The 112,296-nt window shown below is 65.6% G+C and carries 106 protein-coding genes and 1 tRNA gene (2 of these 107 running past the window's edge); 27 read left to right on the top strand and 80 right to left on the bottom strand.

What is annotated here, in order from left to right:
* From B5X78_RS16680 to B5X78_RS16705, 6 genes are all read right to left on the bottom strand, one after another.
* A protein-coding gene (locus B5X78_RS16680; protein WP_079725870.1) for a methyl-accepting chemotaxis protein crosses the window boundary here: on the bottom strand, positions 1-356 show its 5' end (the start). The gene continues 2,314 nt to the left of window position 1, outside the view; the window shows 356 of its 2,670 coding nt (coding positions 1-356); its start codon is at positions 354-356; its stop codon lies beyond the left edge, outside the window.
* A gap of 303 nt (positions 357-659) precedes the next feature.
* Positions 660-2,906 carry a methyl-accepting chemotaxis protein gene (locus B5X78_RS16685; RefSeq protein WP_079725872.1) on the bottom strand — a complete coding sequence of 749 codons (2,247 nt, stop codon included), beginning with the start codon at positions 2,904-2,906 and terminating at the stop codon, positions 660-662.
* Positions 2,907-3,143: 237 nt separating this feature from the next.
* Complete coding sequence (locus B5X78_RS16690) at positions 3,144-4,349, bottom strand: OprO/OprP family phosphate-selective porin (RefSeq protein WP_079725874.1); 1,206 nt, start codon at positions 4,347-4,349, stop codon at positions 3,144-3,146.
* Between the two features lie 84 nt (positions 4,350-4,433).
* Entirely contained in the window at positions 4,434-6,395 is a 1,962-nt protein-coding gene (locus B5X78_RS16695; protein WP_079725876.1) for a chemotaxis protein CheA, read from the bottom strand.
* A 65-nt stretch (positions 6,396-6,460) separates the two neighbouring features.
* Complete coding sequence (locus B5X78_RS16700) at positions 6,461-6,826, bottom strand: response regulator (protein ID WP_079725878.1); 366 nt, start codon at positions 6,824-6,826, stop codon at positions 6,461-6,463.
* Positions 6,823-7,137, bottom strand: a complete 315-nt coding sequence (locus tag B5X78_RS16705; RefSeq protein WP_079725880.1) for an STAS domain-containing protein — start codon at positions 7,135-7,137, stop codon at positions 6,823-6,825. The genes B5X78_RS16700 and B5X78_RS16705 overlap by 4 nt, the downstream gene beginning before the upstream one ends.
* Before the next feature lie 342 nt (positions 7,138-7,479).
* On the opposite strand from B5X78_RS16705, the gene B5X78_RS16710 reads away from it, so the two are divergent.
* Positions 7,480-8,523, top strand: a complete 1,044-nt coding sequence (locus B5X78_RS16710) for a fimbrial protein (protein WP_176140893.1) — start codon at positions 7,480-7,482, stop codon at positions 8,521-8,523.
* A gap of 74 nt (positions 8,524-8,597) precedes the next feature.
* Here B5X78_RS16710 and B5X78_RS16715 read toward each other — a convergent pair whose 3' ends face one another.
* From B5X78_RS16715 to B5X78_RS16780, 14 genes are all read right to left on the bottom strand, one after another.
* On the bottom strand, positions 8,598-9,884 hold the full coding sequence (locus B5X78_RS16715) for a chemotaxis protein CheW (RefSeq protein ID WP_079725884.1): 1,287 nt from the start codon (positions 9,882-9,884) through the stop codon (positions 8,598-8,600).
* A complete protein-coding gene (locus B5X78_RS16720) occupies positions 9,881-10,663 on the bottom strand; it encodes a ParA family protein (protein WP_079725886.1) in 783 nt (260 codons plus the stop codon). The genes B5X78_RS16715 and B5X78_RS16720 overlap by 4 nt, the downstream gene beginning before the upstream one ends.
* A complete protein-coding gene (motD, locus tag B5X78_RS16725; RefSeq protein ID WP_079725887.1) occupies positions 10,663-11,631 on the bottom strand; it encodes a flagellar motor protein MotD in 969 nt (322 codons plus the stop codon). The genes B5X78_RS16720 and motD overlap by 1 nt, the downstream gene beginning before the upstream one ends.
* Positions 11,632-11,643: 12 nt before the next feature.
* A complete protein-coding gene (locus B5X78_RS16730; protein ID WP_079725888.1) occupies positions 11,644-12,384 on the bottom strand; it encodes a flagellar motor protein in 741 nt (246 codons plus the stop codon).
* A gap of 78 nt (positions 12,385-12,462) precedes the next feature.
* Entirely contained in the window at positions 12,463-14,202 is a 1,740-nt protein-coding gene (locus B5X78_RS16735; RefSeq protein ID WP_079725890.1) for a chemotaxis protein CheA, read from the bottom strand.
* An 11-nt stretch (positions 14,203-14,213) separates the two neighbouring features.
* The gene (locus tag B5X78_RS16740) at positions 14,214-14,825 is read right to left on the bottom strand and encodes a protein phosphatase CheZ (protein WP_079725892.1); all 612 of its coding nucleotides are present in this window, start codon (positions 14,823-14,825) and stop codon (positions 14,214-14,216) included.
* Positions 14,825-15,205 (bottom strand): chemotaxis response regulator CheY, encoded by a 381-nt coding sequence (locus B5X78_RS16745; protein ID WP_079726246.1) that lies wholly within the window; start codon positions 15,203-15,205, stop codon positions 14,825-14,827. The genes B5X78_RS16740 and B5X78_RS16745 overlap by 1 nt, the downstream gene beginning before the upstream one ends.
* A gap of 111 nt (positions 15,206-15,316) precedes the next feature.
* Positions 15,317-16,069 (bottom strand): RNA polymerase sigma factor FliA, encoded by a 753-nt coding sequence (locus B5X78_RS16750; RefSeq protein WP_079725894.1) that lies wholly within the window; start codon positions 16,067-16,069, stop codon positions 15,317-15,319.
* Entirely contained in the window at positions 16,066-16,896 is an 831-nt protein-coding gene (locus B5X78_RS16755) for a MinD/ParA family protein (RefSeq protein WP_229730787.1), read from the bottom strand. Before B5X78_RS16755 ends, B5X78_RS16750 begins: the two co-directional genes overlap by 4 nt.
* Positions 16,897-16,936: 40 nt before the next feature.
* Positions 16,937-18,847 carry a flagellar biosynthesis GTPase FlhF gene (flhF, locus tag B5X78_RS16760; RefSeq protein WP_229730761.1) on the bottom strand — a complete coding sequence of 637 codons (1,911 nt, stop codon included), beginning with the start codon at positions 18,845-18,847 and terminating at the stop codon, positions 16,937-16,939.
* A 40-nt stretch (positions 18,848-18,887) separates the two neighbouring features.
* Positions 18,888-20,978, bottom strand: a complete 2,091-nt coding sequence (gene flhA, locus B5X78_RS16765) for a flagellar biosynthesis protein FlhA (protein ID WP_079725898.1) — start codon at positions 20,976-20,978, stop codon at positions 18,888-18,890.
* Positions 20,975-22,105: a flagellar biosynthesis protein FlhB gene (gene flhB / locus B5X78_RS16770; RefSeq protein ID WP_079725900.1), complete on the bottom strand. Its 1,131-nt coding sequence runs from the start codon at positions 22,103-22,105 to the stop codon at positions 20,975-20,977. Before flhB ends, flhA begins: the two co-directional genes overlap by 4 nt.
* Before the next feature lie 119 nt (positions 22,106-22,224).
* Positions 22,225-23,205, bottom strand: a complete 981-nt coding sequence (locus tag B5X78_RS16775; RefSeq protein WP_079725901.1) for a GGDEF domain-containing protein — start codon at positions 23,203-23,205, stop codon at positions 22,225-22,227.
* Between the two features lie 300 nt (positions 23,206-23,505).
* Entirely contained in the window at positions 23,506-24,249 is a 744-nt protein-coding gene (locus B5X78_RS16780) for a hypothetical protein (RefSeq protein ID WP_079725902.1), read from the bottom strand.
* Between the two features lie 145 nt (positions 24,250-24,394).
* On the opposite strand from B5X78_RS16780, the gene B5X78_RS16785 reads away from it, so the two are divergent.
* The 3 genes from B5X78_RS16785 to B5X78_RS16800 all read left to right on the top strand — a co-directional run bounded on the left by B5X78_RS16785 (position 24,395) and on the right by B5X78_RS16800 (position 27,163).
* A complete protein-coding gene (locus tag B5X78_RS16785; protein WP_176140894.1) occupies positions 24,395-25,249 on the top strand; it encodes a LysR family transcriptional regulator in 855 nt (284 codons plus the stop codon).
* Positions 25,250-26,163: 914 nt separating this feature from the next.
* Positions 26,164-26,517: a hypothetical protein gene (locus tag B5X78_RS16795; RefSeq protein WP_079725905.1), complete on the top strand. Its 354-nt coding sequence runs from the start codon at positions 26,164-26,166 to the stop codon at positions 26,515-26,517.
* 190 nt (positions 26,518-26,707) lie between these two features.
* Positions 26,708-27,163 carry a DUF4262 domain-containing protein gene (locus B5X78_RS16800; protein WP_079725906.1) on the top strand — a complete coding sequence of 152 codons (456 nt, stop codon included), beginning with the start codon at positions 26,708-26,710 and terminating at the stop codon, positions 27,161-27,163.
* 103 nt (positions 27,164-27,266) lie between these two features.
* Here B5X78_RS16800 and fliR read toward each other — a convergent pair whose 3' ends face one another.
* From fliR to B5X78_RS16955, 31 genes are all read right to left on the bottom strand, one after another.
* Positions 27,267-28,058: a flagellar biosynthetic protein FliR gene (gene fliR / locus B5X78_RS16805; RefSeq protein ID WP_079725907.1), complete on the bottom strand. Its 792-nt coding sequence runs from the start codon at positions 28,056-28,058 to the stop codon at positions 27,267-27,269.
* An 18-nt stretch (positions 28,059-28,076) separates the two neighbouring features.
* The gene (locus B5X78_RS16810) at positions 28,077-28,346 is read right to left on the bottom strand and encodes a flagellar biosynthetic protein FliQ (protein ID WP_079725908.1); all 270 of its coding nucleotides are present in this window, start codon (positions 28,344-28,346) and stop codon (positions 28,077-28,079) included.
* Between the two features lie 10 nt (positions 28,347-28,356).
* Entirely contained in the window at positions 28,357-29,196 is an 840-nt protein-coding gene (fliP, locus tag B5X78_RS16815) for a flagellar type III secretion system pore protein FliP (RefSeq protein WP_079725909.1), read from the bottom strand.
* Positions 29,193-29,633 (bottom strand): flagellar biosynthetic protein FliO, encoded by a 441-nt coding sequence (gene fliO / locus B5X78_RS16820; RefSeq protein WP_079726248.1) that lies wholly within the window; start codon positions 29,631-29,633, stop codon positions 29,193-29,195. The genes fliP and fliO overlap by 4 nt, the downstream gene beginning before the upstream one ends.
* Positions 29,634-29,640: 7 nt before the next feature.
* Positions 29,641-29,982, bottom strand: coding sequence for a flagellar motor switch protein FliN (fliN, locus tag B5X78_RS16825; protein ID WP_079725910.1), 342 nt, complete (start codon positions 29,980-29,982; stop codon positions 29,641-29,643).
* Entirely contained in the window at positions 29,979-31,016 is a 1,038-nt protein-coding gene (fliM, locus tag B5X78_RS16830) for a flagellar motor switch protein FliM (RefSeq protein ID WP_079726249.1), read from the bottom strand. Before fliM ends, fliN begins: the two co-directional genes overlap by 4 nt.
* A 15-nt stretch (positions 31,017-31,031) precedes the next feature.
* Entirely contained in the window at positions 31,032-31,565 is a 534-nt protein-coding gene (locus B5X78_RS16835; protein WP_229730763.1) for a flagellar basal body-associated FliL family protein, read from the bottom strand.
* 119 nt (positions 31,566-31,684) lie between these two features.
* Positions 31,685-33,136: a flagellar hook-length control protein FliK gene (locus B5X78_RS16840; RefSeq protein ID WP_079725912.1), complete on the bottom strand. Its 1,452-nt coding sequence runs from the start codon at positions 33,134-33,136 to the stop codon at positions 31,685-31,687.
* On the bottom strand, positions 33,133-33,597 hold the full coding sequence (gene fliJ / locus B5X78_RS16845) for a flagellar export protein FliJ (protein WP_079725913.1): 465 nt from the start codon (positions 33,595-33,597) through the stop codon (positions 33,133-33,135). Before fliJ ends, B5X78_RS16840 begins: the two co-directional genes overlap by 4 nt.
* A 3-nt stretch (positions 33,598-33,600) precedes the next feature.
* Positions 33,601-34,983: a flagellar protein export ATPase FliI gene (fliI, locus tag B5X78_RS16850; protein ID WP_079725914.1), complete on the bottom strand. Its 1,383-nt coding sequence runs from the start codon at positions 34,981-34,983 to the stop codon at positions 33,601-33,603.
* Positions 34,980-35,591, bottom strand: coding sequence for a FliH/SctL family protein (locus B5X78_RS16855; protein ID WP_079725915.1), 612 nt, complete (start codon positions 35,589-35,591; stop codon positions 34,980-34,982). The genes fliI and B5X78_RS16855 overlap by 4 nt, the downstream gene beginning before the upstream one ends.
* Positions 35,588-36,574 carry a flagellar motor switch protein FliG gene (gene fliG, locus B5X78_RS16860; protein WP_229730788.1) on the bottom strand — a complete coding sequence of 329 codons (987 nt, stop codon included), beginning with the start codon at positions 36,572-36,574 and terminating at the stop codon, positions 35,588-35,590. The genes B5X78_RS16855 and fliG overlap by 4 nt, the downstream gene beginning before the upstream one ends.
* A gap of 22 nt (positions 36,575-36,596) precedes the next feature.
* The gene (gene fliF, locus B5X78_RS16865; protein WP_079725917.1) at positions 36,597-38,270 is read right to left on the bottom strand and encodes a flagellar basal-body MS-ring/collar protein FliF; all 1,674 of its coding nucleotides are present in this window, start codon (positions 38,268-38,270) and stop codon (positions 36,597-36,599) included.
* Positions 38,271-38,301: 31 nt separating this feature from the next.
* On the bottom strand, positions 38,302-38,670 hold the full coding sequence (gene fliE, locus B5X78_RS16870; RefSeq protein ID WP_079725918.1) for a flagellar hook-basal body complex protein FliE: 369 nt from the start codon (positions 38,668-38,670) through the stop codon (positions 38,302-38,304).
* Positions 38,671-38,743: 73 nt separating this feature from the next.
* Positions 38,744-40,210, bottom strand: a complete 1,467-nt coding sequence (locus tag B5X78_RS16875; protein WP_079725919.1) for a sigma-54 dependent transcriptional regulator — start codon at positions 40,208-40,210, stop codon at positions 38,744-38,746.
* Complete coding sequence (locus B5X78_RS16880) at positions 40,203-40,583, bottom strand: response regulator (protein ID WP_079725920.1); 381 nt, start codon at positions 40,581-40,583, stop codon at positions 40,203-40,205. Before B5X78_RS16880 ends, B5X78_RS16875 begins: the two co-directional genes overlap by 8 nt.
* A 10-nt stretch (positions 40,584-40,593) precedes the next feature.
* Complete coding sequence (gene rpoN / locus B5X78_RS16885) at positions 40,594-42,003, bottom strand: RNA polymerase factor sigma-54 (protein WP_079725921.1); 1,410 nt, start codon at positions 42,001-42,003, stop codon at positions 40,594-40,596.
* A gap of 262 nt (positions 42,004-42,265) precedes the next feature.
* Positions 42,266-42,898 (bottom strand): response regulator, encoded by a 633-nt coding sequence (locus B5X78_RS16890; protein ID WP_079725922.1) that lies wholly within the window; start codon positions 42,896-42,898, stop codon positions 42,266-42,268.
* Between the two features lie 218 nt (positions 42,899-43,116).
* Entirely contained in the window at positions 43,117-43,701 is a 585-nt protein-coding gene (locus B5X78_RS16895; protein ID WP_079725923.1) for a PilZ domain-containing protein, read from the bottom strand.
* A gap of 3 nt (positions 43,702-43,704) precedes the next feature.
* On the bottom strand, positions 43,705-44,007 hold the full coding sequence (locus B5X78_RS16900; protein ID WP_079725924.1) for a hypothetical protein: 303 nt from the start codon (positions 44,005-44,007) through the stop codon (positions 43,705-43,707).
* A 3-nt stretch (positions 44,008-44,010) separates the two neighbouring features.
* Positions 44,011-44,427 (bottom strand): flagellar export chaperone FliS, encoded by a 417-nt coding sequence (gene fliS, locus B5X78_RS16905; RefSeq protein WP_079725925.1) that lies wholly within the window; start codon positions 44,425-44,427, stop codon positions 44,011-44,013.
* A 49-nt stretch (positions 44,428-44,476) separates the two neighbouring features.
* Complete coding sequence (fliD, locus tag B5X78_RS16910; protein WP_079725926.1) at positions 44,477-45,838, bottom strand: flagellar filament capping protein FliD; 1,362 nt, start codon at positions 45,836-45,838, stop codon at positions 44,477-44,479.
* A gap of 1,252 nt (positions 45,839-47,090) precedes the next feature.
* Positions 47,091-47,348 (bottom strand): SymE family type I addiction module toxin, encoded by a 258-nt coding sequence (locus B5X78_RS16915; protein ID WP_079725927.1) that lies wholly within the window; start codon positions 47,346-47,348, stop codon positions 47,091-47,093.
* Between the two features lie 222 nt (positions 47,349-47,570).
* Positions 47,571-47,981 carry a YidH family protein gene (locus B5X78_RS16920; RefSeq protein WP_176140895.1) on the bottom strand — a complete coding sequence of 137 codons (411 nt, stop codon included), beginning with the start codon at positions 47,979-47,981 and terminating at the stop codon, positions 47,571-47,573.
* Positions 47,982-48,212: 231 nt separating this feature from the next.
* Positions 48,213-49,418, bottom strand: coding sequence for a flagellin (locus B5X78_RS16925; RefSeq protein ID WP_079725929.1), 1,206 nt, complete (start codon positions 49,416-49,418; stop codon positions 48,213-48,215).
* Between the two features lie 86 nt (positions 49,419-49,504).
* Positions 49,505-50,653, bottom strand: coding sequence for a flagellin (locus B5X78_RS16930; RefSeq protein ID WP_079725930.1), 1,149 nt, complete (start codon positions 50,651-50,653; stop codon positions 49,505-49,507).
* Between the two features lie 81 nt (positions 50,654-50,734).
* The gene (locus tag B5X78_RS16935; protein WP_079725931.1) at positions 50,735-51,931 is read right to left on the bottom strand and encodes a flagellin; all 1,197 of its coding nucleotides are present in this window, start codon (positions 51,929-51,931) and stop codon (positions 50,735-50,737) included.
* 668 nt (positions 51,932-52,599) lie between these two features.
* Positions 52,600-53,259, bottom strand: coding sequence for a hypothetical protein (locus B5X78_RS16940; RefSeq protein ID WP_139381609.1), 660 nt, complete (start codon positions 53,257-53,259; stop codon positions 52,600-52,602).
* Positions 53,243-54,097: a tetratricopeptide repeat protein gene (locus B5X78_RS16945; RefSeq protein ID WP_079725933.1), complete on the bottom strand. Its 855-nt coding sequence runs from the start codon at positions 54,095-54,097 to the stop codon at positions 53,243-53,245. Before B5X78_RS16945 ends, B5X78_RS16940 begins: the two co-directional genes overlap by 17 nt.
* A 171-nt stretch (positions 54,098-54,268) precedes the next feature.
* The gene (locus tag B5X78_RS16950) at positions 54,269-54,895 is read right to left on the bottom strand and encodes a TetR/AcrR family transcriptional regulator (RefSeq protein ID WP_079725934.1); all 627 of its coding nucleotides are present in this window, start codon (positions 54,893-54,895) and stop codon (positions 54,269-54,271) included.
* Positions 54,896-54,898: 3 nt separating this feature from the next.
* Positions 54,899-55,156, bottom strand: coding sequence for an acyl-CoA-binding protein (locus B5X78_RS16955; RefSeq protein ID WP_079725935.1), 258 nt, complete (start codon positions 55,154-55,156; stop codon positions 54,899-54,901).
* A 142-nt stretch (positions 55,157-55,298) separates the two neighbouring features.
* Here B5X78_RS16955 and B5X78_RS16960 point away from each other — a divergent pair, with 142 nt between their 5' ends.
* A complete protein-coding gene (locus B5X78_RS16960) occupies positions 55,299-57,287 on the top strand; it encodes an SDR family oxidoreductase (RefSeq protein WP_079725936.1) in 1,989 nt (662 codons plus the stop codon).
* A 51-nt stretch (positions 57,288-57,338) separates the two neighbouring features.
* Here B5X78_RS16960 and B5X78_RS16965 read toward each other — a convergent pair whose 3' ends face one another.
* The 4 genes from B5X78_RS16965 to B5X78_RS16980 form a co-directional block, all read right to left on the bottom strand.
* Positions 57,339-57,815 (bottom strand): group II truncated hemoglobin, encoded by a 477-nt coding sequence (locus B5X78_RS16965; RefSeq protein ID WP_079725937.1) that lies wholly within the window; start codon positions 57,813-57,815, stop codon positions 57,339-57,341.
* Positions 57,800-58,735, bottom strand: coding sequence for a restriction endonuclease (locus B5X78_RS16970; RefSeq protein ID WP_079725938.1), 936 nt, complete (start codon positions 58,733-58,735; stop codon positions 57,800-57,802). The genes B5X78_RS16965 and B5X78_RS16970 overlap by 16 nt, the downstream gene beginning before the upstream one ends.
* A 258-nt stretch (positions 58,736-58,993) precedes the next feature.
* Positions 58,994-59,599, bottom strand: a complete 606-nt coding sequence (locus tag B5X78_RS16975) for a phasin family protein (RefSeq protein WP_079725939.1) — start codon at positions 59,597-59,599, stop codon at positions 58,994-58,996.
* 197 nt (positions 59,600-59,796) lie between these two features.
* Complete coding sequence (locus B5X78_RS16980) at positions 59,797-61,038, bottom strand: patatin-like phospholipase family protein (RefSeq protein WP_079725940.1); 1,242 nt, start codon at positions 61,036-61,038, stop codon at positions 59,797-59,799.
* A 129-nt stretch (positions 61,039-61,167) separates the two neighbouring features.
* Between B5X78_RS16980 and B5X78_RS16985 the strand changes: the two genes are divergently transcribed.
* Positions 61,168-61,887, top strand: coding sequence for a DUF8198 family protein (locus tag B5X78_RS16985; RefSeq protein ID WP_079725941.1), 720 nt, complete (start codon positions 61,168-61,170; stop codon positions 61,885-61,887).
* On the opposite strand, the gene B5X78_RS16990 is transcribed toward B5X78_RS16985, so the two are convergent.
* Complete coding sequence (locus B5X78_RS16990) at positions 61,880-62,155, bottom strand: polyhydroxyalkanoic acid system family protein (RefSeq protein ID WP_079725942.1); 276 nt, start codon at positions 62,153-62,155, stop codon at positions 61,880-61,882. The genes B5X78_RS16985 and B5X78_RS16990 overlap by 8 nt on opposite strands.
* Before the next feature lie 108 nt (positions 62,156-62,263).
* Here B5X78_RS16990 and B5X78_RS16995 point away from each other — a divergent pair, with 108 nt between their 5' ends.
* Positions 62,264-63,058, top strand: coding sequence for an FHA domain-containing protein (locus B5X78_RS16995; protein ID WP_079725943.1), 795 nt, complete (start codon positions 62,264-62,266; stop codon positions 63,056-63,058).
* On the opposite strand, the gene msrQ is transcribed toward B5X78_RS16995, so the two are convergent.
* On the bottom strand, positions 63,027-63,704 hold the full coding sequence (gene msrQ / locus B5X78_RS17000; RefSeq protein WP_079725944.1) for a protein-methionine-sulfoxide reductase heme-binding subunit MsrQ: 678 nt from the start codon (positions 63,702-63,704) through the stop codon (positions 63,027-63,029). The two genes, B5X78_RS16995 and msrQ, sit on opposite strands and share 32 nt — an antisense overlap.
* Positions 63,695-64,666, bottom strand: coding sequence for a protein-methionine-sulfoxide reductase catalytic subunit MsrP (msrP, locus tag B5X78_RS17005; protein ID WP_079725945.1), 972 nt, complete (start codon positions 64,664-64,666; stop codon positions 63,695-63,697). Before msrP ends, msrQ begins: the two co-directional genes overlap by 10 nt.
* A gap of 241 nt (positions 64,667-64,907) precedes the next feature.
* Between msrP and serC the strand changes: the two genes are divergently transcribed.
* The 3 genes from serC (at position 64,908) to aroA (ending at position 68,649) form a co-directional block, all read left to right on the top strand.
* Positions 64,908-65,993, top strand: a complete 1,086-nt coding sequence (gene serC / locus B5X78_RS17010; RefSeq protein ID WP_079725946.1) for a 3-phosphoserine/phosphohydroxythreonine transaminase — start codon at positions 64,908-64,910, stop codon at positions 65,991-65,993.
* A 16-nt stretch (positions 65,994-66,009) separates the two neighbouring features.
* Entirely contained in the window at positions 66,010-67,197 is a 1,188-nt protein-coding gene (gene pheA, locus B5X78_RS17015) for a prephenate dehydratase (protein WP_079725947.1), read from the top strand.
* A gap of 141 nt (positions 67,198-67,338) precedes the next feature.
* Entirely contained in the window at positions 67,339-68,649 is a 1,311-nt protein-coding gene (aroA, locus tag B5X78_RS17020) for a 3-phosphoshikimate 1-carboxyvinyltransferase (RefSeq protein ID WP_079725948.1), read from the top strand.
* A 61-nt stretch (positions 68,650-68,710) separates the two neighbouring features.
* Here aroA and B5X78_RS17025 read toward each other — a convergent pair whose 3' ends face one another.
* A complete protein-coding gene (locus B5X78_RS17025; protein WP_079725949.1) occupies positions 68,711-69,307 on the bottom strand; it encodes an energy transducer TonB in 597 nt (198 codons plus the stop codon).
* A 150-nt stretch (positions 69,308-69,457) separates the two neighbouring features.
* Positions 69,458-70,093, bottom strand: coding sequence for a TonB family protein (locus B5X78_RS17030; protein WP_079725950.1), 636 nt, complete (start codon positions 70,091-70,093; stop codon positions 69,458-69,460).
* A gap of 124 nt (positions 70,094-70,217) precedes the next feature.
* On the opposite strand from B5X78_RS17030, the gene serS reads away from it, so the two are divergent.
* The gene (gene serS / locus B5X78_RS17035; protein ID WP_079726251.1) at positions 70,218-71,498 is read left to right on the top strand and encodes a serine--tRNA ligase; all 1,281 of its coding nucleotides are present in this window, start codon (positions 70,218-70,220) and stop codon (positions 71,496-71,498) included.
* Between the two features lie 53 nt (positions 71,499-71,551).
* Here the strand turns inward: serS and B5X78_RS17040 are convergent, their stop codons facing one another.
* Together B5X78_RS17040 and B5X78_RS17045 are read right to left on the bottom strand one after the other, a co-directional pair.
* Positions 71,552-72,283: a DNA alkylation repair protein gene (locus B5X78_RS17040; RefSeq protein WP_139381610.1), complete on the bottom strand. Its 732-nt coding sequence runs from the start codon at positions 72,281-72,283 to the stop codon at positions 71,552-71,554.
* 83 nt (positions 72,284-72,366) lie between these two features.
* A complete protein-coding gene (locus tag B5X78_RS17045) occupies positions 72,367-72,948 on the bottom strand; it encodes an FMN-dependent NADH-azoreductase (protein ID WP_079725951.1) in 582 nt (193 codons plus the stop codon).
* A 118-nt stretch (positions 72,949-73,066) separates the two neighbouring features.
* Between B5X78_RS17045 and B5X78_RS17050 the strand changes: the two genes are divergently transcribed.
* The 4 genes from B5X78_RS17050 (at position 73,067) to B5X78_RS17065 (ending at position 75,596) form a co-directional block, all read left to right on the top strand.
* Positions 73,067-74,074 carry a LysR family transcriptional regulator gene (locus B5X78_RS17050; RefSeq protein WP_079725952.1) on the top strand — a complete coding sequence of 336 codons (1,008 nt, stop codon included), beginning with the start codon at positions 73,067-73,069 and terminating at the stop codon, positions 74,072-74,074.
* 66 nt (positions 74,075-74,140) lie between these two features.
* Positions 74,141-74,230 (top strand) — tRNA-Ser (locus tag B5X78_RS17055).
* Positions 74,231-74,426: 196 nt separating this feature from the next.
* On the top strand, positions 74,427-74,753 hold the full coding sequence (locus B5X78_RS17060; protein ID WP_079725953.1) for a DUF1508 domain-containing protein: 327 nt from the start codon (positions 74,427-74,429) through the stop codon (positions 74,751-74,753).
* A 147-nt stretch (positions 74,754-74,900) separates the two neighbouring features.
* Positions 74,901-75,596 carry a glutathione S-transferase family protein gene (locus tag B5X78_RS17065; RefSeq protein ID WP_079725954.1) on the top strand — a complete coding sequence of 232 codons (696 nt, stop codon included), beginning with the start codon at positions 74,901-74,903 and terminating at the stop codon, positions 75,594-75,596.
* Positions 75,597-75,621: 25 nt separating this feature from the next.
* Here the strand turns inward: B5X78_RS17065 and B5X78_RS17070 are convergent, their stop codons facing one another.
* The 3 genes from B5X78_RS17070 to B5X78_RS17080 form a co-directional block, all read right to left on the bottom strand.
* Positions 75,622-76,131, bottom strand: coding sequence for a hypothetical protein (locus B5X78_RS17070; RefSeq protein ID WP_139381611.1), 510 nt, complete (start codon positions 76,129-76,131; stop codon positions 75,622-75,624).
* An 81-nt stretch (positions 76,132-76,212) separates the two neighbouring features.
* Positions 76,213-77,025 (bottom strand): isocitrate lyase/PEP mutase family protein, encoded by an 813-nt coding sequence (locus B5X78_RS17075; protein ID WP_079725956.1) that lies wholly within the window; start codon positions 77,023-77,025, stop codon positions 76,213-76,215.
* Between the two features lie 101 nt (positions 77,026-77,126).
* On the bottom strand, positions 77,127-77,351 hold the full coding sequence (locus B5X78_RS17080; protein ID WP_079725957.1) for a hypothetical protein: 225 nt from the start codon (positions 77,349-77,351) through the stop codon (positions 77,127-77,129).
* A 480-nt stretch (positions 77,352-77,831) separates the two neighbouring features.
* On the opposite strand from B5X78_RS17080, the gene B5X78_RS17085 reads away from it, so the two are divergent.
* Positions 77,832-78,479 (top strand): response regulator, encoded by a 648-nt coding sequence (locus tag B5X78_RS17085; protein ID WP_079725958.1) that lies wholly within the window; start codon positions 77,832-77,834, stop codon positions 78,477-78,479.
* Between the two features lie 58 nt (positions 78,480-78,537).
* On the opposite strand, the gene B5X78_RS17090 is transcribed toward B5X78_RS17085, so the two are convergent.
* Positions 78,538-79,233: an outer membrane protein gene (locus B5X78_RS17090; protein WP_079725959.1), complete on the bottom strand. Its 696-nt coding sequence runs from the start codon at positions 79,231-79,233 to the stop codon at positions 78,538-78,540.
* A gap of 234 nt (positions 79,234-79,467) precedes the next feature.
* A complete protein-coding gene (gene rne, locus B5X78_RS17095) occupies positions 79,468-82,650 on the bottom strand; it encodes a ribonuclease E (RefSeq protein ID WP_079725960.1) in 3,183 nt (1,060 codons plus the stop codon).
* A 417-nt stretch (positions 82,651-83,067) separates the two neighbouring features.
* On the opposite strand from rne, the gene B5X78_RS17100 reads away from it, so the two are divergent.
* Positions 83,068-84,042, top strand: a complete 975-nt coding sequence (locus B5X78_RS17100) for an RluA family pseudouridine synthase (RefSeq protein ID WP_079725961.1) — start codon at positions 83,068-83,070, stop codon at positions 84,040-84,042.
* A 5-nt stretch (positions 84,043-84,047) separates the two neighbouring features.
* Here B5X78_RS17100 and B5X78_RS17105 read toward each other — a convergent pair whose 3' ends face one another.
* Entirely contained in the window at positions 84,048-84,467 is a 420-nt protein-coding gene (locus B5X78_RS17105; RefSeq protein ID WP_176140896.1) for an energy transducer TonB, read from the bottom strand.
* 2 nt (positions 84,468-84,469) lie between these two features.
* Positions 84,470-84,817, bottom strand: coding sequence for a 4a-hydroxytetrahydrobiopterin dehydratase (locus B5X78_RS17110; protein ID WP_079725962.1), 348 nt, complete (start codon positions 84,815-84,817; stop codon positions 84,470-84,472).
* A gap of 87 nt (positions 84,818-84,904) precedes the next feature.
* On the opposite strand from B5X78_RS17110, the gene B5X78_RS17115 reads away from it, so the two are divergent.
* Entirely contained in the window at positions 84,905-85,501 is a 597-nt protein-coding gene (locus B5X78_RS17115) for an NfuA family Fe-S biogenesis protein (protein WP_079725963.1), read from the top strand.
* Between the two features lie 14 nt (positions 85,502-85,515).
* On the top strand, positions 85,516-87,267 hold the full coding sequence (locus tag B5X78_RS17120; protein ID WP_079725964.1) for a hypothetical protein: 1,752 nt from the start codon (positions 85,516-85,518) through the stop codon (positions 87,265-87,267).
* A gap of 113 nt (positions 87,268-87,380) precedes the next feature.
* On the opposite strand, the gene B5X78_RS17125 is transcribed toward B5X78_RS17120, so the two are convergent.
* Positions 87,381-87,848: a c-type cytochrome gene (locus B5X78_RS17125; protein WP_079725965.1), complete on the bottom strand. Its 468-nt coding sequence runs from the start codon at positions 87,846-87,848 to the stop codon at positions 87,381-87,383.
* A gap of 7 nt (positions 87,849-87,855) precedes the next feature.
* Positions 87,856-88,260: a c-type cytochrome gene (locus tag B5X78_RS17130; RefSeq protein WP_079726254.1), complete on the bottom strand. Its 405-nt coding sequence runs from the start codon at positions 88,258-88,260 to the stop codon at positions 87,856-87,858.
* Between the two features lie 380 nt (positions 88,261-88,640).
* Here B5X78_RS17130 and B5X78_RS17135 point away from each other — a divergent pair, with 380 nt between their 5' ends.
* Genes B5X78_RS17135 through B5X78_RS17145 form a run of 3 tightly spaced genes read left to right on the top strand, consistent with a single transcriptional unit; the run spans position 88,641 to position 96,363 of the window.
* Entirely contained in the window at positions 88,641-89,714 is a 1,074-nt protein-coding gene (locus B5X78_RS17135) for an efflux RND transporter periplasmic adaptor subunit (protein ID WP_079725966.1), read from the top strand.
* Complete coding sequence (locus B5X78_RS17140) at positions 89,714-93,241, top strand: efflux RND transporter permease subunit (protein ID WP_079725967.1); 3,528 nt, start codon at positions 89,714-89,716, stop codon at positions 93,239-93,241. Before B5X78_RS17135 ends, B5X78_RS17140 begins: the two co-directional genes overlap by 1 nt.
* Positions 93,238-96,363 carry an efflux RND transporter permease subunit gene (locus B5X78_RS17145; protein WP_079725968.1) on the top strand — a complete coding sequence of 1,042 codons (3,126 nt, stop codon included), beginning with the start codon at positions 93,238-93,240 and terminating at the stop codon, positions 96,361-96,363. The genes B5X78_RS17140 and B5X78_RS17145 overlap by 4 nt, the downstream gene beginning before the upstream one ends.
* 65 nt (positions 96,364-96,428) lie before the next feature.
* On the opposite strand, the gene B5X78_RS18530 is transcribed toward B5X78_RS17145, so the two are convergent.
* The gene (locus tag B5X78_RS18530) at positions 96,429-96,731 is read right to left on the bottom strand and encodes a hypothetical protein (protein ID WP_139381613.1); all 303 of its coding nucleotides are present in this window, start codon (positions 96,729-96,731) and stop codon (positions 96,429-96,431) included.
* 392 nt (positions 96,732-97,123) lie between these two features.
* On the opposite strand from B5X78_RS18530, the gene B5X78_RS18680 reads away from it, so the two are divergent.
* Both B5X78_RS18680 and B5X78_RS17150 read left to right on the top strand, forming a co-directional pair.
* Positions 97,124-101,059, top strand: a complete 3,936-nt coding sequence (locus B5X78_RS18680) for an RHS repeat domain-containing protein (RefSeq protein WP_176140897.1) — start codon at positions 97,124-97,126, stop codon at positions 101,057-101,059.
* The gene (locus B5X78_RS17150) at positions 100,941-101,984 is read left to right on the top strand and encodes an RHS repeat-associated core domain-containing protein (RefSeq protein ID WP_176140898.1); all 1,044 of its coding nucleotides are present in this window, start codon (positions 100,941-100,943) and stop codon (positions 101,982-101,984) included. The genes B5X78_RS18680 and B5X78_RS17150 overlap by 119 nt, the downstream gene beginning before the upstream one ends.
* Before the next feature lie 545 nt (positions 101,985-102,529).
* On the opposite strand, the gene B5X78_RS17155 is transcribed toward B5X78_RS17150, so the two are convergent.
* The 8 genes from B5X78_RS17155 to ykgO form a co-directional block, all read right to left on the bottom strand.
* On the bottom strand, positions 102,530-103,783 hold the full coding sequence (locus B5X78_RS17155; RefSeq protein ID WP_079725970.1) for a TraB/GumN family protein: 1,254 nt from the start codon (positions 103,781-103,783) through the stop codon (positions 102,530-102,532).
* A complete protein-coding gene (locus B5X78_RS17160) occupies positions 103,776-104,348 on the bottom strand; it encodes a GNAT family N-acetyltransferase (RefSeq protein ID WP_425478740.1) in 573 nt (190 codons plus the stop codon). The genes B5X78_RS17155 and B5X78_RS17160 overlap by 8 nt, the downstream gene beginning before the upstream one ends.
* The gene (locus B5X78_RS17165) at positions 104,317-105,204 is read right to left on the bottom strand and encodes a carbon-nitrogen hydrolase (protein ID WP_079725972.1); all 888 of its coding nucleotides are present in this window, start codon (positions 105,202-105,204) and stop codon (positions 104,317-104,319) included. The genes B5X78_RS17160 and B5X78_RS17165 overlap by 32 nt, the downstream gene beginning before the upstream one ends.
* A 75-nt stretch (positions 105,205-105,279) precedes the next feature.
* Positions 105,280-106,608: an NTP/NDP exchange transporter gene (locus B5X78_RS17170; protein WP_079725973.1), complete on the bottom strand. Its 1,329-nt coding sequence runs from the start codon at positions 106,606-106,608 to the stop codon at positions 105,280-105,282.
* Positions 106,609-106,620: 12 nt separating this feature from the next.
* On the bottom strand, positions 106,621-107,595 hold the full coding sequence (locus B5X78_RS17175) for an aldo/keto reductase (RefSeq protein ID WP_176140899.1): 975 nt from the start codon (positions 107,593-107,595) through the stop codon (positions 106,621-106,623).
* 134 nt (positions 107,596-107,729) lie between these two features.
* Positions 107,730-108,764: an agmatine deiminase family protein gene (locus tag B5X78_RS17180; protein ID WP_079725974.1), complete on the bottom strand. Its 1,035-nt coding sequence runs from the start codon at positions 108,762-108,764 to the stop codon at positions 107,730-107,732.
* A gap of 12 nt (positions 108,765-108,776) precedes the next feature.
* Positions 108,777-109,106 (bottom strand): hypothetical protein, encoded by a 330-nt coding sequence (locus tag B5X78_RS17185; RefSeq protein WP_079725975.1) that lies wholly within the window; start codon positions 109,104-109,106, stop codon positions 108,777-108,779.
* A gap of 133 nt (positions 109,107-109,239) precedes the next feature.
* Complete coding sequence (gene ykgO / locus B5X78_RS17190; RefSeq protein WP_010342887.1) at positions 109,240-109,365, bottom strand: type B 50S ribosomal protein L36; 126 nt, start codon at positions 109,363-109,365, stop codon at positions 109,240-109,242.
* A 185-nt stretch (positions 109,366-109,550) separates the two neighbouring features.
* Here ykgO and cmk point away from each other — a divergent pair, with 185 nt between their 5' ends.
* From cmk to B5X78_RS17205, 3 genes are all read left to right on the top strand, one after another.
* A complete protein-coding gene (gene cmk, locus B5X78_RS17195) occupies positions 109,551-110,219 on the top strand; it encodes a (d)CMP kinase (protein ID WP_079725976.1) in 669 nt (222 codons plus the stop codon).
* 191 nt (positions 110,220-110,410) lie between these two features.
* Complete coding sequence (gene rpsA, locus B5X78_RS17200; protein WP_079725977.1) at positions 110,411-112,090, top strand: 30S ribosomal protein S1; 1,680 nt, start codon at positions 110,411-110,413, stop codon at positions 112,088-112,090.
* Positions 112,091-112,191: 101 nt separating this feature from the next.
* Positions 112,192-112,296, top strand: the start of a protein-coding gene (locus B5X78_RS17205; protein WP_079725978.1) for an integration host factor subunit beta. Its footprint extends 201 nt past the window's final position; only the first 105 of its 306 coding nucleotides appear in the window; the start codon lies at positions 112,192-112,194; its stop codon lies beyond the right edge, outside the window.

A 112,296-nucleotide genomic window follows, 5' to 3' on the forward strand; every position in this document is an offset into this window, starting at 1 on the left:
TGGGTTTCCCAGATGGTGCCTACGCCGGTCCACTCGGGATGGGCGACGAGTTGGTTGTGCATCAGCATGCTGGCGCGCTTACGTTCCAGGCCGCCATCGGCGCGCTGGGTCAGCAGGGCGTTCGCCAGTGCGTCGTTGGTATCGAAGGCGCGGGTGAGGTCGCTCGAGATGCGTGCGGCTTCCAGCTGGGCCAGGTTTTCCAGGCTGCCGTGGGCGCTTTCCATTAGCGCGTTGCTGCTCCTTATGTAGGTAATCCCTGCGGTGGCGCCGAACGCCAGGACCGCGATGACGGCGGTGCCTGCCATCAGGCGGGTGGCGATGCTTCTGGAGAACAGGTGGCTGAAAGAACGAATCATGTTGGCTGCCTGATTGGGAGTGACGTGGCCAGGCCGGTGAGGCGGTCTGCCCAATCGTCATCGGCAGTTGCGGAGCAGAAGTGAGGGGGTGTGAGCGGCCAGATGCTCTTTGCGTGACGTTGCGCACGTTGTGGGGTGGGGGAGGCCTTTTGCTCGTTCGTACAACCGGGGTCAGAGTACGTTTTCTCAGTCAAGCGCTTGCGCATGGTCGCAATGGTGCTCTGACCCCGGTTTTCAGACTTCCCAAAAGAAGAAGCCGGCCCCAGGGAGACCGGCTTCTTCAAGCAGCAGGAGAGAAAGGGCTTAAAACTCGGCCCACTCTCCCTCGGCCATGGCCGGTTCCGGCTTGGCAGCCTTGCGGGCCACCGGACGTGCGGCGGCGGGCTTGGCCGGCGACTTGGCGGAAGCAAAGCTGGTCGGTGCCGATACCGCCACCGACGCCGCCTTGCTGCGGCCGTCGATGACGAACACATCGACGGCTTCGGTCAGCGAGCGCGCCTGATCTTCCATCGAGCGGGCAGCGGCGGAGGCTTCTTCCACCAGGGCCGCGTTCTGCTGGGTGGTCTCGTCCATCTGGGTGATGGTCTGATTGACCTGTTCGATGCCGGCCGACTGTTCCTGCGAGGCCGCGGAAATCTCGGCCATGATGTCGGTCACGCGCTGCACCGACGAGACGATCTCGCCCATCGTGTTGCCGGCCTGGTTGACCAGGTTGGAGCCTTCGCTGACCTTGTCCACCGACTCTTCGATCAATCCCTTGATTTCCTTGGCGGCAGTGGCCGAACGCTGCGCCAGCGTGCGCACTTCCGAGGCCACCACGGCAAAGCCACGGCCCTGTTCGCCGGCACGGGCGGCTTCCACCGCGGCGTTCAAGGCCAGGATGTTGGTCTGGAACGAGATGCCGTCGATGACCGAGATGATCTCGGCAATCTTGCGCGAGGACGCTTCAATCGCGCGCATGGTGTTGACCACCTGGCCGACGACTTCGCCGCCGGTGGAGGCCACGCCGGCCGCACCGATGGCCAGTTGGTTGGCCTGGCGGGCGGAGTCGGCGTTCTGGCGCACGGTGGAGGTCAGCTCTTCCATCGAGGCGGCGGTTTCTTCCAGGTTGGCGGCCTGCTGTTCGGTGCGGCGGGCCAGGTCCGAATTGCCCGAGGCAATTTCGCCGGCAGCGGTGTTGATGGCCGCGGACGAATCCTGGATACGCGAAACGATGTCGGTCAGCTGCGCCACGGTGGCGTTGGCATCGTCACGCATGCGCGCGAACACGCCGTGGAATTCGCCATCCATGCGCACGGTCAGGTCGCCGCGGGCAATGGCCTGCAGCAACTCGGACAGGCGACCCAGGTTGGTGTCGCTGACGGCCATCATCGCGTTCAGGCCTTCGATCATCACGCGGAAGTCGTACTGGAAGCGCTCGGCATCGCCGCGTGCGGTGAAGTCGCCGGCGGCGGCGGCGCCGGACAGGCGCTTGATTTCGTTGTTGATCGCCGAGAGGCTGGCCTTGGCCTGATCCATCGACTCGTGCAGCTTGGCGCGCTGGCCGGGCAGGCGACGAGCGTCCTGCGACAGGTCGCCGATGGCGTAGCGGTTGAGCACGGCGGTGGCGTCGTTGATGGCGTCCAGGTGCTCGAACATCATGGTGTTGATGCCCTTGGCCAGTTCGCCGTACACGCCCGGGAAATCTTCCGGCACGCGCTGGGAAATGTTCTCGCCGGCGTGCATGCGCGCCATGTGCTGGGTTTCGTCGGAGAAGCGGCGCAGCAGCTTCATCATTTCGTCGGTGGAGGCCAGCATCTGGCCCAGTTCGTCACGGCTGCCACGCTCGACCTTGGTCGACAGGTCGCCGCGCGAGACGGCATTGACCGCACGCAGGGCCTGAGCCAGCGGGCCGGTGATGGAGCGGGTGATCGCCACGGCCAGGAACACTCCCAGCAACACGGCCACGCCCAAGCCCACGCCCATCGCCAGCACGGTGCGCGAGTGCGCCTGCTGCGAGGCCTTCACCTGCAGGGCGAGGTTCTCGACGTTGTACTGCGACAGGTCTTTCAGGTGGTTGAACAGTTCGCGACGGAGCTTGCGCGATTCATCGCTGGAAATAGCCTGAGCGGTGGCGAAATCATCGGCGGCCACGGCGGCGGCAATGCGATCGTGCGCCTCGAAATAGGCCTTGCGAGCGGCAACGACCTTGTCGTAGATGGCCTTTTCCTCGGCCGATGATTCGATCGGAATGTCGTTGTAGCCGGCTTCCTCGGCGTCGATCAGCTTGCGCGTTTCGGTCAGTTTCTTGTCGTAGTCGGCCAGTTCTTCCGGCTGGCCCTGCTTGGTCAGCTGCGACTGCTCGTAGGTGCGGTACTCACCCAGTTGCGCGCGCATCTCGCCCAGGTGCTGCACTGCGGGCATCCAGTTGGTGTTGACGTCGACCATCTGCGTGTTGGCCACCGACAGACGCCACAGCGACAGTGCGCCCAGGGCCAGAGTCAGTACAACGATGGTGCTGAAGGCCAACGCCAGCTTGCGTGCGATGGGGAGGTTGCGGAACCAGTTCATTACGACTTCTCCTGAGGGGTGAAGCGCGCTGGATCCCCCCAGGACGGCGCGCAGACGACGGTGTTGTCACTCAGGAATAACGGCGGCAATGGCGCTGGCTTTATGCCTTTTTCGTGAAACTATTTAGTCGTAAGTCATTGCCTGACATGGACGACGGCAGCGTCCGCCAGAAAGACGAAAACCCCGCCGAACCTGCACGATTCGACGGGGCTTGCCGGATGAAGTGAAGCGGCGGCGTCAGAACGAGAACTGCGCGCGCAACTCCAGCACCTTGGGATCCGCACTGAGGCCGGCGCGCTTGGCGTCGACCATCACGTAGTTGGCCTGCACCTTGAAGTACTTGCCGAAGTAGCCGTTCACGCCCAGCGTCCAGTTGTTTTCGCGGCCGCCGGCAATGCCGTCGTTGTTGAGGTCGATCGAACTGTAGCGGGCCAGCACTTCCCAGGCGCCGTACTTGTTGGCGGGCACCGGGTTGGAGACGTTGCCGGCGCTGTACCCGCGCGATTCGCCGGTGACCACCCAGCTGCCGAACACGTAGAAGCCATCCGACGAGTACGAAGGCAGGCCGGCGTCGCGGCGGGTCTGCTGCATCAGGTATTCACCCTGCAGCGACCACGCGCCCTTGATCCACAGCGCTTCCAGGCCTTCGCGGCGGATGCGGTCAACCCGCGTCAGGTTGCCCGAATCCACCAGCCGCACCGTGGTCAGCGAGCCTTCCGGCTTGGCGCGCCAGCGCACGCTCGGCAGGATGGTCTGGCCCAGGCCATTGACCTCGCTGTCGGGGTTTTCCTGCGAGGCCGACACACCGAAGTGCAGCACATCGCCGGCCGACTTGTGCGGCGTCCACGCCGCACGCATGGCCACGGTGGTGCCCGGGTTGTTGCCCTGCAGATCGTTGCCCCAGAAATAGCCGAGGTTCCAGAGGTATTGCGGACGTTCGAACGCCCATTCGACACCGACGCGGCGGCTTTCATAGAACGCCTGCGTGGGCAGCGAGTTTTCCATGAAGCTGGTGGCGCGGGTCGAGGTGTAGCCTTCGAAACCCACCGGCAACTTGAACTGGCCGATGCGCACCTTGCCCATGTCCTTGCCGAACAGGCCCTTGGTGTCCAGGCGCAGGGCCACGTCCATCCAGGTCTCGGCTTCGAAATCGTAGGCCGCGACGAAGTCGTAGTAACCCTTGCGCTTGAGGGTCATGCCGAATTCGCGGCGACGGAAATCATCGTCGTCGACGAAGGTGGTGGCGGGCGTGCCGTAGCCATCACCGGAATAGTTGTTGTAGTCGTAATGGAAGTTGCCGGTGGCGGCCAGTTCGGTGCCGTCGGAGAACACGATGCGCGGTGGCCAGGCCTTGGCCTGGGTGGAACTGGCCGCTTCTTCGGCAGCAGCGGGCATGGCCAGCGCGCCGAGGACGGCGAGGGCCAGGATCGAATGTTTCTTCATGGAGTCCTACTTGGAATACGGAGCCGGCGGCCCGCGAGTCGGGCGCATCTTAAAAGATGTGCAGGCTTGAACGGGTGATCGAAATCAAGCGGCCTGAGGAAGGCGCAGCGAGCGAACCAGGCCACCAATATCGACAATCAGCGCAACCCGGCCGTCGCCCAGGATGGTAGCGCCGGAGATGCCGTGGATGCGGCGGTAATTGTTTTCCAGGTTCTTGACCACCACCTGCTGCTGGCCGATCAGTTCGTCCACTTCCAGCGCCAGTTTCTGGCCATCGCCTTCCACCACCACCACCAACGGATCCGGGTTGCGCTGGCCACCGTAGTTGTAGTGTTCGTTGAGCGACAGCAGCGGCAGGTATTCGCCGCGCACGCGCAGCACCTTGCCTTCGCCGGCCAGGGTGCGCACGTCGTCGGGCTGCGGCTGCAACGCTTCCAGCACGTAGTTCAGCGGCAGGATCAGGGTTTCCTCGCCGACCGACACGGCCATGCCGTCGAGGATGGCCAGGGTCAGCGGCAGGCGGATGACCACGCGCGTGCCCTTGCCGGCAGTGCTTTCCAGCTGCACTTCGCCGCCCAGGGCCTGGATGTTCTTGCGCACCACATCCATGCCGACGCCGCGACCGGACAGATCCGTCACCGCCTCGGCGGTGGAGAAGCCGGCCTGGAAAATCAAATCCCAGACCTGCGTGTCGGTGGGATTTTCCGGCACGCTCAAGCCGCGTTCGGCGGCCTTGGCCAGGATGCGTTCGCGATTCAGGCCGCGGCCGTCGTCGCTGACTTCGATGACGATATGACCACCCTGATGCGAGGCGGCCAGGGTGATGGTGCCGGTTTCTTCCTTGCCCGCTTCGCGACGCACGTCCGGCATTTCCAGGCCGTGATCGATCGAGTTGCGGACCAGATGCACCAGCGGATCGGCGATGCGTTCAATCAGGCCCTTGTCCAGTTCCGTGCCTTCGCCAATCGTGCGCAGGCGGACCTGCTTGCCCAGGCGCGAGGACAGATCGCGGACCAGGCGCGGGAAGCGGCGGAACACCGCATCGACCGGCAGCATGCGCACGCCGATCACGGCTTCCTGCAGATCGCGGGTGTTGCGCTCCAGCAGATCCAGGCCGGCGAACAGGCGTTCGCACTGGGCCGGATCGAGCACGCCAGAGACCTGCTTGAGCATGGCCTGGGTGATGACCAGTTCGCCGACCAGGTTGATCAGGCCGTCGATCTTGTCGACGCTGACGCGGATGGAGGTTTCGGCGGCTTCGCCATTGGCCGCAGGCGCGCCGGTGGCGGCAGCGGGTGTGTCGACGGCGGGCACGCCGGCAGCCGGGGTGGCGGCCACGGCAGCGGCGATGGGCTGGATGTCCAGCTCGCAATCGTCGACCACCCAGGCGAAGGCTTCTTCCACCTGCGATCGCGGAACCTTGCCGATCAGGCCCAGATCCCAGGCCAGATAGGCTTCCAGCGGATCCATCTGCTCGAAGCCGGGCAGGCGATCCACCCGCGTGGCGACTTTCAGTTGGCCCAGGTGTTCGAGCTCGCGCAGGATGCGCAGCGGATCGTTGCCGCTCATGAACAAGCCGGGCGCAGGCGCAAAGCCAATTTGCCAGCCTTCCGGCGCTGCTTCGGCCTGGGCGACCGGCACAGGTGCGGCAGCGGCGTCGCCGGAGAGCACGGCGGTCAGGCGCGCATGCACGGCCTTGACAGCCACCGGATCGGCGACGTGACCGTGTTCGGCTTCGGCCAGCAGGCTGCGCAGCACATCGACCGAAGCCAGCATCGCATCAATCGCATCACCGCTGACGTCGCGCTTGCCGGCGCGCAGTTCGTCCAGCAGCGTTTCCAGCACATGGGTCAGGCTGGCGACGGCGTCAAAGCCGAAGGTCGCCGAACCGCCCTTGATCGAATGCGCGGCGCGGAAGATCGAATTGATCAGTTCCGCATCGCGGTTGCCATTCTCCAGCGACAGCAGACCGGACTCCATCGCTTCCAGCCCTTCGCGGCTTTCCTCGAAGAAGGTGGCGTGGAAACGTTGCATGTCCATGTTCATGGGCGCGGAGCTCGTACGGTCGGAAGGCGGGGTGGGGCGGTGGACAGCGGATGCCGGTGTGGCGATCAGCCCAGGACTTTCTGGATGGTGGCGACCAGCTGTTCCGGATTGAACGGCTTGACCAGCCAGCCGGTGGCGCCGGCGGCCTTGCCTTCGGCCTTCTTGTCGGCGGCCGATTCCGTGGTGAGCATCAGCATGGGGGTGAACTTGTAGTCCGGCAGGCCACGCAGGGCGCGGATCAGCGAGATGCCGTCCATGTTGGGCATGTTGACGTCGGTGACCACCGCGTTGAAGCGCGAACCCTGCGCACGGCCCAAGGCGACCTGGCCGTCTTCGGCTTCATCGACCGCGTATCCGGCGGAGGTCAGGGCGAAGGCGACCATCTGGCGCATCGAGGCCGAATCGTCCACCACCAAAATACGTGCGCTCATGCGGCGTTCTCCACAAAGTTCGAGTTGTTGTTGTTGTCGGAAGGCACCAGACCCAGTTCGGCCTCCAGGCCCAGCAGGCGCGCAGCGTCACGGAAGGAGGCGCTGCTGTCGGCAAAGGCGGTGCGATGACCGGCCTTGGCGCGCTCCAGGAAAAACGAAAACAGCACCTGCAAGCTGGCGGTGTGCACGCGTTGCACGGCGGTCGCATCGAGCACCAGCTCGTCGCTCTGGGCCAGATGCGGGGCCAGCTGCTGTTTGAGGTCGCTGGCGGCCTCGATGCCGAGGTCGGCGGCCAGGGGTACTGCGCTCATTGCTGCTCCGAAGGGTCGGTTCCCGTGTGGTATCGGCCGATGGCGGGAGCACTTGAGCGGGTGGGTGGGCACGGGTGAAAAAGTGAGATGCACATCAAGTTTCGACTTCTGTCGTTTCAGTTTGCAATTTCAGTGCCTCCGTAGCATTCAAGGGCTGTGCCAGGCGAGTGCGATTCTTCGTTTTTGCCTGTTTTTACGCATACATGAAGAGATGGATGGAGGAGGCCAGGCTGTGTTTCACTGCGCCCCTGCCGTCCTTGATCCAACTATTAGAATCGCCAGCCAATGGTCTGAGTAGGCGTGATGGCTATGCAAGTTCGCACAGGATCAGAGGTGCACGAAATGAACGCCAATGGCATGTTCCGGGCAGCCGCTTGGGTGGCTACAAAGGCGGCGCTGCTCCGGCGCGCCATGCAGGTGCTGATTGTCCTGGCAAGCGTATCCGGCGTGGCGAAAGCGCAGACGGTGCCGGAGGGCGCCTGCATGTCCAGCTACCTGCCGCTGACGGCCGTGATTCCGGAAGTCAGCGTACCCAGGAACCTTGCGCTGGGCAGCCCCATCCCCGGCGCGATGGTCACGGTTTCCCTGGCGGTCACCTGCAACAAAGGCCCTGCGGCGGCGTCGGGGCCAGCGCAATGGCGATGGAGTAGTCGCAATGGAACTCCGATCTTTAGCGAGGTACCGGGGTTTACGGAGGTCTATCGCACTTCCAGCATGTCTGAAGGGGTGGGCTTACGGGTGGAAACCTTCGGCGGGTTGGCAACGCACTATCTGGTGAACGGCCAGATTGCCTTTGGCCTGGGCGATTACAACTTGAACGGCACCAGCAACATCGAAGCGCGCTTTGTCTTGATCAAGGTGGCAGAGAGTCCTCAGACAGGAACGTACACACAACCGGGTGGAACCGGCATCCATGGTGTGGCCTGGATCAACAATTCGACCGAAGCCAATTCGGCGCTCGACGTCAAATACACCATCAAATCAGCACAGTCGTCTTCCTGCACCCTGAGCCAGAAAGACATCGAGGTGGCGCTTCCGAAAGTTCTGGTGAATGACTTCACCGGCGTGGGGTCATTTGTGGGCCCGACAACTTTTCCGATAGGCGTGAATTGCGAGGACAAGGTGGCGCTCAGATTCGAGATGAAAGACGCTACCAAGCCTGGGAACGTCAGCAACATCTTGTCGCTGGGCGCCGGATCGACGGCTGAGGGCGTTGGCATCCAGATTCTGGACGGCCAGGGCAAGCTGATTTCCTACACGCCCGGCGGGCAGACCTACAATCAGAGCACAACGCCGATCTTCAATCCGACTCTGCTGGGCGAGGTTCCCGCAGGTACTTCCAGCACCACGTTTACAGCGCGTTACGTCCAGACCGAAGCCGTGTGAAACCCGGCCTGGTCAAAGGTCTGGTGGAAGTGACGCTCTCCTACTACTAGCGAGGCTGGCCCAGCTGCCACGCCTCAGCGTAGCAGTTCGGAAGCATCCAGCAGGATCACCGTCTGCTGGCCCGCCAGGCGGGCCACGCCGCGGAACAGCGGATGGGTGATGCGGCACATGCGGGTGTTGTCGGGCGGCTCGATCTGGCCATCGGTCAAGGTGGTGACGTCTTCCACCGCGCTGACGCGCAGGCCGAGGATTTCGCCCTGTTCTTCCAGCACCACGATGCGGGTGAGGGGGTCATCGATGATGGCGGCGCGATCCAGGTACAGCCCCAGATCGATCACCGGCACCACCTGTCCGCGCAAGTTCATCACCCCCAGCATGTGGCGGGCGGCGCCGCGCAGCGGCAGCAGGGTGGCCGGCAGCACGACTTCCTGAACCTTGAGCAGTTCCAGTGCGTAGTGCTGATCGTCGCAGCGCATGCGCAGCCAGCGGCTGGCGCGATCGCTGGCGCGGCGGCGGTCGTTGCCATGTGGTGATTGTGCGGCTTGATCCTGGGTCTGCCTTTGCAGCAGGTCGAACACCGGCTTGGCGTAGGCGGGCAGGTCGGCCGGGGGCGGCACCAGGTTGCGCGGCACGCGCGGCGCCGGCGGTGCATCGACGCGGATCGGCGCGGACGGCATGCGCGACTGGATTTGGTCGGCTTCGGTTTCTTCGGCGACCGCGGCGGCAAAGTCGCCGGGGGCGGCGGCGTTCGCAGCAACCTCCGCGCCCGCCGGGAATTCGGCGTCGAACTCGGCCAGCAGGGCGGCGGTGGTGTCGGTGGTGTCGACGGTGGCCACGGCTTGATCGGGGAATTCGGAATCGAATTCGGCCAGCAGATCGGCGCTCACGTCGAAGGTCGGTACGGCTGCGGTGGCGTCGACGGCTTGATCGGGGAACTCGGAATCGAATTCGGCCAGCAGATCGGCGCTCACGTCGAAGGTCGGTACGGCTGCGGTGGCTTCGACGGCTTGATCGGGGAATTCGGAATCGAATTCGGCTAGGAGATCGGCGCTGGTGTCGAGGATCGGCGTGACGGGCTCAATGGCTTCGGCGGTCGGGGCTGGCTCCCAACAGACTGATGTCTGGTCAACCCCTCCTACGGATGCAGCTTCTGCTTCTGCGGCCAGCAGGGCGATGTTGTCGACGTCACTGCCGTAGGGCTTGGGCACGTCGGCGACGGCGGGCACCTGGTCCACGTAGACGAAGGGCGGATCGCTGGCAGCGGACTGCGCTTCATCGCGCGGCGGGGTCGGGGGCGTGGATGCGCCATCGCCGGACAACAGGTCCAGCAGGTACGAATCCAGCGCGGGTACGGCATTCATGCAGCTTGCTCCAGCTCCCCGCGTTCGCTGGCCAGCAACCAGTCGAGGGCACGCCGATAGGCCGACAGGCCACGGCCGGGATACTGCGCCGGCGGCATGGACTGGGTCAGCACATCGACATTGCAGATGCGGGTGTCATTGGGGATGGCGTCTTCCCACACGCGTGCACCGTGCTGCTCCTGCATCTGCCGGAGCGTTTCGTTGCCGGTGCGGGTGCGCTTGTCGTGCAGGGTGGGCAGGATCGAGACCGGCAGCGGGCGCTGGCGCGAGCGTTCGATCATGTCGGTGGTGCGGCACATGCCGGTCAGGCCGTGCATGGCCAGCGGTTCGGTCTGGGTGGGGATGATCACGCGGTCGGCGGCGGCCAACGCATTGACCATCAGCAGGCCCAACGTGGGCGGGCAGTCGAACAACACGTAGTCATAAGCCTGCCCCCCCCGCGCCAGCGCGCTGGACAGGGCCAGGCCCAGGCCGGGCTGGGTGGCGCTGCGCCGTTCCAGCGTGGCCAGCGAGGTCTGCGCGGCGACGAAGGACAGGTTTTCGATTTCGGTGGCCCGTACCAGTGGCGCCAGCTCGGCGCCTTCGGGATTGAACAGTTCCATCACTCCGCTGGGCGGCGGATCGGCGGGCACGCCAAAGGCCCGGCTCAACGACGAATGCGGGTCCAGATCGATCAGCAGCACGCGGAAGCCGCGCATTGCCAGGCCACGGCCCAGGGCCAAAGTGGTGGTGGTCTTGCCCACGCCGCCTTTCTGGTTGGCGATTGCCCACACGCGCATCAGTTGGATCCTCCGGTTACGGTCGGCGCCAACGCTGCAGCGTCAGCGGCCGTGGCCGGCGTCAGGGGACCGGCCTCATCGAGGGTGCCTTGCAAGTTCGGTGCCGCGGCGATCGCCGGCAGTCCGCCGCCACCGCCCTCGGCCTTGCCTTCCCCGGCCAGGATCACCAGCAGCACGCGACGGTTGCTGTTGCGGCCCTCCAGGGTGGCGTTGTCGCCGATCGGGCGGAATTCGCCGTAGCCGATCATCGCCAGCCGCTCCGGCGGAATGCCGTCGCGCACGAACAGGTGCACCACGCTGGCCGCACGCGCGGCCGACAGCTCCCAGTTGGAGGGGAACTGATAGGTGCGGATCGGACGATCGTCGGTATAGCCTTCCACCCGTACGCCGTTGGGAACATTGATCAGCACATCGGCCAGCTTGGACACGGTGTCCTGCGCGGCCGGTTCCAGCGCCGCGGAACCGGTGGGAAACAGGATGTCGCTGTTGATCTGCACTTCCAGCCACAGCTGGGCGCGGCGGATGACCACCATTTTCTGGTCCACCAGCGGCTTCATCGCCTTTTCGATGTCCGAGGCGATGCGATCCAGCTCGCGCTCGGCGTTCTGCATGCCCTGCGCACTGACGCTCATGTTCATCTGCGAGGCCATCGCCGCCAGCAGGGTGACGTTGGGGGCAGGCGAGGGCGCCGACGGGCCCTGCTTGGCGCCGGACTTGATCGGCGAGGGGCGATCGAAATCCGCACCCTGCAGCTGGTGATTGCCCACCTGCACCGGATTGATGGTGCGCGGCGCGCCGCCGAAAGCGGCGGTCAGGGCATCGGCCATCACCCGGTACTTGCCTTCGTTGACCGTGGAGATCGCGTACATGACCACGAAGAACGCCAGCAGCAGGGTCATCAGATCCGCGTAGGGGATCGCCCAGGCTTCGTGGTTGGTGTGTTCTTCGTGTTTCTTGCGGCGCGCCATGATCCCGGCCCCTTAGTGCAGGAAGCCGGCCAGCTTGGATTCGATGTTGCGCGGATTCTCGCCCTGGGCGATCGCGATCAACCCCTCGATGATCATCTCGCGCTCACGGGTGCGGCCACCGATGACGCTCTTGAGCTTGTTGGCCATCGGCAGGAAGAACAGGTTGGCCGAGGCGATGCCGTAGATGGTGGCGGTGAACGCCGCGGCGATGCCGTGGCCCAGCTTGGACGGATCGGCCAGGTTCTTCATCACCGCGATCAGGCCGAATACCGCACCGATGATGCCCAGCGTGGGCGCGTACACGCCCATGGCTTCGAACACCTTGGCGGCGGCCAGATCCTGGTGTTCCTGGCTGTCCAGATCGATTTCCAGCATGTGCCGGATGGCTTCCGGCTCCAGGCCGTCGACCAGCATCTGCAGGCCCTTCTTGAGGAACGGATCTTCCTGCTCGGCGACCAGCGGCTCCAGCCCGAGCAGACCCTGCTTGCGGGCCACATTGCTCCACTCGACGATCTGCTGGATCAGTCCTTCGCGCTCATTGGTGGGCGGGCGGATCACCCACTTGGCGATGGCCACCGCATGCTTGAACACCTTCGGCGGCGTATGCACCAGGATGGCTGCGACGGTGCCGAGGATGACGATGACGAAGGCGGCCGACGACCACAGCGAGGCCACGCCCGCACCCTTGAGGATGCTGCCACCGACCAGGGCGACCAGCGCCAGCAGTAGTCCGACGAGACTGAAGATATCCATGTGAAGGAATATCGGCGGGTGTAATGGGAACTTGAGCTGGCGACCCTCTCCCGGAGGGAGAGGAAGAGGGGGAAGGGCTTACGCCACCTGGCGCAGGCCGTCCACGTCCAGGATCAGGGCCATGCGGCCGTCGCCAATCAGGGTGGCGCCGGCATAGCCGGGCAGGCCGCGCACGGCGCGCGGTAGCGGCTTGATTACCACCTCCTCGCGGCCGCGCACCTGATCCACGACCAGGCCGAAGCGCTGGTCGCCCATCTGCAACACCACGATGGTGAGCAGCGGGGTCTTGGTCACCTGCACGCCCAGCCAGCGGCGCAGATCCACCAGCGGCAAGGTGGTGGCGCCGCGATCCAGCACCGCCTGGCCATCGAAATAGCGCAGGCTGGCATCCGGCGCATGCAGCACTTCCAGCACGCGCGCCAGCGGCAACGCATAGACCGGGTCGCCGGCCTGCACCAGCAGGGTCGGCAGGATCGCCAGCGTCAGCGGCACGCGGATCAGGAAGCGGCTGCCGCGTCCGAGCTGGGAATAGATCTGGATCTGCCCGCTCAGTTCGCGGATGCGTGACTGCACCACGTCCATGCCGACGCCACGGCCGGAGATGTCGGTGATCTCGGTCTTGGTGGAAAAGCCCGGCAGGAAGATCAGCTGCAGGCATTCGTCATGCGACAGGCGCGCGGCGGACTCGGGATCAATCAGGCCCTTTTCCAGCGCCTTGTCGCGCAGGCGTTCGGGATCTATGCCGGCGCCGTCGTCGCGGATTTCAATGGTGACGTAGTCGCCTTCCTGCTGCGCGGCCAGGCGGACTTGGCCACAGCGCGGCTTGCCCGCAGCTTCGCGCAGGGCCGGCACTTCCACGCCGTGATCGATGGCGTTGCGGACCAGATGCACCAGCGGATCGGCCAGCGCTTCGACCAGGTTGCGATCCAGCTCGGTCTCGGCACCGATCAATTCCAGATCCACTTCCTTCTGCAAGGAGCGGGCGACATCGCGCGCCACCTTGGGGAAGCGCGAGAACACCTTGCCGACCGGCTGCATGCGCGTGCGCATGACCGCGTTCTGCAGGCGTGCGGTGGCGATATCCAGGCTGCTGACCGCGCGGTCCAGTTCCTCGTCGCGCAGGCGCGCGCGCAGGGTCTTGAGGCGGTTGCGCGAGAGCACCAGTTCGCCGACCAGGTTGACGATCGCATCCAGCCGCTTGGTGTCCACGCGGATGGTCTGCTCGGCTTCGCTGGCGCGCGCGGCCGGCTTGCCCGCTGCGCTGGCCGGGGTGGCGCGCGGCTTCGGCGCAGCGGCAGGCGCCGTGGCGGCAGGCGCGGCGATCGCGCCCTGCAGCTGATCGAGCAGGGCGTCGAATTCTTCTTCGTTGATGTCCTCGCCCGCCTGCGCAGGCGCTGCTGTGGCCGGTTTGGCCGCCACCGGCGCCGGCTTGGGTGCGGCGCCAGTCACGTCGAACTGCGCGATCAGCGTGGCCGGTGCATGCGGCGGATCTTCGTTGGCGCCCACTGCATCGAGCATCTGCTGCAGCCAGTCGAGCGACTGCTGCGCGGCGTCGAAATGATCCGCTTCCAGCGAGGCCTTGCCCGAGCGCACCAGGCCGAGCGCTTCTTCAGCCGCGTGGCACAGGTTGACCATCGGGGTGATCGCCAGGAAGCCGGCGCCGCCCTTGAGCGTGTGGAAGCCGCGGAACACCGCGTTGAGCTGCTGCTTGTCGGCGGGATCCTGTTCCAGCGTCACCAGCTGCTCGCCCAGGCGATCCAGGATCTCCTGCGCTTCAATCAGGAAGTCGGCGGCGATTTCGGGGGTGACGGCGGACATGCGTGCTTCTCTTACAGGCCAAGACCCGACAACAGATCATCCGCGTCATCCTGCGAGTACGCGTTCTTGTCCAGTCCGTTGACGGCCGGGCCGGACAGGGCGTTGTCCTTCTTTTCCGGCGGCGGCAGGCCGAGTGCGCCAAAACCTTCGTGCACGCGGCGGACGATGCCGGCGACGCGACGGATGATCTGCCCGGTGAGGTCCTGGTAGCTCTGCGCCAGCGCCATTTCCGACAGGCCGCTGCGGATGCCATCCACCAGCTGCGTCTGTTCGGCGCTGAGCGGGCTGGCCTTGAGCTGATCGGCCAGGCCGCGGCATTGCTCGGCCAGGTCGAGGGTCTTGTGGCTGGCCTGTTCGGTCATTTCGACCACGTGATCCAGGCGCGCGCAGGCGTCGTCCAGACCATGGCTGTCATGGGTGGGCGGCAGTTCGCCCAGCGTCTGCGCCAGTTCGCGGGCCAGCCGGCCCAGGCCCTGCATCATCGGCTGCGTGCGCCAGGCGGCAATCGCATCCAGTTCGCGGCGCCAGCCGGCTTCATCGCCTTCCTGCAGGGCATCCAGCGCGTGCTGGAGTTTTTCCACCAGCGCCGCGCGGGCGCTGGAAGCATCAATGACTGCGGCCATCAGGCAGCCGCTCCCAGGCGCTCGAAGATCTTGCCCAGCTTCTCTTCCAGGGTCTGCGCGGTGAACGGTTTGATGATGTAGCCGTTCACGCCGTTCTGCGCGGCCTCGATGATCTGTTCGCGCTTGGCCTCGGCGGTGACCATCAGCACCGGCAGGTGCTTGAAGCGGTCATCGGCGCGGATCGCCTTGAGCAGGTCGATGCCGGTCATGCCGGGCATGTTCCAGTCGGTGACCACGAATTCGAAGTTGCCCTGCGCCAGCGCCTGGATGGCGGTCGAACCGTCGTCGGCCTCGGCGGTGTTGGTGTAACCCAGATCGTTGAGCAGGTTCTTGATGATGCGGCGCATCGTCGAGAAGTCGTCCACGATCAGGATTCGCATGTTCTTGTTGGCGGTCACTCGGTACTCCGGGGCAATGCTATTGGGCAGGGTGGTTCGGAACGGATATCGGCGGGGATCCGGAGAAGTTTAGTGAGGGGGTGAAAGCGGCCCTCAATCGTCCTCGATGCCGGCGTCGACCTTTTCGTACACGTCCAGCCGGCCGCGCAGGCGCAGCATGGCCTGGCCGTGGATCTGGCAGACCCGCGACTCGCTGACCCCCAGCACGGCGCCGATTTCCTTCAGGTTCAATTCCTGCTCGTAGTACATGGACAGCACCAGCTGCTCGCGCTCGGGCAGTTGGCCGATGGCCTTGACCAGCTGGGTGCGGAACTCGCCGCGCTCCAGGTTCTGCTGCGGGCTGGGGCCACCGGTGACATGGGTCTGCGGTTCGCCATGGTCTTCGACGTGCGATTCCAGGCTCAACACCTGGCCACGCGCGGCGTCTTCCAGCAGGCGCAGGTATTCCGGCAACGGCATCTCCATCGCCGAGGCGACTTCGGTGGCGATGGCGGCGCGGCCGGTGCGCTGTTCGATTTCGCGCACGGTGGAGGCGGCCTGGCGGGCGCGCCGGTGCACCGAACGCGGCACCCAGTCGCCGCGGCGGATTTCATCGATCATCGAGCCGCGGATGCGGATCGAGGCGAAGGTCTCGAACGAGGCGCCCTGTTCGGCGTCGTAGCTGCGCGAGGCTTCAATCAGACCGATCATGCCGGCCTGGATCAGATCATCGACCTCCACGCTGGCCGGCAGGCGTGCGGCCAGGTGATGGGCGATGCGCCGTACCAGGTCCGCATGCACGGTGACGGCATCGGTGGCCGCGCTTTTCTGCACGGCACGGTATTGGGCGGCAGCACCGGTATTCATGCAGGCACGCTCCGGTTGATCATGCGTTCGACGAAGAATTCGACATTGCCGCGCGCGGCGGTCGGCGGCTGCCAACGGGCGGCCAGGCGCGCGATTTCGTTGATGGCGCGGGCCGACGGGCTGCCCGGATAGGCCTTCACCACCGCCTGCTGGCGCTGCACGGCGCGGCGCAGCCAGTCGTCCTGCGGCACCGCGCCCATGTAGTGCAGGGCCACGTCGCCGAGGAAGCGTTCGCACACCCGCGCCAGTTTTTCGTACAACTTGCGGCCCTCGTTGGGGTCGCGGACCATATTGGCGATCACGTGCACGCGATCGACGCCGCGTTCGCGCGAGAGCACCTTGATCAAGGCGTAGGCATCGGTGATCGAGGCCGGCTCATCGCAGACCACCACCACGGTGTCCTGCGCGGCCTGGCAGAAGGTCAGCACGCTGTCGGTGATGCCGGCGGCGGTATCCACCACCATCACGTCCAGCTGGCGCTGCAGTTCCGAGAACACATTGACCAGGCCGACGTGCTCGGCCGAGGACAGCTCGGCCATGTGCCGGAAACCCGACGAGGCCGGGACGATCAGCAGGCCATCCGGGCCTCCCAGCAGCACGTCCTCCAACTGGCAGCGATGCGCGACCAGATCGGCCAGGGTGAACTTGGGGGTCAGGCCCAGCAGCACGTCGACATTGGCCAGGCCCAGGTCGGCGTCCATCAGCAGGGTGCGCTTGCCCATCTCGGCCAGCGAAGCGGCCAGGTTGACCGACACGTTGGTCTTGCCCACACCACCCTTGCCACCGGTGATCGCAATGACCCGCACCGGATGGAACGCGCCGGCCATCGGCGGCGTGTTGCGCGGATTGGTCTGCAACAGGTGGGACTCATGCGACATGGATGTTCTCCGCGGGGATGGCTTCGTCGGCTTCGCGACGCAATTGGTCAAGACGCAGTACAAGGTTGGCGGCGTTGGCGCGGTGCAGGTCTTCCGGCACGCGCTGACCGTCGGTGATCCAGGCCATCGGCAACTGGTGGTCGACGATCACCGACAGCGGGCTGCCCAGGCGACCGGTTTCATCGACCTTGGTCAGCACCACGCCCTTGGGGCGCACGGCGCTGAAGCGGCGCACCACTTCATCCAGATCGGCGTAGTGGGAGTTGGCCGGCAGCACCAGCAGGGTGTGGATCTGTCCGGCCGCGCGCAGCCAGTTGAGCTGGCCGACCAGGTTGCGGTCGCGCTGGCCCAGGCCGGCGGTGTCGATCAGCACCAGCTTGTAGTCGGCCAGGCGCTCCAGCACCTGCGCCAGCTTGATGTCGCTGTCGGCTTCGTATACGGCGATGCCGAGCTGGCGACCGTAGCTGTGCAACTGTTCGCGGCCACCCACGCGCACGGTGTCGGTGGTGACCAGCGCCACGTCGCGCGGGCTGTTGGCTTCGGCGAACGCCGCGGCCAGCTTGGCGATGGTGGTGGTCTTGCCGGCGCCGGTCGGGCCGACCAGGGCGATCACGCCGCCAGTGAGCAGCGGATCCTGCGCCATGACGGGCAGCTTCTTCGACAGCAGGCCCAGCATCAGGCCACGGCCGCGATGCAGTTCGGTGTCGGCGGGAATCTGCAGCGCCACGTCGCGGGTGATGCCGGCATCGAAACCGTAGTCTTCCAGCAGTTCCATCGCCTGCGAACGCACCGGAGAACCCTTCAGGCGCTCGTCGGTCAGGCGGTGCATCTCGTCTTCGATCATGCCGCGCATCGCGGCCAGCTCGGCGCGCATGGCGGCCAGCTGCTCATCGTTCTCGCGGGCGCGGATCGGATCGTTGTCGGTAACCAGTGCAACCGCCGGGGCAGTAGCCGTTGCAACCGTCGCAGCCGCAACCGTCGTCGTTGCCTGGGAAACATCCGCAGCCGATGCTGCGGCTCCTTCTCCCGCTTGCGGGAGAAGGTTGGGATGAGGGGAAGACGAAGCCAGAATCGCCTCAGCCTTCGCCACATCATCCGCAGTCACCGCGGCAACCGCACGCGCCGTGCCATTCACGCCCGGCACCGCCGGCAAACTCGCCGCCAACCGCGCAGCAAACGAGTCCGGCTTGATCTCGAACTTCGCCGGCTCGCTGGCAGGCAACACAAAATCGTCTTCCTGCTCGTATCCACCCAACGGCTCCGGCGACGGAATACCGGCGTACAGCGATTCGCCATCACGCGCATCGGCGCCCTTGCGGTCACCGCGCAGGCTTTCACGCAGGAAGGCGGGCAGGGCGTCCAGGTCTTCGGCCGGCGCGGCCGGCTTCTTCGGCGCTTGCGGCTTCAGCTGGGCCAGCAGTTCAAACGCGGTCGGAATTTCGTTGGCAGCCTGCTCGGCCGCGATGTCCTGCGCCGGCTTGCCAAGAGGCTTGCGGCTGAAAGGACTGCTGACCGGTGCATCGTCCATCGCCGGCTTGTTGTTCGGCGTGTTGCGCTGGAAGTAAGCGGCCGCGGCCTGCGCGGGCGACAGCGGCGCGTCCTGGCGATTCGATTCGGCGCGCGGCGCGGCACGGTGCAGGTCGTCGGTGCGGGTCTGCGCATCACGCTGCGTGGCCGCCGGGCGTGCGAAAGAAGGAGCGGGCGGAGCAGCCGGTTCGGCCGGGCGCATCGCGTCCAGCGTGCGCTGCACCAGTGCTTCGTCGTAATTGGATGCGGCGACGATTTCCACGCCGTCATCAGTCATGCGGTTGGACAGGATGACCGCATCCGGGCCGTGTTCCTGGCGGACCAGGGCGAAGGCGGTGCGCATGTCCGGGGCGACGAAGCGTTTGATTTTCATGGTTTGGCGCTCTGGTAAACCGCTGGGTTCTGCTGATGAATCAACTGATGGTGCCCACCAACTTCAGTCGCTTGTCCTCCGGCACTTCGCTGTAGGACAGGACCGACAACGTGGGGACGCTGTGGCGGACCAGCCGCGCCAACGCAGCGCGTACTGTTCCTGGCACCAACACCACCGCCGGTTCACTCTTGGCGTCCTGTTGGGTCACGCAGTCCGCAAGGGATTGGTGCAGCCTTTCGGCCAGACCAGGTTCCAGCGCGGCGCCGGTGCCTTGCACGCTGTCTTGCAAGACGCGTTCCAGTTGCGGCGCCAAGGTATAGACGGGCAGTTCGGGCGACATGCCGGAGATTTCCTGCACGATGAAGCGGCCCAGGCCATTGCGTACCGCCGCGGTGAGCGCGGCCGGGTCGGCGTTCTGCGGGGCGAACTCCACCAGCTGCTCGACGATGCGACGCAGTTGGCGAATCGGCACGCGCTCGATGAGCAGGTTCTGCAGCACGCGCACCACGGTGGCCAGTGGCAGCGACTTGGGCGTCAGATCTTCGACGAGCTTGGGCGCGCTCTTGCCCAGCGTGGCCAGCAGCTGCTGCACTTCCTCATGGCCCAGCAGTTCCGGCGCGTGTTCGCGCACCAGATGCGAGAGGTGGGTGGCCACCACGGTGGCGGCGTCGACCACGGTGTAGCCCAGCGATTCGGCCAGCGCGTGCTGGTGCGGCTGGATCCAGGTGGCGTCCAGGCCGAAGGCCGGATCGCGGCCGGGGATGCCCTCCAGCGTGCCGAAGGCGCCGCCCGGGTCCAATGCCAGTTCGCGGTCCGGATGGATTTCCGCCGTGGCCACTGGCACGCCGTGCACCAGCAGGCGGTAGCCGTTGGAGGGCAGCTCCAGGTTGTCGCGGATATGCACGGGCGGAATCAGGAAGCCCAGATCCTGGGTGAGCTTGCGGCGCACCGCCTTGATGCGCGACATCAGCTCGCCGCCCTGGTTCTTGTCGACCAGGGGAATCAAGCGGTAGCCCACTTCCAGGCCCAGCGGATCGACCGGACGTACTTCGTCCCAGGTCAGCTCGGCGTTGGGATTGCTGGCGCTGGCGCCGCCCGGCGCGGGCAGGGCGGGGTTGTCACCGTCGGCTTCGCTGCCGCCGGCCTGCTGTTTCTTGTAGAGCTTCCACGCGATGTAGCCCAGCACCGCGGCCAGCGTCAAAAACACGACATTGGGCATGCCCGGCACGATGCCGACCAGGCCCATGATGGTCGCGGCCACGGCCAGCGCCTTGTGCTGGCCGAACACCTGGCCCACCATCGCCCCGCCCATGTCCTGGGCGCGCGAGGCGCGGGTGACCAGCATGGCCACCGAGGAGGACACCAGCAGCGCCGGCAACTGCGCGACCAGGCCGTCACCGATGGACAGCAGGGTGTAGATCTTGGCCGCTTCGCCCACCGGCAGTCCGTGCTGCAGCACGCCGATGGCCAGGCCGCCAATCAGGTTGATGAAGAGAATCAGGATGCCGGCGATGGCGTCGCCACGGATGAACTTGCTGGCGCCGTCCATCGCGCCGTAGAAGTCGGCTTCCTCGCGCACTTCCTCGCGGCGGGCCTTGGCTTCCTCGCGGGTCAGCAGGCCGGCGTTGAGGTCGGCGTCGATGGCCATCTGCTTGCCGGGCATCGCGTCCAGGATGAAGCGCGCCGACACTTCCGAAATACGGCCCGCACCCTTGGTGATGACCACGAAGTTGATGATGGTCAGGATGGCGAACACCACCAGGCCGACGGCGAAATTGCCGCCCACCACCACCTCGCCGAAGGCTTCGATGACCCGGCCGGCGGCACCGTGGCCGTCCTGGCCGTGCAGCAGCACCACCCGGGTGGAGGCCACGTTGAGCGCCAGGCGCAGCATCGTGGTCATCAGCAGCACGATCGGGAAGATCGTGAAATCCAGCGGCCGGCGCACGTACACCACCGCCAGCAGCACCACCAGCGAGATGGCGATGTTGAAGCTGAAAAGCGCATCCAGCACCGGCGGCGCCAGCGGGATGATGACCATGGCCAGCATGGCCAGCACGATCAACGGCGCGCCCAGGCCGGCACGCAGCAGGTCCATCACCCGCGAATTGGGTCGCACGTTCGCGCTCATGCCGGCTTGCCTTCGTCGACTTCAACGGAGGGCATGTCCGGGTGCTGGGCCACGGTACCGGCGCGCCAGGCGCGCAGCTGGTAGACGTAGGACAGGATCTGGGCGACGGCGGTATACAGTCTCACGGGGATTTCCCGGCCAAGTTGGCTTTCCCGATACAAGGCGCGTGCCAAAGGCGGCGAGGCCACGATGGCCACCTTGTGCGCCTCGGCCACCTCGCGGATGCGCAGGGCCACTTCGTCCACGCCCTTGGCCACCACGCGGGGGGCGCCCATCTGGCCGGCGTCGTATTTCAGCGCCACGGCGTAGTGGGTCGGGTTGACCAGCACCACGTCGGCGCTGGGCACGTCTTCGATCATCCGGCGCTGCGACATCTGGTGCTGCATCTGGCGGATGCGGCCCTTCACTTCCGGGCGGCCTTCGCTTTCCTTCATTTCCTCGCGCAGTTCCTGGCGGGTCATCTTCAGCTTCCGCAGCCAGTTCCACTTCTGGTACGGGGTGTCGATGGCGGCCAGCAGGGCCAGCGCGCCGGCGCAGGCAAACAGCAGGGTGCCGGCAAAGCCCAGGCCGTTGCTGATGGCCGACTCCAGCGGCATGGTCAGCAGCTCGCGCAGGTGGTTCATGCCCAGCTTCAGGGTCAGGCCGGCGGCGGTGCCGACAAAGGCCACCCGCAGCAGCGACTTCAGCAACTCGGCCACGCTCTCGGCGCCGTACAGGCGGGCCATGCCCTTCATCGGGCTCAGGCGGGTGAAGTCGGGCATCAGCGCCTTGTTCGACCAGCGCAGCCCGCCCATCAGCACCGGCGCGATGAAGCTGGCGCCCACGCAGACCAGCACGATGGGCACGAAGATCCACAGCAGCTTGAGCATCAGCAGGCCGACATGGCCGAACAGCAGGTCGTTGTGCTTGAACAGGTTGGGGTCGGGACTGAGCGCGCCCTTCATCCAGCCCAGCGCGCCGCGCGCCAGGGTCGGCATCATCGCGCTGATGGCCAGCACGGCGGCAGCGAACACGGCCGCGGTCGCCAGTTCGCGCGAGCGCGGGATGTTGCCCTGCTCGCGCGCCTCGCGCAGCCGTTTTTCACTGGGTAATTCGGTTTTTTCGCCGCTTTCGTCCGATTCGGACATGGCCAGGTTTCCGACGGAGTCGGGATACCCGGTGCAAGCTTTGTGCCGCGTTCGCTTCTCCCTCCGGGAGAAGGTGGCGCGAAGCGCCGGATGAGGGTGCGGCGGAGCCGGTCAGCTTGCTAGAACAAGTCTTCGGCGATGACGTAGTTGTCCCGCCCGCTCTGCTTGGCCCGATATAGCGCGGCGTCCGCGCGCGAGAACCAGTCATGCCAGTCGGCCTCATGGCCGAGCAGCGCGCCGCCGAGGGAAATGGTGATGCGCCCACCCGGACCGCGCAGCGATTCGCGCACCGCCTTGCGCAGGCGCTCGGTGGCCGCTTCCAGTTCCTCGCGATTGTTGACCCGCAGCAGCACCACGAACTCTTCGCCGCCAAAGCGGAACACATGGTCGTCCTTGCGCATTTCAAAGCGCAGGATCGAGGCCAGATCCGCAATGGCGTTGTCGCCAGCGGCGTGGCCGTACTGATCGTTGACGTCCTTGAAGCGGTCCAGGTCCAGCACGATCAGACCATAGCAGCAGCGGCCGGCTTTCTGGTTGACCAGGGCCTGGGCCAGGGCCTTTTCCATCATGCGGCGGTTGGGCACGTTGGTCAGCGCATCAAGCGAGGCCAGTTCCTGCAGCTCCACCCGATCATCCTGGCTGCGGGTGGCGAAGATGTAGGAGAACAGGGCCGTCAGCGCGGCCGTGGCCAGGGTCGAGACCATCACGAAGGCATCGGCGAACTGGCCGGGCATCAGGCACAGTACGCCCAGCATGGCCAGGCCCACGCCCAGCGCCAGCCGGCGATCGGCCAGGAAGAAGTTGGTCAGCAGCACCAGGTAGAGCCAGGTCAGCGCGACCGGGCCAATCACGTACGCGGCCGCCAGGCAGGCCACGGAATTGAGCAGGCACAAGATGTTGCCGGCGCGGGCGCTGTTGCCGCTGGCGCGGGCGTAGAACACCACCCCCAGCACCGCCGCCACGATCAGCAGGTCCACCACGGCGGCCAGCCAGGCGCCCTGAGTGATCCGGAACAACGCGAAAGCCGCGATCACCACCGCCGTGGTCGAACCCAGCAGGGTGATCAGTTCAAGGCGGGTGTCTCGCGTCTTGGTGTTCATCCGGTTGGCGGGATCGCGGCCCTGCCATGGGCAGCGATGTAGTGGGTCGGGGTGGTGGAGTTACCCAAAGCGGATGCAAGTTTAGTGCCGGGATACTGGCGGGGGGTGAAGGGCGTCACGGTTCAGGTCGGTAGGGGCAGCCGGCTGCCAGACCGGGGCACACAACCTTCGGGCATGAAAAAACCGCCGTGAAGGCGGTCTCCAGCAGCTCCGGAACCGGCTTGGACCTCGAATGGGCGACACCGTGTTTACTTGGCTGGCGACGCCAATGCCGACTGCCTCGTAGGGCTCGCCTTCGCATCACCGCGCCGGCATCAGGCTCATGTCGGGACGGTATTCCCAGGTTTCCGTGCGAGCCGAGGCAACTACGCCAGTGAGTTGCTGGCGCAAAGCCTGCGCGCGCGGCGCTTTTGATCGCGCCAACAGCGCATCCAGATGATCGGCGGGCTGGTCATAGTCGGCCCAACCCTGGCGCGCGATGAGCAGCAGATAGCCCGCCTCGCCACCACTGACCAACTCGTACCAGCTGTGCGCGGCACCCGAAGGCAGGTTTTGCTTCGCCAAAGCAACGGCTTCTTCGAACAATGCACGCGAGCCCGGTGCAACCGTGTAGTGGGTGACTTCCATGCGCGCGGTGGGCCGCCATTGCTCCAGCGGAAACGCGCTGCTCAGGTCGCGGCGCAGGCGATAGCTGGCGCGGTACTGTGGAATGGCGTGCGGGCTGAAGTGGCGTGCGGCATCGGCGCCGTCGCCGGCGGGGTCGACACGCTGGTCGAAGGCGGCGAACGGAGCACCGAAGCTGCCGTCCACGAACATCCCCGCATTCGGCCCATCGACGACATCCCAGCCATACCAGACCAGCGGGTCGGCGTGCTCGCGATGCCAAGCCAGGTGCTGGCGGTAGCCGGCATCAAACGCATCCTGCTGACCAGGCTGGGCCCGATAAGCGAAAAGGTGTGCGGCATCGCCACTGTCACGCAGGCTGACCTGGGCGCTGGCAGGCAGGGACAACAGCAGGCAGAACAACCCAGGCAGTGCGCGCATCGGTGGACCTCGTGGCGAAGATCGGAGCCTAGCGCCGCGGTGCCGCACGGGCCATTTCAGGATCCGCGGCCACTGTTCAATGGCATTGAACGGCGGGCGTGCGGCGGGGCTGGCACACTGTCGGCCTTCACCCGCAGGAGCGCGCATGTCACCGGACTTCCGTCGCCTGGCCGTCTTCCGCTGCGTCGTGGCCGAAGGCGGGGTCAATGCCGCCGCGCGCGTGCTGCACAAATCGCCGTCGGCGGTGACCTATGACGTGCAGCAACTGGAAAAGCAGCTGGGCTCGCCGTTGTTCCGCCGGCAGGGCAGTCGTTTGCTGCTGACCCCGCGCGGCCGCGTGCTGGCTGCATCGATCGAGCGCGCGTATCTGGATCTGGGCCAGGCCTGGGACAACGTGCGCGAGGATATCGCCGCCGAACCCCTGCGCATCGCCTGTGTGTCGGGTTTTGGCCGCTATCGACTGGTGCCGCGGCTGTTGGCCGCGTTGCCGCCGCAGCGCCCGGTTGAAGTGCTGTTCCGCACCGCCAGCCAGGTGCTGGCCCTGCTGGAAACCGGACGGGTGGCACTGGGCGTGAGCTACCGGCCGCTGGTCACGGCCAGCATCGCCTCGTTGTCGATCGGCGAAGAGGAACTGGTGCTGGTCGGGCCCAAGTCGCGCCGCGCCACGCCGGCCCGCGACGAGATTGCCGCCTTGCCATTCGTCACCTACGAGGAATTCGACTACGTGTTCTTCCGCTGGTTTGAAAGCCAGAACCTGGCGCTGCCGTCACGCTGGCATCGCAGTGATCACTTCGACGAACTGGAAGAAGCGCTGGAGAGCGTCGCGCATGGGCGCGGCTGGTCGATCGTGCCGATGGATGCGGCGCTGGGCAGTGCCTACAAGACACGGGTGCGCGTGCACCGGTTGCAGGTAAAGTGCCTCAACGAGGTACATCTGCTGGGGCGGGAGCGGGAGTTGAAGGGGGAGGATGCGGCTTTGCTTCGGTCAGTCGCGCAGTAGCAGTTTCGAGATACGTGTCGGTCCTACCAATGCGAGGGTTTGCGTATCGGCTTCCCACCACTTGATGATAGCGTCCTGTAGAGGCCTCCCGGTACAACGAGAGCGCCAGGTTCACATCCGTTTGCTTCTCTTCGAGCTTCCAGACTTTGACCCGGTGCGTCCGATCGAATGGCCTGCCTGGCTCGAAATGTGGAAGCGAGGTCCCATGCCTGTCATAGCTGTGCTTCCCCATGACCGTAGAGAACCGATCACGATGCACCTGTTGCAGGGCGCGGATGTAGTCCTGCTGGGCCAGGACGGAGGCATCTCCGTGGGTAGCAAACCTGCCCAGGGCCGGTGCGCTGAAGTAACGGACCGAGTTGAGCTCAGCGTGGGGATTTTGTCCGTGTAGCAAGTGTTCAAAGAGTGACACCACATCCAGCCACTTGTAAGGCGTACCCCGAATACGCCCGTAGTACAGGTTGTAGCCGTCGATGTAGACGGCGGTCGCGTTGCGGTTCGTAATCTGTGAGACAAATCCTTCGCACATGAAAAAACCGCCGTGAAGGCGGTTTTTTCGTCCCAAGCCAGAGCCAACTGAATGACAAGACAAGGGATGAGTCGTGCAGCTAGTTTGCACACGGCAAGGCAGAGATGCAAGCCATGTCCAAGGCACTCCCATTGGGCTTCACTATTGGTTAAAAATTTCATGAGCTCCTTTGACTTCTCTTTCGTGCATGGGCTTGGCAGGGCCACAGTACTGAGGCTGGCACGGGTGAGCCATCGGAGAAGTCCGCGTCTAACGCTCACAGAAAACTGACCATCCTGAGGGATCAAAGAGGACGCTACGGGGAGCGCAATAGGGCAATTGACCCGATGCCGGGCGTGTAGCTACGCTGCCGCCAACATCCACCCTCGGGCTGCAAGGACGCACTTTGCAGGGTTACCCATCCGAACCTGAGCTGCTTGCCGCACTGGATCGCGGTGATGAACTCATTCGGCTCTGTGCCGCAGGCGAGTTGCCATTCCAGGCTTTTGTCCTCGCGTACGACAATCTCTATTGGTCCTACGCCCTGGATGGGCATGAGTCAGACAGCGCGGGCGCGGCGTTGCTGGTCAAGTACGCGGCACGCATCGAGCCTCATCGGGTCGTAGCCGAAAGCATTCTGTCCAAGGTTTGTACCGACGCGGACGCCGCGCAGGATGGTTTTCGGGCCGCTGGCAGATTCGGCTCGAAGGAGGCGACCGCCCGGCTCGCGACCATTGCTGCGGAGTGGGTGCCCAAATAACGGGCTGGCATACGTGGGATGGGGGGACCCGCCGCATTCGTCCAATGAGAACTCCAGAGCGGGTGAATCGCGAAGGGCGATATCAGGAAACCCCGCATTGAGATGAAGGCAAATTCCGACCCCCGGAGCGCGTTGCCCGGGCAACCATTCTGGTAGGCTCGCAAAATTCAACGGAAGGCGGATAAGGGGAATGAATCCGGTTGCTCAGAGGGAGGAAATCGCAGACCACATACAAACGTATGGTTGGCACTGCCTCCACGTCTTCTCCAACGAAGCAGGTGGGCAGAATTTCAGCTACACCATCGGGTTTGAAGCGTCCTACGGCGCGCCCGAGATTGTTGTGTTCGGATTGGAGCGAGACAAGGCGCATGCACTGCTCAATGAGTGCGCGGACCTATTGAAAGGTGGGCATGCCTTCAAGCCAGATGTCGAGGATGCCCATGTCCTTGCGGGCGACTACAAAGTGGTCTTCAAGTCCGTTCGCGCGGAGATGTTCACGGAGTATCTCGGTACTGCCGTTCGCTACTATCAGGGCAAGCCCTTCGCTGCCATGGTCATGTTCCTTCCGGACAGCGAGCACCGCTATCCCTGGCAGGCGGGATACGACTACATCTCGACGGAGGAGGCATTGACCCTTGTCTGTTGAGCCGTCTCAAGCCATCGGAGGCCTGATAATCAACTTTCAACTGCCAGCGGTGACATCGGCAGGTACGCGAGGCGGAAGAGCGCGCACCGATTGATCTGGCGTCTCAGCCCGTCAGCGCCCGCGCCGCATCAAACGACTGATCAAAGATCCGCTGCACCGGCGGCCCAAGCTCGCCTGACAACATCGACAGCAGCAGCAGGCCTAGCAGCAAGGCGGTCGGCAGACCCAACTGGATAGGGTTCAACGCGGGCGCCGCACGCCCCAGCACGCCGAACGCCAGATTCACTGCCAACATCGCCACCATCACCGGCAGCGCCAGACTCAGCGCCGAGCGCAGCACCTGCATGAAGAATGTCGGCGCGACCGTGAGCATGGCTTGCGGGTCGGGCAGGGCGGTGCCGATGGGAAGTGCGTGGTAGCTGTCCACCAGCAGCGCAATCAGCGCCAGGTGGCCGTTCAAGGTGAAGAACAGCAATCCGAAGGCCAGGTAGAACCATTGGCCGACGACACCGGAGTTGACGCCGCGCAGCGGGTCGGACATCTGTGCGAAGGCCAGGCCGGTACCTTGCGAGACCAGTTCGCCAGCCATGGCGCCGGCTTCGAACGCCAGCCGCAGCAGGAAGCCGATGCTGGCGCCGACAAACAATTCGCGCATGGCGGTGAGTACGGTGACCGCATCAATCGCCAGCAGTTGCGGCGAGGGTGGCAGCATCGGCGCCAGGGCCATGGCCAGCGAGCCGGCAATCATCACGCGCACGCGCACGGGTACCGCACGCGTGCCGACCAGCGGCATTGCCATCAGCATGGCGCCGGTACGCAGCATCACCCACATCAAGGCGTTGATGACGGCGAAGGCCTGCTGTCCGTCGATGACGGTTTGGGTGGCGGCGTCCATTACGTTGCGGCTACGTCGTCACCCAATCACATGCGGCAATCGATGGAACAACGCCGTGGTGTATTCGACCAACGTGCCCATCAGATAACCGCCCGTGGCAAACAACGCGGCGGTCAGCGCCACGGCCTTGGCCACGAAGGCGATGGTCGGTTCGTTCAACTGGGTCGCGGCCTGGATCACGCCGATGACCACACCGACCACCAACACGACCAGCAGCAGCGGGCCACCGACCCAGAGCGCGATTTCCAGGCCGCCGCGCAGTTCGGTGAGAGCAGTTTCAGGGGTCATGGCAGCGGTCTCAGTTGAAGCTGGCGGCAAGCGAGCCGACGATCAGCACCCAGCCGTCGACCAGCACGAACAACAGAATCTTGAAGGGTGCGGAAACGAGCATCGGCGAGAGCATCATCATGCCCATCGACATCAGCACGCTGGCGACGACCAGGTCGATGATCACGAAGGGGATGAAGATCAGGAAGCCGATTTCAAACGCGGTCTTCAGTTCGCTGGTGATGAAGGACGCGACGACAATCGGGAACGGCACATCGGCCGGGCTGCCGTAGGCGCCGTGGCCGGCCATGCCGGCGAAGGTCATCAGATCGGTTTCGCGAACCTGCGCCAGCATGAAGTCGCGCAGCGGGCCGGTGGTCAACGTCCAGGCGCTGGAGAAATCAATCTGGCCATTGAGATACGGGGCCATGCCTTGTGCCCAGGCCTTCTCGCCGACCGGCATCATCACCAGCATGGTCAGGAACAGCGCCAGGCCGACCAGCACCTGGTTGGACGGCGTCTGGCCGGTGCCCAGCGCCTGCCGCAGCAGGCCGAGCACGATGATGATGCGGGTAAAGGCGGTCATCGCCAGCAGCGCCGAAGGAATCAGCGTGATGGCGGTCATCAGCAGCAGCGTCTGCAACGGCAGGCTGACGTTGTTGCCGCCAATCTTGCCGACTGTCACGTCAGGCAATGCGGGCAGGGTCGGAGCGCGCGGTGCACTCGGCGTTGCGGCAGCGGCGGTGGCCGGTGCGGTGGTCTGGGCGGCAGCGGGAGCAGCAGCGTTGGGCGCGGTCTGCGCCAGCGCCATCATTGGCGCGGCAATCAGCCACAGGCTCAACAGCAGGGGAAGCAGGCGACGCATGATCATTTCTCTTTACGCAGGCGCTTGGCCAGCAGTTGCGCGAAGTCAGGCAAGGGCTGTGCCGCGGGCGGCGGCGGCAGCGGTTCGGCCAGGCGGTGCAGGGTGTTGATGCCGCCGGCGCACACGCCGACCAGCAGTTGTTCGCCACCCACTTCCACCACCAGCAGGCGTTCCTTGGCGCCCACCGACAGGCTGCTGACCACGCGCAGCGCCTCGTTGGGGCGCAGGCCCACGCCCAGGCCGGGCATGCGCTTGAGCAACCAGGCCAGGCCCAGGATCAAGCCCAGTACCAGGATCAGGCCGACCAGCGCGCCGCCAATGCCGGGCGTGGCGGGAGCGGCATGGCCGATCTTCTGCGCCGGCACCGCCGCTTGATTGGCGGCAGTGGCGAGCAGCGGAAACACCGCTGAGAAAATCGGGGCGGAAAAAAGCGGAGTGGCCATGATCAACTCAGCGCAGGCGACGGATGCGTTCGCTGGGGCTGACCACGTCGGTCAGGCGCACGCCGAAACGATCGTTGACCACCACTACTTCGCCATGGGCAATCAGGGTGCCGTTGACGAACACGTCCAGCGGTTCGCCGGCGCCGCGTTCCAGTTCCACCACCGAGCCCTGGTTGAGCTGCAGCAGGTTGCGGATCGGGATGCGGGTGCGGCCCACTTCCAGCGACAGCATCACCGGCACGTCCAGGATCACGTCCAGGCTCATGTCGGCCTCCTGGCTGCTCTTGGTTTCGGCCAGCAGGGCTTCGAACTGCGCGGCCGCGGCTTCTTTGGTCAGGGGAGTGCTCATGCGTGGGTTTCCTGTGGTGCCACCGGAGCGTTGCCGGCTGGCGGTTGGGAGGCGGTGGTGAAACGCGTGCCAGGCGGATGCGTGGCGGTGATCTTGACGGCGTTGTTGCCGTTGGAAATGCCGAACTCACCGGTGAACACCGGCACCTGCTCCACGCACACTGGGATGCTCTTGGGCAGGTCGATCGGCAGGATGTCGCCGATTTTCAGGTGGGTCAGTTGGCGCAGGCTGATGCGCTTTTCGGTCAGGATGCTGGACAGGGTCACTTCGGCGCCGCGCAGCAGATCGTTGACGCTCTCGCGGAAGGTGTCGTCTTCGTGCACGCGATCGGACTGGATGCCGGCGTCGAGCAGTTCGCGGATCGGTTCCAGCATCGAGTAGGGCAGGGTGATGTGCAGTTCGCCGCCGCCGCCGTCCAGTTCCACATGGAAGCGGCTGACCACCACGTACTCGCGCGGGCTGACGATGTTGGCGAAGTGCGGATTGACCTCGGAGTTGATGTACTCGAAGTCCACGTTCATCACCGGCGCCCAGGCATCCACCAGGTCGGTGAAGGTCTGCTTGAGCAGCAGCTGGATCACGCGCATCTCGGTGGCGGTGAACTCGCGGCCTTCAATCTTGGCCGGATAGCGGCCATCGCCGCCGAAGAAGTTGTCCACCACCGTGTAGACCAGCTTGGGCTCGAACACCACCAGGCCCACGCCACGCAGCGGCTTGAGCCGGATCAGGTTGAGGTTGGTCGGCACGTACAGCGAGTGCAGGTATTCGGAGAACTTGATCATCTCGATGCCGCGCACCGACAGATCCGCCGAGCGCCGCAGCAGGTTGAACAGGCCGATGCGCCAGGTGCGGATGAAGCGCTCGTTGATCATCTCCAGCGTCGGCAGGCGGCCGCGGACGATGCGGTCCTGGCTGGAGAAGTCGTAGGCGCGGGCGACGCCGGGTTCAACCGGCGGCTCTTCGGTTTCAATCGCGCCGGAATCCACGCCATGCAGCAGGGCGTCGATTTCGTCTTGTGAGAGCAGGTCGCTCATCATCGTGCGGCTCCGTTACTGCATCACGAAACTGGTGAACAGCAATTGCTCGGCGGCCGGCTTGCCGGTTTCGGCGGTCAGCACCTTGCGCACTTCGGCCAGCGCCTGCGCCTGCAGTTGTTCCTTGCCGGCGCGGGTAATCAGTTGTTCGGCGTCCTGCTGGGCGAACAGCATCAGTAGCTTGGCGCGCAGGGCCGGGGCATGCAGCTCGATGGCCTTCATGTCTTCCGGGTCGCGGGTCATCAGTTGCACTTCCACCTGCAGGTAGCGCGCGCCGCCGACCGATCCGATCAGGTTGACCACGAACGGCGGTTCCAGCGCGAAGTACTGCGCCGGTGCGGGCACGGCGCCCTTCTTGGCGGCTTCCTTGGCCTTGTCGGCGTGCTCGCCCTTGGCCTCGGCGTCGGCCTGGTGGGTGAAGTACCACGCACCACCGCCGGCCGCACCTGCGGCGACGATGGCGATGATGGCGATCATCAGCCACGGCTTGCCGGCGGGCTTGGCATTGGGCTTGAGCAGCTTGGGGTCGGCTTTATCGGCGGGGGGCACGGGTCACTCTCCAGTTGGACAGGAGAGAAGATGCAAGCCGTGTGCCGGGGGGCGTGGCGGGATTTTGTCGGGCTGCCTTCGCTCCCTCTCCCGCTTGCGGGGGAGGGTTGGGGTGGGGGTTACGCGTAAGTGTCGACCAGCCCGCGGGTCACCCGCACCACTGCAGCCGGCGCCCCGGCATCGCCCTGGCCATTGCCGCCAAAGCCTTCACGACCACCCTGGCCAGCACGTTCACCAAACCCCTGCGAACCCGAAGACTGTGCCTGCTGCTGCTGACGATGGCCGACATCGGCCTGCGCCAGTTGGAAACCCTGCTGGCCCAGCAGCTCGCGCAGCTTTGGCAGGCTTTGTTCCAGCGCCTGGCGGACATCGGCTTGCGGGCTGCTGAAGTCGGCATGCACGCGGTCGCCGTCCAGTTTCAGGCTCACTTCAATCGTGCCCATGTCGTTCGGGCTGACCTTGATGTGGGCATGGCTGATCTTTTCGTTGGCCATGTAGGTCAACTGGGTGCCGATGGTCTCGCCGAACTGGTCGGTGTTGACGTCCGGGGTCAGCGCAGTCAGCGGATTGACGGTGGCGGTGCGCGTCAGGCCGTTGTCGGACGGCGCGGTGGTGCCGGTGGCGGCGAACGCGGCCGCAGCGGCCGGCAGGTCGTCGCGCTTGCCGCCCAAGGCGCCATCCAACGCGTCCTTGAACTGGGCCAGGCCCATCGGCAGCAGCTGGGCGGCGTCGGCGGGCGTCGGCAGCGCGGCGGTGGTGGCGGCTGCTTGGCCCGGTGTTGAAGTGAGCAGGCCGGGCAGGGCGATCTTGCCCGCCCGTTCGCCGGCGGCACTGGCCCCGTTGGCATTCGCAGAGGTGCCGGCGCCGCCATTGGCGTCCGCCAGCGGCAAGCCGTCGGTGCCATTGGCACCGGCATCGGAAGTCAGGGTTGCAGCGTCCGGCTTCGCCAGGCCAAGCGCACGCAAGCCGGTGGGCAGAACGCCCGCCAGGCCGCCAGCCAATCCACCCGTCAAAGCCGAGGCAGCACCGCCCAGCAACACGTCACCGGCTGCAGCACCCGCCACGCCCACGGCCGTTGCCGCGGGCATGCCGGCGTCCAGCAGCATCGAAGGCAGGATCAAACCGGCCGGTGGCCAGTCCTGCGCCAGTACCTTGTCCTGGTCTTTGTTCTTGTCGGTGCTCGCCTCGCGGTCCGCACTTGCGACTTTCGCGCCCACCTTGCCGGTCGACGCCGACGCGGCCGCGGACTCTGACGCCTGCGTGGCGGCTTCGGATTCATTCTTGCCATCGGCGAAAGCATTGGCAGCACGACGCTCGCCCGCGCCATTGCGCGCCTGCGATCGTGCCTGCGCCTGCTCGCGTTCCGCACGACGCGAAGTGGCCCGCGCCGCATCCTCATGCCTGCTGACCGGCTTTTCGCTGTTGCTGGCGGACTCGCTCTTGCGCATCACGCTGGCGAAGTCATCGCCACCGCTGGATTCCTTGCGCGCGCCCGTCGACGACGACGAGGCCGACGCGGCCGCACCGGTCTTGACCAGGAACGCGGGCAGGGCGGCGCTGTCGGACTTCACGATGTCTCTCCGGCCTCTTCGGCCGCAGCAGCCGTCGCCGCCAGGCGCGAACGACGCGCGCCCACGTCATCCATCTCGCGCTGGATGCGGCGCTCCACCACCTGGGCTTCCTGCACCCGGTAGCTGGCGGCCAGCTGTTCCAGCACCTTCTTGTCGCGCCCGGCCAGCAGCAGGCGATCGCGTTCGATGCCCACGCTGGCGCGGCTGCGGTCCACGGTCTGAGCCTGTTGCTTGACCGCGCTGTCCAGGCGATCCAGGAACGCGCGGCGGTTGGCCAGCTGCGCCGGACTGGTCGCGGCCATCTGGCTCTGCGCGTATTCCTCGGCGTACTTGCGCAGTTCTTCCAGGCGCGATTCCTGCGTGTCCAGCGTGCGCTGGCGCTCGGCCAGGTCACGCGCCACGGCGTCTTCCTTCTCCTGGGCGCGGCGCAACAGCGGATCGAATCGGCGTGATTGCATCATGGCTTAGTGTTCCTTGCGGGCTTGCGCCGGTTGACCCACCAGATCTTCCAGGGCGTCACGGCTGTCGTGCAGATCGGAAGAACGGGCCACGTCCTGTCCGAGGAATTCCATGATCTCCGGCCAGCGCTCCAGGGCTTCGTCGACGGTGGCGTCGCTGCCGCGCTGGTAGGCGCCGATGGCGATCAGATCGCGGTTGCTGTTGTAGGCCGAGAGCAGCCGCTTGAGCTTGCGAATCCGATCGCGCCAGGTGTCATCGGCGATTTCGGTCACCACACGGCTGACCGAGGATTCGACGTCGATGGCCGGGTACAGGCCGCTGTCGGCCACCCGACGCGAGAGCAGAATGTGGCCGTCGAGAATCGCGCGCGCGGCATCGGCAATCGGATCCTGCGGATCGTCGCCTTCGGTCAGCACGGTGTAGAAGGCGGTAATCGAACCGCGCCCGGCCGAACCATTGCCGGCGCGTTCCACCAGCGCCGGCAGACGGGCGAACACCGACGGCGGATAACCGCGGGTGGTCGGCGGCTCGCCGACGGACAGGCCAATCTCGCGCTGCGCCTGGGCGAAGCGGGTCAGCGAATCCATCAGCAACAAGACGTTCAAACCCTGGTCGCGGAACCACTCGGCAATCGCCGTGGCGCGATACGCGCCTTGCAGTCGCGCCAGCGGCGGGCGATCGGCGGGGCTGGCCACCACCACGGCGCGCGCCAGGCCCACCGGGCCCAGCGTGCTTTCGACGAAGTCGCGCACTTCGCGACCACGTTCACCAATCAGCCCCACCACGATCACATCGGCCTCGGTATAGCGGGTCATCATGCCGAGCAGGGTGGATTTACCCACGCCCGAACCGGCGAACAGGCCCACACGCTGGCCGCGGCCAATCGGCAGCAGCGCATTGATCGCGCGTACGCCCACGTCCAGCGGCTGGGTGATCGGTTCGCGCGAGAGCGGATTGATGGCCACGCCAGCCAGCGGCACGCTGGCTTCGGCGCGGATCGGCCCGCGCCCATCCAGCGGCACGCCGTCACTGTCGATCACGCGGCCCAGCAGGCCTTCGCCCACTTCCACGCCGCCGCGACGGCGCGAAGGCACCACGCGCGCATTGGGCAGCAGGCCATGCAGTTCGGCGCTGGGCATCAGGTAGGTACGTTCGCCGGAGAAGCCGACCACTTCCGCATCGACCCAACCGCCGTCAATCACTTCGACCTTGCAGGTGGCGCCCATCGGCGCTTCGCAGCCGATCGCTTCCAGGGTCAGGCCGACCGCGCGGCGCAGGATGCCTTCGCGAATCAGCCCGTGGCTGCCCAGGTTCGGGCGGATGTTGGACAGGCGCGTGGCCAGGCGCACGTCGCGTGCGTTGATCCATTCCAGCGGTTGCGCACTCATACCGCGCCTCCACGTTGCAGTACGTTTTCCAGCGCACCGCGCAGACGCGCTTCCAGGGTGCCGTCGATACGCACGCTCTCGGCGTGTACGCGCAGGTCGCCCCGGCTCAGGCTGGTGTCGCTGATCAGGCGGGTGGCGGGGAAGGTCACCAGCAAGGGCGTCAGCGCGGCGATGTCATCCGGATGCATGCGCAGTTCGACATCGCGATTGGTGCCGCCCACCGATTCCAGCGCGGCGGTGGCCAGATCCGCCAGCAGCGCCGGGTCGGATTCGTAGGCGCGGCCGACCAGGCTGCCGGCGATGCGCACGGCCAGTTCGCCCAGCGCGCCCACCACTTCGTTCTCCAGCCGATCCAGCGGGCGCGAGAAGTTGTCCAGGATGCCTTCCATCTGCGCGATCAATCGGCGCACTTCGGTCTGGCCCTGGCCGAAACCTTCGGCATGGCCTTCAGCGCGGCCGCGCTGCAGGCCTTCGTTGTAAGCGGCGTCTTCGATCGCCTGGATTTCTTCCAGGGTCGGTGGGCGCAGCACCGGCGCCGGTTCGGCTTCGACTTCGGCAGCCGCCACGTAATCCAGCGGCGGCGCCATCCAGCGCACCGGCGTGCTCATACCAGTTCCTCGCTATTGGCGCTGAGCGAGATGACGCCCTGGTCGGCCAGGCGGCGGACGATGGCGAGGATTTCCTTCTGCGCGCCCTCCACGTCGGACAGGCGCACCGGGCCGCGGGCTTCCATGTCTTCCAACAGGATCTGCGCGGCGCGCTGGGACATGTTGCGGGTGATCTTCTCGCGCACCTTGGCATCGGCACCGCGCAGCGCCAGGCCCAGGCGATCGTTGGGCACTTCGCGCAGCATGGCCTGCAGTTCGCGGTCGTCCAGGTCCACCAGGTTGTCGAACACGAACATCAGGTCCTGGATCTTGCCGCCCAGGTCGGCGTCGATCTGGTTGATCGCGCCCAGAATGGTCTGGTCCTGGCCTGAGTCCATGAAGTTCAGGATGTTGGCCGCCACCTTGATGCCGCCGATGGTGGAGGACTTGAGATTCTGGTTGCCGGCGAACTGGCGCTCCATGATCTCGTTGAGTTCGTTCAGCGCGTTCGGCGGGATGCCATCCAGCGTGGCGATGCGCAGCAACACGTCCGAGCGCGCACGCTCGGGCAGCATCTTCAGGGTTTCTGCCGCCTGGTCACCGTCCAGATGCGAGAGCACGATGGCGATGATCTGCGGATGTTCGTTGCGCACCAGATCGGCGATCGAGCGCGGGTCCATCCACTTCAGCGTGTCCAGGCCGGTGGTGTTGCGGCCCAGCAGGATGCGATCGATCAGGCTGCCGGCCTTGTCTTCGCCCAGCGCCTGCACCAGCACCTTGCGCACGTAGTCGTCGGTGCCCATGCCGATGGAGGTCTGCTTGTCCAGCGCGTGGGTAAAGGTATCCATCACATGCACCACCTGCTCGCGGCTGACGCCGGAGATGGTGGCCATGGCGATGCCGAGCTTCTGCACTTCCTTGGCGTTCATGTGCTTGAGCACTTCGGCCGCGTCCTGCTCGCCCAGCGAGAGCAGCAGCACGGCGGCGCGTTGCACGCCGCTCAGGCCATCCTGGGGAGTGCTGTTGTTACTCATCGGTGGCCACCCAGTCCTTGACGACTTGCGCGACTTGCTTGGAATCGGTCTTCACCGCTTCGCGCGCATGGCGCAGGCGGTCTTCGTAGGCGTCGGAGGGCAGCGCACGCGGCGCATGCTGGAGTTCGGCGCGGTCCTGCTGCAGGGCGCTGATGATCTGGCCGTCTTCGTCGCCGTCTTCCACCAGCGACACGTCGATGGCTTCGTGCGTGGTCTTCTTGTTCTTCGGCGCGATGATCTGGCGCATCGCCGGGCGCAGCACGCCGAACAGCAACGCCAGCACCACCAGTGCACCCAGGCCGTAGCGGGCGATGTCGCGCACCATCGGGCTCTGCAGCCAGGGGTTGTCGAGCAGCGAGGTTTCTTCCACCGGCGCGGCTTCGCGCACGAACGGCGCGTTCATCACCGACACCGAGTCGCCGCGGTTGCCGTCAAAGCCCACCGCTTCCTTCACCAGTGCTTCGATGCGGGTCAGGGTGGCGGCATCCAGCGGCACCATCGTGGTCTTGCCATTGGCGCCGGCACGCGGGATGTGATCCACCAGCACGGCGGCGGTAATGCGACGCACGCGACCGGCCGGCTGGCGGGTGTGCTGCAGGGTGCGATCCATCTCGAAGTTGCGGGTCGCGCTGCTGGCGGTTTCCACCGGCGCATTCGGGTTCGGGTTTGCGGCGGCGGCGGGGCCGGGCGGGGTGTTGCTGGTGGCGCCGGGCACGCCTTCCGGGCCGGCCGAGGCCACCGAGTTGGAGCTGACCTGCTCGCTGCGGATCTTGGCCGGATCGTTGTTGAAGGTTTCGCGCGCTTCCTCGACCACCGAGAAGTCCATGTCCACCGCCACTTCGGCGTTGACGCGGCCCGGGCCGGTGAGCGGTTCCAGCAGTTCCTTGACGCGCTGGTTGAGCGAGGCTTCCAGCTTGTGCACGCGCTCGAACTGCGCGGCATTGAGCGCGGCCTCGCTGTTGGGATCGCTGATGGTCAGCATGCGGCCGCTCTGATCGACCACGGTCACGCGCTCAGGCGCCAGATCCGGAATGCTCGAGGACACCAGGTGCACGATGGCATCGACCTGGTTGCGCTCCAGCATGGCGCCCGAGCGCAGTTCCAGCACCACCGAGGCGCTGGCGGCTTCGCGCTGGCGGGTAAAGGCGCTGGGCTTGGGAATGGCCAGGTGCACGCGCGCGTCGCGGACCGGACGCAGGGTGGTGATGGTGCGCACCAGCTCGGTTTCCAGCGCATGCTGGTAGCGCGCGTTCTCGACGAACTGGCTGACGCCGAAGCCGGGATCGCGCTCCATCAATTCAAAACCGATGCGGCCGCTCTCGCCCAGGCCGGCGCCGGCCAGTTTCAGGCGGGCGTCGTGCAGGTTTTCTTCCGGCACCGAGATGGCGCCGGTGCCCTGGTCGAGCTGGAAGGGGATCTGCGCCGCGCGCAGCATGTCGCTGGCTTCGGCCGTGGCCTTGGCGTCCAGGCCGGTGTAGAGCTGGGTGTACTGCGGCTTCTGCGACCAGAAGAACACCATCAGGCCCACCGCCACCGCGCCGGCGATCATCAGCAGCGTGCCCATCTGCTTGAACACCGGGATATCGCCCATCTTGGTCAACGCTGCGCCCGCCTTCTCGGCAGTCAGCGATTCCTTGAGCGATTCCTTGGAGAGCGTCAGGGCCATGGGTCAAGAATTCCTTACAAGGGCCGGCTGTTTAGAGGGGCATGTTCATCACGTCCTGGTAAGCCTGGACGAGACGGTTGCGGACTTCGACGGTGGCGCGGAAGGCCACCTGCGACTGTTGCGAGGCGACCATCACGCGCGCCAGATCGGCGCGCGGGTCGCCCAATTCAAAGGCCTGCGCCAGGGCGCCGGCGTTCTTCTGGGCATCGTTGACGCCCTTCAGGGCGTTCTGCAGGGTGTCGCCGAAACTGGCCGCGCCGGTGGCGCCAGGCGCCTGCACGCCGGGCTGGCCAAACTGCACCGCGTTCGGGTTCTGCATCGGCTCCAGCGCACGCGGGCTGCCCAGTTGGTTCTGGTAGCTGCGTATCTGCGAGAGGATGGAGTTGACGGAATCGGTCATGGGGCAGTGGCTCGGAAGAGTTCCTTGTCGCTACCTGTGCAAGATGCGTGCCGTTCCGGTCAGCGGCCCCGGGTCAGTTTTCCGTCACCAGCGTTTCTTCCCGCTCCACCCCGTACTTGCGCAGCTTTTCCACCAGGGTGGTGCGGCGCAGGCCGAGCAGCTGGGCCGCATGGGCGACCACGCCGCCGGCGCGGTCCAGCGCGTCGCGGATCAGGTTCAGTTCGATGCGGGCGATGTGCTCGCGCAGATCCAGGCCGTCTTCCGGCAGGCGATCCATCTGCGCCACGGCGCTGGCCGGGGCGGCGGCGTCGCCGGCCACGGCAGGCGCCTGTGCCACGGCGGCGGCTTCGTCGAAGACCACCGCCGGCACGTCGGCCTGGTAGTTCTCCGGCTGGTAGCGCTTGGGCAGGTCGCTGACACGCACCAGGCCCCCCGGATGCAGCACGGCCATGCGCTCGACCAGGTTGGTCAGCTCGCGCACGTTGCCCGGCCAGGGATAGAAGCGCAGCGCCTGCAGGGTTTCCTCGGCAAAGCGCACTTCGCCGCGGCCGGTGCGGGCCAGCTGCACGGCCAGGGTGCTGACCAGTGCCGACAGGTCATCCAGGCGTTCGCGCAGGGCGGGCATCTCGATGGGGAACACGTTGAGGCGGTAGAACAGATCCTCGCGGAAGGCGCCGTCCTTGATGCGGTCTTCCAGGTTGCGGTGGGTGGCGGCAATCACCCGCACGTTGCAGCGGATGGTCTGGTTGCCGCCGACGCGCTCGAAGCTGCGCTCCTGCAGCACGCGCAGCAGCTTGACCTGCATCGGCAGGCTCATGTCGCCGATTTCGTCCAGCAGCAGGGTGCCGCCTTCGGCCATTTCGAAGCGGCCCTTGCGTGCGCTCAGCGCACCGGTGAAGGCGCCCTTCTCGTGGCCGAACAGTTCGCTTTCCAGCAGGTCCGGCGGAATCGCGCCGCAGTTGATCGCCACGAACGGTCCGTCGCGACGCGGCGAGTTCTCGTGCACCGAACGCGCCACCACTTCCTTGCCGGTGCCGGATTCGCCCAGCACCAGCACGGTGGTGTCGAACGCGGCCACTTGATCAATCAGGCGGCGCAGGCGGGTCACCGCCGGGCTGATGCCGGTGGGGCCGCTGCTGTGCACCGACTGGGCCTGGTGTTCGGTATCCAGCCGCTTGAGGCTGGCGCGGCGCAGGCAGGCTTCCAGCTGCGCGTGGCGGATGGGCGTGTCCAGCGGCCAGACGCCGGCTTCGTGCAGGCCATGGGCCTGGGCGAAGGCGCCCGGCTCGCCGTCCAGCAGCAGCACCGGCGGCGGCAGCGAAGCGCTGGCCAGCCAGTTGAAGAAGGCGCTGGTGGTCGAACCGCTTTCCACCTTGCCCACGATCACCGCCATGAAGTCGTGCGGGCGATGGCGACCGATGTCGATGTCGGACGCTTCGGCGGCCCAGCGCGGGGTGAGGTCCATGAACTCGAGCAGATCCGTCACCCGCACGGCGCGGGCGTTGTCGGCATCGAGAACGAGGATTCGTGATTCAGACATGGCGGTTGTCTCGGAACTTTTCCAGGATGGGCAAGACTTCCTGGATGTAGGAAAGCTTGCTGACGAATTCATCGGCGCCGGCGCGATTGGCGTGTTCGCGGTGTTCGGCATCATCGAAGTGGCTGGCGATGACGATGAAGGGGGGCTGGTCTTGCGTCTTGATCAGGCGGGTGGCTTGCAGGCCGCCCATTTCGGGCATCGCCAGGTCCATCAGGATCACGTCAGGACGCAGCGATTCGGAACGTTCGATGGCTTCCAGGCCGTTGTTGGCGCGGCCGACGATGTCGAGCCAGTCCAGCTTGCGCAGGTGGCGGATGGCCGCGTTGATGAAGCCTTCGTGGTCGTCCACCAGCAGTACGGTGATCTTGCTCATCCCTATGTCCTCAACCGGCCTTGGCCAAAGCGGACACGTTACCCCGGCGGCGGTCGCGGGCGGGAGCGATATCGAGCTGTTCCCGGTACTTCGCCACAGTTCTGCGTGCCACATGGATGCCCTGGCGGGCGAGCAGGCCGGCGATGGCCTCGTCGGCCAGCGGCTTGGCCATCGGCTCGCTCTCGATCAGCCGGCGCACCATCGCGCGCACGGCCGGGCCGGAGACGTTGGCGCCTTCCAGGCGTACCGCAAAGAAATGCTTCAACTCGAAGGTGCCACGCGGGGTCTGCATGTACTTGCCGGTGGTGATGCGCGAGATGGTGGATTCGTGCATGCCGATTTCGTCGGCGATTTCCTTCAGCGTCAACGGCGCCATGGCTTCGTCGCCGTGGGCCAGGAAACCGGCCTGGCGTTCGACAATCGCACGGGCGGTGCGGATCAGGGTGTCGTAGCGCATCGACAGACCGCGGGTCAGCCAACGGGCTTCCTGCAGCATCTCGCGCAGCTTGCGCGCACCTTCGCTCTGGTCGGCCTGTTCCAGCGCACGCTCGTGCATCGGCGACACCGACACGCGCGGGGTGGTGGCCGGGTTCAAGGCCACGCGCCAGGAGAAATCGGCGTGCCAGGCCACCACGTCGGGGATGACATAGCCGGTGGCGGCCGGCGCCAGCGTGTCGGCCGGGCGCGGCTGCAGCGACAGGATCAGGCGGATGCCTTCGCGCACCTGCTCCACATCCAGATTCAGGCGCAGGGCCAGTGCTTGCTCGTCATGTGCGGCCAGCAGTTCCAGCGCTTCGGCCAGGATGCGCGCGGCAATCGCACGTGCCGGCACGCGGCCGGGCAGGGCGGTCAGTTGCACCTGCAGGCATTCGCGCAGATCGCGTGCGGCCATGCCGGTGCATTCGCCGTGCAGGATTTTTTGACGGATGCTTTCGGCATGCGTCTTGCTGATGGTGAAACGCTCGGCGGCGGCATCGGCCAGCACGGCGACGTCGTCGCTGAGGTAACCGGAATCGTCGGTGTTTTCCAGCCAGAACGCGGCGATGGCCAGGGCGTCGCGGTCCATCTCCAGCGCCAGTGCGGTGAGTGCACGCACTTGCGGGTCGGAGGATTCGCCGGCTTCGATATTGGCCATGCGATCGTCGTCGCCGTCCTGCCAGCTCGAACGGGCCACGTCCCACAGCGAGGACTCGGGCAGTTCGTCGAAGGCGGCGGTGTCGAGCGCGGCGTCGGCGGAGTCGCCGGCCAATTCGGCGGCGGGCGCTTCTTCGTCCAGTTCCAGCAGCGGATTGTTGTCGAGCGCGCGGCGGACTTCCTGCTCCAGCTGCAGGCCATCCAGTTGCAGCAGGCGAATCGACTGCAGCAGTTGCGGCGTCAGGTGCAGCTGTTGGCCCAGCTGCGCGGTCATCCCCGTCTTCATTTCGCTCTATCCCCGTGGCAGCGCCGGTAGTCCGTCGCCGTGGAGAAAGATTGCGCCGCCGGTGGCGGAAAAATAATCGGGGGGTTTCTGATCTTTATCAGTACGTTCCCGACGCGGGTGTCGGGGTTTTACCTACAGCGCCGGACTTGCGTCGGGGAAAACGTCATCGGGCTGGCGCGGGAAAGCCAATGGCCACGGGGACTTGCGGGGAACAGGCCGCGGCTGCACAGCACCTTGCAAGGTGTAGGCCAATGGTGGGGTGTCAGACCAGGTCGTTCTGGTGGCGCGCGGCCAGCAGCAGCAGATCATTGGCGCGGCGGCAGCCCAGCGATTCCATCATCCGCGCGCGGTGGGTTTCCACGGTCTTGACGCTGATGCCCAGGTTGGCGGCGATTTCCTTGCTGCTCATGCCGCCGCCCAGCTTGCGCAGGATCTGCAACTGGCGCGGCGAGAGCGCCTCGATGCCGGTGGGGCGCGAGGGATTGAGCAGCGGGGCGAGCATCTTGGAAGACACCTGCGGGCTCAGGAACACCTGGCCGGCGGCGGCGGCGCGCAACGCCAGTTCCAGTTCCATCGGCGCGGCTTCCTTGACGATGAAGCCGGCGCAGCCGCGATCCAGCGCGCTGCGTACCTGGGTGGGATCGTTGTGCATGGACATGATCACCACCTTGGTCAGCGGCAGCATCTCCTTGAGCGGCTTGAGCAGATCCAGGCCGCTGCGGTCGGGCAGCGACAGGTCGAGCAGGATCAGGTCGGGGCGGTGGATGGCCGCCAGGTCAAGCGCCTGCTGCGCATCGGAGGCTTCGGCCACCACATCCACGTCGGCGACGGATTGCAGCAGTCGGCCGATGCCGGCACGAACCAGAGTGTGGTCATCAACAATCAAAACACGCACGGAGAACCAACAACTGCGGCGGGGGATGGGGAGACGATAACGGTCTGCCGGAATCCCGCCAATGTGAGTTTAGTGACGGAGACGTGAAAGTGGGATGCCAATCACAAATAACGTTTTCGCGTGCCGGAAATCTGGCGACTGACGCACAACCAGCACGTGCACGAAGTCGCCAGTACGCCGCAGCATGGCAAAGCCGGCAAAGCGTAATGCGCGAAGACTCAGCCTTGTCGGGCTTGCCGGGCTTCGGCGATCTGCTTGCGGTGCAGGCGGAACAGGTGGCGATCCAGCGCTTCGGCCAGGCCCGGACTCAGCGGTGCGAAGCGCAGCCAAAGATGATGCTGGCCGTCGGTGGTGGCGAGTTCGCCGATCACGCGGGCGGGAAGTTCCAGGTGATCGCTGAGCCAGCTGGCCGGCTCGATCAAGGCCACGCCGGCATCGCCCAGATGGCTGTTCCAGGCTTGCATGCTGTCGATGCGCAGGCCGTTGTGCGACCAGCGCACGGCGCGCAGGGGCAGGGCATCGGCCTGTTGCCGGGCCAGGCGGCCGATCAGGTTGAGCATCAGATCGACTTTGGCTTCCAGGCGCTGGAAGGCCTGCGGCAATTCATTGCGTTCGTCGCCCTCGTCGCTGCTGCGGGCGTCTTCGGCGGTGGCGATGGAGCGCAGCAGCGCTTCACCGGCCTGCGGCGGCAACTGCCGATCGCCGCCGCGCCAACCGGCCGGCAGCCAGGCCTCGCAGGTCAGCACATCGGCAAACAGTTCGGCTTCGGCGGGGTGATCCAGAACCGGCACTTGCGCGACCATGCTTCAACCCCCCGAGGTGGCCAGATAGGCGCGGGCCGCGTGGCCGGCCTGTTGGGTGGAACGCATCTGCCGGGCCGCCTCATCGCGGGCGTCGCGCAGGCGATCCTGCAACTGCAATTGTGCATACAGCAAGTTGCCCAGCGCATCGGCGCCGGCATCGCGGCCGACCGCGGCGTGCATGAAATCGCGCACGTCGCGATCATGCTGGTTCAACAGCACCTGCACCGACTCCAGTTCGCCGTTCTGCAGCTGCGCGTGCATGGTCTGCAACTGCGCGAACAGATCATCCAGGGCGACCGGCGGCATCGATCAGGCTCCGTGGGCCATGGCGGGGCGCTGGCGCTGTTCGGACGGAATGGCGTTCCAGGCCGATTCGATCTCGCCCAGCAATTCCAGCGATTCGCGCAGGGCCGAGGCATCGTTGTGCAGGTTGGCCTCGGTCAAGCGGCCCTGCAGGTAGTCGTAAAGCGCCGACAGACTGCCGGCGATTTCGCCGCCGGCCTCATGATCCAGCGAGCCGTTGAGGTGGCCGATGATCGCGCAGACTTCGCCGATGGCCTTGCCCTTGCGGGCCAGGTCGCCGTGCTCCATGCACGCCTCGGCCAGGCGGATGCGTTCGCACGCACCGGCCAGCAGCAAGGCGACGAGACGATGCGGGTCCGCTTCCATCACGGCACTGCTGATGCCGGTGTTGCGGTACTGCGCGGCGTAAGACTGGGCTGACATTCCGGTTTATCTCCTGTTCCCCGCGTCCAGCGGGGCGCGGGTGAATCACTCAGGTTTGGGCGGCCAAAGCGGCCAACTGTTGCGAAAGGTAGGAACTGGTGGTGTTCATCTGCGAAATCATGCTGTCCAGCGCGACGAACTGCGCCTTGTAGCGGTTGCCCACGGCTTCCATGCGGGCTTCCAGCGCGGTGCGCTGGCTGGTGACGTCCTTGATTTGCGCGTTGAGCGAATTGGTGCGTTGGGTAAACGCGCCTTCGGTGCCGATGTAGCTGCCCACGGCGGTCTGCAACTTGGCGGCAAAGCCGGTGTCGCCGGTGAAGGCGTTGCGGATCTTTTCCGGGTCGGCGGTCATGGCCGCGTCGAACTTGGTGGCGTCCAGCACCAGGGTGCCGTCGGAGGACGGGTAGCCCTTGGTCTGCAGGCCGAGCGTCTTGGCATCCAGGCCCTGCGCCGACAGGTCGCTGAGCAGGTTGCCCAGCAAACCGCGCAGTTGGCCCGAGGCGCTGCGCATCTGCGCATCGCCGGTCAGGGCCGAGGGGGTGTCGTTTTCGGCGTCGTACTTGGTGGCGGTGTTGATGGAGGTGATCGCGGCGTTGTACGCGGTCACGAAGTCCTGCAGCAGCTTGCGGCTGGCGGTGAGGTCGCTGGACACGGTGACCACGCTGGTGCCCTTGGTCTTCAGGTCCAGCACCATGCCGGGCACGGCGTCGGTGATCTTGTTGTTGTCGGCGGTCACTTCCAGGCCGTCGATGGAGATGCGGGCGTCGGCGGCCGGCACGCGTTCTTCCATGCTGGTGACCAGGGCCTGCAGGTCGCTGCCGCCTTCGGAAAAGCTCAGGCTGACGGTGTTGGCGGCGCCGGTCTTGTCCGAGCCGATGGACAGGAACTGGCCGGCATTGGAGGTGATGACGCTGGCCTGCACGCCCTTGCTGCGGGCGGCGTCGTTGATGGCGCTGCGCACGTCGACCAGGCGGGCGCCTTCGGCGATGTAGATTTCGATGGCTTCGCCGGCCACGGTGAGCGTCAACTTGCCGGCGCCAAAGGTCTGGTCGGCGGCCACGGCGGTGTTGGCCATCCATTTGTTGGCGGTGGCCAGGTCCAGCACTTCGATGTTGTAGATGCCGCTGGGGGTGCCTTTGCCGACGGTGGCGCCGAGGGTGGCGTCGGTGCCGACTTTGACGGCGCGGTTGTCGAAGGCGTCGCTGGCTTTTAGGGCCTTGAGGGCGGTTTCGAGGTTGCTGAAGGCGGAGCTGACGGTGCCGAGGGCGGAGATCTTGTATTTGGCGCCGGTTTCGATGCGGTTGAGGCGTGAGTCGGCCGGGGCGCGTTCGGCGGCCACCAGTTTTTCCACCATGCCGGTGATGTCCAGGCCGGAGCCGATACCACCGTAACCGAGCGAATAGTCTGCCATTGAAGGATCTCCTGTTCCCTTTTGCGGAAAAGGGCGTGGGGGCCGGCATGACATTCGCAGGCGAATGTCGTGCTGACCCGTGTAGTGGTAGCGGCCACGGCACGCCGATCTTTAGGCCCGCATTTCTCCGTCTCCCACTGCCGGGGCTTGGGCCCTGGTCAGTGAGAAATGCGGGCTCGGGGGAGGGGATGCAGGGTTTGTGCCAAAGGGGGGCGTGGGCGGGTGACAGGGAATGTGGCCGCCCCCTGTAGGAGGGGCTGACCAGACATGCGTCTGTTAGGAGCCAGCCCCGAACCCCGTAGATCGCCCGAATCCGGTATCGCTTGCTGACCTGAATGTGGCTAACGAGGGCTTTTGGCTCTTCGGTTCGTTGGCGCTGGCGCGGTGGGTCTTGGGTGGGTTTGTTTTCGCGCGCTCCCCGCGGGGGGTCACTTTTCTTTGCTTGTGCAAAGAAAAGTAACCAAAAGAAAGCACACCCCGGACGTCGCGCCCCCACGGTAAGGCAGTGGGGGTCCGTGGCGGCGGAGCTGATTTTTGGACGGCACATCCTGTGCCGGCCAAAAACGCCGCACATCCATGTGCGGCGCCCTGCGGGTCTACGCTCCGCCTCCACCGCTCCTAACGGGGCCCGAAAGCCGAAAAGCCGAAGCCAAGTCCGAAGCCAAAGCCAAAGCCGTAGCCGTAGCCGTAGCCAAAGCCGAAGCCGAAGCCAAGCGCAAGGGCAAGGCGCAAGGCGCAAGGCGCAAGGCGGAAAGGTCCGTGTGCAAGGTGAGCAGCTCCGTCCGCAATTCAAAAAGCGTTGCCGGTGGAGGAAGAAGGGGCGCTCGCAAGGTTGAAAGCCTTGCGTGCAAGGAAGAATGCTCTGCACGCGGAGCTAAATGCTTTGCACGTGGAGTTCGGAGCACAGCGCGCGAAGCACATTGCATTGCCGGTGCTGCTCGGAGCTTTGCTCGCGAAGCAAATTGCTTCGCCTGTGCTGTTCGGAGCATCGTGCGCGAAGCAAAATGCTTCGCCAGTGCTGCTCGTAGCATCGTGCGCGAAGCAATTTACCTTGCGGTTCGTGCTCGGAGCCCCTGCGGTTGTTGGGGATGGGCTGTCGCCAGGCTCGCCGGGGGGTTTTCGCCTCGTGCGCCTCGTCGGATTACGTCGGGCCTCAACGGCTCGCTGACCCTGTGCGTCATGAAAACACCCCAGAGTCTGGACGGGTGTCCCAGGTCTGGGGTGCACTTCACCGGGCCGGAGCCTGGTGCGCTTACGCGTGGGTGATGACCAGCCTCCCGTGGCCTACCGCCACCCGGACCCGCTGGCGGCGGTGGAATCCAGCCTGCTCCAGCCATTGGCCTTTGAGGCGGATATAGGGCACTGATACGTAAGGGCGGGCTTCCTCCCAGTTCTTGATCACGATAGTGCGCAGCGGGTCGTCGATGTCAGGCGGCTGATAGCCCGAAGTGCTGATGGTCAGGATGCGTTCTTGTTTGCTTGGACGTGTTTTAGGATTGGAGTTAGCCATTGACGGTACCTTGGTTGCTGTTGGTGGTTAGCGGGTCGTAGGTGTTCTCGCACCTGCGGCCCGCGCTCTTTTGCCGTGGCGTTTCTTTGATGAATTGCCAGCTGGCAGGCCCACCGTAGCGGGTGGGACAGGCGAAGGAATATCAGGAAAGTGCCCGCCGTGAGCTGGCCGAAAATCCGGAGGCGCTGTAGGGAAATGCCTCGGCGTGTGCCGGCGCGGCGATCAATGGGGAAGGAACAGCCAGAGGGCGGTTATGCCGCCCAGCACCAGCAATCCGATGCTGAATCCCAGCGTCGCCTTGTGGCCGGATTCGCTTACGCCGGCATCGATGTCTTTGGTGACCTTCCAGTAGCGGAACAGCGACCACACCAGCAGCGCCAGGCCGAGTATCACCATGCCCAGGCCTGCATTGCCGGCGTCGCGCAGCAACAGTTTTCCTTCCGGCGCCGCATTGTTCTGCACCAGGTACATGCTGAAGCGGTTGATGGTGATGCCAAAACCAATCAGCGACACCGTGGTGCGCAGGTAGGCCAGGTGGGTGCGTTCGTTGGCCATGTGGGTGCGGCCACGCGCAAGATCATTGGCCAGGTGCGGATTGTCCGCGGGCCGCTTTGGATCTTCGGGAGTGTTCATGGCGACGTGTGCGAGGGCGCTGGTCGACGTCCGGAGTCGACACATTCCCAGTTGGGGGCGCGGCAGGCATCTGAAATTCTGCTTAGCCGCCGTGCGTAAAACTACGCAGAAGCACACGCAGGCCCCGAAAAAAAAAGGCCCCCACCGAATCCGGTAGGGGCCTGGGTACTGCCAAGACGGAGGGAGACGAATCCGTCCGTATGCGACAGAGATACGTGAAACAGGAGAGAACTAGCGGAGCAGGCTCAGCACGTTCTGCGGCACCTGGTTGGCCTGGGCCAACATCGCCGTACCGGCCTGCTGCAGGATCTGCGTGCGGGTCAGTTCGGCGGTTTCCTTGGCGAAATCGGTGTCGCGGATGCGGCTGCGCGAGGCGGCCAGGTTTTCCGAGCTGGTCTGCAGGTTGGCGACCACCGAGGTGAAGCGGTTCTGCACCGCACCCAGGTCAGCGCGCGCGCTGTTGACGGCGGTCAGCGCCTTGTCGACGATTTCCAGCGCCTGCTGTGCGCCCTTGAACGTGGAGATGTCCAGGTTGGAGGCGTACTGCTTGGTGGTGGCCACCGTGCTGGCGGCGACGTCGGTCGGGGCGGTGCCGCCGGTCCAGGTGCCGGTTTCAATGGCTATACCCTTGAACGCGCCGTTGCTGCCCACGCTGTCCTTGACCGAGGTCAGGTTGATAGCGCCAGCGCTGCCCAGCTCGGCGAACACGCCGGTCTCGCCCATCTTGGCGTTGATCGCGGTGACCAGCGCGCCGGCAGCGGCGTCGCGGGTGGCCGCAGCCGTGCCCTGTGCGGCCACGTCGACGGTGTCGATGGTGACAGCGGCGCCGTCGGCGTTGGTCAGCTGCATGCCGGCGATCTTCAGCGCGGTCACGCCGTCGGCCGGAGTGGCGGTGGTGAAGGTGGCGGTGGCGAACATCGCGCCGCCCAGTGCACCGGCCTTGGCGTCGACGACCTTGTCGATGGCGATGGCCTGGCCGGCATTGGCGCCGACCTGGAACAACTGGCTGGTGAACGAGCCGTCGAGCAGCTTGGTGCCGTTGAAATCGGCCTGCTTGGCGACGCGGTCGATTTCCGAGGCCAGCTGCTTGACTTCGGCGTTCAGTGCAGCGCGATCCGAAGACGAGTTTGTGGCGTTGGCCGACTGCACCGACAGCTCACGGATGCGCTGCAGGTTGTTGCCGATTTCGGTCAGCGAACCTTCGGCGACCTGGGCCAGCGAGATGCCGTCGTTGGCGTTGCGCACGGCAACGTCCAGGCCACGGATCTGGGTGCTGAAGCGTTCGGAAATCGCCAGACCGGCGGCGTCGTCCTTGGCGCTGTTGATGCGCAGGCCCGAGGACAGGCGCTGGATGGTGGTGGCCAGCGAGGCGCCGCTGGTGCCCAGATTGCGCTGGGCATTCAGCGAAATCGTATTGGTGTTGATGACTTGTGCCATGAGATTTTCCTTAGGCGGTGTGAATAGCTAGGTGGGTGCCTGATCGGGGCGGACGGGGAAAGTGTCCGCCCCGATGCTCTGCGCGATTAGCGCAGCAGGCTCAGCACGTTCTGCGGCACCTGGTTGGCCTGGGCCAGCATGGCCGTACCGGCCTGCTGCAGGATCTGGGTGCGGGTCAGTTCGGCGGTTTCCTTGGCGAAGTCGGTATCGCGGATGCGGCTACGCGACGCGGCCAGGTTTTCCGAGCTGGTCTGCAGGTTGGCAACCACCGAGGTGAAGCGGTTCTGCACGGCACCCAGGTCGGCGCGGGCGCTGTTGACCGAGGTCAGGGCAGCGTCGACGATTTCCAGGGCCTTCTGCGCGCCTTCGAACGTGGTGATGTCCAGGTCCTTGGCGAACGAAGCGGTCGCCGTGGCGGCCGCGGTGGTGGTGGCGGCGGTCAGGCCGGTGCCGGTGATGGTGCCACCGACGACCAGATCCTTGCCGGCCTTGACCGAGTTCAGGGTGACCTGATCCGCGGTGACCGAGGCGTACACGCCGGACTCGCCCATCTTGGCGTTGATGGCCGTGGCCAGCGACTTGGCGATGTCGGCACCGGTGGCGCCGTTCTTGTAGTCCACCTTGTCGATGGCGATGCTGTTGATGGTCAGGCCGCTGATGCTGCCGTCGGCAGCGGCAGTGGCGATGGCCGTACCGGTGACGTCGGCGGCGAACTTAACGTTGCCCAGCGAAGCCGAGCGCGCGTCAACGACCTTGTCGATGGCGATCGCCTGGCCGGCGTTGGCGCCGACCTGGAACAGCTGGCTGGTGAACGAGCCGTCGAGCAGCTTGGTGCCGTTGAAATCGGCCTGCTTGGCGACGCGATCGATTTCCGAGGTCAGCTGCTTGACTTCCGCATTCAACGCGGCGCGGTCAGACGACGAGTTGGTGGCGTTGGCCGACTGCACCGACAGCTCACGGATGCGCTGCAGGTTGTTGCCGATTTCGGTCAGCGAACCTTCGGCCACCTGCGCCAACGAAATGCCGTCGTTGGCGTTGCGGACCGCGACGTCGAGGCCGCGGATCTGCGTGCTGAAGCGCTCGGAGATGGCCAGACCGGCGGCGTCATCCTTGGCGCTGTTGATGCGCAGGCCGGACGACAGACGCTGGATCGTGGTGGCCAGCGATGCACCGCTGGTTCCCAGATTACGCTGGGCATTCAGCGAGATGGTGTTGGTGTTGATTACCTGTGCCATGAAATTTGACTCCAGAGGCGTTTATTGCACGGGGGACGAAAGTTCCAACGATTCCCCGCCGTGCCGCCGGGGACGCGAGGTTTAGCGTTGCAGCAAGCTCATTACGTTCTGCGGCGCCTGGTTGGCCTGGGCCAACATGGCGGTACCGGCCTGCTGCAGGATCTGCGTGCGGGTCAGCTCTGCCGTTTCCTTGGCGAAGTCGGTGTCGCGGATGCGGCTGCGCGAGGCGGCCAGGTTTTCCGAACTGGTCTGCAGGTTGGCCACGACCGAGGTGAAGCGGTTCTGGATGGCACCCAGGTCGGCGCGCGAACCGTTGACCGAAGTCAGGGCCTTGTCGACGATTTCCAGCGCCTGCTGGGCGCCGGCGAAGGTGGTGATGTCCAGGTCGGTGACGTACTTGGGAATCTGGCTGGTGGCGGCCGCCGTGGCGGTGTAGGTGCCACCGGTGATGGCCACGCCGAAGGCAGTAAACGCGCCGGCGTTGTTGACGCTGGTTTCCACCGAGGTCAGCTTGAGGCCGGTGCCGGCGGCATCGACTTCGGCGTACACGCCGGTTTCGCCCAGCTTGGCGTTCATGTGCGCGGCCACGGCCTTGGCGGCGGCCTGGTTGGTGGCGGCCACCGAACCTGCGCTCTTCACGGTCAGGTCCGGGAACGTGGTGACCACGCCCTTGCTGTCGGTGATGCTCAGGCCGCTGATGGTGACGTCGGCCGTGGCTGAAGCGGCGGCGGTCAGCGCCAGGGTGCCGCTGTCGAACTGCGAACCACCCAGGGTGGAGGCGCGGGCGTCGACCACCTTGTCGATGGCGATGGCCTGGCCGGCGTTGGCGCCGACCTGGAACAGCTGGCTGGTGAAGGAGCCATCCAACAGCTTGGTGCCGTTGAAGTCGGCCTGCTTGGCCACGCGGTCGATTTCCGCGGTTAGCTGCTTCACTTCCGCGTTCAGTGCGGCGCGGTCGGAGCTGGAGTTGCTGGCGTTGGCGGACTGGACAGCCAGTTCGCGGATGCGCTGCAGGTTGTTGCCGATTTCGGTCAGCGAACCTTCGGCGACCTGGGCCAGCGAGATGCCGTCATTGGCATTGCGCACGGCGACGTCGAGGCCGCGGATCTGGGTGCTGAAGCGTTCGGAGATGGCCAGACCGGCCGCGTCGTCTTTCGCGCTGTTGATGCGCAGGCCCGAAGACAGGCGCTGGATCGTGGTGGCCAATGAAGCGCCGCTGGTGCTCAGGTTGCGTTGAGCGTTCAGCGACATCGTGTTGGTGTTGATTACCTGTGCCATTTGGGTCGTCTCCTCTTGTTTAGGTTCCCGGCGTGGATGAAAGAGGGTGCTGCCGGTTTTTTGTTTGGCTAGTCAGCCCTCGCTTGCGAAAGGGATAACGGCGTTGCCAGAAAAACCTTTAGGGCAGTTGACGAAAAAATCGCGCTGGTGCTAGGGAATTCGTGCAGTTTCGGGTGCGCCGGGGCCGCCTTATTCGGCAGCTCCCGGGAGAACTTTAGGGGCGGATACTTTTCTGTTTTCCCGGTTGTAAAAGCCGGGTGGCTGGCGGGGTAGCGGGGCCAGGCCCCTGTCGGCAGGGCCCGGAATCCACATTTGTTCGACCTGAAACTCTCCTGGTAAGAGCTCCTGTCCCTGCCGCCAGGGGCCTGACCCCGCTTGGACACATCGCCAGCGTTTTGTTCTTGCGGTGCCAATGAACACAACGCTCGCAGCGTTTTGCTCCCTCCCCTGCGAAGCGGGGGAGGGCTGGGGTGGGGGCGAAGCGATGCGCGCAGCGCGAGCGCTACCTGCTGTTCGATCAGACAATGGGATGTAGGGAGAGTGGGAGCGGGCCCTGCGCAACAGCGACTGGAGCTCTTACCGCTACCGTCTCAGGTCGCACCTATGTGGATTCCAGGCGCTGTTGCGCAGGGCCTGCTCCCACTCACAAGCAGAACAACGCTCAAACCTCAAGGCACAGCGACCTTGTCAGCCGCAGCAGAGGGCACAGGCACCCGCCAGGCATCCTCGGGATTGTCGAGCAACGACAACCCCTGCAGCCGATACTCGCAACCGATCAAGACGCGCTGCTGCAAGCCGGGACGTTCTTCCTCGTAGATCACCAACGCATGCTGATCATCCAGCGCACCGGACAACGGCTGCGCAGCACTATCAGCCAGCCGTTCTTCCAAGCGCTTGGTGGCGGCATCAATCGGCCCCGCTACCACCATCAACACGCGATTCCCGGTAATCACCACCGCATCGCTGACATGGCCCCACGCATGCACCGGAAAATCCAGCCGATACAGATCCATCGCCGGATTGGAATACTGGCGATCCGTCTGCACGAACTCGTCGGGCCGCTCGCGCCGCAAGCGCGACAGCAGGCCGGGTAGGGCGACGTTGTCACTCCGGCAGGTCAGCGCATCGATCAAGGCATCCCCGGTGTCGTCGTTCACGGCAGCAGGCGTGGCCGCACGCGCGGGCTCTGCGCCCGTTACCGGCGCCGTCGCGCGCGTCGTCGGCTTGGGCTGCTGTGCCCAGGCGACCTGCATGCACGACACGCCCATCGCCATCAGCATCGCCGTGGCGAGGGAGGCACACCCCTGCGGCTTATTCCAGCTGCGCATTCGCGTAATCGGCATCCAGGGCTTCCATGGCATCACGCGGCTTCAGCTTGCCTGCTTTCTCGAAGGCATTCGCGGCCGCGTCTTCCTTCTTCTCGCCGTACAGCAGCAACAACACGTTGGCGTGTTCGATGTGGGTGATCGGGGCCTCAGGCGTCAACTTGAGCGCGGTCTTGATGTGCGACTCGGCCTCCGCGGCCTTGGCGCCGTAGGTCAGCCCGCCAATCATCGCGCCAATCTTGTCGATGATCTCGGCGTGGTACAGCGCGTACGCGGTATGCGCTTCGGCATGCTTGGGCGCCAGTTCCAGCGTGGTTTCCAGCGCGTCGCGGACCTTGCCGGCAATCCCCTGCTTGAGCGCCTTGACGATGCTCAGGCCCTGGCTGTAGCGACCCAGCGCGAACGCATGGCCGTAGTGGCTGCTGGGTTCGTCCGGCAGCGCCTTGATCGCGGCCTCGGCCAGCTTGGCGGCCTGTTCGAAGCGCTTGAGCTTCTCGGCCTCGTTGTCGACCAGGTAGGTGGCATGGATGCCGAGCGACTTGATCGCCACCATCGTGCCGATCGGGCCCAGCGCGACGCCGGCGTCGTAGGCCTGCTGGAAATCGCCGCGATGGAACGCACGCCAGGCGTCCTGCAGTGCGCTGGCCAGGCCGGCAGCGTCCTTGCTCTTGGCGGACTTGCCGGCAGCGTCGATCAGCGCCTGCGCGCGTTTGGCGTCGGGGAACGGTTCGGCGTCGCCGCCGTGCAAGGCCGGCCAGGCCTTCTTGAGGGCGTCGCCGTGGTAGGCGAATCCGGGGTTGGGGAAGGGAAACGCCTTCCACGCACTGCTTTTGCCGGCCATGTTGTTCCTCCTCCCAAAGGTGGCCCGAGCATGGCCGCCGGGCCAGTCACTGGCAAGTCCTGCCACGCAGCAGGCGCGGGTGTTTCTGCTAGGACCGGACAGGAACTGGAACGCAGGTTGCGCCCGGCAAAGGCCAGATAACCGCCGTGCGGGGCGGACCACGCCGATGACTCAGCGCTGGTAGGCGGCAATCAGTCCATGCAGATGCACGCGCTCGCCTTCGCGCAGGAACGGTGCCAGCAGCATCATCACCTGCACGATGCCATCGCGGATCGCCCGCTGTTCGTTGCGATCGCCGCGCGCGGCGGCGTAGTTGAGCCAGAAGGTGGCGATGACCAGGATGTTGGTGGCGGTCGCGGCCAGTTCCGCCGGCGTGGCGCGCATCACCTCGGCCACGCCCAGGCCGCGCATCACCTCATGGGCGCTTTCGTCGGCGCGCTTGAGCAGGCGCGCAAAGCGGATGCGCAGGCGCCGGTTGCGGCTGAGGATCTCGACCAGATCGCGATACAGGAATCGATAGTCCCAGATGCACTCGAACACCAGGTGCAGCTGCAGCCAGATGTCCTCCAGCCCGGGCAGGCGATCGCCGGGCGTGGTCAGGGCGACATCCATGCGCTCTTCGAACCGGCCGAAGAGCTGCTCGATGATGTCGTCCTTGTTGCGGAAGTGGTAGTACAGGTTGCCCGGGCTGATTTCCAGCTCGTCGGCGATGTGGTTGGTGGTGACGTGCGGTTCGCCCTGCGCGTTGAACATGCCGAGCGAGGCGTCCAGGATGCGCTGGCGGGTGTCGCGCGCCACGGCTCAGGCGGTCAGCTTCTTCACCAGGTCCACGTATTTCTTCTGCGCATCGGCCTGCGCGGTGCCCTTGAGCTTGGCCCAGGCCTCGTACTTGGCGGTGCCGACAAAATCGAAGAAGCCCGGCTTGTCGCCTTTGACGTCGCCTTCCGAGCCCTGTTTGTAGAGCGCGTACAGACGCAGCAAGGTGTCGTTGTCCGGACGCTCGGACAGGCCCTGGATATCCTTGGATGCCTGTTCGAATGCGTTTTGCAGATCGGCCATGGAAACGTCCTCCCGTTTGGCCGGCATCAGACCACGCGGAACTGGGGCGGTCAATCAGCGGGATTGTCGTTGGCCGATGGCTCTGGCATGTTGGCCGCAGGACCGGCGGAGGGGCCGGGCCACCAACACGGGACGGCACTCCATGAGCTATTTCGTCACCGGCGCCACGGGTTTCATTGGCCGCTATCTGGTTTCCAGGCTGCTCGCGCGCGAGGGCACGGTGTATGTGCTGGTGCGGCCGGACTCGCAGAAGAAGTTCGACGCGGTGGCGAAGAAATCCGGCTGGGACCTCAAGCGCATCAGCGTGATGGCCGGAGACATGAGCCAGCCGCGCTGCGGCTTGACGCCGGCGCAGGTGCGCCGCCTGGCCGGCAAGGTCAAACACTTCTTCCATCTGGCGGCCATCTACGATCTGACCGCCAGCGCCGAATCCCAGCGCATCGCCAACATCGACGGCACCCGCCACGCGCTGGACCTGGCGGCGGCGCTCAAGGTGGGGGTGTTCCACCACACCAGTTCGATTGCCGCGGCCGGGCTGTATCCGGGCATTTTCCGCGAGGACATGTTCGAGGAAGCCGAGGGCCTGGACGATCCCTACCTGCGTACCAAGCATGATTCCGAAGCGCTGGTGCGCCAGGAAAAACGCATCAAGTGGCGGATTTACCGGCCCGGCATGGTGGTGGGCGATTCGAAGACCGGCGAAATCGACAAGATCGATGGGCCGTACTACTTCTTCTCGCTGATCAAGAAACTGCGCGAGCTGCTGCCGCAATGGATGCCGGTGCTGGGCATCGAGGGCGGGCGCATCAATCTGGTGCCGGTGGACTTTGTCGCCGATGCGATGGATCACATCGCGCACAAGCCCAAGCTGGACGGGCATACCTTCCATCTGACCGATCCGGAGCCACTGCGGGTGGGCGAGGTGCTCAACACCTTCTGCCGCGCCGGCCACGCGCCGGAGATGACCATGCGCCTGGACGCGCGGATGTTCGCCTTCGTGCCCAGCGGCGTGCGCGCGGCGGTGGGCAACCTGCCGCCGATCCGGCGCTTCGTGGGCATGTTGCTGCGCGACTTCAAGATTCCGAAAGAGGTGTTGAAGTTCATCACCTATCCGACCCGCTTCGACAGCCGCGAGACCGAACGCGCGCTCAAGGGCAGCGGCATCAGCGTGCCGCGGCTGGACGACTACGCCTGGCGCCTGTGGGATTACTGGGAACGCCACCTGGACCCGGATCTGTTCATCGACCGCAGCCTCAAGGGCAAGGTGCGCAACAAGGTGGTGCTGATTACCGGTGGTTCCTCGGGCATCGGCCTGTCCACCGCGCAGCGCGTGGCCGAGGCCGGCGCGATCACGCTGATCGTGGCGCGTGGCGAGGATGAACTGTTCAAGGCGCGCGATGCGATGAAGGCCAAGGGCGGCAAGGTCTTCGCCTACACCGCGGATCTGGCCGACATGGCCGACTGCGATCGCCTGATCAAGACCGTGCTGGACGAACATGGCCACGTCGACATCCTGATCAACAACGCCGGCCGATCGATCCGCCGCTCCATCGAACTGAGCTACGACCGCTTCCACGATTTCGAGCGGACCATGCAGCTGAACTACTTCGGCAGCCTGCGCCTGATCATGGGCTTCATGCCGGGCATGACCCAGCGCCGCAAGGGCCACATCATCAACATCAGCTCGATCGGCGTGCTGGCCAACTCGCCGCGCTTCTCGGCCTACGTGGCCTCGAAGGCGGCGCTGGATGCGTTCAGCCGTTGCGCGCAGGGCGAGTTGTCAGGCAAGGGCATCAGCTTCACCACCATCAACATGCCGTTGGTGAAGACGCCGATGATCGCGCCGACCAAGATGTACGACAGCATCCCGACCCTGTCGCCGGAAGAGGCAGCGGAGCTGGTGGTGCGCGGCATCATCGAAAAGCCCAGCCGCATCGCCACCCGCCTGGGCATCTTTGCCGCGTTGATCAATGCGGTGGCGCCCAAGGCCTACGAAGTAATCATGAGCACGGCGTTCGAGTTGTTCCCGGATTCGGCCGCGGCCAAGGGCGATCGCAAGGCGCTCAAGGAAGCCGCGCCCAGCCAGGAACAGATCGCCTTCGCCTCGCTGATGCGCGGCGTGCATTGGTAGGCATGCGGCGGAAGGTGGCCATCCGGATCGGGTGGCCTTGTAGGAGGGGCTTCAGCCCCGACCCAATCCCACCGGCAGCGCCTGCTGGTTGCGCATATGCAGGGCCAGCGGCTCGATGCGGCTCCACAGGAACTCGCGCAGTTCGGCGTCGTCGACGTTTTCCAGCATCGACTGGTGGAAACAGGCCAGCCAGCCACTGACCGCGTCCATGTCGATCGCAAACGGCAGGTGGCGCGCGCGCAGCATCGGCGGGCCGTGGCGCTCGGTAAACAGGGGCGGACCACCGAGCCAGCCGCTGAGGAATTCGAACAGCTTCTGCTCGCTGCCCGACAACTCGTCCGGGTGCAGTGCACGCACGGCCGCGGCTTCGGGCAGGCTGTCCATCAGCGCGTACATGCGCACGGTGAAGCGACGCAGGCCAGCTTCGCCGCCGATGCGCAGATACGGTGTGGCGGCTGGGGACGTGTCTGTCTCGGCGGCGTCGTTGTCGCTGGCGCCCGCAGCCGCCGGCGTTACATGTTCTTGCATTGGCGCCAACGGATCGGATCAGTGCTGCCCTTGGGCGGATTCAACTGCACGCGCACCGTGCGCAGCGCCGGGTAGCGCTCGACCTGCTCGCAGATGCGCGGCCAGATCGCATCCGGGTTGCCGTCGTAGTCCACGGTGAGGGTCAGGCGGGTCTGCCAGACGCCGCGGATCACGCCGGGCGTATGCGACAGCTCGCGCGAGATGGCCAGGCGCTGGTCTTCCAGTTCCGCCTCGCTGGGTTCGTGATAGGTGTCCACGGCCTGGGTGGCGGCCGGTGCGGTGGTCGCCGGGGCGACTTCGGCGGGCGCCGCCGGGCGCGGGCCCTCGTTGATCCACCAGTTGGCCAGGGCGGTCGATACGACCGCACCCAGCGCGAACGCGGCCAGCCAGGCGATGCCGATATGGCGGCGCGCGCGCGCCTTGGCCTGCTGGACCAGATCGTGGCGCAGGTCGTCTTCTATCAGTGGCTTGAGCGCGTCCCACAGCGCCGGTCCGTCGAGGACTTCGATATTGCGGCTGCGCGCGGCCTCGTGGCCTTCCTTCTCGACCCGGCCTTCGGTGGCCAGGATGCCGCCCGCCGCGCCGGACAGGCGCACGCTGGCGGCCAGTTCTTCCACCGGCGCGGCGCCGATGCGGTAGGCCGAACCGTGCTTGCAGGACAGCTGCCAGTGGCGTTCGCCCTGGCGCAGGGTGAAGGTGCTGCGCGGATCGCGGGCTTCATCGCCGCGCGTCTCCAGGCTCAGGCCGCGGCGTTGCATCGCCACCAGCACCAGTTTGGAGAATTCCCGCCAGCGCAGGCCCGACAGGGCGTGCAGGCCGCTGGCGATCTCGTCGTTACGACGACGGACAAGCCACAGGTACAGGCTGGCGGCGATGCCGGACAACAGGGTGATGGCCAAACCGGACAGCCAGAAGAGCATGGAAAGTGCGCGTTCGAATGAAGGCGCAGATTCTAGAGGGAACGAGAGCGTCCGGGTGACGTCAACCTGTACGCGCCGGGGTCATTTCTGGCCGCGACGCGAAACGCGGGCACAAAAAAGCCCGCCAGTCCGAAGCCGTAAGGGGAGGGGAGCATACGTACTTCGCTGGACTGGCGGGCGATTGGGATTGTTGCGCGTTGCATGCTGCCATGCAACAAAACTTTCCTGTTTTTCAGTCAACGCACTGCAACGGTGCGTTCACGTCGTGGCTTTGCGCGCTGTGCGCTTCGTGCTGGTGCGTTTGCGCGGCGCCGCCGTGGTGGCTTTGGTGGGTTTGCGGACGCTCTTTTTGGCGGGCGCGGCTGCCGGTTTCTTGACGTTGCGCTTGCTGGCCGCGCGTTTGGCCACCGGCCCCAGGCCGCTGAGGCGACGCAGTTCGGCATTGAGCGAGTCGACGCGATCCAGCAGGCCGCTCAGATCCTCGCGACTGGGGACTTCAAGCCGACGCAGGGCGCGCTGCACGCGATCTTCGAAGACTTTTTCCAGGCGATCCCAGGTGTCGGTGGCGCGTTCGCGCGCCTGGCCCACGGTCTGCTCCATCGCATTGCGCACGGCGTCGACGCGACCACCGGCCAGCTTGCGCGTGCGCTGTTCCAGATTCAGGCCTTCCTTGACCAGGGTCTCGAACAGCTTGCCACCCTCGGCCTGCGCGCGGCCAAAGGCGCCGACGCCGGCCAGCCAGACCTGCTGCGCCGATTCGCTGAGGTTCTTCGACAGACGCTGAGCCTGGGCCTGCAGGTTGTCTTCTTCTGCGGCCTTGCTCTTGCTGGTCTTCTTGCGGGCGGACTTCTTCAACGTGGCCATGGTGATCCCGTCGGTGCTGTGGAATGTGAGTTGAGAATTCGTCGTTCCACTAGAGTTTTCACACGAGTTCGGGCGAAGCCCGAACTCCCCAAAGTTTGCGTGGCAAACTTCGGGCCCCGTCGCGCATTGCCTATCCCTTCGTTCGCACATGCGTGCAAACTTGCCCCCTTGACAAAGGGGGCATTGAAAAGCCCTGATCAGCGCGCCACTGCGCGCTGGCTGGCGATGAACTGCTCCACATCATCCAGTGCGCGGCGCAGGCGGGCGGTGGTGTCGGTCATGCGCGGGACGATGTCCAGGCCGGCCAGGATCGAGCGGTTCTTCTGGTTGACGATGTCGCGGCGCAGCTTGACGCCGTGGGCGGCGAGCATCGGTTCCAGCACGTCGGCGCGGCGACGCAGGTCGGCCAGAGTGTTGCGGTAGGCCAGCTGGCAGACGCGGTGGCGCGAGGAGAAGCTGAAAAGGTTGGTGAAGAACAGCTCGCTGTCGTTGGCGTTGGGTTCGAACACCAGCTGATCGATGTTGGGGAACTGGTGCGGATACTTCTCCAGGCCAATCTGCATGCGCGACTGCAGCAGCGTGCGCAGGGTCTGCGAGAGCACCGCCGGCAGGCCACCGCTGGCCAGGCCCACCTGCTCGACCTCATCCAGCTGCGGCGTGGCGCGGGTGGCGTCGAACGGCACCAGCGGGTTGATGCCGATCATCAGGTCGATGCCGCGCTCTAGCACGGTGGAGGCATGCATGGTCCGGCGCAGGGCGCCGTCCAGATAATGGCGGCCGCGGATTTCCACCGGCGGGTACAGGCCGGGCAGGGCGGCGCTGGCCTGCACGGCCTGCGAGATGGGCACGTTGTCCCAGCCGGGTTCGCCGAAGCGCACCGCTTCGCCGGTATCCAGGTCCACGGCCACGACGAACAGGTCGGCATCGAGCTTGCGGAAATCGTTGCTGCGACCACGGCGGCTGAAGACATCGCTGAGGAAGGCTTCCACCCCGGTGTTGTCGAACAGGCCGGTGGGCACCAGCCCGCCAAAGCGCAGGATCAAATCCGACCAGCGCACCGCCTTGCGCGGGTTGCGCAGCAGCCGCTTGCCCCATTGCGCGTACAGGCCGGGCAGGCTGGCGACGCGGCGCAGGTATTCGTCGACATTGGGGCGCAGGAAGGTCTCGGTGCGGAACTGCGCATCGTCGCTGGTGCCGGTGATGAAGATCCGGCACATCTCGGCGGTGCTCATGCGATTGGCCAGGCCCGCGGCCAGAAACGCCCCCGAGCTCACGCCCACGTAGCAATCCAGACGGGTCAGATCCAGGCCGTCCAGCGCCTCGTCCAGCGCGCGCAGTGCGCCCAGTTCGTACATGCCGCCAATGGGACCACCGCCGGCAATGGCCAGGCCGATGCGGCCGCCGTTGCCACGCTGTTTGGCGCTGTGGAGTGAAAGCATGCCGGTCCCGGGTGCAAGTCTGGGGCGAGTGTAGCCTGCGTCCGCCGGCCGACCCTAAAGCATCGCGTTGGCAGAGGATCGCCGGGGCATGGCTTGCGCCTTCACGGCCGGGCCGGGATCATCGCCCCCATGGCTGCCACCCCATCCGTCAGCGAGCGCCTGGCCCGGCAGCTCACCCGTCATCAAGCCCTGCACGATCCCCGGCGCGAGCCGCGCAATGCGTTGCCCTGGCTAGCGGAACTGCGGCGCTGGCAGGCTGCGCGGCTGGAGGACAGCTTTTCCCATTTCCTGGCCGACCCCGAGCGCGGCGGCGCGGCGCGATTCTTCCTGACCGACGTCTATGGCGATCACGACTTCAGCCAGCGCGATGCCAATGTGGCCAAGGTCATTCCGATGATGCAGCGCCTGCTGCCCGCGGCCGTGCTGGACACCGTGGCCGACGCCATCGAACTGGGCGCGTTGACGCATGCGCTGGATCTGGACATGGCGCAGGCCCTGCAGGCGCTGGCGCCGCGCCGCAAACGGCTGGATGCGGCGCTGTATGGCCAGGCTTACCGGCAGGTGGGCCAGCAGGACGTGCGTGAGCGGCAAATCGATTTGATCGCGCGGCTGGGCGTGGGCCTGGCGCAGGCGGTGCGGATGCGCGGGGTGATGACCCTGCTCAAGCTCTCGCGGGGGCCGGCGCGGGCGACCGGGCTGGGAGAGCTGCAGGGGTTCCTGGAGCGCGGCTTTGCCGCGTTCTCGGCACTGGGCGATGGCCGTGCATTCGTGCGCGATATCGAGCAGACCGAGCGGGAAGTTTCGTGCGGGTTGTTTGCGGGGCACGCGGCCCCGTTCGACGTCAGCTGAACTTTTCGTCCAGCACCCGGCGAATCTCCGATTCGATCGGCCCCTTCATCGCCGACAGCAGGAAACCCAGATCGGCGGTGACATGCAATTGCTTGGGCAGCAGGGCGATGCGGCCGTCGACGCCGGAGCGATTGAACTTGAGCGTGTCGCCCACCCAGGCGTAATCCATGTCGAAGCGCTCGGAGAGTTTGCGCGCCACATCCTCTACCGCCTTGCGCGCCTGCGCCGGCGTCTTGCTGTGATCGTGGAGGATGTCGATGCTGGCCATGGCGGGTCTCCGAAGCGGGTTGTGCGGCGTGCCTGACGCAGGCTGCGCGGCGACGTGCGCCACGGTGTCAGGCTGGCACTTCTGCGTCAACCTGTTAGTCTGCCGCGCGTGGAAAATCTGCGAATCAATTTCTCGAATCGTGCACAGCCGGATCGTCCGCTGGGCATGGGCGTGCACCGGGTGGTGCGCGAAGCCACCGGCCATGTCGGCGTGGGCGATCAATTGCAGGGCGCCTTGCTGGCGAGGCTGTGCGTGGACCGCCGCGGCCTGTGGCTGCAGGTGCCGGCCGGCATGCGCGGCGTGCACGTCAACGGCCGGCCGGTGCAGCGCATGGCGCAGTTGCGTGCCGGCGATGCGATTTATGTGGACGGGGTGGAACTGCTGCTGCAGGCCGGCAGCTTGCCGGCTGGCACGCCGTTGGGCGCCGCCGGCCAGAATGATCCGCGCGTGGTCCTGCGTGGCGTAGGTGGCAAGTACCACGGCCGCAGCATCGCCCTGGTGAAGCCGTGCCTGGTCGGACGTAGCCGCGATGCCGGTATCCGCATCGATGACCCCCTGTTTGGCGAGCGTCACGCGCAGTTGGAGCTGCATGGCGATCGCGTGCTGCTCAAGGATCTGGGTTCGGCCGAGGGCAGCTGGGTCAATGGCGTGGCCGTGCGTGATGCGGTGCTGCAGGCCGGCGATCAAGTCGCCTTCGACGGCCAGCACCGGTTCGTGGTGGAAGTGCCGTGGACCACACCGCCGGCCCTGTCCGACAACGACGAGGTGGAAGAGGCCGATGCCCGTGCGCCCGCCGCTTCCGCTGTCGCGCGCGGCACCGGCCGGCGTTGGCCCTGGCTGTTGCTGGCGGCCTTGCTGCTGGGTGCGGCGATCAGCGCGCTGCTGCTGTTCGGCGCTGGTTGAACCAGCGCACCGCGCGCCAGCCCAGCAGGACCGCCAGGATGCCGGCGTACAGCGCCGGTTCGCGGATGTCGGATTTCACCAGCCACCAGAAGTGCAGGACGGCCAGCACGCCGACGGCGTAGATGGCCTTGTGCAGTTGCCCCCAGCGACGCCCCAGCCGGCGGATCCAGCCCTGGGTGGAGGTGATGGCCAGCGGCAACAGCAGCAGCCACGCGGTGAAGCCGACGGTGATGTAAGGACGCTTGGCGATCTCTTCGAAGATCTGCGCCCAGTAGCCCTGCAGGTCCAGCACCAGGTAGACGCTCAGATGGACGCAGGCATAGAAAAATGCGTAGAGGCCGAGCATGCGTCGAAACCGGATCAGCACCGCCTGGCCGGTGAGCTGGCGCAGCGGCGTGATCGCCAGGGTGATCATCAACAACCGCAGCGCCCACAGGCCGGTGCGGTGTTCGATCTCGGCCACCGGGTCGGCGCCCAGTGCATCGCTGCCGGTCTGCAGCACCGACCAGAACTGCCAGGCCAGGATCGCCAGCGGCGTCAATGCCAGCGCATGCACCAGGGTCTTGGCGGCGATCAGTCCAGCCGAGGCACGCCGCTTCGGCCGGGCTTTGGTTCTGGCGCCGGAGCGCTCCGGGCTCAATACCATTTCTTCAAATCCAGGCCCGCGTACATCGAGGCGACCTGATCGGCGTAGCCGTTGAACAGCCGGGTGGGGATGCGTTCGGCAAAGACCCGGTTGGTGGTGCCGGCGATCCGGCGTTCGGTCTTCTGGCTCCAGCGCGGATGGTCAACGTTCGGATTGACGTTGGAGAAGAAGCCGTACTCGGACGGCTGGAGTTCGTGCCAGGCGGTTTCCGGCATGCGCTCGACGAAGTTGATCGCCACGATCGACTTGATGGACTTGAAGCCGTACTTCCACGGGACCACCAGCCGCAACGGGGCTCCGTTCTGTTGCGGCAACGGTTTGCCATACAGCCCGGTGGCCAGGAACGCCAGCGGATGCATCGCTTCATCGATGCGCAGGCCTTCCTTGTACGGCCACTCGATGGAGCGGTAGGCGATGCCGGGCATCTGCAGCGGGTCGGCCAGGGTGGTGAAGGCGACGTACTTGGCCTGCGACGTGGGCTGGAACTGCTTCAGGACCGCGGCCAGCGGCACCCCCAGCCAGGGGATGACCATCGACCAGCCTTCCACGCAGCGCAGGCGGTAGACGCGCTCTTCTGGTGTCTGCCCCTTTAGCAGATCCTCCAGCGACAACGTGCCCGGCTTGGCGCAGGCACCGCCCACGGCCACCGACCAGGGCCGCGTCTTGAGTGTCTTGCGCGCGGTGGAAGGATCGGCCTTGCCGGTGCCGAACTCGTAGAAGTTGTTGTAGGTGGTGACGTCCTGGTAGCGGGTCAGCGGCTCGTTGGTCTTGAACCCCGAACGCGCCTGCGCGGGAGTGATGGCGGCGCTGGCGGGCGCCGGCGGCGGCTCCGCATCGGCACAGCCGGACAGCGCCAGCGCCGGGCTCAGCGACAGGAACTGCAGCAGGCGACGACGATCCCGGTAGACCGCTTCGTCGGTAATTTGGGAGGAGGGAATCCTCAGCGCATCGCGCAGGGACATGGGAGGCTCCAGGAAAGGGGTAGTGGATTGAACCCGGCCGTGGGCAAAAGTTTCCCGCGCGAGCCGCGGCTATCGTCCATGGGTTTGCCTTTATTTATACCGGCTCGCATGGCAAGAGCGGGCGAAGTGCCGGCGCAGCGCAGGCTGTCAGTCAGGCCCGGTTGCGGCGCCTAGCGCCGGCATGGTTGCCCCTGCAACTGATGCACTGCGGCATACTAGGGATTCCCCTTGCAGGTGCCCTATGACGCGCGCGTACAACTTCAGTGCCGGACCCGCCACGCTCCCCGAGGCCGTGCTCCGCCAGGCCCAGGCCGACATGCTGGAATGGAACGGAATTGGCGCGTCCATCGTCGAGATCAGTCACCGCAGCGCCGACTTCATCGCCGTGGCCGCGCAGGCCGAGGCCGACCTGCGCAAGCTGCTGTGGATTCCGGATGACTACGCAGTGCTGTTCCTGTCCGGCGGCGCCACCACCCTGCAGGCGCTGCTGCCGCTCAACCTGGCCACGGCCGGCCAGACGGTCGACTACGTGGTCAGTGGCCACTGGGGCAAGACCGCCATCAAGCAGGCGCGGCCCTACGTCAAGGTGCAGGTGGCCGCCGATGGCGAACCCGGTGGTTTCCACGACATCCCGGCGCGCGAGAGCTGGCAGCTCAGCGACGACGCCGCCTACGTGCACATCACCGCCAACGAAACCATCCACGGCCTGGAGTATCGCTACACGCCGGACGTGGGCACGGTGCCGCTGGTGGCCGACTTCAGTTCCAGCATCGCCTCCGAGCCGCTCGACGTGTCGCGCTATGGCGTGATCTACGCCGGCGCGCAGAAGAACCTGGGGCCGGTGGGGATTTCGGTGGCGATCGTCCGCCGCGATCTGCTCGAGCGCAGCGGCCAGCCGCGCGCCGACATCTTCGATTTCCGCTCGCATGCCGCGCGCGATTCCATGCTCAACACCCCGCCGACCTGGAACTGGTACATGCTCGGGCTGACGGTGAAGTGGATGCTGGACGAAGGCGGGGTGGAGGAATTTGCCCGCCGCAATGCGGCCAAGTCGGCGCTGGTCTACCAGGCCATCGACGGCTCCGGTGGCTTCTACCGCAATGACATCGCCCACGCGGTACGTTCGCGCATGAACATCCCGTTCTTCCTGCCGGACGAGGATCTGACCGCGCGTTTTGTCAGCGAGTCCAAACAGGCCGGCTTGCTGGCGCTGAAGGGCCACAAGGCCGTAGGCGGCATCCGCGCTTCGCTCTACAACGCCCTGCCGGTGGCGGGCGCGCAGGCGCTGGCCGATTTCATGCGCGATTTCCAGCAGCGCAATGGTTGAGAGGACGTAACACGACATGGCTGCCAAGCCCCGCAAACCCGCAAGCAAGGCCGGCAAGTCCGCGGCCAGGCCCAGCACACCCAACAAGCCGGCGGCCGCCAAGGCCGACGCACCGGCCATCGCCGCACCGGTGCTGGCCGATGTACGCGCCAAGATCGATGGCATCGATCGCCAGATCCAGGAGTTGATCGCCGAGCGCGCCAACTTCGCCCACCAGGTCGGCAAGGCCAAGGGTAAGCTGGCGGCGGCGGTAGATTACTACCGCCCCGAGCGCGAAGCGCAGGTGCTGCGCATGGTGGTGGATCGCAACGAAGGCCCGCTCAGCGATGAAGTGCTGGTGCATGTCTTCCGCGAGATCATGTCGGCCTGCCTGGCCCAGCAGGAGCCGTTGAAGATCGGCTACCTCGGTCCGGAAGGCACCTTCAGCCAGCAGGCCGTGCTCAAGCACTTCGGCCGGTCGGCACATGGCCTGCCGCTGGCCAGCATCGAGGAAGTGTTCCAGGAAGTGGAAAGCGGCAACGCCGATTTCGGCGTGGTGCCGGTGGAGAATTCGGGGCAGGGCACGATCCAGGTCACCCTGGACATGTTCCTGACCTCCAACCTGAAAATCTGTGGCGAAGTCGAACTGCGCGTGCACCAGTTCCTGCTCTCGCGCAGCGGCCGCATCGAGGACATCGAACGGATCTTCGGCCACCCGCAATCCTTCGCCCAGACCTCCGGCTGGCTGCGCGCCAACCTGCCCAAGGTCGAGAAGATTCCGGTCTCCAGCAATGCCGAGGGCGCACGTCGCGCGCGCAATGCCGATGACGCCGCCTGTATTGCCGGCGAGAGCGCGGGCCATGTGTATGGCCTGAAGAAAGTGGTGATGAGCTCGATCCAGGATGACAAGGACAACACCACCCGCTTCCTGGTGATCGGCCGCAGCATCTTCCCGCCGTCGGGGCACGACCGCACCTCGGTGCTGGTGTTCATCCACGACAAGCCGGGCGCCTTGTTCGACGTGCTCAGCCCGTTCGCCCGCCATGGCATCAGCATGAACCGGATCGAATCGCGGCCCTCGCACCATGCCAAGTGGGAGTACGGCTTCTTCATCGATCTGGCTGGCCATGTGGACGATGAAGCGATGAAACAGGCGCTGGCGGAACTGCAGGCGCATTCGGCGCAGATCAAGATCCTGGGTTCGTATCCGGTCGCGGTGCCGTAACGCGAACGGCTTGCCCCACCCAGCCTCCCCCGCAAGCGGGGGAGGAGCAGATAGCGAAGCCTCCCCCCGCAAGCGGGGGAGGAGCAACTAGCGAAGCCTCCCCCGCGGGGGAGGCAAAGACAGCGGAACCAGAGCTCCCCCATGACGCAGAAAATTGATTGGCTCGCATCCCCCGGCACCCCCTTGCGCGGGGAGCTGAGCATCCCCGGCGACAAGTCGGTCTCGCACCGGGCGATCATGTTCGCCGCCCTGGCCGATGGCACCTCGCACATCGATGGCTTCCTGGAAGGCGAAGACACCCGCGCCACCGCAGCCATCTTCCAGCGCCTGGGCGTGCGCATCGAGACGCCGTCGGCCTCGCAACGCATCGTCCACGGTGTGGGCATCGATGGACTGCGTGGCAGCGATTCTCCGCTGGATTGCGGCAATGCCGGCACCGGCATGCGCCTGCTGGCCGGTGTGTTGGCCGCGCAGTCCTTCGACAGCGTGCTGGTGGGCGATGCCTCGCTGTCCGGCCGGCCCATGCGCCGCGTCACCGGTCCGTTGTCGAAGATGGGTGCACGCATCGAGACCGAAGAAGGTGGGCTGCCGCCGTTGCGCATCCATGGTGGCCAGGCCTTGCAGGGCATCGACTACACGCTGGAAGTGGCCAGCGCGCAGGTGAAGTCCGCGGTGTTGCTGGCCGGCCTGTACGCGCAGGGCGAAACGGTGGTGCACGAACCGCATCCGACCCGCGACTACACCGAGCGCATGCTCGCCGCGTTCGGCGCCGACATCGAGTTCTCGCCGGGCCATGCGCGCCTGCGTGGCGGTCAGCGCCTGCGCGCCACCGATGTGGTGGTGCCGGCGGATTTCTCTTCGGCCGCATTTTTCCTGGTGGCGGCCAGCGTGGTGCCGGGCTCGGAACTGCGTCTGCGCGCAGTGGGTTTGAATCCGCGTCGCACCGGCTTGCTGTCGGCGTTGCGCCTGATGGGCGCCGACATCCGCGAAGAGAACCGCGCCGAGCAGGGCGGTGAACCGGTGGCCGACCTGCTGGTCCGCCATGCCCCGTTGCGTGGCGTGGAAGTGCCTGAAGCGCTGGTGCCGGACATGATTGACGAGTTCCCCGCGCTGTTTGTCGCCGCGGCCTGCGCCGAAGGCCCGACCGTCGTGCGCGGCGCGGCCGAACTGCGGGTCAAGGAATCCGATCGCCTGGGCACCATGGCCGCAGGGCTGCGCAGCCTGGGCTTGCAAGTGGATGAAACGCCGGATGGCGCCACGATTCATCCGGGCGCCCTGCAGGGTGGCGGCATCGACAGTCACGGCGATCACCGCATCGCCATGTCGTTCGCCATCGCCGGCCAGCGTGCGCAGGCGCCGGTGAAGGTGGGCGATGTGGCCAATGTCGCCACTTCGTTTCCGGGCTTCGACCGCCTGGCGCGGGGTGCAGGTTTCGGATTGCAGAACGCCTGAGAGACAAGAAAAGGCCCTCGGTGACGAGGGCCTTTTGCGTTGGGTGTTGCTTGAAGGGTGCTTAGATGGGCTTGAAGTCCACCGGCACCTGCACCGTGCTGCTCACGGCCTTGCCATTGCGCATGGCCGGTTCAAAGCGCCACTTGCGCACGGCGCCCAGGGCGGCGCGATCCAGTTCGCGATGACCGCTGCGTTCGACCACGGCCACGTCGGTCGGCACGCCATTGGCATCCACCGAGGCACGCACCATCACCGTGCCACCCACGCCAGCGCGCAGGGCTTCTGACGGATAACGCGGGGTCGGATTGCTGGCCAGCGGACGCGGCGCGGTCGCGCGCGGTGTCACGGCAGCGGTGGTGCGGCGAGCCTCTGCGGCGCGACGCTGCTGACTGCGATCGGCGTCCTGCTTGGCTGTCGCGGTTTCTTCAGCCGGGATCACGATCGGTGTCGGCGTCGTGGCCAACGGCGTGGTGTCGATGCTGCTCTGCTTGTACCAAGCCAGGCCGGCGGCGGCGACGGCCACCAGCGCGAGCAACCACAGCAACGCCATCGAGCCGCTGCGCTCGCGCGGCGTCGTATCAAGGACGGTGGTGTCGTGCACGCGGTTCGGGTTCCCGTCGTTGGCGGGTGCGTTCCATTCGGTATGCGGCTGCGACATGCGAAAGCTCCTGTAGACAACGCGTTTCTGCGTTGACTGGAGTTTTGCCGCGGCATTGTTGACATCGCGTGATTCAGCGGTGAATCACCGGGCGTTTGCAGGGTTGCGATTCAGCTGGCGTGCGATTGATTCAGCAGCACGCCAGTTTTGTCACTGCAATTTGAATTCGACCGGGACCACGACGCTCGAGGGTATCGGCTGACCATCGCGTTGCGCGGCGCGGAAGTGCCACTTGCGCACGGCGTCCAAGGCAGCGCGATCCAGCTCGCGCGATCCGCTGCCGGTTTCGATGGCGACATTGCTGGGCAGGCCGTCCACGCCCACGTCCACGCGCACCATCGCGATGCCGCTTTCACCGCGTCGCATCGCCGATGCCGGATAGGCCGGTGGCGGGCTTTGTTCAATCTGGATTTCGGCCACGTCGCCGGTCGCCAACGCGGGAGGGGGCGCTGCGCTGGTCTCCTCGGCACTCGGCGCGGCCGTGGCCTCGTCGTCCTCGATGGACTCGGGCATTGGCGCCACTTCCACCAGCTGCGGGGTTTCGTTGCCTTCGCTGGTGGGCTCTTCCATGCCACTGGCGCCGCCGCGGGCGGGCAGCGGTTCGGGCAGGGCTTCCACCACGGTCTTGGGGCCTTCCGGTGTGGCCTGCGGCTGATAGAAGCCATCATTGCGGCCGCGCAGCCAGACGATGACGAACAGCAGGAAGCCGATGCCAAAGGCGATGGCGGCAATCTGCAGGGTGCGGCGGGGCAGGCGGAACACGAACTCGGACTCCGAAGCGGACATGGGCGGCACCGTGGCAAGTGCGCCGATTCTGGCATAGCCGGGCGGACGCCGGTGTGTCGGCGCGGCCAGTGGCGGCGCAAATGCGCGATAATCCCGCTCCTGTTACCGCTGCCCGTTGATCGCCATGCTTGATCCCGCCCTGCTCCGAACCCAGACCGCCGACCTGGCCCAGCGCCTGAAGGACAGCCGCGGCTTCGACCTGGATGTCAGTCGCCTGGGCGAACTGGAAGCATCGCGCAAGCAGATCCAGAAGCGCACCGAAGAATTGCAGAACCTGCGCAACACGCGCTCCAAGGCGATTGGCCAGGCCAAGGCCAAGGGCGAGGACGTGGCGCCGCTGATGGCGGAAGTGGCCGGATTCGGCGAAGAGCTCAAGGCCTCTGAGGTCAAGCTCGACGACATCCGCCGCGATATCGAAGCCATCGCGCTGGGCATCCCCAACCTGCCGCACGCCAGCGTGCCGGTGGGCGCGGACGAGTCGGCCAATGCCGAACAGCACCGCTGGGGCACGCCGCGTGTGTTCGATTTCCCGGTCCAGGATCATGTCGAACTGGGTGCGCGCCATGGCTGGCTCGATGGCGACACGGCGGCCAAGTTGTCCGGCGCCCGCTTCACCGTGCTGCGCGGCCAGCTGGCGCGCCTGCATCGCGCGCTGGCGCAGTTCATGCTCGACCTGCACACGCAGGAACACGGCTACGAAGAAACCAACGTGCCGCTGATCGTCAACGCCGACAGCCTGTACGGCACCGGCCAGCTGCCCAAGTTCGAAGAAGACATGTTCGCCACCCACCTGGGTGAGCACAAACGCTATCTGATCTCGACCTCGGAAATCCCGCTCACCAATACCGTGCGCGAGGAAATCCTCGACGACGCGCGCCTGCCGCTGCGGATGACCGCGCATTCGATGTGCTTCCGTTCCGAGGCCGGCAGCGGTGGCCGCGACGTGCGCGGCATGATCCGCCAGCACCAGTTCGAGAAGGTCGAGCTGGTCTCCATCGCCCGCCCGGACGAAAGCTACGCCGAGCATGAGCGCATGACCCGCAGCGCCGAGGTGGTGCTGGAAAAGCTGGGCCTGCCGTACCGCCGCATGCTGCTGTGCACGGGCGACATGGGGTTCTCGGCCACCAAGACCTACGATCTAGAAGTGTGGATTCCTTCGCAGGACACCTATCGGGAGATTTCCTCGTGCTCCAACTGCGAGGATTTCCAGGCCCGGCGCATGCAGGCGCGCTGGCGCAATCCGGCCACCGGCAAGCCCGAACCCGTGCACACGCTCAACGGTTCCGGCACGGCGGTCGGCCGCGCGCTGATTGCGGTGATGGAGAACTATCAGAACGCGGATGGTTCGATCACCGTGCCCGAGGTCCTGCGCTCCTACATGGGCGGCATCGAAACGATCGCCTGATCAAGGCAGCCGGCCTTCTGCGGGAAGGGTCGGCCGTTCGCGGCGAGCGGACGTTACTTCGCTTTGGCCTGCTTGCCGTGGCGCTTCTGCACCAGCGGTCGATTCAAATCGCGCAAGGTGTCCTTGCCCACCCAGCGTTCGGCCTGATCCTCTGATGCGGCCAGCGTCCGGGCCAACGCCAACGCCTGTCCATACAGGCTGGCATTGCGATGGCCGATCGCGCGCAAGGCCCAACTGACGCCTTTCTTGACGAAGTTGCGCTCATCGCCCGCCGCTGCGGTGATCAGCTCCAGGGCGGCTTCGAACGGGGCGTCGCTGGCGCGTTTGTCGTGCACCGCCAGGCTAGCCAGCAGGGCAAAGGCCGTGCGCCGCTCGAATTCGCCACGGCGCGCACTCCAGCGCTTGACCTTGGTCCAGGCGTGCGGGCTGCGATCAAACAGGTGGAAGCAGAGCGTGTCGCAGATCGCCCAGTTGTCGAACTCGCGGCACCAGCGATCCATCTGCGTCGCGCTGAGTTGCAGGGGGTCGGCGACGAACGCCACCAGCGAGCGCGCCTCGTAGATGCCGGTATCCCACAGCGGATCGACCAGCGCAGGCTGGCGACCGATCTGCTTGCCAATCGCCTGGATGGTCGACATCGGTACGCCCAACGCATGCTCGTTGGGAATGCCGAAGCGGGTGAGGCCCTCGCGGTGGGTCTGGCTGGACTGGGCCTTGAGCTTGGCCACGGCCTGCGCAGCGGTGACGGGCGCGGGCGAATGCAACGCGGACTTGGTCGCGGCCATGGAGCCTCCCCAATGGGCGTGGCGGCAGCTTAACCGGCTTTCCGGCCACCCGTGGGTGGCCGGAGCCGAGGGCAGGGGCTGGCTCAGGCCGCCAGCGGCAGGGGCGCCGGAATCGAGCGCAGGGCCGTGGCAATGGCCTCGCTACGGTGCTGCGGCGACAGGCCGACGCCTTCGGCGCGGACGAATTCCACATCGGTGACGCCCAGGAAACCCAGCACGAACTTCAGATAGGGCTCCTGGAAATCGCTGACCGCGCCGGCGGCGTGGACGCTGCCACGGGCGCTGGCGATGATCACCTTCTTGCCACCGGCCAGGCCGACCGGGCCGTTTTCGGTGTAGCGGAAGGTGCGGCCGGCCACGGCAATGCGATCAATCCAGGCCTTGAGCGAGGAGGGGACGGTGAAATTGATCATCGGCGCCCCAATCACCACGACATCGGCGTCCAGGAATTCCTGCAGCGTGGCTTCCGACTGTTCCGCCGCAGCGGTGTCGGACTTGCTGAGCACCGGGGCGGTGAGGTGGGGAAGCGGCTGTGCGTCCAGGTCCTTGTAGCTGACCTTCAGGCCGGGTACCTCGTCCTGCCAACGGGCTACGATGGCGGCGGTGAGTTCGCGGGTCACCGAGTGGCCGGCCAGCGAGCTGCTGTCGATGTGCAATAGTTTCATGATGACTCTCCGGTTCGATGCGGGCGTTGCCGCGTTGGAGAGGATCTTGGGCTGTTGCAGAAATGGAATAAAGCTGGTTAAATATCACTGATTGTTCTGTCCTTGGAACTATAACGCCATGCAGCACGACCTCAACGATCTCTATTACTTCGCCATGGTGGTCGATCACGGCGGTTTCGCCGCCGCCGAGCGCGCCCTGGGCATCCCCAAGTCGCGCCTGAGCCGGCGCATCAGCCAATTGGAAACGGATCTGGGCGTGCGCTTGTTGCAGCGGTCCACGCGCCGCTTTGCGGTGACGGACGTGGGCATGAGCGTGCATCGCCATGCACAGACCATGCTGGCCGAAGCCCAGGCTGCGCGCGAAGTGGTGGATCGCCTCAGCGCCGAACCACGCGGCGTGGTGCGCGTGAGCGTGCCGGTGGCGGTGGCGCAGATGCAGCTGCCGAAGATCCTGCCCAAATTCCTCGACAAATACCCCAAGGTCCGCCTGCAGTTGCACGTCAACAACCGGCGCGTGGACATCATCAATGAAGGCTACGACGTGGCCTTGCGCGTGCGCGCCAAGCTGGATGACGACGGCAGCCTGGTGATGCGCAGCTTCGGCCAGATCCAGGAATTGCTGGTGGCCAGCCCGAAGTACCTCAATCGCGCCGGACGCCCGCAGACGCCGGAAGACCTGACCAGCCACGTCACCCTGAGCATCAGCGAAGACGAGGCGCGCCAGCGTTGGGAACTGCATGGTCCCAATGGCGAAGTGCGTCGCGTTGAACTGCAGCCGCGCCTGGCCGGTTTCGACTTCCCGTTGCTGCAGGCGATGGCCAAGGATGGTTACGGCATCACCCTGTTGCCGGAAACCGTCTGCGCCGAAGCGGTGCGCAAGGGCGAACTGGAAGTGGTCCTGCCGGAATGGTCGCTGCCGCAGGGCATCTGCCACGCCGTGTTCGCCTCGCGCCGCGGCCTGCTGCCGGCGGTGCGGGTATTCATCGATTTCCTGGCCGAACACCTGCCGCAGCAGATTGAATCCTCGCGCCTGGACTGCGGCGGCAAATGCACCGAAGCCGCCAACAAAGCCCTGGAACTGGCGCTGGACAATGCCAACGCGGCAAAGGTGAAGAAAGCCTCCTGAGCAAAAGGGCGGCCGGCGTGCGAAAATGCCGCCGCTTCGCGAATCAGCGTAGAAGTAAAACAATATGGAGAGATGGCCGAGCGGTTTAAGGCAGCAGTCTTGAAAACTGCCGTAGGTGTAAGCCTACCGTGGGTTCGAATCCCACTCTCTCCGCCACATACGCATAGGCCCCCGCAAGGGGGCTTTTGCGTATGTGGCGGAGAGAGTGGATTTGACGAGAACCCGGTTCGACAATCCGCGCAGCGGATTTGCACCGCCACTTTGTGACTCAAGTTTCATCGGCGCCGTCGAGCCGCTGAATAGTGATGCTCTCCGTTATTCTCGTTGTGCATCGACAATAACGAGGAGTTACATGGCTGCAAAATTTTTCATCACCCGCACCGAACAGCATCACCACTTTGTCTTGAAGGCCGGCAATGGCCAACAGATGCTGGTCAGCCCGCAGTTCACCAAAGCCGACGATTGCCAGCAGGCCATTGAAGCGATCCGGGAAAGTCCGTCATTGCCGGATCGCTTCCAGCTCAGCTCGGTGGCCAACGGAAAATGCCTGTTCCATGTAGTGGATCGGGATGCACGCATCGTCGGTACCAGCCAGCTGTATTCCAGCGAAGTGACCCGCGCCGCCGGCATCGCCTCGGTGTGTGTCAGCGCCGGCGTCGCCAAGCTGGTGGAGGCTTGAAGCGCGGGGAACCCGCAGAAGCAGGCCTGGCGTCGATGCGATTCGGCGCCAGGCCCTTCGCTCCTTAGCCCATTGGGCTTGCTGTGCGCCGCACCATCTGACGAGACTGCCCGCATTGACGCCGCATGGTGCGCGCGGGAGGTATCGATGGCCCTGGTTCTGTTCTATCACCCGTTGGCTTCGTTCTGCCACAAGGTCACGATTGCCTTGTACGAGAACGGCACGGATTTCACGCCCGAGATCATTCGCCACGATCTGCCCAGCGACCGCGCCGCACTGCTGGAAGCCTGGCCGGTCGGCAAGATGCCGGTGTTGCGGGACGAGGAGCGCGCGCTGACGATTCCGGAGTCCAGCCTGATCATCGAGTATCTGGACACGCATTATCCTGGTCCGCGCGCCCTGTTGCCGCGTGACGCCGACGCGGCGTTGCAGGCCCGGTTGTGGGATCGCTTCTTTGATCTGTACGTGCAGGTGCCCATGCAGAAGCATGTGGCCGATCGCCTGCGGCCCGACGATCAGCGTGACCCGTACGGCGTGGCCGAGGCGACCGCGACGCTGGAGACCGCTTACCGGATGCTGGAGGCCCATCTGGAGGGTCGGCAATGGGTGTTGGGTGATGCCTTCTCGATGGCCGATTGCGCCGCCGCACCCGCGTTGTTCTACGCCGGCGTCATCCATCCGTTTCCGGAGAACGCCACGCGCATTCGCGATTATCTGGGCCGTTTGATGGCGCGCCCGTCGGTGCATCGCACCTATGAGGAAGCCAAGCCCTTCATCCAGTACTTCCCGTATCGCGCGCAGATGCCGGTGGGCTGGGGCGGCGTGGACTGGCCGACCGACTGAACCCGGCCGGCCCGCGCCGCGGGTTTCAACGTCGCGCGGCTTCCAGGCGGCCTTTCAGGTAGCCAAGCTTTTCTGCGTCGTTGTCACCGCTGGCGATGTCGAGATCGCCCCGCGTAATCTTGTCCACATAGGTATCGCAGACATGGATGCGGCGGGCGATGTCCGGCTCCGCGTCGAGCATGTCGGGAAAGGTTCGGGCCACTTCATTGGCCGCATCGTCGAGCGCCTGGTCGACTTCGGCGCGGGTCATGCCTTCGCGCAGCCCGACCACCATGGCCTCGTTGTGCAGCGTGGCCGAGAGATCGACATACGCCATGTTGCGGGATTTCCACACGTTCAGCGCATCGAGGGATCGCGCGGAAAAGCCCGGGTCCTGCTTCATGCAGTACTCGAAAATCGTCGTCACCGTGGCGGTGGTCATGTTGATCTCGTTCAACGAGATCAGCATGAGCTTTTCCTGCGCACTGAATTCGCCGTCGTCGGCGCGAGCGATGCCGGTCGCGGACAGCAGCAACCCGCACAGGCAGGCGAGCATGGTCTTCATCGATTCCCCTGAAAGGCGCCGGGCGCCGTATTTCCCCGCCGCCACTCTAGCGCGGCGGCGGGGCTTTTGGCATCAGGGGCCATTGAACAGAGCGTTGGCCTGCCCATAGGGCAGGGCGGTGGCGTCGGCGTCAATCCGCGGTTGTTCGAGGAAGGCCGAAGCGCGTTCGCGCAGATGTCCCAAGGCCGATTCGACCAGGGCAGAGCCGGCACTGAGCCGACGCACGCCCCACTCGGACAGCACATCCACCGCGGGCAATGCGGCGCGCCAGAGGACATTCACAGGCAGGCCGGCCTGCCCGGCGATGGCGCGGATGTCGGCTTCGGCGGTCACGCCGGGCACGAACAGACCGTCGGCGCCGGCCTCGCGATAGACCCGCGCGCGTTCCAGCGTGGCCTGGATGCTCGGTTCGCCGGGCGCGGCCAGCTGGCGCAGATACACGTCAGTGCGCGCATTGACGAACACGTCCACCTGCTCCTGCGCGCAGCGTTCGCGGATGCGCTTGATCTTGGCGGCCAGCAGGGCCGGTTCGCGTCCGCTGTCTTCCAGGTTGATGCCGGAAACACCGCGACGAACCAGCTGCAGCACGGCATCGGCCACGCTGTCCGCGTCGTCGGAGTAACCGGCTTCGAAATCGACGCTCAACGGCACGTCGATCACCCGGGCGATGGATTCCACCGAGTCGAACACGCGATCGAGCGGAAGCTGGTTGCCATCGCCATAGCCCTGTGCCCATGCAACACCGGCACTGGTGGTGGCAATGGCGCGTGAGCCCAGCGACGCCAGCAGGCGTGCGGTGCCGGCGTCCCAGGCATTGGCCAAGCGAAGCACGCCGTCGGCATGCAGATGGCGGAAATGGGCGGTGTGCTCGGCGGTGCGGATCATCGGCGTTCCTGGTGGCGGAGTGCCGACATCCTGCCACGAACCCATCCGGGTGGACTCACCGGAATCGGCCTACATCGTTGCGGCGGAAGCGGCCACGCCGCTCACGAATTGATCCGGTTTAGGCGGTGAAACAAACGCCACTTGCCGTCGCCGCCTTCGACATTGATGGCGTAGTCCAGGCCCTGCTGTTCGCGCTGGCGCGCCAGTTGGTTGGCATAGCTCAACGCATCCAAACGCGATTGGAAGTGCAGGGGTTCGGATTCGTTGATCGACAGCAGGAAGCTGCCATCGTTGCCAGGGGAATGCGGTATGTCGAACGTCATCATGGGCTAAAGGCGATCAATTCGCTGCGCGCAGACTAGCGTCAGTGATGTCATCACCATGCAAAGAACTTGTGCGCGTGGTGTGGACGCAACGAGCGTCACGTCTACACGCGGCCTTCGCAATTGGCTGGGTATATCTGCATGGATGGCGGGCGTCGCCCTGCGGCGCCATCCCCGAACCGGCTGATGACCCGGGGCGTCATGGAGAACCCGATGTCCGCATGCCTGCATGCGGCACCCGGCGGTCAGTCGCGAGCCCGACACCGTCGCCGTCCGGAGCCGGGGCGGTTCTCGAACCTCGACCAAGCCCATGATCCCTGCCTCGCAGCCCGTTGCCTGGGCGGAATCTGGCCATGCCGCAGGCTCATCGCCTGGCGCGCCGGCCAGTGCGGCCGTGACGCCAGAGGGCGCTAGAATATGAGTTGCGATGCGCGTGAGCGGCCCACTAGGGTCGGGCGGGCAGGCAATTTGGGGAAGTGGACGATGGCGATACGCGTATTCCTGATCGACGACCATGCCCTGGTACGTACCGGCATGCGTCTGATCCTGGAATCCGAAGACGACATCGAAGTGGTGGGCGAAACCGAAAGTGGTGAAGCAGCGCTGCCGCAATTGCGTGTGCTTGAACCCGACGTGGTGTTGTGCGATCTGCACCTGCCGGGCTACAGCGGGCTCGAGGTGACCGAGCGCATCGTCAAGGCCCACCAGTCCACCCGCGTCATCATTGTCTCCGTGCTGGAAGACGGCCCGCTGCCCAAGCGTCTGCTCGAGGCCGGCGCGTACGGCTACGTGGGCAAGGGCGGCGATGCACAGGAGTTGATCCGCGCAGTGCGAGATGTCGCCCGTGGTCGCCGCTATCTGGGCACCAGCATTGCGCAGAACCTGGCGCTGCTGAACGTGGGCGGCGAGGCCTCGCCTTTCGATTCGCTGTCGCCACGCGAGCTGGAAGTGGCGATGCTGCTGATCCAAGGCATGCGCCAGGAAGAAATCGCCAAGCGCCTGAGCCTGAGCGCGAAGACGGTGAACACCCACAAGGCCCGCCTGTTCGAGAAGGCCGGCGTCACCGACAACATCGCACTGGCGCGCATGGCCGTGCAGTACGGCCTGCTGGACCCGACGCGCTCGTTCTGACGCGCTGGCCGGGGAACCGGAGCCGTTCGGCTCCGGCGCGCAGGCCAGCAGCCACGCTTCAGAAGTGGAAATTCAAGCCCAGGTAAGCCTCACCGCTGGACAGGTCCAGACGCATCTGCTCGTCGACCAGACCGCGCGCATTGGTGAAGGTGTTGTAGCCGCTCTCGACGGTCCCCTGGTTGATCCAGCGATAGCCGGCTTCCAGGCCGAAACGGGGGGTGAAGTGATAGCCGCCGCCAGCGCCCAGTGACCAGGTGAGGTTGTCCTGCGTGTGCGGAGCGTAGCGACGATTGATGTTGCCCTGCCAGCCGCTGGATTCGATCCGGCTGACGCCCAGGCCCACGGATCCGAACACGTAGAACTTCTCGCCGAACGGCACATCCCGATAGAGGTTGGCCATGAGCCGCGAGGTTTCCACCTGATGGTGGTTGTAGCTGGTCGGAAAGCGGGTGGAGCCGCTGGTGAATTCGGCCGATTGGGCAAAGGCATATTCGCCTTCCACGCGCCATGCAGCGGAGAAGCGATGGCCGTACGCGAGCGTGCCGGCGAGGTCGGAGTCGGATTCCTGGCCGCTGACGAACGCGCCGATGCCCGGGCGGGCGCTGAGATCCATGCCGTCGGCCTGCAGGCGCGCGGCGGCGACCTTGATCGAGACGTAGTCGGTGAACGATTCACTGGCTGAAGCAAGGCCAGGCAGGGTAGCAAGCAAAAGCAGGGCGATCGTGGGGTGCAGGGTGTTGCGATGGCGGGTCATGCAGGGGCTCAAAGTGGGGAGGGTAGCGCCGTTCCGCGCGCATCACGCAGCGGAAGGCGGGCAAACCCTAACGATGCGCTCCATGACGTGCCAAGCACCGCGCTTCCAATATGGGTCAAGGCACATGTCGGTCATGCGTATCGCGGATCTTCGACAGCATCGCTGCTTTGCCGAGCGCAAAAAAAAAACCGGCTGCCGAGGCAGCCGGTTTTTCTTTCAGGCAGTGTCGATGAATCAGGCGCTGCGCTCGTTCTCCGGATGATCCGGATCTTCCGGCGCATGGTCGTCGTTGTGGGCCATCGGCGTTTCGTTGGCTGCAACCTTCGGCGTGGGCACGGGATCGAACAGACCACGCGTCACCGACGGCGGCGTATCCGCATCCAGGGCGAAGAACAGCGAACCAGTGGCGCCGCGCGAGACAGCCGTCGGCGGCGTTACCGCAGCCGGGGGCGCGCTCGGCGCCGCTGCAGCGGCATCTGCCGGTGAGGTCACAGCCTCGTCGGGCGCGGCCTCGACCACCGCCAGGCTGGCGGCTTCGGCAGGCGTTTCCACCTGCGCTTCGACCACGGCCGGACGCTCGTCCGCGACCGGTGCGGCAACCGCTGATTCGACTTCCACCACCGGCGTGGCCGCTACTTCGCTGACAACGGGCCCGACGGATTGCGCCGCCTGGCTGACCGCTTCCGTACCTGCCTGCGCGGCCTGCTTCACCGTGGCGGCGATGTCGGCCTGCTGCTCCGGGTTGTGGGCCACGGCCGCCACTTCGGCCTTGGCTTCTTCCACCACCTGCGCAACCGAGGTCGGCGTTTGTCCGGCGGCTGCCGCGATCACGGCCACGGCCGGCGCGGCGGCGCTTGCGGCACGCGTTTCCGTGCGCGGCGGGGCCACATCGTCAAACTCGAACTCGGGCTGATGACGGGCGGGCGAGGGCGCGGCGGCATCGGTCGCCGGCGCAACGGCCACGGCGTCCTGCTCGTCTTCGTCATCGCCTGCGTCGTTCAGATCGTCAGCCAGGGCTTCTTCGCCCAAGGCGGCGCCTTCGCCATTGCCGCGACGACGACGACGACCACCGCGACGACCGCGACGGCGACGGCCCGTGCCGTCGGCATTGGCGGCATCGCTGGCTGCACCTTCGACGTGGGCGCTGACCGCGGCGGTTTCCACGCTCACGGCCACGGCTTCACCCGCGTCGGGCGCGGCCGGTGCAGTCGCACGCTTGGCTTCCTCGGGAGCCACCGTCACCGGCTTGGGCGCGGTGACCGGCGCTTCGCTGGCGACCGTTGCGGCAACCACGCCAGCTGCTGCAGCGATCTGCTCAGGCTGCGGCTGTGTCTGCGGCTTGGGTGCCTGCTGCTCGCCACGGCTCTGCTCGCCGCGCGGCTTCTGGCCCTGCTGCTGCTTCTGCTGATTCTGCTGCTGTTTCTGGCCCTGGCCCTGGTTCTGACCCTGCGCCTGCTGCTTCTGCGGCTTGGGCTCGTTGCGCGGCTTCTGGTTCTGCTGCGGCTGCGCGTTCGCGTTGTTGCCCTGGCCCTTGTTGCGGCCTTCGTCGCGACGGGCGTTGGCGTTGCCGCCGCGGTTCTGGCCCTGCTGGCGGTTGTCACGACGCTGGTTGCGATCATTGCGGTCATTGCGACCGCTCTGACGTTGATCGCGCTCGCGCGGCGCCGGCGGCGCGACCGGCGCAGGTTGGGCACCCATCAAGCGCTTCAGCCAGCCGAACAGGCCACCGCTGGCGGCCGGAGCGGCCACGGCGACGGGCGCCGGCTGCGGTGCGGGCGCGGCTGCTACCGGTTCGCGCTCTTCGCGGATCGGCGCCGGCTGGCTGTGCTGCACATGGGTCACCGCAGGCGCAGCCGGAATGTTGAGCTGGGCCTTGGTCAGCGCGTGCACCGGCAACTTACGCGGCGTGCCGCGCTGGTAGCTCGGCTTGGCGGTTTCTTCGCCCAGCTCGTTCTCGCGCACGCGGGTGACTTCGTAATGCGGGGTATGCAGCGCCTCGTCGGCGACGATGATGATCGGCGAGTCGTGGCGGGTTTCGATTTCGCGCAGCGCGCTGCGCTTTTCGTTGAGCAGGAAGTTGGCGATTTCCACCGGCGCCTGCACCAGCACCTGGCCGGTGTTTTCCTTCATCGCATGCTCTTCGGCTACGCGGATGATTGACAGCGACAGCGATTCCACGCTGCGCATGCGGCCGTGGCCGTCGCAACGCGGGCAGACGATCTGGCTGGACTCGCCGAGCGAGGGACGCAGGCGCTGGCGGCTCATTTCCATCAGGCCGAAGCGCGAGATGCGGCCCAGCTGCACGCGCGCGCGGTCGTACTTGAGCGCGTTCTGCAGGCGGTTCTCGACTTCGCGCTGGTGCTTGTTCGAGGACATGTCGATGAAGTCGATGACCACCAGGCCGCCCAGGTCACGCAGGCGCAGCTGGCGGGCCACTTCCTCGGCCGCTTCCAGGTTGGTGTGGAACGCGGTCTCCTCGATGTCGCCGCCCTTGGTGGCGCGCGCCGAGTTGACGTCGATGGCGGTCAGGGCTTCGGTCTGGTCGACCACGATCGAGCCGCCCGAGGGCAGGCGCACGTTACGCTCGTACGCGCCTTCGATCTGCGATTCGATCTGGAAGCGGTTGAACAGCGGGATGTCGTCCTTGTAATGCTTGAGCTTGCGCAGGCTTTGCGGCATCACCTGCGACATGAACTCATGCGCGGTCTCGTGCAGTTCTTCGGTGTCGACCAGGATTTCGCCGATGTCGGCACGCAGGTAGTCACGCAGGGCGCGCACGATCAGGCGCGATTCCTGGTAAATCAGGAACGGAGCGGGCTTGGTCAGGGCGGCTTCGGCGATGGTCTTCCAGACCTGCAGCAGGTAGTCCAGATCCCATTGCAGTTCTTCGGCATCGCGGCCAACGCCGGCGGTGCGGATGATCACGCCCATGTCGTCGGGGATGTTCAGCGCGTCCAGCGCCTTCTTCAGCTCGGCGCGGTCATCGCCCTCGATGCGCCGCGAAACGCCACCGGCGCTCGGCGAGTTGGGCATCAGCACCATGTAGCGGCCGGCCAGCGAGATGAACGTGGTCAGGGCGGCGCCCTTGTTGCCGCGCTCATCCTTGTCAATCTGCACGACTACTTCCTGGCCTTCGCGCAACAGCTCGCGCAGGCCGGCCTTGTTGTGGTCGACGCCGGCCTGGAAATAATCGCGGGAGATTTCCTTCAGCGGCAGGAAGCCATGGCGATCCGCGCCATAGTCGACGAATGCGGCTTCGAGGGAGGGCTCAAGGCGGGTGATGCGGCCTTTGTAGATGTTGGACTTTTTCTGTTCCTTGGACGGCTGCTCGATATCGATGTCGTACAGGTTCTGTCCATCGACGATGGCGACGCGCAGTTCTTCTGCCTGCGTCGCATTGATCAACATGCGTTTCATTGTGTGCGTTCCTCGCGCGCTACTACCGCGCGGAACGCCATGGCGTTTCGCCTCTGGAACGGTGCTCCACCCCTTGCGCAGGCGCAGCGGGGCAGGTTGGGTTTCCAGCGCTACGACACCACGGCAGGCCGCGGGAGCGCTTTTTCTACTAATTGGGTGTTGCGGGGCCGGCGGCAGCTTCCCAAAGTTTGGTGGCGCCGCGCGGGACATGTTCAGCCACGGATGCCGTCACGCATCCGGCGGTATCCGAGTTCGCCGATGAGCCGCTAACATGGCCGCCCCGAGGGCGATGGCCGCGCACTTGCCGGAATCGCGGAGAGCTGGGCTTCTGGCCCACAGCCTGCTTCCAGACTGCGTAACTCCCTGCGAAATCAAACTCTTATCTCGCCCGCCGAGTGTAACAGAATAATAGTCACGATGACCGATAGCCCCCCCGTCAGTCCGGCCTCCGCCGGCAGCAAGTCCGCCGTGCGCATGGTCCGGGTTCCCGAAGACCGGGCTGGCCAACGGCTGGACAACTTCCTGCTGGGCCAGTTGAAGGGCGCGCCGCGCAGCCTGGTCTACAAGCTGGTCCGCAGCGGCCAGGTGCGGGTCAACGGCGGCCGGGCCAAGGCCGAGCGCAAGCTCGAGGCCGGCGATGAGATCCGGATTCCCCCCGTCAGTCTCGCTGAGGTTGGAGACAAGGCGCCGCCGCCGACCGGCTTCCTGCAGCGGATGGAAGCGGCCATCGTGTTCGAGGACGCCCGCCTGCTGGTGCTCAACAAGCCTTCGGGCGTGGCCAGCCATGGTGGCAGCGGCATCAGCCATGGCGCCATCGAAACCATGCGGGCGCTGCGGCCCAACCAGAGCCTGGAACTGGTGCACCGGCTGGATCGCGACACCTCGGGCCTGCTGATCATGGCCAAGAAGCGCTCGGCGCTGACCGAGCTGCAGGCGTTGATGCGCGAGGATGGCGGCATCCAGAAGCGCTACCTGACCCTGCTGATCGGGCGCATGCCCGACGGCGTGATGAGCGTGGACGCGCCGCTGCATGTGGGCCTGCGCCAGGGCGGCGAACGCCACGTGCAGGTCAATTCCGCGGGCAAGGCCTCACTGAGCCACTTCCGCGTGCTGGAACGTCGCGGCGGACATTCGTATTGCGAAGTGCGCATCGAGACCGGCCGCACCCACCAGATCCGCGTGCACGCCCAGCACATCGGTCACCCGGTCGCGGGCGATGACAAATATGGCGATGAACCGGTCAACAAGCGCCTGCGCGATCAAGCCGGCCTGAAGCGGCTGTTCCTGCATGCGGCGTCGCTGCAGTTCTCGCTCGACGATGGCCGCACGCCTTACGTGCTCAACGCACCGCTGGCGCCGGAACTGGCCGAAGTGCTGGACCGCCTGGGCTGATCGCCTTACTGGCTGGGCTTGGCGTCCAGGGCAAAGCACTCGTTCGGACGTTCGGCCGGCGGGGTGAAGTTCACCGGCACCTGGATGGTGGTCGCGGCGGCCTGGCCACCGCGGGTGGCTGGCTTGAACTTCCAGCCCTGCACGGCTTTCTGAGCGGCTTCATCCAGGCCGGCGTTGCCGCTGCTCTTGACCACCACGATGTCCGAGGTCGTGCCGTCGGCGCCGATGGTCACTTTCAGGGTGGACACGCCACCCACGCCTTCGCAGGCCAGCGCAATCGGGTATTCCGGCGGCGGCGTATCGAGCGCGGCCACTTCGGTGGGGGCGGGCAGGGCCGGGGTGGGCGCCGACTGGCCACCGCAGGCGGACAGCAACAGCGTGGCGGCAACGGCGGTGAAGGGCACGGACAGGGACGGCAGCTTCATGATCAGGCTCCCGCGGCGAGCGCTTCGGCGCGCGCGGCACAGATGAAGTCGTTTTCGCTCAGGCCACCCACGTCGTGGGTGGAATAGCGGACTACGGCGCGATCGAAATGCACGCCCAGATCCGGGTGGTGATCTTCGTGGTTGGCCATGTACGCCAAGGCGTTCACGAACGCCATGGTCAGGTAGTAGTTCTTGAAGTGGAAGGTCTTGCTGAGCGCGTGGCCGTCTTCCACCAGTTCCCAACCCGGCAGTTCCGGCAACAGTTCGGCAATGCGGGCCTGGCCCAGACGGTGTTCGCTTCCCCGTACCGGCACGCAATGGGCCTGGGCAAGCGGTATCAGATCGGTCATGCATTCCTCCCTCTGGCCAGCTTGACGCCGGCTCACGCTACTATGACGTCCACATCCCGCCCAGAGGCGGGGAGCTAGAATACCCGCATGATCCAGATTTCCGACAGCGCGCAGGCGCATTTCCGCAAATTGATTGAACGCGAGGCGTTGCCTGGCCTGGGCGTACGCCTGAGCGCGGTACATCCCGGCACGGCCCGCGCCGATGCCCGGCTGGAATTTGCCGAGCCGCGCGATCTGGCTGGCGATGAGTGGGCGGTGGATTGCGACGGCTTCACCGTCTATGTGGCTGCCGACAGCGTGGCCTGGCTGGACGGCGCGGAAATCGACTACGTGTTCCAGGGCGCCAGCACCCAGCTGACCATCAAGGCGCCCAAGATCAAGGGCGAAGCGCCGACCGACTCGGCCTCGCTGGTGGATCGCGTGCGCTGGGTGGTGGAGAACGAAGTCAATCCGCAACTGGCCCAGCACAAGGGCAAGGTCGCGGTGGAAGAAGTGACCGGCGATGGCGTGGTCTACCTGCGCTTCGGCGGCGGCTGCCACGGCTGTGGCATGGCCGACGTCACCCTCAAGCAGGGCATCGAGAAGACCCTGATGGCGCGGGTTCCCGGAGTGACCGCGGTGCGTGATGCAACGGATCACGCCACCGGCGACGCGCCGTACATGCCCCGCGGCAACGCGGCCTGACGAAGCCAGCGCCGGTGACGCGAGCCGCCGAACTCATCATCCAGGCGCTGCTGCCGCGCAAGCCGGCCCCCGTGGTGGAACGCAAGACGGGCCTGCCTTATGGCTGGGGCCTGTGGCTGCGCGCCTTGCCGGAAACCCAAGGCCGTATCTCGCGCGACAAATCCGAGGCAATCGTCCGCGATCTGACCTTGCGTCCGCTGCCTGCGCGCGGCGGCGCGATCGCGCCGCACCTGGGATTCTGGTCGGCGCTGCGCACCTTGTTCTATCAGCAGTGGGAAGCGCCGCTGCGCGAAGAACGCGGCACGCGCTGGTTGTCAGGCGTGGTCAGCCTGCTGATGCATCTGCTGTTCGTGTTGCTGCTGATCTGGGTGGCCGTGGTGAAACTGCCGCCGCCTCCCGAAGCGGCGGGCGACAGCAGTCGCGTGCAGGTGGAATACATCGGTCGCGGCACGCCGGCCGAGGAGGGCGGTGGCGCACCCGACGTCGCCGGGCAGGCTGCGCCGCGCCAGCCGACCGCCGCCACGCCCACCGCTGCCGCCAGCAGCGAAGCAGGCGGTGACACGGTCGAAGCACCCACCCCGATCACTCTGCCGGAATTCGTGCCGCCTTCGCCCACGCTCAGTGCCGAGACGCCGCAAGTGCGCGAACGCAGCGTGGCCGAGCCGGAGATTCCGCCGCCGCAGCCGGTGCAGGTGACCGAAACGCCGGTGGCCACCCAGGACTATGTGCTGAGCGCGCCCAACGTGCGCACCGACGCCCTCCGCACGCCCGTGGTCACGCCACGCGAAGCCAGCGTGCAGCAGCGCGAAGTCGTGGTATTGCCGACGCCGCAGGCGCCGCGCGTCACCCGCGAAACGCCGATCCAGACGCGCCCGGTCGATCGCCCGATCGCACAGGTGCAGGAGCGCGAAGTATCCGCGCCCTTGCCGCAGGTGCGCGCCACCGAAATTCCCAGCCGCATTGCGCCGGTGCGCGAGATCAACGCGCCCACCGCAGCGGTGCGCGAACGTGCGGTGGCCACTCCAAACCCGGCACCCGCCGTCGCTGCAGCACCGGCACCGGCCGCGTCGACCAGCCCCGCGGCGCCTGCGCCTGCCAGCGCCGCCACAAGTTCGCCCGCAGCTTCCACCGGTACGGCCGCCACTGCCGCACCGGTGCCGAACACGGGCAGCGGACAGTCTTCGACCACCAGCGCCACGCCTTCGCCGCGCGGCAACCAGCCCGGCGCGCGCAACGCCGGGCCGGCGCCGGCGGATCGCAGCGGCGGCTGGAACACGCCGGTCAAGGGCGATGATTGGGGCGCATCCAAGCGCAACGTCGCCGGCGACAGTGGCGCCAATGCCGGCCAGGCGCCGGGCTTGTTCAATGCCGACGGCAGCGTGCGCTTGCCGGGTACCGCTGGCAGCGGCAATGACACCAGCGCGGATCGCGGTGCGCCCGGCGGCGATTTCGACAAGTGGACGCGCGAACAGATTGATCGCTCGGGTACCTGGCTGCAGCGTCCGCCGTACGACTACACACCCACTTCGCTGGACAAGTACTGGGTGCCCAACGAGTCGCTGCTGGCCGAGTGGGTGCGCCGCAACGTGCGCGAGGCGAGCATTCCGATTCCCGGCACCAACAAGAAGATCAAGTGCGTGATCTCGGTGCTGCAACTGGGCGGCGGCTGCGGCCTGGTCGATCCCAACCTCAACGAGCAGCCGCCTTCGTCGCGGCCGCCACCGGAGATTCCGGTCAAGCGCAATCCGATTCCGACCGACTCCTAGGCAGCCGTCCCCTCGTCCGGCGCTGCGCGCCACCTTCTCCCGGCAGGAGAAGGGAGCAGCAAAAACAAAAACGGAGCCTTGCGGCTCCGTTTTTCTTCCAGCAGAACGCTGACTCAGTGCGGGTGGATGTCGTGCACGCCGTGCAGGTCGCGCAGCTTGCGTTCCTGCGAACCGAAGTACGCGGCCAGGTCCGAGATGTCCTGATCGCTCAGGCCAGCGGCCTGCGGCGACATCAGCGCATGCTGGCGATCGCCGGCGCGATACGCCTGCAGCGCATGCGCCAGGTAATCGGCGTACTGGCCACCCAGCTTGGGATAGGTGCCGTCGATCGGGGCATTGCCGGCGGCGCCATGGCAATCCACGCAGCTCTGGCCGGTGGCCTTGCCCTTGGCCTTGGCCAGTTGCTCGCCGTTGGCGATGCGACCGTGCGGCAGGCCGGCGGAAGAACTGGAACCGTGTTCGCCACTGGCGTGGCCGGGATCGGTGGCGGCCGATTCCGCATTCGGATTCGAACAGGCCGACAGTGCGATGGCAGCGAGCAGGGCGATGGCTAGACGCTGGGCGTGCTTGGCGTTGGGCATGTTCGGATTACTTGACGGTGGAAAGGAAGGCGGCGATGTCGGCGATGTCCTGCTCAGAGAAGCTCTGGGACTGCGCCTGCATGGTCGGGTGCTTGCGGTTGCCGTTCTTGTATTCGGTCAGCGCCTGCTGCAGGTACTCGGCCGACTGGCCACCGATGCGCGGCACGTGGTAGTTCGGGTACGCGTTCTTGTAGCCCTCGATACCGTGGCAGCCCTGGCAGGTGTAGGTCAGGGTGCGACCGCGATCGGCATCACCGACGGGGGCAGCGGGGGCGGCCGGAGCGGCGGCGGCGGGAGCTGCGGCCGGGGCGGCAGCAGGCGCCGGAGCGGCAGCGGGGGTCTGGGCGGTCAAGGCTGCTGCCGGGAGGGCAATGGCCAAAGCAAGGCAAGCGGCGAGCGGAAGCGGTCGCATCATGTCGTTAATCCGGGACTCTCATTTGCGCGCGCCACGTCCAATCCGGGGCGCTTGGCTGGGCGGAGTATAGCGTGAGGCTCATAACACCCGCCATCCGCCGAACGGTGCGCCGCCGAAGCGGCCAGGTAGCACGCTCGCGATCACGCCTTTGGTCAGCACGCGCCACGCGTGCAAACGTGCCTGCAACGGCCGCGCATATAGCAGGCATCACTGACGCTAGTCACCATGACCTTCGGCGCATGAAGTGTCATCCCGGGGTGATATACCTTGATACAACACCTAAACAACTCCACCACGGCCCACCACCCATGTCCCGAGCCCACCCACAATCCGGTCGCACCTACCTGCGCCTAGCGCTCTTGCCCGCCCTGTGCGGCATGTTGGTCCTGTCCGCCTGCAAGGGCGGTGGCCCGGCCGAAGAGGCCAAGGCCAGCAATGGCGAAGCGGCCGCCAAGGAAGTCGACGCCGTGCCGGTCGAGGCCGTCAAGGCCAGCCGTCGCCCGGTGGCGGCCAGCTACACCGGCACTGCCGCGCTGGAACCGCGTGGCGAAGCCCAGGTGGTGGCCAAGACCTCGGGCGTGGCGCTCAACGTGATGGTCGAGGAAGGCCAGCACGTCAGCGCCGGCCAGCCGCTGGTGCGGCTGGATCCGGATCGCGCGCGCCTGAGCCTGGCGCAGACCGAAGCGACCATGCGCAAGCTGGAAAACAACTATCGCCGCGCCACCCAGCTGGTGGGCCAGCAGATGGTCAGCGCCAATGAAGTGGACCAGATCAAGTACGACCTGGAAAACGCCCGCGCGCAATACAACATGATGAAGCTGGAACTGTCGTACACCACGGTGGTGGCGCCGATTTCCGGCGTGATCGCCTCGCGTTCGATCAAGACCGGCAACTTCGTCCAGATCAACACGCCGATCTTCCGCATCGTCGACAACTCGCAGCTGGAAGCCACGCTGAGCGTGCCCGAGCGTGAACTGTCCACGCTCAAGGCCGGCCAGCCGGTGGTGATGCGCGTCGACGCACTGCCGGGCAAGACCTTTGAAGGCAAGGTGGATCGCGTGGCGCCGGTAGTGGATTCCGGCAGCGGCACCTTCCGCGTGATCACCGCCTTCACCGATGGCGGCATTCTGCAGCCCGGCATGTTCGGCCGCATCCGCATCGACTACGACCAGCGCGCCGATGCCCTGGTGGTGCCGCGCGTGGCGTTGCTCGATGACGGCGACCCGGCGGTGTTCGTGGTGCGCGAAGGCAAGGCCACCCGGGTGCCGGTCAAGCTGGGTTACGCCGACGGCGAATGGCTGGAAATCCGCGAAGGCCTGAAGGTCGGCGACCGCGTGGTCACCGCCGGCAAGGTCGCGCTGCGTGACGGCACCGCCGTGCAGGTGATTGGCGATCCGCAACCCAAGGCCGTGGCCAAGGCCGGTGACGACAAGAAAGAAGGCAAGCGCTGATGAGCCACCCTGACCACGACCCCCACGCGCTGCCCTCGGGCAGCGCTTCGGGCGGCGGGCTGGTGGAATTCGCCACGCGCCGCCGCGTCACCATCATGATGATCACCTTGACGATGGTGCTGTTCGGCATCATCGCGCTGACCAGCCTCAAGGTGAACCTGCTGCCGGACCTGAGCTATCCCACGCTCACCGTGCGCACCGAATACACCGGCGCCGCGCCATCGGAAATCGAGACCCTGATCTCCGAGCCGGTGGAAGAAGCGCTCGGCGTGGTCAAGAACCTGCGCAAGCTTAAGTCGGTCTCGCGTACCGGCCAGAGCGACGTGGTGCTGGAGTTCGCCTGGGGCACGGACATGGACCAGGCCAGCCTGGAAGTCCGCGACAAGATGGAAGTGCTGCAGCTGCCGTTGGAAGCCAAGCCGCCGGTGCTGTTGCGCTTCAATCCTTCCACCGAGCCGATCATCCGCCTGGCGCTGTCACCCAAGGACGCGGCCAAGACCGATGCGGATGCGATTCGCCAGTTGATTGAACTGCGTCGCTACGCCGACGACGATCTGAAAAAGAAACTCGAGCCGGTCGAAGGCGTGGCCGCGGTCAAGGTCGGCGGCGGTCTGGAAGACGAAATCCAGGTCGACATCGATCAGCAGCGCCTGGCGCAGTTGAACCTGCCCATCGACACCGTCATCCAGCGTCTGCAGCAGGAGAACATCAACATCTCCGGCGGTCGCCTGGAAGAAGGTTCGCAGCGCTACCTGGTGCGCACCGTCAACCAGTTCGCCGACGTCAACGAAATCCGCGAGATGCTGGTCAACGCCCAGAGCGGCGGTGGCGACAGCGCCGCGCAGTCGGCGGCGGCACAGATGGCGGCGATTGCCGCGTCCACCGGTTCGGCCGAAGCCATGGCCGCTGCGGCGTCCGTGCAGAGCGCCTCGTCCGGTTCCAGCGCCGCGATTGCCGGCGGCATGGCCGTGCGCCTGAAAGACGTGGCCGACGTGCGCCAGGGCTTCAAGGAGCGCGAGTCGATCATCCGCCTGGGCGGCAAGGAAGCGGTGGAACTGGCGATCTACAAGGAAGGCGACGCCAACACCGTCTCCACCGCCGAAGCGCTGAAGAAGCGCCTGGAAGCACTCAAGGATCAGATTCCGCCGACGGTGGAAGTGACCACGATTGAAGACCAGTCGATCTTCATCGAACACGCCATTGCCGACGTCAAGAAAGATGCGGTCATCGGTGGCCTGCTGGCCATCCTGATCATCTTCCTGTTCCTGCGCGATGGCTGGAGCACCTTCGTCATCAGCCTGTCGCTGCCGGTGTCGATCATCGCCACGTTCTTCTTCATGAGCCAGTTCGGCCTGAGCTTGAACGTGATGTCGCTGGGCGGCCTGGCGCTGGCCACCGGCCTGGTGGTGGATGACTCGATCGTGGTGCTGGAAAGCATCGCCAAGGCGCGCGAACGCGGCCTGGGCATCGTGCAGGCGGCCATCGCCGGCACCCGCGAAGTGAGCATGGCGGTGGTGGCCTCCACCCTGACCACGATTGCGGTGTTCCTGCCGCTGATCTTCGTCGAAGGCATCGCCGGCCAGCTGTTCCGTGATCAGGCCATGACCGTGGCCATCGCCATCGCGATCTCGCTGATCGTGGCGATGACCCTGATCCCGATGTTGAGCTCGTTCAAGGGCCGCGCGCCGTTGGCGTTCCCGGAAGAGCCGGCGCATCCGCGCTGGCAGCCGACCAGCAAGCTGCAGAAGCCGGTCGCGGCCGTGGGCCATGCCAGCGGTGCGGTGACGCGCGGCAGCTTCTTCGGTATCGCCTGGGTGGTGGTCAAGATCTGGCGCGGCCTGGTGGCCGTGATCGGCCCGGTGATGCGCAAGCTCAGCGACCTGTCGATGAAGCCTTACCACTGGCTGGAAGCGGCCTATCTGCGCCTGCTGCCCAAGTCGCTGATGCGTCCGTGGCTGGTGCTGGGCTTTGCGGCGGCGGCCTTTGCCGCCACCCTGGCCATCGTGCCGTTCCTGGGTGCGGATCTGATTCCGCAGCTGGCCCAGGATCGCTTCGAGATGACGGTCAAGCTGCCGCCCGGCACGCCGCTGAAAGACACCGATGCGCTGGTGCGCGAGCTGCAGGAAAAGCACGGCAAGGATGAAGGCATCCACGCCATGTACGGCGTCAGTGGCGCCGGTACCCGCCTGGACGCCAGCCCGACCGAGAGCGGCGAGAACATCGGCAAGCTCAGCATCGTGATGGCCAACGGCGGCAACGAGAAGATCGAAGCCGCCGAGACCGAGCGCCTGCGCCAGACCATGAAGGCGCACCCGGGCGCGCAGGTCGACTTCGCCCGTCCCGAGCTCTTCAGCTTCTCCACGCCGCTGGAAGTGGAACTGCGTGGCCAGGATCTGGCCAGCATCGAACAGGCTGGCCGCAAGCTGGCGGCGATGATGCGCAATAACCCGCACTACGCCGACGTCAAGTCGACGGTGGAAGAGGGCTTCCCGGAAATCCAGATCCGCTTCGATCAGGAACGCGCCGGTGCACTCGGCCTGACCACCCGCCAGATTGCCGATGTGGTGGTCAAGAAGGTGCGCGGTGAAGTGGCCACACGTTACAGCTTCCGCGATCGCAAGATCGACGTGCTGGTGCGCGCGCAGGAGACCGACCGCGACAGCATCGAGAGCATCCGTCGCCTGATCGTCAATCCCGGCAGCACCCGTCCGGTGACGCTGGACTCGGTGGCCGAAGTCGTGGCCACCACCGGTCCCAGCGAAATCCACCGCACCGATCAAATCCGCGTGGCCATCATCTCGGCCAACCTGCGCGATATCGATCTGGGCGGTGCGGTGCGCGAAGTGCAGCAGATGGTGGCCAATGATCCGATTGGCGCCGGCGTCGGCATGCACATCGGCGGCCAGGGCGAGGAGCTGGCCGAGGCGGTCAAGTCGCTGCTGTTCGCCTTTGCGCTGGCGGTGTTCCTGGTCTACCTGGTGATGGCTTCGCAGTTCGAATCGCTGCTGCATCCCTTCGTCATCCTGTTCACCATCCCGCTGGCGCTGGTCGGCGCGGTGCTGGCGCTCACGCTGACCCGCTCGCCGATTTCGGTGGTGGTGTTCATCGGCTTGATCCTGCTGGTGGGCCTGGTGGTGAAGAACGCCATCATCCTGATCGACAAGGTCAACCAGCTGCGCGAAGAAGGCGTGGCCAAGCGCGAAGCGCTGGTGGAAGGCGCGCGCTCGCGACTGCGTCCGATCGTGATGACCACGCTGTGCACCCTGTTCGGCTTCCTGCCGCTGGCCGCTGCGCCGCTGTTCGGCAGCCCGGGTGCGGAAGTGCGCTCGCCGATGGCGATCACGGTGATTGGCGGCCTGCTGGTCTCCACGCTGCTGACCCTGCTGGTGATTCCGGTGGTGTATGACCTGATGGACCGCCGCGCGGACGAGTACTACCGCGAACGCGGCCGGCGCAACCGCGCCGCGGCGCATGGCATCGATGGCGAGCAGGACGCAGGCGGCGAGGCCGCACCGGAGCAGGCATGAGCGTCGCAGAGTTCAGCATCAAGCGGCCCGTCACGGCGATCATGTTCTTCATATCGCTGGTGGTGATCGGCACGATCGCCGCCGTGCGCTTGCCGCTGGAAGCGTTCCCCGACGTCTCGCCGCCTTTCATCATGGTGCAGTTGCCGTACACCGGCTCCACCCCGGAAGAGGTGGAGCGCACGGTGCTGCGGCCGGTGGAAGAAGCGCTGTCGACCATGACCGGCATCAAGCGCATGGACGCCAGCGCCCGTGCGGACGGCGCCAACATCTTCATCCAGTTCTCGGACTGGAACCGCGACGTGGCCATCGCCGCTTCGGAAGCGCGCGAGCGCATCGATGCGATCCGCGATGACTTGCCGGACGACATGCAGCGCTACTTCGTCTTCAAGTTTTCCACTACCGACGAACCCGTATTGCGCGTACGCCTGGCCAGCAAGCAGGACCTGACCGGCGCGTACGACATGATCGACCGCGAGTTCAAGCGGCGGCTGGAGCGCATCCCGGGCGTGGCACGGGTGGAAGTGTCGGGTGCACCTGCCAACGAAGTGGAAATCGCGATTGACCCGGACCGCCTGACCGCGCACAACCTGGGCTTGAACGAGCTGACCACGCGCCTGCAATCGGCCAACTTCTCGGTCTCGGCCGGGCAGATCCTGGACGGCGGTCGTCGACTGCGCGTGCAGCCGGTCGGCGAGATGACCGATCTGGAACAGCTGCGCGGGCTGGTGCTCAACAACAGCGGCCTGCGCCTGGGCGACATCGCCGATGTGCGGCTCAAGCCGGCGCGGATGGACTACGCGCGCCGCCTGGATGGCCGCGCGGCGGTGGGCCTGGACATCTTCAAGGAACGCAACGCCAACCTGGTGGATGTGTCCAGCGCCGCGTTGAAGGAAGTCAACGCCATCAAGGAGAACCCGGCGCTGGAAGACGTGCAGATCCTGGTGATGGACAACCAGGGCGACAACGTCACCTCCTCGCTGCTGAGCCTGGCCGAAGCCGGCGGCATCGGCCTGGTGTTGTCGATCGCGGTGCTGTTCTTCTTCCTGCGCCACTGGCCGTCGACGCTGATGGTGACCCTGGCCATCCCGATCTGCTTCGTGATGACCCTGGGTTTCATGTACTTCACCGGCGTCACCCTCAACATCCTCAGCATGATGGGCCTGCTGCTGGCGGTGGGCATGCTGGTGGACAACGCCGTGGTGGTGGTGGAGAGCATCTACCAGGAACGCGAGCGCATGCCGGATCAGCCCATCTGGGCCTCGATCATCGGCACCCGTCATGTGGCCATCGCGCTGTCGGCCGGTACGCTGTGCCACTGCATCGTGTTCGTGCCCACCATGTTCGGTGAGCGCAACATGCTGAGCATCTTCCTGTCGCAGATCGCCATCACCATCTCGGTGTCGCTGCTGGCCTCGTGGCTGGTGGCGGTGAGCCTGATCCCGATGTTGTCCGCACGCATGAAGACCCCACCGGCTGTGGCCAAGCCGGACGGCCTGATTCCGCGCCTGCAGAAGAACTACGCGCGGCTGCTGCGCTGGACGCTGGCGCACCGTGGCTGGAGCGTCACCGGCATCCTGCTGGTGATCGTGGTCAGCCTGGTGGTGCCGGCGCGCGGCATGAAGATGAACATGTTCGGCGGCGAAGACGTCGGCGAGACCCGCGTGTACTACCAGTGGAAGGGCGCCTACACCAAGGACCAGATGTCCGAGGAAGTGGCCAAGGTCGAGAAGTACCTGGAAGCCAACCGCAAGCGTTACAAGATCACCCAGATCTATTCGTTCTTCAGCGAGCAGGGCTGGGGTGGCACCAACGTCAAGTTCGACACCACCGACACCGAGGAAAGCAAGAAGCTGGTGGAGGAGATGCGCAAGGAGCTGCCCAAGTCGGCGCGCGCCAACATCGGCATCGGCAACGAAGGCGGGCCGGGCGGTGGCGGCGGCGGACAGGGCCAGCAGAGCGTTTCGGTGCAGCTGGTAGGCGACTCCACGCAGACCTTGAACGAGCTGGCCAAGGACGTGGTGCCGATTCTGGCCAAGCGCAAGGAACTGACCGACGTGCGCGTCAATGCCGGCGATCAGAACAGCGAGCTGGCGGTGCGGGTGGATCGCGAGCGGGCCTTGTCGTTCGGCTTCAGCGCGCAGGAAGTGGGTCGCTTTGTCGAACTGGCCCTGCGTGGTGCGCCGCTGCGCGAGTTCCGTCGGGGTGAGACCGAGGTGCCGGTGTGGATTCGTTTCGCCGGCGCGGAGAAGTATGGTTCGGCGGATCTGGAAGCCTTCAACGTGCGTGCCCCGGATGGCCGTACCGTGCCGCTGTTGAGCATGGTTGATGTCTCGGTCAAGCCGGCGGCGACCGAAGTGCAGCGCGCCAACCGCCAGACCACCTTGACGATCCAGGCCAACCTGGCCGACAAGGTGGACATGCCGACCGCGCGCAAGGCGATGGAAGACACGCTGAAGACGGTTGCCTACCCGGCGGGCTACAGCTACAGCTTCGAGGGCGGCAGTTTCGAAGAGGATGAGGAAGCCAGCAAGCAGATGATGTTCAATCTGCTGATCGCGCTGGTGATGATCTACGTGGTGATGGCGGCGGTGTTCGAGTCGCTGCTGTTCCCGGCGGCGATCATGAGCGGCGTGCTGTTCTCGGTGCTGGGTGTGTTCTGGCTGTTCTACCTGACCGGCACCGAGTTCAACATCATGGCCTTCATCGGCATCCTGGTCCTGATGGGCGTGGTGGTGAACAACGGCATCGTGCTGGTGGAGCACATCAACAATCTGCGACGGCGCGGCATGAGCCGCACCGAGGCCTTGGTGGAAGGCAGCCGTGAGCGTCTGCGTCCCATCCTGATGACCATGGGCACGGCGATCCTGGCGATGGTGCCGATTGCCATGAGCACCACGCAGATGGCCGGCGACGGCCCGCCGTACTTCCCGATGGCGCGCGCGATTGCCGGTGGCCTGGCCTTCTCGACCGTGGTGAGCCTGCTGTTCCTGCCGACCATCTACGCAATCCTGGATGACATGCGTAATGGCACCAGCCGGGCGATTCGCCGGGCGCGGGGCAAGGCGGTGGAGCCGCTGACCAGTGCGCCGACGGCGAGCTTGACGGCGCTGAAGGTGGATTGAGGTTGCAGGTGGGTGTGATGAGGAAGGGCCGGGCATTGCCGGCCCTTCTTCGTTGTGGGCTGGCATCAGGCAGCCAGCGGGTCTTCCGTTGCCTCCAGGGCTTGCGCCAGTTGGGTGCTCAGCAGATTGAGGCAGCCGCTCCATTGCTCGGGCGCGATGATCGGATCGTCATTGCGCGAGAGCGTCAGCAGGTGCAGCAGGTGCAGGGTTTCCTGCACGGTCCAGAGTTGCTGGCGGGCGTCGTCGGAGAACGGGGCGGGGGTGGGAGGGGCCGGTGGGGCGGGGGGCGAGGGCGGTGCGGGAGGCGGGCTGAAGGCGCCTTCGGTAGCCGGGCGGAGGAGGGTGCTTGTAGGATGGATGCTAGCCATGGTCAGTAATTCCTTTACTGGTTTTGGTTAGCGGGCCGGCTGAGTCGTTACCTCAGACGGTCCGCGCTTTTGTCTCGCAGCTGGGGTGAAGCGGGGCGCTGCGGGACGGGGATGCCCTGTAGCAAAACCTAGAACCTGTTGCGACGAATTGCACCTATATCGCGAAAGAAAATTTGTCGGGGAAGTCCGCGAGTGAGTGTCGGAAATGACGTGGGCAAAATCGGAATGACCCGGGCAGCGCAAATGGCATGTGCGCGATTCTCACGCTTGCTCTCCCGCCACAGTTGACACCGCAACACCTCGCGCGCAACCATCCGCCGCGCTGGCTCAGAACACGGACGAGCCAGGGGGAATTTCAGGGATTCGGCTCATCGAGCTGAAAGGGAGAACACGTGCGAGTCCTGGTTGCCGGCATGCTGCTGGCGGTGGTCACACTGAGCGCGCTTCCGGCGCAGTCGCAAGAACTGTCAGCCGAAGACAAATACCTTCGCCGCCTCAAGGTCAACGATGCCATCGACCCGACGGGCACCTCGTTGTTCGGCGAGCAGGTCAACCTGTACACCGGTGACCTGACGTTCCGTCATACCGATGTGGTGCTGGAAGGCACCGGGCCGACGATTTCGTTGACCCGTGAGCTGGCCTCAGTTCAGACCAGCGAAGCGCGCATGCGCCCGCATTCGATGGGCGACTGGGTGCTGGCCATCCCGCGCATCGAGACATTGACGCAGGGACCGTTGGGTTCGGGCCCGGTCACCAATCCCGGTCAGCAATGGATCGTGGCGCCTTTGAGCAGCGCCGATGCAACCAAACGCTGCACGTTGTTCAACCGCCCGCTGTATACCGGCGGCCTGGACGACCCGGAAGATGCCTGGAACGGCATGGACCTGGTCACCGAGTCCGGCGAGCGACAGAGCTTGTTGCGTCGGGTGGCCAGCAGTCCGTCGGCGCCGACGGTGCAGAACGGCGGCAGTGCCATCGTGTTCAAGGCGCTGACGCTGGGCAACTGGCACATCGGCTGCCTGGCCAATACCAGCAACGGGGAAGACGGCGAAGCCTTCATCGCGGTGGCGCCGGACGGTACGAAGTACTGGCTCAACTACCTCACCGGCGAGCGTGCTTACACGGTGTTCGAGCAGAAGGACGGAGCGAACTTCCGCCAGTTCCGCATGTTCGCCAACATGTACGCCAGCCGGGTCGAAGACCGGTTCGGCAACTTCGTGACCTACAGCTATACCGGCGACCAGCTCACCGCCATCACCGCCAGCGATGGTCGCGCGGTCAGCCTGAGCTGGCGCACCGACGCGCCGGTCATCAGCCAGATTACAGTCAATCCCGGCACGGCCGACCAACGCGTGTGGCAGTACCAGTACAACGTGGCCTCGGCCGAGGTGGTCACGCTGACAGGCGTGGTGTTGCCCGATGGCACGTCGTGGCAGTTCAATCTGGCGGGGGTGGGCGGCCGGGCCGCTACACACCCGGATTTGCACAAATGCGGGCTGCGGACGCTCTCTGCCACCGGTGGCGGCAGCAGTTCAACCATTGCACATCCAAGCGGCGCAACGGGAACATTCGTGTTGGGTAGCCGTTGGCACTCACGCAGCTACGTGCCAACGACTTGCCTGTACCCCAATGGTTTGGCCAGCCCGGGCGTCGAAGGCATACAGACGGTCTTCGGAGGCAATTCGCTGCTGAGTAAAACCATCAGCGGCCCGGGTCTGACCCCGTCCACGTGGAGCTACGCTTACTCGGTCGCGGCCGGCAGCTCCACCAGTGATGCTTGTGCGGCCAGCAGCACCTGCGTGGACACCCGCTGGGTGGATGTCACCGGCCCGGCCGGCGACCGCACGCGCTATACCTACTCCAACCGCTGGGGCGCGCACGAAGGCAAGCTGCTCAAGACCGAGACCTTCCAGGGCGCCAGCACGCTGCTGCGCACCGAGACCTCCACCTATGCCGCCGCCACCGAAGGCCCGTACCCGGCGAAGGTGGGCGAGGTGCTGGCATTGCAGAAGAGCAACTTCACCAAACAGGAAACCTGGACACCGCTCAAGACCGCGGTCACCGCGCAACAGGGCGTGACCTTCAGCCGTGCGACCACCACGTTCGACACACTGTCTCGGCCGTTGACCAACACCCTAAGTAGTTCGCTGGGGTACTCCAAGACCGAGAGCACCGCCTACTCCGACTTCCCCAGCCTGGGCGTGCTGGGCGCGGTGCGCGAGCAGAAGGTCGATGGCACGGTCACCTTCAGTACCACCTTCACCGCCAAGGCGCAGCCGTGGGTGGTGAGCAACTTTGGCAGCGTAGTGCAGACGCTGACCTACCAGGCCGACGGCAACCTGGCCACGGCCAAGGACGCACTCAACAACGTCACCACGCTGTCGAACTGGAAGCGCGGCGTTCCGCAGAACGTCACCTTCGCAGACAACAGTTACCTGACCGCCGAGGTCAACAACAATGGCTGGTTGAAGTGGGTGGAGGACGAAGCCCGCTCGCGCACCTGTTACACCTTCGACGCCATGGGGCGGCTGACCAGCATCACCTACACCTCCGAGTCGGCCACCAACACCTGCAATACCAGCACCTGGGCGGCTACCACACAGAGCTTCGCGCCCAGCGCCATTGGCCGTTATGGCTTGCCGGCAGGCTACTGGATTCAGTACGTGGACACCGGCAAGGGCCGCACCGTTCGCCATTTCGATGCGCTATGGCGTCCGGTGCTGGAAGAGCAGTTCGACAACACTGACAACCCCACCGCCCTGGCGACCCGCAGCATGGTGGTCAAGCGCTATGACGCCGAAGGCCAGCTGGAGTTCCAGTCCTACCCGGTGGCGAGCCTCACGACCATTGGCGATGCCAGCCTGAAGGGCGTGTGGAGCGAGTACGACGCGCTGGGCCGCATCAAGTCCAGCACCCAGGACAGCGAGTTGGGTTTGTTGCCCACGGTCACCGAGTACCTCACCGGCTTCAAGGTCAAGGTCACCAGCCCCAAGCTGCAGAGCACCACCACCAGCTTCATGGCCTTCGATGCGCCGACGCAGGACTGGCCGGTGTTGATGGAGCACCCGGAGTCGGCCTTCACCCACATCACTCGCGACAAGTACGGCAAGCCGACCAAGATCCGCCGCAGCAACAACGTCAGCCCCACTGGCGGCACCCTGGCGGTAGACCGCAGCTACACCTACAACGCCAAGCAGGAGCTGTGCGCCTCCACCGAACCGGAGACCGGCACGACCTTGATGGGCTATGACGCCGCCGGCAACCTGAGCTGGTCGGCCGCGGGCCTGCCTGCCGGCACTGCATGCGATGCCACCGGCACGACATCGGCGGTGGTGCTGCGCAAGGCCGCGCGTACCTACGACGCACGCAATCGCTTGAGCACGCTGACCTTCCCCGATGGCCTGGGCAACCAGGTCTGGACCTATCTGCCCACGGGCAAGCCGGGCGTGTTGACGGCCTACAACGCCGCCAACTATGGCGAGCCGGTGGTGACCACCTACAGCTACAACCGCCGTGGCCTGCTGTACCACGAGCGCCTGGTCACCTCGCTGCTGGACTGGCCCTACGAGTACAAGTACAACGCCAACGGCCATCTCGCCAGCAACAACTGGCACGGCATCGTGGTGGCGTATGCGCCCAACCAGCTGGGCCAGCCGACCCAGGCCGGTTCCTACGCCAGCAACGTGCAGTACTTCCCCAATGGCGCGGTCAAGCAGTTCACTTATGGCAACGGCATCGTCCACACGCTGACCCAGAACGCGCGCCAGCTGCCGGCGCGCAGCGTCGATGGCGCGATGCTCGACCTGAGCTACGCCTACGACAAGAACGCCAACGTGGCCAGCATTACCGATGCCACGGCCGGCGCGCGGCAGTCGCGGACGATGACGTATGACAACCTGGACCGACTGCTCACTGCCAGCGGTCCCAGCTTCGGTGCGGCCACGTATGGCTACGACGTGCTGGACAATCTGAGCGGCGTCAAAGACCGGTGGCATGCACCCGCGCGACCACAGCTACCACTACGACCTGGGCAACCGCCTGGACAGCGTGACGCAAGTGCCCGGCAACGCCATGGTCATCGCCCTGAGCTACGACCCTCAGGGCAACGTGTACAACAAGAACGGCGTGGTGCACAAATTCGACTACGGCAACCGCCTGCGCGAGGTGGAAGGCAAGGGCAGCTACCTGTACGACGCCCACGGCCGGCGCGTGCGCGACACCATCAACGGCGTGGCCGCGCACAGCCAGTACCTGATGAACGGGCAGCTGGCCTTCTCCACCGACTCACGCACGGGCAAGGTCCGAGAGCACATCTACCTGGGCGATGACCCGGTCGCCATCCGCGAGCGCGACGCGCCGACCAATGTCTACACCTACCGCTACCTGCACACCGACGGCCTGGGCTCGGCGCTGGTGGAGACCGATGCCACCCAGGCGGTGCTGGAGCGCAGCGAGTATGAGCCGTATGGCGCGTTGACCAATCGGGCGGACAAGGATGACGTGGGGTACACCGGGCACCGGCAGGATGCCAGTACCGGGCTGACGTATATGCAGCAGCGGTACTATGACTCGGAGGTGGGGAGGTTCTTGAGCGTGGATCCGGTGACGGCTTACAGAAATCCGATAGTGATGTTCAATCGCTATAAATATGCCAACAATAGTCCGTACCGTTTTACTGATCCCGATGGCCGGACGTGTCAGAGCGCAGCTGAAAAATTCAACTGCACAGTTGATTCATACATAGACAAGAAAGGTAATGAAATTCAGCGAGCAGATATGACGAAGGCGCAGCTTAGACGCGTCAAAGCGTTTGAAAAATCCTATACCGATGCTGTAAACACGCTCATGGCAAATCCGCAGAAGTCGGTGACAATCTCGATGCCTGGAGAACCTGGCGCGGATGGCAATCCAGGTGAGCCGGGCAAACAAGCGAGCACTACCGCTGGTGAGGTGGGCAAGGCACTGATAGGAATAAGTATCGTAGCCAACAGTCCTTTGGCAGGCAGTGGAATGGCCACAGGTGGCAATACCACCTATATCGGCTCGCTAGGGCTTTCTGGTGGGGGAACTCTCGTGGGCATCAGAAAGACTAGTAGGGACATGACTCGTCAGGTTGCAATTACCCATGAAGGGATGCATGGCGATGGAACTGGCGTCTCGCCAGCCTTGAGGGGTGATATGCCAATCGGCCCGTGGAACGATGCCCATCAAACGCCTTTGAATGAGGCATCAAGAGAATTGCTGAATCCTTGAAGAATTCAATCTGACAGCGACAACGACTGTGTCTTTCCAAAGAGGTGTTGAAGCCGATGAGATTGCATTTGGTGTTTGCAGGTATGGGGCTGGCCATGATTGGATGTTCCTCATGGCCCAACAAACCTAATCTATGTTTTAGCGATGAGCCTTCTATCAGTCCTACGAGCACTGGCGAGGTGAAGGCAGTCGAATTCGTGAAACGCCGCGTGGGCGCAATGTGTCAGCCAGCTAGTGTCGAGTGCAACCTGCAGTTGCGCCATGGAGATAGCGGCAATATCGAAGTGGTCGTCTCAAGGGCAATGGTGTCAGATGATTCGCCCAGGTGCACGAGGCTAGACGGAGCCTTTGAGACTTACGTGTTCTCAACAGCAGGCGAATATCTAAGGGTAGTCCTTGGGTTGTAACCAGAAGTGGCTCCACGCATTTGATGGAATGATGTCCACTTTGGAAGAGAAGAGGACTTCGAACAAGATCCCGGCGTTCTGCTAAGAAAAAGGGCCGGTATGACCGTCCCTTCCTGCATTGGCAGGGGCGTTTTAACCTCAACCCACCAACTTCCCCAACATCCGCAACCCACCCGTCCACACACCAATCGCCGTACCCAGACTGGTCAGGAAGAAGTTCAGCAGCACGCGGGCCACGCGGTTCTTCCACCAGCCCCGCAAGGTCTGCACGTCATCACGTAGCGCCATGAAGTCCGCATAGGTCGGCTTGCGCAACGTGGCTTCCACCAGCGCACTGACCGTGCCGGATGCCAGCGCCGGATGCAGCGGCGTCAGCGGCGAGGCGATGAACGCGGCCAGGATGCTCAGCGGATGCCCGCCGGCAATCGCGCAACCAATCGCGCCCAGGATGCCGGTGGCCAGCACCCACTGCACGATCAGGTCCGAGCCCACATCCACGCCGCCGCGATAGAAGCCCCACGCAAAGCCACCCAGCACGAAGCTGGTCAGCAGGATGGTGAACCACGGGATGCTGCTCTTCTCCGCCACATGTTCCAGCTCGGCCAGCGTCGCCGCCGGCTCGCCCTGGTCTTCGCGCAGATGCTTGGCCAGGCCGGCGAGATGGCCGGCACCCACCACGGCCAACATGCGATGCGGGCCGCCTGCGGGTGAGGGCAGGGCGCCATGGCCGGCCTGGCGCAGGCGGGTGGCCATGTAGCGATCGCGCTCGGCAATCACGGTCTCGTACAACGCGGGATTGTCCTGCGCGAATTCGCCGAAGCTCGATTCCAGCATGTCGCCTTGCTTGAGTTTCTCGATTTCGTCGTCGCCCACTTCCTCGTCGGCGAACATGCCGGCCAGGATGCCGGCGCTGATCTTGGTGCGGCCCCACCAGCTCAGCCGCTGCAGGGCACGCTTGAAGGTCAGGCCGACTTCGCGATCAATCAGGTGCACCGGCAGGCCGCGTTCGCGTGCGTCGAGCGCGCCGGCTTTCAGTTCGGCGCCGGGCTCCACGTCCAGCTGTTCGGCCAGGCGACGCTGGTACGCGGCCAGCGCCAGGTTGGCGGCGAACAGATGGGTCTTGCCTTCGCGCAGCACCTTGATGAGGTCGAGCTTGGCCAGCGCATCCGGGTCGGTCAGTGATTGCAGGCGCCCGGCGTCCAGTTCCACCGCCACGCTGTCGAACTCGCCGCTGGCAATCGCCGCGCGCACGGCGTCGACGCTGCTGCGCGATACATGCGCGGTGCCGAGCAGGGTGTAGCGCACGCCTTCGCGCTCGACAATCTGGTGCGGCTGCTCAGCCAACGGGGCCTGGGCGGGAAGGTGCGGTGCGTCGGTCATCGGTTCACTCATTGGAAGGTGCGTCGGCATCGCCGGGGCCCAGGGCGCGCTGCATCTGCACCGTGTCCAGCCAGCGGCCGTGCTTGCGGCCCAGGCCGCGGAAGACGCCCACGGTCTGGAAGCCCAGTTTCTCGTGCAGGATCACCGACGCAGCATTGGCCGGTTCGCCGATCACCGCGATCATCTGCCGGTAGCCCTTGGCTTCGCAGGCTTCAATCAAAGCCTGCAGCAGCGCGCGGCCAATGCCCTGGCCCTGGAAATCCGGTTCGATGTAGACGGTGTCTTCCACCGTCCAGCGATAGCCGATGCGGCTGCGGTAACTGCTGGCGTAGGCGTAGCCGGCGAACTGGCCATCCACTTCCGCCACGAGGTAGGGATAACCCGCCGCCATGACATCGCGCATGCGCCTGGCCATCTCGGCTTCGTCGGGGACATCGTATTCGTAGGTGGCCACGCGCTCGCGTACTTCGTAGGCGTACAGCGTGGCAATGGCGGGAATGTCGGCCGGGGTGGCCTCGCGCAGATGCAGGGGCAAGGCGGCGGTCTCAGTCGATATAGCGCTTGAGCAGATCGCCATATGCATCGATGCGGCGATCGCGCAGGAACGGCCAGATGCGGCGCACGTGTTCGCTGCGTTCCATGTCCACTTCAACGCTCAGGATGGTTTCCTCGGTGCCGGCTTCGGCCTGGAATTCACCCTGCGGACCCAGCACATGGCTGTTGCCCCAGAACTGGATGCCGGAAGTGCCCAGCGGCGAAGGCTCATGTCCGACGCGATTGCAGCTGAGCACCGGCAGGCCATTGGCCACGGCGTGGCCGCGATGGCTCAGCACCCAGGCATCGCGCTGGCGGTTTTTCTCGGCGGCTTCGTCATCCGGATCCCAGCCGATGGCGGTGGGATAGAGCAGCACTTCGGCGCCGGCCAACGCCATCAGGCGCGCGGCTTCCGGATACCACTGATCCCAGCACACCAGCACGCCCAGGCGACCGACCGACGTCTGGATCGGGGTGAAGCCGATATCGCCCGGAGTGAAGTAGAACTTTTCGTAGAAGCCCGGATCATCCGGGATATGCATCTTGCGGTACTTGCCGGCGATGTGGCCGTCTTTCTCGAACACCACCGCGGTGTTGTGGTACAGGCCGATGGCGCGGCGCTCGAACAGCGAGCTGACCAGCACCACGCCGTGCTGCTTGGCGAGCTGGCCCAGGCGTTCGGTGCTGGGGCCGGGAATCGGCTCGGCCAGATCGAATTCCTGCACCGACTCGTGCTGGCAGAAGTAGGGACCGTTGTGCAGTTCCTGCAGCAGCACCAGGCGCGCGCCACGCTTGGCGGCCTCGGCGACGCGCGCTTCGATCACGCTCAGGTTGGCGTCGGCATCGCCGTGGTTCTTTTCCTGGATCAGGGCGACGGGCAGGGTCGTCTTGCGGGTCATGGCGGGGGATGTCTTTAGCGGACGCGCATGGTAACGCGGATGGCCGCGCACCGTGCCGACGCGGAGTGAACGTGGTTAGGGCTTCGCCGGCGCGACGTGCGCGGGTGGAACCGGCTCCGGCGTCGCGAGTTCGCGCCGATGCTGCGCGCGCCCCAGCCAGCCGCCGGTGCCCGCCCAGACCAGGGCGATGCCCGCGCCGATGAACATCGCCAGGGCCGGCTGCTGGGCAATGTGATCCAGCGCCGCCTTGACCCAGCCGCTCAGGGCGTCGGCGCCGCGATAGACCACGGTGTCGTTGAAGTTCTTGGCCTTGTACTTTTCCTCATCGCCGACCACGGTGTAGAGCATTTCGCGGCCGGGTCGCACCAGCGCGTATTCACCAGCGCGGCGCACCACCATCACCACCGCGAACACCGCGAAGGTGGGCGCCAGCGCCAGCCACAGGAAGCCGGCGGCGGTGACGATGGGCACGACCACCAGCAGCACGCCCACGCCGAGTTTTCTTGCCACCTGCCCGGTGATGAAAATCTGGGTGAGGATGGCCAGGCTCTGCACGATGGTGTCGATCGTGCCGAAAACCTGGGTCTGCCGGGTCTTGTCGGGGAAATGCTCGGCCACCAGCCGCGCCTGTTCGAAGTAGAGGAAGGTGCTGACGCTGGCCAGCAACACCACGAACAGGGCAATGACCATCAGATAAGGCGACTTGAACACCGCGGTGGCGCCGGCAAACGGATTGCCGCCGAGCGGACGCGCACGCGCGGCCACATCGTTGGCGCGCAGTGGCTGGCGGTCACGCCAATGCTGCAACCACACGGTGGCGAAGATGCTGCCCACCAGGAACGCCGCGGACAGGAACACCAGCCCGGCGTGGCCGAGCGGTTCCACCAGCAGCGTGCCGAGCAGCGGACCGACCAGCCCACCCAGGCTGGCGCCGCCGGCCATCAGCGCGAACAGGCGCTTGGCCTGGTTCACCGCGAACAGATCCGCCAGCACGCTCCAGGCCAGCGAGATGCTCAGCAGGTTGAATACCGACAGCCAGATGTAGAAGGCACGCGCAATCCAGACGTCATCGGCACGCCACAGAAACAGCAGGGCGAACACGATCAGGTTGGAGGCGAAGAAGCCGAACGTCCACGGCAGGATCCGCCGGCGCGAGGCGCGTGCGGCCAGCCAGCCGAACAGCGGCATCGCCAGCAACGTGGCGATGAAGGTGCCGGTGAACAGCCATTGCAGGTTGTCCACTCCACCGGCCACGCCCATGGTTTCGCGCACCGGCCGCAGCATGAAGTAGCCGGTGAACAGCAGAAAGAACAGGCTCAGTCCGGCCACCACCGCGCCCGCTTCGTGCGGCTGGACGTTGAAAAGACGGGCGATGAAGTTGGCGCGCGGTGGTGGGTTCGACATCGTGTCGTGGGCTCAGGCGAAGTGGCTGATCAGGGATTGGCGTTGTTGGGCGTCCAGGTCCGGGCCGATGCCCGCCTGCAGGTTGTCGCTCTGGCGATCCGGTTTGCCGGTGGCCGGAATCACCACGGTCACTGCCGGCTGGCTGAGCGCGAACTTCAGGAAGGCCTGCGCCCAGCTGGTGATGCCGGCGGCGGCGGCCCAGTCGGGCAGGGGTTTGTCCTTGACCTGGGCGAACAGTTTTCCGTCTTCGAAGGCGCGGTTGATCATCACCGCGATGCCCAGATCCTGGGCCAAGGGCAGCACGCGTTTTTCCGCGCCGCGCGACACCACCGAGTAGTTGATCTGCAGCCAGTCGGGTTTCTCGGCCTGGATGATCTCGGCCAGTTCGTCCTGCGCGCTTTCCAGGTAGTGGGTGACGCCGACGTAGCGCACCTTGCCTTGTTCTTTGAGTTCGCGGGCGACGGCCAGTTGGGTCTTGAGGTCGCGCAGGTTGTGGACCTGCAGCAGTTCGACCTTGTCGGTTTTCAGGCGACGCAGGCTGTCGTTGAACTGGGCCAGGCCTTCCTCGCGGCCGCTGACGCCGGAGAGCTTGGTGGCCAGCCAGGCCTTGGGTCGAAGCTGTTGTTCGGCGAGCAGAGCGCCGACCACATCTTCGGCGGTGCCGTAGGTGGGCGCGGTGTCGATGACGGTGGCGCCACTGGCGATGAAGCGTTTGATCACTTCGCGCAAAGGATCGCGGTCCGCAGCGGACTCGCCGACTTCGAAACTGCCCGAGGTGCCCATGCCGATCACCGGCACGCGTTCCTGCGTGCGCGGTATCAGGCGGGTGTTCAAGGGGCCGGCGAGTTTGGGCGCGGGCTTGTCCGCGGTGGCCGCGCCAGCGGCCTGCTGGCTGATGCCGGCCTCGGCGCTGTCACGGCAGGCCGCGAGGCCCAGTCCGGCGACGATCGCGGCGGTGGAGGTCAGGAATCCACGTCGGGTCTGCACGGCGTTCTCCTTGCGGGGGAAGAACACCGGTTATGGAGGATCGCCACCGCGCGTGTGTAAACGAAGCGTTCAATGGCGACCCAACCAATGGCCTACGCGCATATACCGGGCAGGACGGTTGCGTGGCAACCGCCTCAGGCGGAAAGCAAGCCCTGCGGCAGTTGCATGGTGATGCAGTGCAGGCTGCCGTTCTGCCAGATCAGCGAGCGGCAGGGCACCTGCACGATCTCGCGATCCGGGTAAGCCCTGGCGAGCACGGCGGCGGCGGCGTTGTCCGAGCGATCACCATAGGCCGGCATCAGCACGGCGCCATTGAGGATCAGGTAATTGGCATACGACGCGGCAAGGCGGCGACCGTTGTCGAGAATCGGCTCGGCCCACGGCAGCGGATACAGGCGGTACGGCGCGCCATCACGCGTGCGCAGCGCGGCGATTTCCTCGCCCATCGCGGTCAGTTCGGCATGGTGCGAATCGTTGGGGTCGTCGCAGGCCTGGAAGACGATGGCGTTGCCAGGCGCGAAGCGGGCGAGGGTGTCGACGTGGGCGTCGGTGTCATCGCCTTCCAGATAGCCATGGTCCAACCACAGCACGCGGTCCTGCTTGAGCCAGCCGGCCAGGCGCTGGCTCAGTTCTTCGCGGCTGGCGTCGGGATGGCGCTCGTGCAGGCACTGCCAGGTGGTCAGCAGGGTGCCGGCGCCGTCGCTGTCGATGGCGCCACCTTCCAGTGCAAAATCAATGGTTTGCACGAAGTAGTTGTGAAACAGGTTCATGCCCGACAGCTCGCCGACCAGGCGGTCGTCGCGGCTGGCTTCGTACTTGCCGCCCCAGCCGGTGAAGCGGAAATCCAGCAGCTTGTAGCGGCCACCATCGCGCAGGGTGATGGGGCCGGTGTCGCGCAGCCAGGTGTCGTCGTACTCGGCCGGCACGAAGCGCACCTTCGCCATGTCCACCCGCGCCGAGCGCAGGCGCGCTTCGGCATAGGTCTGCAGATCGTCGTCGGCCACGCAGATCACCACCGGCTGGAAGCGGGTGATGGCGGCGACCAGCGCCACATAGGTGTCCTCGACTTCACCCAGGCGCTCGGCCCAGTCGGTCTCGGCATGCGGCCAGGCGATCAGGATCGCGGACTGGGTTTCCCACTCCGCGGGCAGGCGAAAAGCATCGGTCATTGGTTCAGGGCTTCAACGAATGGGGGGCTTGGGGCCCACTTCGTCGGCGCTGGCCTGGTTGGCCACGACGTCGATCACGCGGTCGCGTTCGAAGTAGACGGTGAAAGCAGGATAGACCCAGCGATTGATGGTGGGCCACTGGCGCTTCTGTCCGCCGCGCGGATCCAGGCGCTCCTGCGGCGCGCCGAATCGCTGTTCCACCTGGGCGCTGGTCCAGCCGCGCACGGGGGCGGCCTGCTGTGCGGTTTCCTGCACGCGTTCAATCAACAAGGTATCGCCGTCCTGCGCGCTGGCGACAGCGGATACGGCAAGCAACGAAACCGCGATGGCAACACGAAGCATGGCGTTGGTCTCCCCCGGATGAAGCGCCATTTATAGCAAAAGCGCCGCAACAAAAAACCGCCCGGAGGCGGCTTTCTGGGTGTTGCGCGAAGGCGACGGCATCCATCGGGATGCAGCCGCGTCTGCACCGGTCTTAGCGCTGACGCGCCTTGAAACGCGGGTTGGACTTGCAGATCACGAAGACCTTTCCGCGGCGGCGGACGACCTTGCAGTCGCGGTGACGGGCCTTCGCCGACTTCAGGGAGGACAGGACCTTCATGATGTGAAACCTCGGCGTAAAAGTGTTGGGGCGAAACGAAGCCCGCTATTCTACGGGTAATTCCTGAGTTGTATCAAGTGGTTGCCTTGGAGAAAGGCAAAGGGCCCCCGAGAGCGGTGTGGCCGGGCCCCGGGCAGCCCCGTGGCAGAGCGGCATAATAGCGGTCAAAACCATAGGAATGCCCCATGACCGAAGCCGCTCCCGTCCTCACCATCGATGGTCCCTCCGGGGCGGGCAAGGGCACGGTCAGCCGGCTGGCGGCCGAGCGCCTGGGCTGGCATTACCTGGATTCCGGCGCGCTGTACCGTGCCGTGGGCGTGGCGGCGAGCTGGGCGGACCTGGATGTGTCCGACCCGGCCGCCCTGGTCCGCTGCACCTTTGATACCTCGGTCCGCTTTGAGGAGGGGGCCCAGGGGCTGCGCGTGATCGTGGACGACGTGGACGCCACCGACGAACTGCGGCTGGAGACCACCGGCGCGCTGGCTTCGGCCATTGCCGCCATTCCGGAAGTCCGGGCGGCGCTGAAGGAGCGCCAGCGTGCTTTCCGGCGCGCGCCGGGCCTGGTGGCGGACGGCCGCGACATGGGCACGGTGATCTTTCCCGACGCCGCCTACAAGGTGTTCCTGACGGCCAGCGCCGGGGAGCGGGCCGAAAGGCGCTATAAGCAGTTGAAAGAAAAAGGGGTTTCCGTTACCTTAGACGGTCTGCTGCGCGAGATCCTGGCGCGCGACGCCCGTGACGCCCAACGCACGGTGGCGCCTTTGCGGCCGGCCGATGACGCCGTCCTCATCGACACCACCGGCCTGGGCATCGAAGACGTCGTGACCCGGGTTCTGGCGATCGTCACCGGTTGATTCGGCAATACCGATCCGCCGGACACGCCGCCAGCGCAACTGGCGCAGCAGAAACGGTCCGCGTGGCGATGGTCGCCAGCGCGGTTAATCCACTTCCAACACACGGCATGTTGTTCTGTGCCGAAAGGGTGGGCAGGGGAAAACGCCACGAAGGCGTGTACCTGCCCGTGTGTCCAACTGAGTAATCAACAATGACCGAATCATTTGCCGAACTGTTTGAACAGAGCCAGACCCAACTGGCCAAGCTGAAGCCGGGCGCCATCGTCACTGGCGTCGTTGTGGAAGTCCGCAACGACGTGGTGGTGATCAACGCCGGTCTGAAGTCCGAAGGCATCGTGCCTATCGAACAGTTCCGTAACGACGCCGGCGAAATCGACGTGGGCGTGGGCGACGAAGTAAAGGTGGCCCTCGACTCGATCGAGAACGGCTTTGGCGAAACCATCCTCTCGCGCGAGAAAGCCAAGCGCGCCATGGTGTGGGACGAGCTGGAGCAGGCGCTGGAAAAGAACGAAACCATCACCGGTCGCATCAGCGGCAAGGTCAAGGGTGGTTTCACCGTCGACATCAAGGACGTCCGCGCATTCCTGCCGGGTTCGCTGGTCGACGTGCGCCCCGTGCGCGACCCGGGCTACCTGGAAGGCAAGGAGCTGGAGTTCAAGCTCATCAAGCTGGATCGCAAGCGCAACAATGTCGTCGTCTCCCGCCGTGCGGTGGTTGAGAGCGAGCATTCGGAAGAGCGCGAGCAGCTGATGGACAAGCTGCAGGAAGGCGTGGTGCTGAAGGGTGTGGTCAAGAACCTCACCGACTACGGCGCGTTCGTCGACCTGGGCGGCATCGACGGCCTGCTGCACATCACCGACATGGCCTGGAAGCGCGTGCGCCATCCGTCCGAAGTCGTGGAAGTCGGCCAGGAGCTGGATGTCCGCGTGCTCAAGTACGACCGTGAGCGCAACCGCGTCTCGCTGGGCCTGAAGCAACTGGGCGAGGATCCGTGGGACAACATCGCCCGTCGCTACCCGGCCAACAGCCGCGTGTTCGGCAAGGTCTCCAACGTCACCGATTACGGCGCGTTCGTCGAAATCGAGCCGGGCGTGGAAGGCCTGGTCCACGTGTCCGAGATGGACTGGACCAACAAGAACGTCAACCCGTCCAAGGTCGTGCAGGTGGGTGACGAAGTCGAAGTGATGGTGCTGGACGTGGATGAAGAGCGTCGCCGTATCTCGCTGGGCATGAAGCAGGTTGCCGCCAATCCGTGGGAAACCTTCGCTGCCACCCACAAGAAGAACGACAAGGTGTCCGGTCAGATCAAGTCGATCACCGACTTCGGCATCTTCATCGGTCTGGACGGCGGCATCGACGGCCTGGTCCACCTGTCCGACATCAGCTGGAACACCACCGGCGAAGACATCGTGCGCAACTTCAAGAAGGGCGACACGCTGGAAGCCGTGGTGCTGGCCGTTGACCCGGAACGCGAGCGCATCAGCCTGGGCGTCAAGCAGCTGGAGCAGGATCCGTTCGGCCAGTACATGGCCTCGCATCCGAAGGGCTCGAAGGTTGAAGGCGTGGTCAAGGAAGTGGACGCCAAGGGCGCAACCATCGAATTGGCTGACGGCATCGAAGGTTATGTCTCGGCTCGTGACGTCGCCAATGAGCGCGTCGACGACGCCAGCCAGCACCTGAAGGTCGGCGACAAGGTCGAAGCCAAGTTCATCGGCATGGATCGCAAGGGCCGCACCCTGCAGCTGTCGATCAAGGCCAAGGACGACGCCGAGATGCGCGAAGTGCTGGAGGAATACCAGTCGGCTTCCGGTGGCACCACCACCCTGGGCGCGCTGCTGCGTGCACAGCTGGACGGCAACAAGTCCGAGTAAGTCTGCTTCGGTTGCACTGCTGTAATACGCAAGTCCATCCCGCCGGTCCGGGTTTTCGAACCCGGACCGGATCGGGGCACCCCGCCTGACATCCGCGCCCGATGACCAAGTCCGAACTCATCGAAATCCTGACCCGCCGCCAGCCTCACCTGAAGGCCGAAGACGTCGATCTTGCCGTCAAGTCGCTGCTGGAAATGATGGCCGGC

Origin of the sequence: Pseudoxanthomonas indica (genome assembly GCF_900167565.1) — a bacterium.
Lineage (GTDB): Bacteria > Pseudomonadota > Gammaproteobacteria > Xanthomonadales > Xanthomonadaceae > Pseudoxanthomonas_A > Pseudoxanthomonas_A indica.

Excerpts from the sequence above, each read along its gene's own strand:
- B5X78_RS16685 (WP_079725872.1), bottom strand. The coding sequence starts at position 2,906 with ATGAACTGGTTCCGCAACCTCCCCATCGCACGCAAGCTGGCGTTGGCC.
- B5X78_RS16690 (WP_079725874.1), bottom strand. The coding sequence starts at position 4,349 with ATGAAGAAACATTCGATCCTGGCCCTCGCCGTCCTCGGCGCGCTGGCC.
- B5X78_RS16695 (WP_079725876.1), bottom strand. The coding sequence starts at position 6,395 with ATGAACATGGACATGCAACGTTTCCACGCCACCTTCTTCGAGGAAAGC.
- B5X78_RS16700 (WP_079725878.1), bottom strand. The coding sequence starts at position 6,826 with ATGAGCGCACGTATTTTGGTGGTGGACGATTCGGCCTCGATGCGCCAG.
- B5X78_RS16705 (WP_079725880.1), bottom strand. The coding sequence starts at position 7,137 with ATGAGCGCAGTACCCCTGGCCGCCGACCTCGGCATCGAGGCCGCCAGC.
- B5X78_RS16710 (WP_176140893.1), top strand. The coding sequence starts at position 7,480 with ATGAACGCCAATGGCATGTTCCGGGCAGCCGCTTGGGTGGCTACAAAG.
- B5X78_RS16715 (WP_079725884.1), bottom strand. The coding sequence starts at position 9,884 with ATGAATGCCGTACCCGCGCTGGATTCGTACCTGCTGGACCTGTTGTCC.
- B5X78_RS16720 (WP_079725886.1), bottom strand. The coding sequence starts at position 10,663 with ATGCGCGTGTGGGCAATCGCCAACCAGAAAGGCGGCGTGGGCAAGACC.
- motD (WP_079725887.1), bottom strand. The coding sequence starts at position 11,631 with ATGGCGCGCCGCAAGAAACACGAAGAACACACCAACCACGAAGCCTGG.
- B5X78_RS16730 (WP_079725888.1), bottom strand. The coding sequence starts at position 12,384 with ATGGATATCTTCAGTCTCGTCGGACTACTGCTGGCGCTGGTCGCCCTG.
- B5X78_RS16735 (WP_079725890.1), bottom strand. The coding sequence starts at position 14,202 with ATGTCCGCCGTCACCCCCGAAATCGCCGCCGACTTCCTGATTGAAGCG.
- B5X78_RS16740 (WP_079725892.1), bottom strand. The coding sequence starts at position 14,825 with ATGGCCGCAGTCATTGATGCTTCCAGCGCCCGCGCGGCGCTGGTGGAA.
- B5X78_RS16745 (WP_079726246.1), bottom strand. The coding sequence starts at position 15,205 with ATGCGAATCCTGATCGTGGACGACTTCTCGACGATGCGCCGCATCATC.
- B5X78_RS16750 (WP_079725894.1), bottom strand. The coding sequence starts at position 16,069 with ATGAATACCGGTGCTGCCGCCCAATACCGTGCCGTGCAGAAAAGCGCG.
- B5X78_RS16755 (WP_229730787.1), bottom strand. The coding sequence starts at position 16,896 with ATGGCCGGCGCGTTCCATCCGGTGCGGGTCATTGCGATCACCGGTGGC.
- flhF (WP_229730761.1), bottom strand. The coding sequence starts at position 18,847 with ATGAAAATCAAACGCTTCGTCGCCCCGGACATGCGCACCGCCTTCGCC.
- flhA (WP_079725898.1), bottom strand. The coding sequence starts at position 20,978 with ATGAGCGCGAACGTGCGACCCAATTCGCGGGTGATGGACCTGCTGCGT.
- flhB (WP_079725900.1), bottom strand. The coding sequence starts at position 22,105 with ATGTCCGAATCGGACGAAAGCGGCGAAAAAACCGAATTACCCAGTGAA.
- B5X78_RS16775 (WP_079725901.1), bottom strand. The coding sequence starts at position 23,205 with ATGAACACCAAGACGCGAGACACCCGCCTTGAACTGATCACCCTGCTG.
- B5X78_RS16780 (WP_079725902.1), bottom strand. The coding sequence starts at position 24,249 with ATGCGCGCACTGCCTGGGTTGTTCTGCCTGCTGTTGTCCCTGCCTGCC.
- B5X78_RS16785 (WP_176140894.1), top strand. The coding sequence starts at position 24,395 with ATGTCACCGGACTTCCGTCGCCTGGCCGTCTTCCGCTGCGTCGTGGCC.
- B5X78_RS16800 (WP_079725906.1), top strand. The coding sequence starts at position 26,708 with ATGAATCCGGTTGCTCAGAGGGAGGAAATCGCAGACCACATACAAACG.
- fliR (WP_079725907.1), bottom strand. The coding sequence starts at position 28,058 with ATGGACGCCGCCACCCAAACCGTCATCGACGGACAGCAGGCCTTCGCC.
- B5X78_RS16810 (WP_079725908.1), bottom strand. The coding sequence starts at position 28,346 with ATGACCCCTGAAACTGCTCTCACCGAACTGCGCGGCGGCCTGGAAATC.
- fliP (WP_079725909.1), bottom strand. The coding sequence starts at position 29,196 with ATGATCATGCGTCGCCTGCTTCCCCTGCTGTTGAGCCTGTGGCTGATT.
- fliO (WP_079726248.1), bottom strand. The coding sequence starts at position 29,633 with ATGGCCACTCCGCTTTTTTCCGCCCCGATTTTCTCAGCGGTGTTTCCG.
- fliN (WP_079725910.1), bottom strand. The coding sequence starts at position 29,982 with ATGAGCACTCCCCTGACCAAAGAAGCCGCGGCCGCGCAGTTCGAAGCC.
- fliM (WP_079726249.1), bottom strand. The coding sequence starts at position 31,016 with ATGAGCGACCTGCTCTCACAAGACGAAATCGACGCCCTGCTGCATGGC.
- fliJ (WP_079725913.1), bottom strand. The coding sequence starts at position 33,597 with ATGATGCAATCACGCCGATTCGATCCGCTGTTGCGCCGCGCCCAGGAG.
- fliI (WP_079725914.1), bottom strand. The coding sequence starts at position 34,983 with ATGAGTGCGCAACCGCTGGAATGGATCAACGCACGCGACGTGCGCCTG.
- B5X78_RS16855 (WP_079725915.1), bottom strand. The coding sequence starts at position 35,591 with ATGAGCACGCCGGTGCGCTGGATGGCGCCGCCGCTGGATTACGTGGCG.
- fliF (WP_079725917.1), bottom strand. The coding sequence starts at position 38,270 with ATGGCCCTGACGCTCTCCAAGGAATCGCTCAAGGAATCGCTGACTGCC.
- fliE (WP_079725918.1), bottom strand. The coding sequence starts at position 38,670 with ATGACCGATTCCGTCAACTCCATCCTCTCGCAGATACGCAGCTACCAG.
- B5X78_RS16875 (WP_079725919.1), bottom strand. The coding sequence starts at position 40,210 with ATGTCTGAATCACGAATCCTCGTTCTCGATGCCGACAACGCCCGCGCC.
- B5X78_RS16880 (WP_079725920.1), bottom strand. The coding sequence starts at position 40,583 with ATGAGCAAGATCACCGTACTGCTGGTGGACGACCACGAAGGCTTCATC.
- rpoN (WP_079725921.1), bottom strand. The coding sequence starts at position 42,003 with ATGAAGACGGGGATGACCGCGCAGCTGGGCCAACAGCTGCACCTGACG.
- B5X78_RS16895 (WP_079725923.1), bottom strand. The coding sequence starts at position 43,701 with ATGGTCGCGCAAGTGCCGGTTCTGGATCACCCCGCCGAAGCCGAACTG.
- B5X78_RS16900 (WP_079725924.1), bottom strand. The coding sequence starts at position 44,007 with ATGCCGCCGGTCGCCCTGGATGATCTGTTCGCGCAGTTGCAGACCATG.
- fliS (WP_079725925.1), bottom strand. The coding sequence starts at position 44,427 with ATGTCAGCCCAGTCTTACGCCGCGCAGTACCGCAACACCGGCATCAGC.
- fliD (WP_079725926.1), bottom strand. The coding sequence starts at position 45,838 with ATGGCAGACTATTCGCTCGGTTACGGTGGTATCGGCTCCGGCCTGGAC.
- B5X78_RS16915 (WP_079725927.1), bottom strand. The coding sequence starts at position 47,348 with ATGGCTAACTCCAATCCTAAAACACGTCCAAGCAAACAAGAACGCATC.
- B5X78_RS16920 (WP_176140895.1), bottom strand. The coding sequence starts at position 47,981 with ATGAACACTCCCGAAGATCCAAAGCGGCCCGCGGACAATCCGCACCTG.
- B5X78_RS16925 (WP_079725929.1), bottom strand. The coding sequence starts at position 49,418 with ATGGCACAAGTCATCAACACCAATACGATTTCGCTGAATGCCCAGCGC.
- B5X78_RS16930 (WP_079725930.1), bottom strand. The coding sequence starts at position 50,653 with ATGGCACAGGTAATCAACACCAACACCATCTCGCTGAATGCCCAGCGT.
- B5X78_RS16935 (WP_079725931.1), bottom strand. The coding sequence starts at position 51,931 with ATGGCACAGGTAATCAACACCAACACGATGTCGCTGAACGCTCAACGC.
- B5X78_RS16940 (WP_139381609.1), bottom strand. The coding sequence starts at position 53,259 with ATGCGCAGCTGGAATAAGCCGCAGGGGTGTGCCTCCCTCGCCACGGCG.
- B5X78_RS16945 (WP_079725933.1), bottom strand. The coding sequence starts at position 54,097 with ATGGCCGGCAAAAGCAGTGCGTGGAAGGCGTTTCCCTTCCCCAACCCC.
- B5X78_RS16955 (WP_079725935.1), bottom strand. The coding sequence starts at position 55,156 with ATGGCCGATCTGCAAAACGCATTCGAACAGGCATCCAAGGATATCCAG.
- B5X78_RS16960 (WP_079725936.1), top strand. The coding sequence starts at position 55,299 with ATGAGCTATTTCGTCACCGGCGCCACGGGTTTCATTGGCCGCTATCTG.
- B5X78_RS16965 (WP_079725937.1), bottom strand. The coding sequence starts at position 57,815 with ATGCAAGAACATGTAACGCCGGCGGCTGCGGGCGCCAGCGACAACGAC.
- B5X78_RS16970 (WP_079725938.1), bottom strand. The coding sequence starts at position 58,735 with ATGCTCTTCTGGCTGTCCGGTTTGGCCATCACCCTGTTGTCCGGCATC.
- B5X78_RS16975 (WP_079725939.1), bottom strand. The coding sequence starts at position 59,599 with ATGGCCACGTTGAAGAAGTCCGCCCGCAAGAAGACCAGCAAGAGCAAG.
- B5X78_RS16980 (WP_079725940.1), bottom strand. The coding sequence starts at position 61,038 with ATGCTTTCACTCCACAGCGCCAAACAGCGTGGCAACGGCGGCCGCATC.
- B5X78_RS16985 (WP_079725941.1), top strand. The coding sequence starts at position 61,168 with ATGGCTGCCACCCCATCCGTCAGCGAGCGCCTGGCCCGGCAGCTCACC.
- B5X78_RS16990 (WP_079725942.1), bottom strand. The coding sequence starts at position 62,155 with ATGGCCAGCATCGACATCCTCCACGATCACAGCAAGACGCCGGCGCAG.
- msrQ (WP_079725944.1), bottom strand. The coding sequence starts at position 63,704 with ATGGTATTGAGCCCGGAGCGCTCCGGCGCCAGAACCAAAGCCCGGCCG.
- msrP (WP_079725945.1), bottom strand. The coding sequence starts at position 64,666 with ATGTCCCTGCGCGATGCGCTGAGGATTCCCTCCTCCCAAATTACCGAC.
- serC (WP_079725946.1), top strand. The coding sequence starts at position 64,908 with ATGACGCGCGCGTACAACTTCAGTGCCGGACCCGCCACGCTCCCCGAG.
- pheA (WP_079725947.1), top strand. The coding sequence starts at position 66,010 with ATGGCTGCCAAGCCCCGCAAACCCGCAAGCAAGGCCGGCAAGTCCGCG.
- aroA (WP_079725948.1), top strand. The coding sequence starts at position 67,339 with ATGACGCAGAAAATTGATTGGCTCGCATCCCCCGGCACCCCCTTGCGC.
- B5X78_RS17025 (WP_079725949.1), bottom strand. The coding sequence starts at position 69,307 with ATGTCGCAGCCGCATACCGAATGGAACGCACCCGCCAACGACGGGAAC.
- B5X78_RS17030 (WP_079725950.1), bottom strand. The coding sequence starts at position 70,093 with ATGTCCGCTTCGGAGTCCGAGTTCGTGTTCCGCCTGCCCCGCCGCACC.
- serS (WP_079726251.1), top strand. The coding sequence starts at position 70,218 with ATGCTTGATCCCGCCCTGCTCCGAACCCAGACCGCCGACCTGGCCCAG.
- B5X78_RS17040 (WP_139381610.1), bottom strand. The coding sequence starts at position 72,283 with ATGGCCGCGACCAAGTCCGCGTTGCATTCGCCCGCGCCCGTCACCGCT.
- B5X78_RS17045 (WP_079725951.1), bottom strand. The coding sequence starts at position 72,948 with ATGAAACTATTGCACATCGACAGCAGCTCGCTGGCCGGCCACTCGGTG.
- B5X78_RS17050 (WP_079725952.1), top strand. The coding sequence starts at position 73,067 with ATGCAGCACGACCTCAACGATCTCTATTACTTCGCCATGGTGGTCGAT.
- B5X78_RS17060 (WP_079725953.1), top strand. The coding sequence starts at position 74,427 with ATGGCTGCAAAATTTTTCATCACCCGCACCGAACAGCATCACCACTTT.
- B5X78_RS17065 (WP_079725954.1), top strand. The coding sequence starts at position 74,901 with ATGGCCCTGGTTCTGTTCTATCACCCGTTGGCTTCGTTCTGCCACAAG.
- B5X78_RS17070 (WP_139381611.1), bottom strand. The coding sequence starts at position 76,131 with ATGCTCGCCTGCCTGTGCGGGTTGCTGCTGTCCGCGACCGGCATCGCT.
- B5X78_RS17075 (WP_079725956.1), bottom strand. The coding sequence starts at position 77,025 with ATGATCCGCACCGCCGAGCACACCGCCCATTTCCGCCATCTGCATGCC.
- B5X78_RS17080 (WP_079725957.1), bottom strand. The coding sequence starts at position 77,351 with ATGATGACGTTCGACATACCGCATTCCCCTGGCAACGATGGCAGCTTC.
- B5X78_RS17085 (WP_079725958.1), top strand. The coding sequence starts at position 77,832 with ATGGCGATACGCGTATTCCTGATCGACGACCATGCCCTGGTACGTACC.
- B5X78_RS17090 (WP_079725959.1), bottom strand. The coding sequence starts at position 79,233 with ATGACCCGCCATCGCAACACCCTGCACCCCACGATCGCCCTGCTTTTG.
- rne (WP_079725960.1), bottom strand. The coding sequence starts at position 82,650 with ATGAAACGCATGTTGATCAATGCGACGCAGGCAGAAGAACTGCGCGTC.
- B5X78_RS17100 (WP_079725961.1), top strand. The coding sequence starts at position 83,068 with ATGACCGATAGCCCCCCCGTCAGTCCGGCCTCCGCCGGCAGCAAGTCC.
- B5X78_RS17105 (WP_176140896.1), bottom strand. The coding sequence starts at position 84,467 with ATGAAGCTGCCGTCCCTGTCCGTGCCCTTCACCGCCGTTGCCGCCACG.
- B5X78_RS17110 (WP_079725962.1), bottom strand. The coding sequence starts at position 84,817 with ATGACCGATCTGATACCGCTTGCCCAGGCCCATTGCGTGCCGGTACGG.
- B5X78_RS17115 (WP_079725963.1), top strand. The coding sequence starts at position 84,905 with ATGATCCAGATTTCCGACAGCGCGCAGGCGCATTTCCGCAAATTGATT.
- B5X78_RS17125 (WP_079725965.1), bottom strand. The coding sequence starts at position 87,848 with ATGCCCAACGCCAAGCACGCCCAGCGTCTAGCCATCGCCCTGCTCGCT.
- B5X78_RS17130 (WP_079726254.1), bottom strand. The coding sequence starts at position 88,260 with ATGCGACCGCTTCCGCTCGCCGCTTGCCTTGCTTTGGCCATTGCCCTC.
- B5X78_RS17135 (WP_079725966.1), top strand. The coding sequence starts at position 88,641 with ATGTTGGTCCTGTCCGCCTGCAAGGGCGGTGGCCCGGCCGAAGAGGCC.
- B5X78_RS17140 (WP_079725967.1), top strand. The coding sequence starts at position 89,714 with ATGAGCCACCCTGACCACGACCCCCACGCGCTGCCCTCGGGCAGCGCT.
- B5X78_RS17145 (WP_079725968.1), top strand. The coding sequence starts at position 93,238 with ATGAGCGTCGCAGAGTTCAGCATCAAGCGGCCCGTCACGGCGATCATG.
- B5X78_RS18530 (WP_139381613.1), bottom strand. The coding sequence starts at position 96,731 with ATGGCTAGCATCCATCCTACAAGCACCCTCCTCCGCCCGGCTACCGAA.
- B5X78_RS17155 (WP_079725970.1), bottom strand. The coding sequence starts at position 103,783 with ATGAGTGAACCGATGACCGACGCACCGCACCTTCCCGCCCAGGCCCCG.
- B5X78_RS17160 (WP_425478740.1), bottom strand. The coding sequence starts at position 104,348 with ATGGCGATCTGCTCAAGCGCTATATCGACTGAGACCGCCGCCTTGCCC.
- B5X78_RS17165 (WP_079725972.1), bottom strand. The coding sequence starts at position 105,204 with ATGACCCGCAAGACGACCCTGCCCGTCGCCCTGATCCAGGAAAAGAAC.
- B5X78_RS17170 (WP_079725973.1), bottom strand. The coding sequence starts at position 106,608 with ATGTCGAACCCACCACCGCGCGCCAACTTCATCGCCCGTCTTTTCAAC.
- B5X78_RS17180 (WP_079725974.1), bottom strand. The coding sequence starts at position 108,764 with ATGACCGATGCTTTTCGCCTGCCCGCGGAGTGGGAAACCCAGTCCGCG.
- B5X78_RS17185 (WP_079725975.1), bottom strand. The coding sequence starts at position 109,106 with ATGCTTCGTGTTGCCATCGCGGTTTCGTTGCTTGCCGTATCCGCTGTC.
- ykgO (WP_010342887.1), bottom strand. The coding sequence starts at position 109,365 with ATGAAGGTCCTGTCCTCCCTGAAGTCGGCGAAGGCCCGTCACCGCGAC.
- cmk (WP_079725976.1), top strand. The coding sequence starts at position 109,551 with ATGACCGAAGCCGCTCCCGTCCTCACCATCGATGGTCCCTCCGGGGCG.
- rpsA (WP_079725977.1), top strand. The coding sequence starts at position 110,411 with ATGACCGAATCATTTGCCGAACTGTTTGAACAGAGCCAGACCCAACTG.